The sequence below is a fragment of the Rubrivivax sp. JA1055 genome (genome assembly GCF_020966565.1).
GTDB lineage: Bacteria > Pseudomonadota > Gammaproteobacteria > Burkholderiales > Burkholderiaceae_C > Rubrivivax > Rubrivivax benzoatilyticus.
In genome coordinates this window covers 495,726-577,249 of sequence record NZ_JAJKFP010000007.1, presented here as the reverse complement: position 1 = coordinate 577,249, position 81,524 = coordinate 495,726, and the positions used below count along the sequence as shown (strand labels likewise).

84 protein-coding genes and 2 tRNA genes (1 of these 86 only partly in view) are annotated in these 81,524 nt (G+C 70.1%); 36 read left to right on the top strand and 50 right to left on the bottom strand.

Annotation, left to right across the window (positions count from 1 at the left end; genetic code table 11):
• Positions 1 to 743: succinate--CoA ligase subunit alpha (gene sucD, locus LOC65_RS19275; protein ID WP_230248746.1), on the top strand; the 743-nt coding region annotated here is incomplete at its 5' end.
• Positions 744 to 794: 51 nt separating this feature from the next.
• Here the strand turns inward: sucD and LOC65_RS19270 are convergent.
• From LOC65_RS19270 to LOC65_RS19235, 8 genes are all read right to left on the bottom strand, one after another.
• Positions 795 to 1,709, bottom strand: coding sequence for an HDOD domain-containing protein (locus tag LOC65_RS19270; RefSeq protein ID WP_230248745.1), 915 nt, complete (start codon positions 1,707 to 1,709; stop codon positions 795 to 797).
• A gap of 10 nt (positions 1,710 to 1,719) precedes the next feature.
• Positions 1,720 to 3,030: a citrate synthase gene (gene gltA / locus LOC65_RS19265; protein ID WP_230248744.1), complete on the bottom strand. Its 1,311-nt coding sequence runs from the start codon at positions 3,028 to 3,030 to the stop codon at positions 1,720 to 1,722.
• A gap of 19 nt (positions 3,031 to 3,049) precedes the next feature.
• Complete coding sequence (locus LOC65_RS19260) at positions 3,050 to 3,331, bottom strand: succinate dehydrogenase assembly factor 2 (protein WP_009857193.1); 282 nt, start codon at positions 3,329 to 3,331, stop codon at positions 3,050 to 3,052.
• A 23-nt stretch (positions 3,332 to 3,354) separates the two neighbouring features.
• Positions 3,355 to 4,059 (bottom strand): succinate dehydrogenase iron-sulfur subunit, encoded by a 705-nt coding sequence (locus tag LOC65_RS19255; RefSeq protein WP_009857194.1) that lies wholly within the window; start codon positions 4,057 to 4,059, stop codon positions 3,355 to 3,357.
• 15 nt (positions 4,060 to 4,074) lie between these two features.
• A complete protein-coding gene (gene sdhA, locus LOC65_RS19250; protein ID WP_164963266.1) occupies positions 4,075 to 5,868 on the bottom strand; it encodes a succinate dehydrogenase flavoprotein subunit in 1,794 nt (597 codons plus the stop codon).
• Between the two features lie 2 nt (positions 5,869 to 5,870).
• On the bottom strand, positions 5,871 to 6,233 hold the full coding sequence (sdhD, locus tag LOC65_RS19245; protein ID WP_009857196.1) for a succinate dehydrogenase, hydrophobic membrane anchor protein: 363 nt from the start codon (positions 6,231 to 6,233) through the stop codon (positions 5,871 to 5,873).
• A gap of 10 nt (positions 6,234 to 6,243) precedes the next feature.
• Positions 6,244 to 6,666, bottom strand: a complete 423-nt coding sequence (sdhC, locus tag LOC65_RS19240) for a succinate dehydrogenase, cytochrome b556 subunit (RefSeq protein WP_009857197.1) — start codon at positions 6,664 to 6,666, stop codon at positions 6,244 to 6,246.
• A gap of 96 nt (positions 6,667 to 6,762) precedes the next feature.
• Complete coding sequence (locus LOC65_RS19235) at positions 6,763 to 7,509, bottom strand: GntR family transcriptional regulator (RefSeq protein ID WP_009857198.1); 747 nt, start codon at positions 7,507 to 7,509, stop codon at positions 6,763 to 6,765.
• Positions 7,510 to 7,605: 96 nt separating this feature from the next.
• On the opposite strand from LOC65_RS19235, the gene LOC65_RS19230 reads away from it, so the two are divergent.
• The 4 genes from LOC65_RS19230 to LOC65_RS19215 all read left to right on the top strand — a co-directional run bounded on the left by LOC65_RS19230 (position 7,606) and on the right by LOC65_RS19215 (position 15,031).
• Positions 7,606 to 8,592: a malate dehydrogenase gene (locus tag LOC65_RS19230; protein ID WP_164963267.1), complete on the top strand. Its 987-nt coding sequence runs from the start codon at positions 7,606 to 7,608 to the stop codon at positions 8,590 to 8,592.
• Between the two features lie 98 nt (positions 8,593 to 8,690).
• The gene (locus tag LOC65_RS19225; protein WP_230248743.1) at positions 8,691 to 9,704 is read left to right on the top strand and encodes a CoA ester lyase; all 1,014 of its coding nucleotides are present in this window, start codon (positions 8,691 to 8,693) and stop codon (positions 9,702 to 9,704) included.
• Between the two features lie 107 nt (positions 9,705 to 9,811).
• Positions 9,812 to 12,403: a bifunctional aconitate hydratase 2/2-methylisocitrate dehydratase gene (acnB, locus tag LOC65_RS19220; protein ID WP_230248742.1), complete on the top strand. Its 2,592-nt coding sequence runs from the start codon at positions 9,812 to 9,814 to the stop codon at positions 12,401 to 12,403.
• A gap of 291 nt (positions 12,404 to 12,694) precedes the next feature.
• Positions 12,695 to 15,031: a penicillin-binding protein 1A gene (locus tag LOC65_RS19215; RefSeq protein WP_230248741.1), complete on the top strand. Its 2,337-nt coding sequence runs from the start codon at positions 12,695 to 12,697 to the stop codon at positions 15,029 to 15,031.
• Between the two features lie 16 nt (positions 15,032 to 15,047).
• On the opposite strand, the gene LOC65_RS19210 is transcribed toward LOC65_RS19215, so the two are convergent.
• The 3 genes from LOC65_RS19210 to LOC65_RS19200 all read right to left on the bottom strand — a co-directional run bounded on the left by LOC65_RS19210 (position 15,048) and on the right by LOC65_RS19200 (position 18,213).
• Positions 15,048 to 15,776, bottom strand: coding sequence for a mobilization protein (locus tag LOC65_RS19210; protein WP_009857203.1), 729 nt, complete (start codon positions 15,774 to 15,776; stop codon positions 15,048 to 15,050).
• A gap of 227 nt (positions 15,777 to 16,003) precedes the next feature.
• A complete protein-coding gene (gene sbcB / locus LOC65_RS19205; protein WP_029719077.1) occupies positions 16,004 to 17,443 on the bottom strand; it encodes an exodeoxyribonuclease I in 1,440 nt (479 codons plus the stop codon).
• 56 nt (positions 17,444 to 17,499) lie between these two features.
• Positions 17,500 to 18,213 carry a DUF6781 family protein gene (locus tag LOC65_RS19200; protein ID WP_230248740.1) on the bottom strand — a complete coding sequence of 238 codons (714 nt, stop codon included), beginning with the start codon at positions 18,211 to 18,213 and terminating at the stop codon, positions 17,500 to 17,502.
• Positions 18,214 to 18,358: 145 nt separating this feature from the next.
• Here LOC65_RS19200 and LOC65_RS19195 point away from each other — a divergent pair, with 145 nt between their 5' ends.
• The 4 genes from LOC65_RS19195 (at position 18,359) to LOC65_RS19180 (ending at position 21,624) form a co-directional block, all read left to right on the top strand.
• Positions 18,359 to 19,450 carry an Acg family FMN-binding oxidoreductase gene (locus tag LOC65_RS19195; protein WP_029719078.1) on the top strand — a complete coding sequence of 364 codons (1,092 nt, stop codon included), beginning with the start codon at positions 18,359 to 18,361 and terminating at the stop codon, positions 19,448 to 19,450.
• Between the two features lie 106 nt (positions 19,451 to 19,556).
• Positions 19,557 to 20,171, top strand: coding sequence for a glutathione transferase GstA (gstA, locus tag LOC65_RS19190; protein ID WP_009857207.1), 615 nt, complete (start codon positions 19,557 to 19,559; stop codon positions 20,169 to 20,171).
• Between the two features lie 272 nt (positions 20,172 to 20,443).
• On the top strand, positions 20,444 to 20,899 hold the full coding sequence (locus LOC65_RS19185) for a BLUF domain-containing protein (RefSeq protein ID WP_037291058.1): 456 nt from the start codon (positions 20,444 to 20,446) through the stop codon (positions 20,897 to 20,899).
• 5 nt (positions 20,900 to 20,904) lie between these two features.
• Positions 20,905 to 21,624 carry an EAL domain-containing protein gene (locus LOC65_RS19180; RefSeq protein ID WP_029719079.1) on the top strand — a complete coding sequence of 240 codons (720 nt, stop codon included), beginning with the start codon at positions 20,905 to 20,907 and terminating at the stop codon, positions 21,622 to 21,624.
• A gap of 22 nt (positions 21,625 to 21,646) precedes the next feature.
• On the opposite strand, the gene LOC65_RS19175 is transcribed toward LOC65_RS19180, so the two are convergent.
• The 17 genes from LOC65_RS19175 to LOC65_RS19095 form a co-directional block, all read right to left on the bottom strand.
• A complete protein-coding gene (locus tag LOC65_RS19175; RefSeq protein WP_050801754.1) occupies positions 21,647 to 22,126 on the bottom strand; it encodes a DUF1648 domain-containing protein in 480 nt (159 codons plus the stop codon).
• Between the two features lie 167 nt (positions 22,127 to 22,293).
• The gene (locus tag LOC65_RS19170) at positions 22,294 to 23,280 is read right to left on the bottom strand and encodes a hypothetical protein (RefSeq protein ID WP_230248739.1); all 987 of its coding nucleotides are present in this window, start codon (positions 23,278 to 23,280) and stop codon (positions 22,294 to 22,296) included.
• Positions 23,281 to 23,343: 63 nt separating this feature from the next.
• Entirely contained in the window at positions 23,344 to 24,123 is a 780-nt protein-coding gene (locus LOC65_RS19165) for a cyclopropane-fatty-acyl-phospholipid synthase family protein (RefSeq protein ID WP_230248738.1), read from the bottom strand.
• Between the two features lie 88 nt (positions 24,124 to 24,211).
• Complete coding sequence (locus tag LOC65_RS19160; protein WP_230248737.1) at positions 24,212 to 24,472, bottom strand: hypothetical protein; 261 nt, start codon at positions 24,470 to 24,472, stop codon at positions 24,212 to 24,214.
• Positions 24,473 to 24,595: 123 nt separating this feature from the next.
• Positions 24,596 to 24,793 (bottom strand): hypothetical protein, encoded by a 198-nt coding sequence (locus LOC65_RS19155; protein ID WP_230248736.1) that lies wholly within the window; start codon positions 24,791 to 24,793, stop codon positions 24,596 to 24,598.
• Between the two features lie 125 nt (positions 24,794 to 24,918).
• Entirely contained in the window at positions 24,919 to 25,386 is a 468-nt protein-coding gene (locus LOC65_RS19150; RefSeq protein WP_230248735.1) for a hypothetical protein, read from the bottom strand.
• 112 nt (positions 25,387 to 25,498) lie between these two features.
• The gene (locus tag LOC65_RS19145) at positions 25,499 to 26,089 is read right to left on the bottom strand and encodes a lysophospholipid acyltransferase family protein (protein ID WP_230248734.1); all 591 of its coding nucleotides are present in this window, start codon (positions 26,087 to 26,089) and stop codon (positions 25,499 to 25,501) included.
• Between the two features lie 109 nt (positions 26,090 to 26,198).
• On the bottom strand, positions 26,199 to 26,573 hold the full coding sequence (locus tag LOC65_RS19140) for a VOC family protein (RefSeq protein ID WP_230248733.1): 375 nt from the start codon (positions 26,571 to 26,573) through the stop codon (positions 26,199 to 26,201).
• A gap of 170 nt (positions 26,574 to 26,743) precedes the next feature.
• Positions 26,744 to 27,163: a GNAT family N-acetyltransferase gene (locus LOC65_RS19135; protein WP_230248732.1), complete on the bottom strand. Its 420-nt coding sequence runs from the start codon at positions 27,161 to 27,163 to the stop codon at positions 26,744 to 26,746.
• Positions 27,164 to 27,215: 52 nt separating this feature from the next.
• Entirely contained in the window at positions 27,216 to 27,770 is a 555-nt protein-coding gene (locus LOC65_RS19130; RefSeq protein ID WP_230248731.1) for a hypothetical protein, read from the bottom strand.
• A gap of 76 nt (positions 27,771 to 27,846) precedes the next feature.
• Complete coding sequence (locus tag LOC65_RS19125; protein WP_230248730.1) at positions 27,847 to 28,248, bottom strand: hypothetical protein; 402 nt, start codon at positions 28,246 to 28,248, stop codon at positions 27,847 to 27,849.
• Between the two features lie 688 nt (positions 28,249 to 28,936).
• Positions 28,937 to 29,371: a hypothetical protein gene (locus LOC65_RS19120; protein ID WP_009857219.1), complete on the bottom strand. Its 435-nt coding sequence runs from the start codon at positions 29,369 to 29,371 to the stop codon at positions 28,937 to 28,939.
• Positions 29,372 to 29,461: 90 nt separating this feature from the next.
• Positions 29,462 to 30,142 (bottom strand): hypothetical protein, encoded by a 681-nt coding sequence (locus tag LOC65_RS19115; protein WP_230248729.1) that lies wholly within the window; start codon positions 30,140 to 30,142, stop codon positions 29,462 to 29,464.
• A gap of 95 nt (positions 30,143 to 30,237) precedes the next feature.
• On the bottom strand, positions 30,238 to 30,648 hold the full coding sequence (locus LOC65_RS19110) for a hypothetical protein (protein WP_230248728.1): 411 nt from the start codon (positions 30,646 to 30,648) through the stop codon (positions 30,238 to 30,240).
• Positions 30,649 to 30,795: 147 nt separating this feature from the next.
• The gene (locus tag LOC65_RS19105) at positions 30,796 to 31,200 is read right to left on the bottom strand and encodes a hypothetical protein (protein ID WP_230248727.1); all 405 of its coding nucleotides are present in this window, start codon (positions 31,198 to 31,200) and stop codon (positions 30,796 to 30,798) included.
• A gap of 151 nt (positions 31,201 to 31,351) precedes the next feature.
• Positions 31,352 to 32,701 carry a helix-turn-helix domain-containing protein gene (locus LOC65_RS19100; RefSeq protein ID WP_230248726.1) on the bottom strand — a complete coding sequence of 450 codons (1,350 nt, stop codon included), beginning with the start codon at positions 32,699 to 32,701 and terminating at the stop codon, positions 31,352 to 31,354.
• Positions 32,702 to 32,806: 105 nt separating this feature from the next.
• Complete coding sequence (locus LOC65_RS19095; RefSeq protein ID WP_230248725.1) at positions 32,807 to 33,307, bottom strand: DUF4240 domain-containing protein; 501 nt, start codon at positions 33,305 to 33,307, stop codon at positions 32,807 to 32,809.
• A 265-nt stretch (positions 33,308 to 33,572) separates the two neighbouring features.
• Between LOC65_RS19095 and LOC65_RS19090 the strand changes: the two genes are divergently transcribed.
• From LOC65_RS19090 to LOC65_RS19080, 3 genes are all read left to right on the top strand, one after another.
• Positions 33,573 to 33,983, top strand: a complete 411-nt coding sequence (locus LOC65_RS19090) for a hypothetical protein (protein ID WP_230248724.1) — start codon at positions 33,573 to 33,575, stop codon at positions 33,981 to 33,983.
• 1,290 nt (positions 33,984 to 35,273) lie between these two features.
• Positions 35,274 to 35,420, top strand: a complete 147-nt coding sequence (locus LOC65_RS19085) for a hypothetical protein (RefSeq protein WP_155983607.1) — start codon at positions 35,274 to 35,276, stop codon at positions 35,418 to 35,420.
• Between the two features lie 210 nt (positions 35,421 to 35,630).
• Positions 35,631 to 36,704 (top strand): integron integrase, encoded by a 1,074-nt coding sequence (locus LOC65_RS19080; protein WP_230248723.1) that lies wholly within the window; start codon positions 35,631 to 35,633, stop codon positions 36,702 to 36,704.
• Positions 36,705 to 36,739: 35 nt separating this feature from the next.
• On the opposite strand, the gene LOC65_RS19075 is transcribed toward LOC65_RS19080, so the two are convergent.
• Positions 36,740 to 37,183, bottom strand: coding sequence for a universal stress protein (locus LOC65_RS19075; RefSeq protein WP_009857221.1), 444 nt, complete (start codon positions 37,181 to 37,183; stop codon positions 36,740 to 36,742).
• Positions 37,184 to 37,380: 197 nt separating this feature from the next.
• Here LOC65_RS19075 and serC point away from each other — a divergent pair, with 197 nt between their 5' ends.
• Positions 37,381 to 38,463 (top strand): 3-phosphoserine/phosphohydroxythreonine transaminase, encoded by a 1,083-nt coding sequence (gene serC, locus LOC65_RS19070; protein ID WP_230248722.1) that lies wholly within the window; start codon positions 37,381 to 37,383, stop codon positions 38,461 to 38,463.
• A gap of 34 nt (positions 38,464 to 38,497) precedes the next feature.
• Here serC and LOC65_RS19065 read toward each other — a convergent pair whose 3' ends face one another.
• Positions 38,498 to 38,968 (bottom strand): hypothetical protein, encoded by a 471-nt coding sequence (locus tag LOC65_RS19065; RefSeq protein WP_230248721.1) that lies wholly within the window; start codon positions 38,966 to 38,968, stop codon positions 38,498 to 38,500.
• Positions 38,969 to 39,237: 269 nt separating this feature from the next.
• Between LOC65_RS19065 and LOC65_RS19060 the strand changes: the two genes are divergently transcribed.
• Positions 39,238 to 39,687 (top strand): hypothetical protein, encoded by a 450-nt coding sequence (locus tag LOC65_RS19060; RefSeq protein WP_009857224.1) that lies wholly within the window; start codon positions 39,238 to 39,240, stop codon positions 39,685 to 39,687.
• 117 nt (positions 39,688 to 39,804) lie between these two features.
• On the opposite strand, the gene argG is transcribed toward LOC65_RS19060, so the two are convergent.
• The gene (gene argG, locus LOC65_RS19055; protein WP_164963293.1) at positions 39,805 to 41,148 is read right to left on the bottom strand and encodes an argininosuccinate synthase; all 1,344 of its coding nucleotides are present in this window, start codon (positions 41,146 to 41,148) and stop codon (positions 39,805 to 39,807) included.
• Positions 41,149 to 41,516: 368 nt separating this feature from the next.
• Positions 41,517 to 42,224, bottom strand: a complete 708-nt coding sequence (locus LOC65_RS19050; protein ID WP_230248720.1) for a riboflavin synthase subunit alpha — start codon at positions 42,222 to 42,224, stop codon at positions 41,517 to 41,519.
• 80 nt (positions 42,225 to 42,304) lie between these two features.
• Here LOC65_RS19050 and LOC65_RS19045 point away from each other — a divergent pair, with 80 nt between their 5' ends.
• Entirely contained in the window at positions 42,305 to 43,396 is a 1,092-nt protein-coding gene (locus LOC65_RS19045; RefSeq protein ID WP_230248719.1) for a DNA alkylation repair protein, read from the top strand.
• Here the strand turns inward: LOC65_RS19045 and LOC65_RS19040 are convergent.
• The 6 genes from LOC65_RS19040 to LOC65_RS19015 form a co-directional block, all read right to left on the bottom strand.
• Positions 43,393 to 43,734 carry an ArsC family reductase gene (locus tag LOC65_RS19040; RefSeq protein ID WP_230248718.1) on the bottom strand — a complete coding sequence of 114 codons (342 nt, stop codon included), beginning with the start codon at positions 43,732 to 43,734 and terminating at the stop codon, positions 43,393 to 43,395. The genes LOC65_RS19045 and LOC65_RS19040 overlap by 4 nt on opposite strands.
• Positions 43,735 to 43,772: 38 nt before the next feature.
• Positions 43,773 to 44,264, bottom strand: coding sequence for a hypothetical protein (locus tag LOC65_RS19035; protein ID WP_029718982.1), 492 nt, complete (start codon positions 44,262 to 44,264; stop codon positions 43,773 to 43,775).
• A gap of 56 nt (positions 44,265 to 44,320) precedes the next feature.
• The gene (locus LOC65_RS19030) at positions 44,321 to 45,454 is read right to left on the bottom strand and encodes an aminotransferase class V-fold PLP-dependent enzyme (RefSeq protein ID WP_230248717.1); all 1,134 of its coding nucleotides are present in this window, start codon (positions 45,452 to 45,454) and stop codon (positions 44,321 to 44,323) included.
• A gap of 160 nt (positions 45,455 to 45,614) precedes the next feature.
• Positions 45,615 to 46,379, bottom strand: coding sequence for an XDD4 family exosortase-dependent surface protein (locus tag LOC65_RS19025; protein WP_009857231.1), 765 nt, complete (start codon positions 46,377 to 46,379; stop codon positions 45,615 to 45,617).
• Between the two features lie 146 nt (positions 46,380 to 46,525).
• Entirely contained in the window at positions 46,526 to 48,292 is a 1,767-nt protein-coding gene (locus tag LOC65_RS19020) for a S8 family serine peptidase (protein ID WP_230248716.1), read from the bottom strand.
• A gap of 182 nt (positions 48,293 to 48,474) precedes the next feature.
• Positions 48,475 to 49,989, bottom strand: a complete 1,515-nt coding sequence (locus tag LOC65_RS19015) for an acetyl-CoA hydrolase/transferase family protein (RefSeq protein WP_029718979.1) — start codon at positions 49,987 to 49,989, stop codon at positions 48,475 to 48,477.
• 124 nt (positions 49,990 to 50,113) lie between these two features.
• Here LOC65_RS19015 and LOC65_RS19010 point away from each other — a divergent pair, with 124 nt between their 5' ends.
• From LOC65_RS19010 to LOC65_RS19000, 3 genes are all read left to right on the top strand, one after another.
• A complete protein-coding gene (locus LOC65_RS19010; RefSeq protein ID WP_230248715.1) occupies positions 50,114 to 51,055 on the top strand; it encodes a LysR substrate-binding domain-containing protein in 942 nt (313 codons plus the stop codon).
• A 40-nt stretch (positions 51,056 to 51,095) separates the two neighbouring features.
• Positions 51,096 to 51,518 (top strand): hypothetical protein, encoded by a 423-nt coding sequence (locus tag LOC65_RS19005; protein ID WP_051141729.1) that lies wholly within the window; start codon positions 51,096 to 51,098, stop codon positions 51,516 to 51,518.
• A gap of 119 nt (positions 51,519 to 51,637) precedes the next feature.
• Positions 51,638 to 53,650, top strand: a complete 2,013-nt coding sequence (locus LOC65_RS19000) for a TonB-dependent receptor (RefSeq protein WP_230248714.1) — start codon at positions 51,638 to 51,640, stop codon at positions 53,648 to 53,650.
• Between the two features lie 6 nt (positions 53,651 to 53,656).
• Here LOC65_RS19000 and ccoG read toward each other — a convergent pair whose 3' ends face one another.
• Both ccoG and LOC65_RS18990 read right to left on the bottom strand, forming a co-directional pair.
• Positions 53,657 to 55,147 (bottom strand): cytochrome c oxidase accessory protein CcoG, encoded by a 1,491-nt coding sequence (gene ccoG, locus LOC65_RS18995; RefSeq protein WP_405048257.1) that lies wholly within the window; start codon positions 55,145 to 55,147, stop codon positions 53,657 to 53,659.
• A 68-nt stretch (positions 55,148 to 55,215) separates the two neighbouring features.
• Positions 55,216 to 55,614 (bottom strand): NifB/NifX family molybdenum-iron cluster-binding protein, encoded by a 399-nt coding sequence (locus LOC65_RS18990; RefSeq protein WP_009855371.1) that lies wholly within the window; start codon positions 55,612 to 55,614, stop codon positions 55,216 to 55,218.
• A gap of 230 nt (positions 55,615 to 55,844) precedes the next feature.
• Here LOC65_RS18990 and LOC65_RS18985 point away from each other — a divergent pair, with 230 nt between their 5' ends.
• From LOC65_RS18985 to LOC65_RS18965, 5 genes are all read left to right on the top strand, one after another.
• Positions 55,845 to 56,258: a rhodanese-like domain-containing protein gene (locus LOC65_RS18985; protein WP_009855372.1), complete on the top strand. Its 414-nt coding sequence runs from the start codon at positions 55,845 to 55,847 to the stop codon at positions 56,256 to 56,258.
• Positions 56,259 to 56,467: 209 nt separating this feature from the next.
• Positions 56,468 to 58,021, top strand: a complete 1,554-nt coding sequence (locus tag LOC65_RS18980; protein WP_029718974.1) for an acyl-CoA carboxylase subunit beta — start codon at positions 56,468 to 56,470, stop codon at positions 58,019 to 58,021.
• Positions 58,022 to 58,042: 21 nt separating this feature from the next.
• A complete protein-coding gene (locus LOC65_RS18975; protein WP_029718973.1) occupies positions 58,043 to 58,423 on the top strand; it encodes a biotin/lipoyl-containing protein in 381 nt (126 codons plus the stop codon).
• 10 nt (positions 58,424 to 58,433) lie between these two features.
• On the top strand, positions 58,434 to 59,606 hold the full coding sequence (locus LOC65_RS18970; protein WP_009856685.1) for a sodium ion-translocating decarboxylase subunit beta: 1,173 nt from the start codon (positions 58,434 to 58,436) through the stop codon (positions 59,604 to 59,606).
• A gap of 10 nt (positions 59,607 to 59,616) precedes the next feature.
• Positions 59,617 to 59,973, top strand: coding sequence for an OadG family transporter subunit (locus tag LOC65_RS18965; RefSeq protein WP_009856684.1), 357 nt, complete (start codon positions 59,617 to 59,619; stop codon positions 59,971 to 59,973).
• 22 nt (positions 59,974 to 59,995) lie between these two features.
• Here the strand turns inward: LOC65_RS18965 and LOC65_RS18960 are convergent, their stop codons facing one another.
• The gene (locus tag LOC65_RS18960; protein WP_009856683.1) at positions 59,996 to 60,370 is read right to left on the bottom strand and encodes a YbaN family protein; all 375 of its coding nucleotides are present in this window, start codon (positions 60,368 to 60,370) and stop codon (positions 59,996 to 59,998) included.
• A gap of 109 nt (positions 60,371 to 60,479) precedes the next feature.
• Here LOC65_RS18960 and LOC65_RS18955 point away from each other — a divergent pair, with 109 nt between their 5' ends.
• Positions 60,480 to 60,806 carry a multidrug efflux SMR transporter gene (locus LOC65_RS18955; protein WP_009856682.1) on the top strand — a complete coding sequence of 109 codons (327 nt, stop codon included), beginning with the start codon at positions 60,480 to 60,482 and terminating at the stop codon, positions 60,804 to 60,806.
• Positions 60,807 to 60,808: 2 nt separating this feature from the next.
• On the opposite strand, the gene mmuM is transcribed toward LOC65_RS18955, so the two are convergent.
• Together mmuM and LOC65_RS18945 are read right to left on the bottom strand one after the other, a co-directional pair.
• The gene (gene mmuM / locus LOC65_RS18950; protein WP_230248712.1) at positions 60,809 to 61,741 is read right to left on the bottom strand and encodes a homocysteine S-methyltransferase; all 933 of its coding nucleotides are present in this window, start codon (positions 61,739 to 61,741) and stop codon (positions 60,809 to 60,811) included.
• Positions 61,742 to 61,787: 46 nt separating this feature from the next.
• Positions 61,788 to 62,714: a LysR family transcriptional regulator gene (locus LOC65_RS18945; protein ID WP_230248711.1), complete on the bottom strand. Its 927-nt coding sequence runs from the start codon at positions 62,712 to 62,714 to the stop codon at positions 61,788 to 61,790.
• A gap of 69 nt (positions 62,715 to 62,783) precedes the next feature.
• Between LOC65_RS18945 and LOC65_RS18940 the strand changes: the two genes are divergently transcribed.
• Complete coding sequence (locus LOC65_RS18940; RefSeq protein ID WP_230248710.1) at positions 62,784 to 63,791, top strand: zinc-binding alcohol dehydrogenase family protein; 1,008 nt, start codon at positions 62,784 to 62,786, stop codon at positions 63,789 to 63,791.
• Positions 63,792 to 63,797: 6 nt separating this feature from the next.
• Here LOC65_RS18940 and LOC65_RS18935 read toward each other — a convergent pair whose 3' ends face one another.
• From LOC65_RS18935 to fdhD, 3 genes are all read right to left on the bottom strand, one after another.
• Positions 63,798 to 65,342: a methyl-accepting chemotaxis protein gene (locus LOC65_RS18935; protein ID WP_230248709.1), complete on the bottom strand. Its 1,545-nt coding sequence runs from the start codon at positions 65,340 to 65,342 to the stop codon at positions 63,798 to 63,800.
• 140 nt (positions 65,343 to 65,482) lie between these two features.
• Positions 65,483 to 65,926, bottom strand: a complete 444-nt coding sequence (locus tag LOC65_RS18930; RefSeq protein WP_009856677.1) for a thermonuclease family protein — start codon at positions 65,924 to 65,926, stop codon at positions 65,483 to 65,485.
• Between the two features lie 34 nt (positions 65,927 to 65,960).
• On the bottom strand, positions 65,961 to 66,788 hold the full coding sequence (fdhD, locus tag LOC65_RS18925; protein WP_230248708.1) for a formate dehydrogenase accessory sulfurtransferase FdhD: 828 nt from the start codon (positions 66,786 to 66,788) through the stop codon (positions 65,961 to 65,963).
• 238 nt (positions 66,789 to 67,026) lie between these two features.
• Here fdhD and fdnG point away from each other — a divergent pair, with 238 nt between their 5' ends.
• The 7 genes from fdnG (at position 67,027) to LOC65_RS18890 (ending at position 76,151) form a co-directional block, all read left to right on the top strand.
• Positions 67,027 to 70,095 carry a formate dehydrogenase-N subunit alpha gene (gene fdnG, locus LOC65_RS18920; RefSeq protein ID WP_230248707.1) on the top strand — a complete coding sequence of 1,023 codons (3,069 nt, stop codon included), beginning with the start codon at positions 67,027 to 67,029 and terminating at the stop codon, positions 70,093 to 70,095.
• A 9-nt stretch (positions 70,096 to 70,104) separates the two neighbouring features.
• The gene (fdxH, locus tag LOC65_RS18915) at positions 70,105 to 71,034 is read left to right on the top strand and encodes a formate dehydrogenase subunit beta (protein WP_009856673.1); all 930 of its coding nucleotides are present in this window, start codon (positions 70,105 to 70,107) and stop codon (positions 71,032 to 71,034) included.
• Complete coding sequence (locus tag LOC65_RS18910; protein WP_009856672.1) at positions 71,031 to 71,657, top strand: formate dehydrogenase subunit gamma; 627 nt, start codon at positions 71,031 to 71,033, stop codon at positions 71,655 to 71,657. Before fdxH ends, LOC65_RS18910 begins: the two co-directional genes overlap by 4 nt.
• Before the next feature lie 81 nt (positions 71,658 to 71,738).
• Positions 71,739 to 72,671 carry a formate dehydrogenase accessory protein FdhE gene (fdhE, locus tag LOC65_RS18905; protein WP_230248706.1) on the top strand — a complete coding sequence of 311 codons (933 nt, stop codon included), beginning with the start codon at positions 71,739 to 71,741 and terminating at the stop codon, positions 72,669 to 72,671.
• Positions 72,668 to 74,089, top strand: coding sequence for an L-seryl-tRNA(Sec) selenium transferase (selA, locus tag LOC65_RS18900; RefSeq protein WP_230248705.1), 1,422 nt, complete (start codon positions 72,668 to 72,670; stop codon positions 74,087 to 74,089). Before fdhE ends, selA begins: the two co-directional genes overlap by 4 nt.
• The gene (gene selB / locus LOC65_RS18895) at positions 74,086 to 76,023 is read left to right on the top strand and encodes a selenocysteine-specific translation elongation factor (protein WP_230248704.1); all 1,938 of its coding nucleotides are present in this window, start codon (positions 74,086 to 74,088) and stop codon (positions 76,021 to 76,023) included. Before selA ends, selB begins: the two co-directional genes overlap by 4 nt.
• Positions 76,024 to 76,055: 32 nt before the next feature.
• Positions 76,056 to 76,151, top strand: a tRNA-Sec gene (locus LOC65_RS18890).
• 1 nt (position 76,152) lies between these two features.
• Here LOC65_RS18890 and fghA read toward each other — a convergent pair.
• From fghA to LOC65_RS18870, 4 genes are all read right to left on the bottom strand, one after another.
• Complete coding sequence (gene fghA / locus LOC65_RS18885) at positions 76,153 to 76,998, bottom strand: S-formylglutathione hydrolase (protein ID WP_230248703.1); 846 nt, start codon at positions 76,996 to 76,998, stop codon at positions 76,153 to 76,155.
• A gap of 10 nt (positions 76,999 to 77,008) precedes the next feature.
• Positions 77,009 to 78,118: an S-(hydroxymethyl)glutathione dehydrogenase/class III alcohol dehydrogenase gene (locus LOC65_RS18880; RefSeq protein ID WP_029718969.1), complete on the bottom strand. Its 1,110-nt coding sequence runs from the start codon at positions 78,116 to 78,118 to the stop codon at positions 77,009 to 77,011.
• A gap of 25 nt (positions 78,119 to 78,143) precedes the next feature.
• Positions 78,144 to 78,428 (bottom strand): metal/formaldehyde-sensitive transcriptional repressor, encoded by a 285-nt coding sequence (locus LOC65_RS18875; protein WP_009856666.1) that lies wholly within the window; start codon positions 78,426 to 78,428, stop codon positions 78,144 to 78,146.
• A 98-nt stretch (positions 78,429 to 78,526) separates the two neighbouring features.
• A complete protein-coding gene (locus LOC65_RS18870; RefSeq protein WP_230248702.1) occupies positions 78,527 to 79,129 on the bottom strand; it encodes an aminotransferase class III-fold pyridoxal phosphate-dependent enzyme in 603 nt (200 codons plus the stop codon).
• A 132-nt stretch (positions 79,130 to 79,261) separates the two neighbouring features.
• Between LOC65_RS18870 and LOC65_RS18865 the strand changes: the two genes are divergently transcribed.
• The 4 genes from LOC65_RS18865 to LOC65_RS18850 form a co-directional block, all read left to right on the top strand.
• Positions 79,262 to 79,365 (top strand) — tRNA-Ser (locus LOC65_RS18865).
• Positions 79,366 to 79,423: 58 nt separating this feature from the next.
• Positions 79,424 to 79,672, top strand: a complete 249-nt coding sequence (locus tag LOC65_RS18860) for a hypothetical protein (protein ID WP_230248701.1) — start codon at positions 79,424 to 79,426, stop codon at positions 79,670 to 79,672.
• Positions 79,673 to 79,941: 269 nt separating this feature from the next.
• Positions 79,942 to 80,793, top strand: a complete 852-nt coding sequence (locus LOC65_RS18855; protein ID WP_230248700.1) for a LysR substrate-binding domain-containing protein — start codon at positions 79,942 to 79,944, stop codon at positions 80,791 to 80,793.
• 79 nt (positions 80,794 to 80,872) lie between these two features.
• Positions 80,873 to 81,524, top strand: partial view of a malate dehydrogenase gene (locus tag LOC65_RS18850; protein ID WP_230248699.1) — the 5' portion only. 275 nt of this gene lie beyond the right edge of the window; the window shows 652 of its 927 coding nt (coding positions 1–652); it begins with the start codon at positions 80,873 to 80,875; its stop codon lies beyond the right edge, outside the window.

Genomic DNA, 81,524 nt, shown 5'->3' with positions numbered 1-81,524 from the left:
TCGAGGGCATCCCGATCTACGCCAGCGTCAAGGAAGCGGCGGCGCAGACCGGCGCCACCGTCAGCGTGATCTACGTGCCGCCCGCGGGCGCCGCGGCGGCGATCTGGGAGGCGGTCGAGGCCGAGCTGGATCTGGCGATCTGCATCACCGAGGGCATCCCCATCAAGGACATGCTCGAGGTGCGCAACAGGATGAAGGCCAAGGAAGCCGCTGGCGGCAAGAAGACGCTGCTGCTGGGGCCGAACTGCCCGGGCACGATCACGCCCGAGGAGATCAAGATCGGCATCATGCCGGGCCACATTCACAAGAAGGGCCGCATCGGTGTCGTCAGCCGTTCGGGCACGCTGACCTACGAGGCGGTGGCGCAGCTCTCCGAACTCGGCATCGGCCAATCGAGCGCAGTCGGCATCGGCGGCGACCCGATCAACGGGCTCAAGCACATCGACGTGATGCGCCTGTTCAACGAGGACCCGGACACCGACGCGGTGATCATGATCGGCGAGATCGGCGGCCCCGACGAAGCCGACGCGGCGCGCTGGTGCAAGGAGCACATGAAGAAGCCGGTGGTCGGCTTCATCGCCGGTGTCACCGCGCCGGCGGGCAAGCGCATGGGTCACGCCGGCGCGCTGATCTCCGGCGGCGCCGACACGGCGGATGCCAAGCTGGCGATCATGGAGGAGTGCGGCTTCACGATCACGCGCAACCCGTCCGAGATGGGGCGGCTGCTGCAGAAGCTGATCTGAGCGGCACGCGCCGCCACTGAACGAGGCCCGGCACGTCCGGGCCTCGGTGTTTCAGGCCGTCTCGTCGCGCGCGCGTTCCAGCGCCGCCGGCATCGCCTGGCGCAGCACGACGGCCAGCGGATGCGGGCTGGTGGCCAAGGGGTGGCGCAGCGTGTCGGCACCCAGCTCGGCAAAAGCCGGCGTGATCGCCCAGCGCCGGGCGGCACGGCCGAAAAGCCGGTAGGCGCGGCGTTCGAGCGCGGCGCAGAAGGCTTCGCTCGGCGGCGCGGGCGCGGTGCCACCGCGGTCGAGCAGGTTCAGCGCTGCCGTCCAGCCGCTGTCGTGCAGCAGCCCGGTGAGGTAGGCGTCGAACACCGGCACGCCCTCGGCGCGCAGCGCGCACTCCGCGGCCAGCGCCTCGGAATGAGCCCACAGGCGGGCGCCGGCGCTGCGGCTCCAGGGGCCGGGCGCATGGTCGTAGATCGGCTTGAGCACGACGCGCGCGATGACCGTCTGCAGCCCCTGCACGCCGATCAGCGAGATCGATTGCTGCAGGTCGGCGGCCTCGCCACGGCCACGGTAGTAGGCGCTGCCGGCCAGCTTGAGCACCTCGGCGGTCAGCACGACGTCGCGCGAGACACGCTGCGCCATCGCCGGGACCGGCAGCTGGTCGCCCTGACGCAGCATCGCCAGCAGCTGCGGCACCAGCGCCGCAGCCCGCGGCAGCAGGTCCTCGGGCAGGCCGGGCTGGGCGAGCACCGCGTCGATGGCCTCCAGCGCCCGGACCTCGGCGGCGGTCGCCGGGCCGGCGGCCGGCGCCTCGGCACCGAGCAGCCAGCACAGCAGCGGTACCGGAGGCGCCGCGGGGGGCGCCTGGCCGATCGCGGCGGCAGGCGCCGCCGCATCGGGCCGCAGGGCCGGCACCGGGACTGCCGCACGCGTCGCCTCGCGGCGCCGCGGCGCGAACAGCCGGGCCAGCCAGCTCATCGCCGGTTCGTCAGCGTTGCGCGAGCGGCGGGACGTCGCGGCGCGGCGAACCGACGAAGAGCTGGCGCGGGCGGCCGATCTTGTACTCGGGGTCGCCGATCATCTCGTTGAGCTGGGCGATCCAGCCCACCGTGCGCGCCAGCGCGAAGATGGCGGTGAACAGCGAGACCGGGATGCCGATCGCGCGCTGCACGATGCCCGAGTAGAAGTCGACGTTCGGGTAGAGCTTGCGGGCGACGAAGTACTCGTCTTCCAGCGCGATCTTCTCGAGCGACATCGCGAGCTTGAACAGCGGGTCGTTCTCCAGGCCCAGCGCACCCAGCACCTCGTGGCAGGTCTCGCGCATCAGCTTGGCGCGCGGGTCGTAGTTCTTGTAGACCCGGTGGCCGAAGCCCATCAGCTTGACGGAGGAGTTCTTGTCCTTCACCTGCTTGATGAACTCGCCGATCTTCTCGACGCCGCCGTTGCGCTGGATGTCCTCCAGCATGTTCAGCGCCGCCTCGTTGGCGCCGCCGTGTGCCGGGCCCCAGAGGCAGGCCACGCCGGCGGCGATCGCCGCGAACGGGTTGGTGCCCGAACTGCCGCACAGGCGCACCGTCGAGGTCGAGGCGTTCTGCTCGTGGTCGGCGTGCAGGATGAAGATGCGGTCCATCGCGCGCACCAGCACCTCGTTGGGCTCGTAGTCCTCGCACGGCGTCGCGAACATCATGCGCATGAAGTTCCCGGCGTACGAGAGCTTGTTGCGCGGGTAGACGTAGGGCTGGCCCTCGCCGTACTTGTAGGCCATCGCGACCAGCGTCGGCATCTTGGCGATCAGGCGGATCGCCGCGATGTCGCGGTGCTTCGGGTTCGTGATGTCGGTGCTGTCGTGATAGAAGGCCGACAGCGCGCCGACGAGGCCCGTCAGCACCGCCATCGGGTGCGCGTCACGACGGAAGCCGCGCAGGAAGAACTGCATCTGCTCGTGCACCATCGTGTGCTCGGACACGAGCTTGTGGAAGTCCTTCTGCTTCTGCTCGTTCGGCAGCTCTCCGTAGAGCAGCAGGTAGCAGGTGTCGAGGAAGTCGCACTGCGTGGCGAGCTGCTCGATCGGATAGCCGCGGTACAGCAGCGCCCCCTTGTCACCGTCGATGTAGGTGATCGTCGACTGGCACGACGCGGTGCTCAGAAAGCCCGGGTCGTAGGTGAACTTGCCGGTCTGGCCGTAGAGCTTGCGGATGTCGATGACATCCGGGCCGATGCTGCCCTTGTACAGGGGCAGGTCGATGCTCGGGCTGCCGTCCGAGAACGACAGGGTGGCTTTCACGTCGGAGGGGGTCATGTCGAGGCCTTTCTTGAGCTCAGGCGGAAGCAGGGACGGTGGGACGGCGCAGTTGCGCCAGCACCTCGTGCACTTCAGGTCGATCCAGCTCGCCCTGCAGCTCACGACGGCCGAGCAGCAGGTCGAGCAGATCGTTGTCCGGCAGGTCCATCAGGGCCATCAGCCCCTGGGCCTGCCGCTTCGTGATCGTCGCCTCGTGATCACGGAAGAAACGTTCGACGAAGAGGTCGTTCTCCAGCAGGCCTCGGCGGCAGCGCCAGCGCAGCCGGCCGAGATCGGTGGGGTCCAGACGTTCGTCCATGAGCCGTAGTCGCTTTTCTTGTCTCAGATGGCGCGGCGGACCATCATTTCCTTGATCTTGGCGATCGCCTTCGTCGGGTTCAGCCCCTTCGGGCAGACGTCGACGCAGTTCATGATCGTGTGGCAGCGGTACAGGCGATACGGGTCCTCGAGGTTGTCGAGGCGCTCGCTGGTCGCCTGGTCGCGGCTGTCGGCGATGAAGCGGTAGGCCTGCAGCAGGCCGGCCGGGCCGACGAACTTGTCCGGGTTCCACCAGAAGCTCGGGCAGGCCGTCGAGCAGCTGGCGCACAGGATGCACTCGTACAGGCCGTTGAGCTCGTCGCGCTCCTCGGGCGACTGCAGCCGCTCGGTCTCGGGCGGGCGCTCGTCGTTGATCAGGTACGGCTTGATCGAGTGGTACTGCTTGAAGAAGTTCGTCATGTCCACGATCAGGTCGCGGATCACGGGCAGGCCCGGCAGCGGGCGCAGCACGACGGTGCCCGGCAGCGTGCGCATGTTGGTCAGGCACGCGAGGCCGTTCTTGCCGTTGATGTTCATCGCGTCGGACCCGCACACGCCTTCGCGGCAGCTGCGGCGGAAGCTGAGCGACGGGTCGACCGCCTTCAGCTTGATCAGCGCGTCCAGCAGCATGCGTTCGCTGCCGTCGAGCTCGACCTGCAGCGTCTGCATGTAGGGCTTGGCGTCCTTGTCCGGGTCGTAGCGGTAGATCTGGAACGTACGGAGCGTCATGTCGGAACCTGTGCCTTAGAACGAACGGACCTTGGGCGGAACGCTGTCGACGCTCAGCGGCTTGAGGTTGACCGGCTTGTATTGCAGCCGGCTGCCTTCGCTGAACCACAGCGTGTGCTTGAGCCACTCCTCGTCGTTGCGGCCGTTCGGGTGTTGCGGGGTGTCGCCGTAGTCGTTGACGGTGTGCGCGCCGCGGCTCTCGTGGCGGGCGGCGGCCGAGACGATCGTCGCCTGCGCGGCCTCGATCAGGTTGTCGACCTCCAGCGCCTCGATGCGCGCGGTGTTGAACACCTTGCTCTTGTCCTTCAGGCCGATGGCCTTCACACGCTCGGCGATGGCGGCGATCTTCGTCACGCCCTCGTCCATCACGGCCTGCGTGCGGAACACGCCGGCGTGCTGCTGCATCGTCTTGCGGATGTCGTTGGCGACGTCCTGGGCGTATTCGCCCGAGGTCGAGGCCTCCAGGCGCGCCAGGCGCTCGAGCGAGCGGTCGGCGGCGTCAGCCGGCAGGTCCTTGTGGTTGCGGCTGGCCAGCGCGCTGGCGACGATGTGGTTGCCGGCCGCGCGGCCGAAGACCAGCAGGTCCAGCAGCGAGTTCGTGCCCAGGCGGTTGGCGCCGTGCACGCTGACGCAGGAGCACTCGCCCACCGCGTAGAAGCCGTTGACCACCGCGTTGGGCGTGCCGTCCTTGGGCACCACGACCTGACCGTGGATGTTGGTCGGGATGCCGCCCATCTGGTAGTGGATCGTCGGCACCACGGGGATCGGCTCCTTCGTGATGTCGACGTTGGCGAAGTTGTGGCCGATCTCGTAGACCGAGGGCAGGCGCTTCAGGATCGTCTCGCCGCCCAGGTGGGTCATGTCGAGGTTGATGTAGTCCTTGTTCGGACCGCAGCCCCGGCCTTCCTTGATCTCCTGGTCCATGCAGCGCGAGACGAAGTCGCGCGGCGCGAGGTCCTTCAGCGTCGGCGCGTAGCGCTCCATGAAGCGCTCGCCGTTGGCGTTGCGCAGGATCGCGCCTTCGCCGCGGCAGCCTTCGGTCAGCAGCACGCCGGCGTTGTGCACGCCGGTCGGGTGGAACTGCCAGAACTCCATGTCCTGCAGCGGCACGCCGGCGCGTGCGGCCATGCCCAGGCCGTCACCGGTGTTGATGAAGGCGTTGGTGCTGGCGGCGTAGATGCGGCCGGCGCCGCCGGTCGCGAACAGCGTGCACTTGGCCTGCAGCACGTGGACTTCACCGGTCTCCATCTCGAGCGCGGTGACGCCGAGCACGTCGCCGTCGGCGTCGCGGATCAGGTCCAGCGCCATCCACTCGACGAAGAAGTTGGTGCGCGCCTTGACGTTCTGCTGGTACAGCGTGTGCAGCATCGCGTGGCCGGTGCGGTCGGCCGCGGCGCAGGCGCGCTGCACCGGCTTCTCGCCGTAGTTGGCGGTGTGGCCGCCGAACGGACGCTGGTAGATCGTGCCGTCCGGGTTGCGGTCGAACGGCATGCCGAAGTGCTCGAGCTCGTAGACGACCTTCGGCGCCTCGCGGCACATGAACTCGATCGCGTCCTGGTCGCCGAGCCAGTCGGAGCCCTTGACGGTGTCGTAGAAGTGGAAGTGCCAGTTGTCCTCGGACATGTTGCCGAGGCTGGCGCCGATGCCGCCCTGGGCCGCGACGGTGTGCGAACGCGTCGGGAACACCTTGGACAGCACGGCGACGTTGAGGCCGGCGCGGGCCAGTTGCAGCGAGGCGCGCATGCCGGAACCGCCGGCACCGACGATGACGACGTCGAACTTGCGCTTGGGAAGATGGGCGAGGGCCATCGTCAGAGTCTCCAGAGCACTTGCACGGCCCAGCCGGCGCAGCCGACGAGCCAGACGATGGACAGCACCTGCAGCGCCAGGCGGATGCCGGCGGGCCTGACGTAATCCATCCAGATGTCGCGGATGCCGATCCAGGCATGCCACGCGAGCGACACGATGACGACGAAGGTCAGGACCTTCATCCATTGCGCCGAGAAGATGCCGGCCCAGCGGTCGTAGCCGAGCGGGCCCGGCGCGAGCAGCTGCACCAGCAGCACGAAGGTGAACAGCGCGATCAGCGCCGCGGTGATGCGTTGCGCGAGCCAGTCGCGCGCACCGTAGTGAGCGCCGACGACGAGGCGCTCGGGACCGTAGTTCTTGGACATGGGAAAGACCTCAGTACAGGCCGAACAGCTTGGCGCCCAGCAAGGCGGTGAGCGGCAGGCTCAGCGCGAGCGTCACGATGGCCGAGGAGCGGCCGCTCTGCTTGGAGTAGGCGTGCGAGACGTCCATCCAGAGGTAGCGGATGCCGGCGATGAGGTGGTGCAGATAGGCCCAGATCAGCGCCAGCACGACGAGCTTCACCAGGAACGCGGGCACGAAGCCGACGCCGGCGACGAAGGCCGAGGTGAAGGTGTCGAACGAGATTTCGGAGGTCAGGCTGTTGTCGAACAGCCAGATGACGAAGGGCAGCAACACGAACATCAGGGCGCCGCTGATGCGGTGCAGGATCGACACGAAGCCGGCGAGCGGCAGCCGGTAGCTGGCGATCTGCGAGATGTGGATGTTGCGATAGACCGGGCGTTGGGTACTTGCCATGGGGGGTTGTCCTGTTTGTTCGCGCCGGCGTCGCTGCTTTGCGGCAACGCAAAGAGTCTAATTCCAGCGCGGCAGGCTTACACGGAACTGGGCGGTTCAGGAAAGCTCGTTGCGGTAGTGATGGGAAGACGTGTTGTAAAGCCCGCGCCGCAGTTCGACGGGCCGGTCTCCGTAGGTGAAGGACAAACGCTCGACCGACAGCAACGGCGCACCCAGGGGCATCGCCAAGGCTTCGGCCTCCTCCTGCGCCGCGCCGACGGCGCGGATCTTCTCTTCGGCCCGGATCATCCGGACCCCGAATTCGGTTTCGAACAGACGGTACATCGGCCCGCGCCATCCTTGCAGGCGCTCGATGCTCAATCCCTTGAACGGCGTGCCGGGCAGCCAGATGTCGTCGAGCACGACCGGCCGGCCGTCGGCCAGCAGCAGGCGGCGCAGTTGCACCGCGGTCTCGCCCGCCTTCAGGTCGAGCGCACGAGCGACGTCCTGCGGCGCACGCATGCGGCGGCAGTCCAGCAGCCGGCGCTGCATGCCGCCGGCGCCGCCGTCGTCGGGGCGCAGGCGCAGGAAGCGGTACTGCACACGCTCCTCGGCATGGGTGGCGACGAAGGTGCCCTTGCCCTGGCGGCGGATCAGCAGGTTCTCGGTGGCCAGTTCGTCGATCGCCTTGCGCACCGTGCCCTGGCTGACCTTGAAGCGCGCCGCCAGCTCCATCTCGCTGGGGATGGCGTCACCGGGCTTCCACTCACCGGTTTCGAGGCTGCGCACGAGCAGACCCTTGATCTGCTGGTACAACGGGCTGAAGGACGGGGTGGGGTCGGCGACCGGAGCGGCGTCGGGCATGGCTCGATTGTCTTACATAAGACATAAGAGTGGTGTCAGCGCCGTCGCTAAAATGTCCAGCGCCTCGACCAACACCCCATCCTGAGGAGCCTCCCCATGAGCAAGAAGCCCGTCCGCGTGGCCGTTACCGGCGCCGCCGGCCAGATCGGTTATGCCCTGCTGTTCCGTATCGCCTCGGGCGAGATGCTGGGCAAGGACCAGCCCGTCATCCTCCAGCTCCTCGAACTGCCGATCGAGAAGGCCCAGGAAGCGCTGCGCGGCGTGATGATGGAACTCGAGGACTGCGCCTTCCCGCTGCTGGCCGGCATGGAAGCCCATTCCGACCCGATGACCGCCTTCAAGGACACCGACTACGCGCTGCTCGTCGGCGCCCGTCCGCGCGGCCCCGGCATGGAGCGCGCCGACCTGCTCGCCGCCAACGCCCAGATCTTCACCGCCCAGGGCAAGGCGCTGAACGCCGTCGCCTCGCGTGACGTCAAGGTGCTGGTCGTCGGCAACCCGGCCAACACCAACGCCTACATCGCGATGAAGAGCGCGCCGGACCTCAAGCCCGGCAACTTCACCGCCATGCTGCGCCTGGACCACAACCGCGCCGCCAGCCAGATCGCCGCCAAGACCGGCAAGCCGGTCTCGGCGATCAAGAAGCTGGCCGTCTGGGGCAACCACAGCCCGACGATGTACGCCGACTACCGCTTCGCGACCATCGACGGCGCCTCGGTCAAGGACACGATCAACGACCAGGTCTGGAACAAGGACGTGTTCCTGCCGACCGTCGGCAAGCGCGGCGCGGCGATCATCGCCGCCCGAGGCGTGTCCTCGGCCGCCTCGGCCGCCAACGCCGCCATCGACCACATGCGCGACTGGGCCCTGGGCACCAACGGCGAATGGGTCACGATGGGCGTGCCCAGCAACGGCGAATACGGCATCCCGAAGGACGTCATGTTCGGCTTCCCGGTGACCTGCGAGAACGGCGAGTACAAGATCGTCGAAGGCCTGCCGATCGACGAGTTCTCGCAAGCCTGCATCGACAAGACGCTGGCCGAGCTCATCGGCGAGCGCGACGCCGTCCAGGACCTGCTCTGACGGCAGCGGCGGGCGCTTGCGCGGATCGCGCCGCGCCCCCAACAATCGACGGCGCCCGGCAACGGGCGCCGTTTTCGTTTCCCCGACCGGAAGACGCGATGACCGAGCTTGTCCACCCCCGCCAGGCGCTGTTCGACCCCGACGAGCTCGTCGCCCCGGCGCTGCCGGTCTGCGACCACTACAGCGGCGTCGAGGCGCGCATGAGGAAGAGCCTGGCGCTGCAGGCCGAGCTCGGCCCGATCTTCGACGTCACGCTCGACGGCGAGGACGGCGCGCCGGTCGGCGGCGAACTCGAGCACGCGGCGCTGATGGCCGAACTCGTCGCCGGGCCGGACAACCGCTACGGCCGCGTCGGCATCCGGCTGCAGGCCGTCGACCACCCGCGTTTCGAGCAGGTCGCCGAGCTCGTCGTCGGCCGCGTCGGCGCGCGCCTGGCCTATCTGATGATCCCCAAGCCGCGCGGCCTGGCCGACTTCGAGCGCGCCGCCGCCGTCGTCGACGAGGCCGCCCGCCGCCACGGCCTGGCGCGCACGATCCCGCTGCACGCGATGGTCGAGACCCACGGCGCGCTGCGCGAGGTGCAGGCGCTCGCCGCGCACCCGCGTGTCGAGTCGCTGTCCTTCGGGCTGATGGACTTCGTCTCGGCGCACCGCGGCGCGATCCCGCAGAGCGCGATGGGCGTCGAGGGCCAGTTCGAGCACCCGCTGGTCCTGCGCGCCAAGCTCGACATCGCCGCCGCCTGCCACGGCTGGGGCAAGGTGCCCTCGCACTGTGTCGTCACCGAGTTCAAGGACGAGAAGGCGATCGCCGCGGCCGCCGAGAAGGCCGCGCGACGGCTGGGCTACACACGCATGTGGAGCATCCACCCGTCGCAGATCCGGCCGATCGTCGACGCCTTCGCGCCGACCACCGCCGAAGTCGACCAGGCGATCGAGATCGTCTTCGCCGCCCAGGCCGCCGGCTGGGCGCCGATCCGCCACCGCGACACGCTGCACGACCGCGCCAGCTACCGCTACTTCTGGCAGGTGCTGGAGCGCGCCCACCAGACCTCCGCCCGCGACGGCGCGCAGTTGCCCGCCGAGGTGCGCCGCGCCTTCTTCGCCGATGCCTAAGCCGTCGATCCCCCCGATGCTCGCCTCAAGTCTTATATAAGACATAAAATACAGGAGGCGAGGCCGGGGGCCCGCCCCGAAACCCGCCCTGCCGCAGGAGAACGCCCGTGCTGACCGCCTACCGCCAACATGTCGCCGAACGCGCCGCGCTCGGCATCCCGCCGCTGCCGCTGGACGCCGCGCAGACCGCCGCGCTGATCGAGCTGATCCAGAACCCGCCCGCCGGCGAGGAAACCTTCCTGCTGGATCTGCTGACCCACCGCGTGCCGCCGGGCGTCGACGACGCCGCCAAGGTCAAGGCCTCGTTCCTGGCCGCCGTCGCGCACGGCGACCTGAAGGTCGGCCTCGTCTCCAAGGCCAAGGCCACCGAGCTGCTGGGCACGATGGTCGGCGGCTACAACGTGCATCCGCTGATCGAACTGCTGGACGACGCCGAGGTCGCCGATGTCGCCGCCGCGGGCCTGAAGAAGACCCTGCTGATGTTCGACTACTTCCACGACGTCGCCGAGAAGGCGCGCGCCGGCAACGCCCGGGCCAAGGAAGTCATCCAGTCCTGGGCCGACGCCGAGTGGTTCACCTCGCGCCCCGAGGTGCCGAAGTCGATCACCGTCAGCGTCTTCAAGGTGCCCGGCGAGACCAACACCGACGACCTGTCGCCGGCGCCCGACGCCTGGAGCCGCCCGGACATCCCGCTGCACTACCTGGCGATGCTGAAGAACACGCGCCCCGACGCGGCCTTCAAGCCCGAGGAAGACGGCAAGCGCGGCCCGATGATGTTCATCGACGAGCTGAAGGCCAAGGGCCACCTCGTGGCCTACGTCGGCGACGTCGTCGGCACCGGCTCGTCGCGCAAGAGCGCGACCAACAGCGTCATCTGGGCCACCGGCCAGGACATCCCGTTCGTGCCGAACAAACGTTTCGGCGGCGTCACGCTGGGCGGCAAGATCGCGCCGATCTTCTTCAACACCCAGGAAGACTCGGGTTCGCTGCCGATCGAGGTCGACGTCTCGAAGCTCGAGATGGGCGACGTCATCGAGGTCCTGCCCTACGACGGCAAGCTGCTGAAGAACGGCGAGACCGTCGCCGAGTTCCAGCTCAAGAGCGAGGTCCTGCTCGACGAGGTGCGTGCCGGCGGCCGCATCAACCTGATCATCGGCCGCTCGCTGACCGCCAAGGCGCGCGAGTTCCTCGGCTTGCCTGCGTCGACCACCTTCCGCCTGCCGGTCGCGCCGCAGGACAGCGGCCGCGGCTTCACGCTGGCGCAGAAGATGGTCGGCCGCGCCTGCGGCCTGCCCGAAGGCCAGGGCATCCGCCCGGGCACCTACTGCGAACCGCGCATGACCACCGTCGGCAGCCAGGACACCACCGGCCCGATGACGCGCGACGAGCTGAAGGACCTGGCCTGCCTGGGCTTCAGCGCCGACCTCGTGATGCAGAGCTTCTGCCACACCGCCGCCTACCCGAAGGCGGTGGACGTGAAGATGCACCGCGAGCTGCCGCAGTTCATCTCCAGCCGCGGCGGCGTCGCGCTGCGCCCGGGTGACGGCGTCATCCACAGCTGGCTGAACCGCCTGCTGCTGCCCGACACCGTCGGCACCGGCGGCGACAGCCACACGCGTTTCCCGATCGGCATCTCGTTCCCGGCGGGCTCGGGCCTGGTCGCCTTCGGCGCCGCCACCGGCGTGATGCCGCTGGACATGCCGGAGTCGGTGCTGGTGCGCTTCAAGGGCCAGATGCAGCCCGGCGTCACGCTGCGCGACCTGGTGCACGCGATCCCGCTGTACGCCATCAAGGCCGGCCTGCTGACCGTCGAGAAGAAGGGCAAGAAGAACATCTTCAGCGGCCGCGTGCTGGAGATCGAGGGTCTGCCGGACCTGAAGGTCGAACAGGCGTTCGAGCTCTCCGACGCCTCGGCCGAACGTTCCGCCGCCGGCTGCACGATCAAGCTCGACCAGGCACCGGTCATCGAGTACCTGAAGAGCAACGTCGTGCTGATGAAGAACATGATCGCCGACGGCTACCAGGACAAGCGCACGCTGGAGCGCCGCATCCAGGCCGTCGAGGCCTGGCTGGCGAATCCGCAGCTGCTGGAGGCCGACGCCGACGCCGAGTACGCCGCGGTCATCGAGATCGACCTCGCCGACATCAAGGAGCCGATCGTCTGCTGCCCGAACGACCCGGACGACGCCAAGTTCATGTCCGAGGTCTCCGGCACGAAGATCGACGAAGCCTTCATCGGCTCGTGCATGACCAACATCGGCCACTTCCGTGCCGCGGCCAAGCTGCTGGGCGGGGCGCGCGACATCCCGGTCAAGCTGTGGGTCGCGCCGCCGACCAAGATGGACCAGAACGAGCTCGTCAAGGAAGGCCACTACGCCACCTTCGGCACCGCCGGCGCGCGCACCGAGATGCCCGGCTGCAGCCTGTGCATGGGCAACCAGGCGCAGGTGAAGGAAGGCGCGACGGTGATGTCGACCTCGACACGCAACTTCCCCAACCGCCTGGGCAAGAACACCAACGTCTTCCTCGGCTCGGCCGAGCTGGCCGCGGTGTGCTCGCGCCTGGGCCGCATCCCGACGCTGGCCGAGTACCACGAGGCGATGGGCATCATCAACCAGGACGCCGCGAGCGTGTACCGCTACATGAACTTCGACCAGATCGCCGAATACGCGGAGACCGCGAAGACGGTCACGGTCTGAGCGCCGTACCACGCCAAACCCGAAGCCCGCCGCAACCGGCGGGCTTTTTTTCGTTTTCTCGGGGTCAGGTCTTGCCTTTTGCATCGCGGCCGTTCGAGGTGCCCGTGCCGCGGGCCGGGATGCAAAAGGCAAGACCTGACCCCACGGCATCGTGCGGTTTGCTACCCTCGCGCCTTTCGCCCCAACGCGCCGTCGCGCGGCCTGCCGCCGCGGCGCTCCCCGTGCCGTGATCCGTCCGCCTGCCGCCACCGGCCCCGCCCTGCCCGCCCGCGTCTCCGTTCCGAGGCCTTGATGTCGCCGCTGGTGAAGAAGATCGCGCTCGGCGCGGGCGCCGTCGTCGGCGCGCTGGTCCTGGTGTTCGTCATCGCCGTCGTCTGGTACTCGACGCGGCTGCCGTCGCTGGATGAGGTGCTGGACTACCGCCCGCGCCAGCACCTGCAGGTGTTCACCGCCGACGGCGTCGAGATCGCGCAGTTCGGCACCGAGCGCCGCGTCTTCGTGCCGATCGAGAAGGCACCGAAGCTGATGCAGGACGCGGTGCTGGCCGTCGAGGACTGGCGCTTCCGCGAACACGGCGGCATCAGCGGCCGCGCGCTGCTGCGTGCGCTGTGGGCCAACCTCAGCGGCGGCATGCCGCAGGGCGCGAGCACGATCACGCAGCAGGTCGCGCGCACCTTCTTCCTGTCGACCCGGCGCACGCCCGAACGCAAGATCAAGGAGGCGCTGCTGGCACTGGAGATCGAGCGGCGCCTGTCCAAGGACCAGATCCTCGAGCTCTACCTGAACCAGATCTACCTCGGCCAGCGCGCCTACGGCTTCGGCGCCGCGGCCCAGGTCTACTTCGGCAAGACGCTCGACCAGCTCGACGTCGCCGAGGCGGCGATGCTCGCCGGCCTGCCGCAGAACCCGGGTTACGCCAACCCGATCACCAACCTCGAACGCGCCAAGCGCCGCCAGGCCATCGTGCTGCAGCGCATGCTGGACACCGGCGTCATCGACGAGAAGGCCTACCGCCAGGCGCTGGACGAACCGCTGGCGGTGCGCAAGCCCGGCGAGGTCGAGGTGCACGCCGCGCACGTCGCCGAGATGGCGCGCCAGGCGGTCGTCGAGCGCATCGGCGACAAGGCCTACACCCAGGGCATCCGCGTCTACACCTCGCTGCACGCCGCCGACCAGGAGGCGGCGTACAAGGCGCTGCGCCGCGCGGTGCTGGCCCACGAGACGCGCCAGCCCTGGCGCGGCCCCGAAGGCCACGAGGACCTGCCCTCCGGCGGCGACCTCGAACGTGCCGCCGCCCAGGCGCTGCGTGACCACAACGACGACGAGGACCTGCGCGTGGCCGTCGTCACCGAAGCCAGCCCGAAGGAAGTGGTCGCGGTGCTGGCCAGCGGCGAGACGGTGCGCGTCACCGGCGCCGGCCTGCGCGCCGCGGCCCCGGGGCTGCAGCCCAAGGCCAAGGAGGCGCTGGCGATCACGCGGGGCTCGGTGATCCGGCTGGCCGGGCGCACGCGCGGCGAACGCACCGACTGGAGCATCGCCCAGTGGCCGCGCGCCGAAGGCGCTTTCGTCGCGCTCGACCCGAAGACCGGCCGCGTGCGCGCGCTGGTCGGCGGCTTCGACTTCGGCACCCAGCAGTTCAACCACGTGACGCAGGCCTGGCGCCAGCCGGGTTCGTCGTTCAAGCCCTTCCTGTACTCGGCGGCCTTCGAGGCCGGGCTGATGCCCGACACCGTCGTCGACGACGCGCCCTGGTCGGGCAGCGACGCCAACGGCAACCCCGGCGGCTGGGACCCGAAGAACTCCGACGGCCGCTACGACGGCCCGATCACGCTGCGCGAGGCGCTGACGCGGTCCAAGAACATGGTCAGCATCCGCGTCGTGCGCCAGCTGGGCATCGCCGAGGCGCTGCAGTGGACCGCCCGCTTCGGCTTCGACCCCAAGCGCCAGCCCGACAACCTGACGCTGGCGCTGGGCGCCGGCAGCACGACGCCGATGCAGCTCGCGTCGGCCTACGCGGTGTTCGCCAACGGCGGCTGGCGCGTCACCCCCACCGTCATCGAACGCATCACCGACGCCGACGGCAAGACGATCTGGCAGGCGCCACCGCCGCCCGCGCTGGACGAGGACTCGCGCGCCGTGCCGGCCCGCAACGTGTTCCTCGTCAACAGCCTGCTGAGCGACGTGACGCGCGCGGGCACTGCGGCACGTGCCCAGGCCAGTCTCAAGCGCCCGGACCTCTACGGCAAGACCGGCACGACGAACGACGCCGTCGACGCCTGGTTCGCCGGCTTCCAGCCGGGTGTCGTCGCGGTCGCCTGGATGGGCTACGACGAACCGCGCAGCCTGGGCAGCGGCGAGTCCGGCGGCGGCCTGGCGCTGCCGATGTGGATCGACGCGATGCAGGTCATGCTGCGCGGCGTGCCGGTGGCGACGCCCGAGCCGCCCGAAGGCGTGGTGCACGGCGCACAGGACTGGCGTTATGCCGAATGGGCCGAACACGCGCCGGTGGAGCGCCTGCTCGACGCCGCCGAAGCCGAACCGGCGGCACCGGCGGCATCGGCCGCCGCGTCGGCAGCGCCGCCGGCCGCGGCCGCGGCCTCCGTGCCGGGCTCGGCGGCGGCGCGCTGAGCGCCGGGGTCAGGGCTCAGGGCTCGACGCTGTCGAGCTGCCCGTAGGCGTGCGCCATCCAGAGCTTCAGGCGCTGGCGCTCCATCATGCCCAGGCCCGGGCCGTCGATCGTCGAGACGTTCTTCGCCGCCCAGAAGCTGGCGTTGCGGGCGTCGATCTTCTGCACCACGGCGTCGTGCAGCCGGCGCAGCGAGATCACCTTGGCGCCCAGGCCCAGCGCACGTTCGAGCTGACCTGAACGTTCGAGCTGGCCGAAGTCGTCGCCGCGCAGCTCGTTCTTCACGATCACGTACTGCACACGCTGGCCGAAACGCTCCAGCAGCCGCGCCAGCAGGTCGACCGAGTCGCGGCCGCTGTCCATCACGTGCCAGGCGTGGAGCGCGATGCCCGACAGGTCGGCCATGTCGAGCACGCCGGATTCGTCCATCCAGCGCACCAGCGGCTCCTGGGTCTGCGCCGCCAGATCGACCAGCACACGCCGGCCGGGCTGCTCGACGGCGGTCTCGACGATGCGGTCCAGCGCCTCGTAGCGGTCGATCAGCGCCGGCGAGGCGAACTCGGCATAGAAGCGCAGCAGCGCGCCGTGCGAGCGGTCGGTGTCGAAGCCGACGAACGGCAGTTCGTGGTCGATGAAGTACTGCGCCAGCAGCCGCGAGACCATCGACTTGCCGACGCCGCCCTTCTCGCCGCCGATGAGGTGGATCTTCGAGACCTGTTGGGTCTGCAGGGTGGGCACGTCTTCCATGCCACCGATTGTGCCGCCGGGCCTGCCGCGGCACGATGTTTCGGGGTGAAACGGCGGCGGGTGGCGGGGTCAGGTCTTGTGAGACCTGACCCCAGGCTTCCGCGGCTGACGGCGGGGTCAGGTCTTGGGCGGGAGGGGTCAGGCGGGAGGGGTCAGGTCTTGTGAGACCTGACCCCAGACTTCTGACCCCAGACTTCCGGACTTCGCCGATCCTCGCCGTCGCAGCCTCAGTCCGGCGCCACCTGCTCCGCCCAGTCGTACAGCGCCTCCAGGATCGACTGCGCGCGCTCGTCGTCGCGCTCGGCGGCGGCCTCGGCCAGCTCGTCGATGCGCTCGGCATAGGCCTGCAGCGTCAGCACGCCGCCGGCGCCGGCTATCAGGCGCGCGTGGCGGTGCGCCGCCCAGCGCTCGCGCTCGTCGGCGTCCAGCGTGTCGGCGAAGTTTCGCGCGCGGTAGCGGAACAGCAGCTCGTCCAGCCGCGGGTCGTCGAAAGCCGGGCGGCGCGAGGCCAGCGCCGCGCCGTCCAGCCCGCGCAGGCGCTGCAGCTGGCGCCGGTCCTCGTCGCCGAGGAAGCCGCCGTACAGGTCTTCGTCGACGTCCACCGGCCCGCCAGCCGCCGGTTTCACGAAGACCTGGGCCCACAGCGGCTCCAGCGTGCGGCCCAGCGCAGCGGCGCGCTCGGCATGCACCAGCGCGCGCTCCAGGTCCAGGCCCCAGCGCTCGCGCGCCGGGCCCAGCGTCTTCAGGTTGCCGATGACGACCGGCGACTTGTTCAGGTGGACGGTCTTGATCGGCAGCCGGGTCTCGCCGGCGGCGGCCAGTTCCTCGGTCTTGGTGTACATCCGCCGGCGCACCGTCTCGGCGTCCAGCGACGCCAGTTCGGCCGGGTCCTGCGCCAGGTCCCAGACGATCAGCTCGTTGCGGTTCGTCGGGTGCGGCGCCAGCGGCCAGACGACGGCCATGCAGCCGTTCTCGACGCCGTACATGCCCGACAGGTGCAGGAAGGGCCGGCCGACGCCGATCTCGGTGCGCACCGCGTCCTTGTGGCGCAGCTTCAGGCAGAAGTCCCAGAGCCGCGGCTGGCGCTGGCGGATCAGCCGCGCCAGCGCGATCGTCGCGCGCACGTCGGACAGCGCATCGTGCGCCGCCTCGTGCGCCAGGCCGTTGGCCGCCGTCAGGTGCTCGAGCTTGAACGAGGGCCGGCCGTCCTCGTGCTTGGGCCACTCGATGCCCTCGGGGCGCAGCGCCCAGCAGCAGCGCACGACGTCCAGCAGGTCCCAGCGGCCGCAGCCGTTCTGCCATTCGCGCGCGTAGGGGTCGATCAGGTTGCGCCAGAAGAGGAAGCGCGTGACCTCGTCGTCGAAGCGGATGCTGTTGTAGCCGACGCCGATCGTGCCGGGCGCGGCCAGCGCGGCCTCGATGCGCGCGGCGAACTCGCGCTCGGCGACACCTTCGGCCAGCGCCTGCTGCGGCAGGATGCCGGTCAGCAGGCAGCTCTCGGGGTCGGGCAGCGTGTCGGTCGGCGGCTGGCAGAACCACATCGCCGGCGCGCCGATCTCGTTGAGTTCGGCGTCGGTGCGGATGCCGGCGAACTGCGCCGGCCGGTCGCGCCGCGGCACGCGGCCGAAGGTCTCGTAGTCGTGCCAGAAGAAGGTGGTCTCAGCCATCGCGGGACGATAGCGCATCGCCTGCGCCGGGGTGCCCACGGCGCCCCGGCGGCCGCTCAGGCCGTGCGCTTGCGCGCCGCGGTCTTGCGTGCCGGCGCCTCGGCCGCCGGCGGGGTGGCCGGCGCCGCCTGCAGCGCCTCGGCCAGGCCGATCAGCACGCCGCTGACCATCGCCGTGTAGCTGTCGGCCAGCGCCTGCGCGGCGCGCACCGAGGCGTGGCGCGTCGTGCGCATCGCGGCCTGCATCTGCTCGGCGATCTGCTCGGCGGTCAGCGAGGCCTGCACGCCCGACAGCGTGCCGCCGGCCTGCAGCCGTTCGAGCACCGGCCCCCAGGCCGCGGCGACACCGCCGCCGCTGCCGGCGGCGCTCTTCTTCAACGCCGCGAACAGCGTGTCCTCCATCTTGTCGAGGTCGTCCAGCGCCTTCTGCAGATGCTTCTCGCGCAGGTCGGCGCCCTGCTGCACCAGGCGCTGCAGCGCGACGCGGTTGGCTTCCACGGCCTTCAGCACCGCGGCGTCGAGCCCGGCGACGGCGCTGTCGAGCAGCGCCGTCGGGTCGACGCCGGCCCCCGTGTTGCGCGCCACGCCGAGGCTGGCGGCGTCGCCGACGGCCTTGACCGTCGCACGCAGATTCTTCAGCGTCAGCTCGCGGCCCTGCAGCGCGGTCAACGCGGTCTGCGTCACCGCCTGGCGCAGCTGTTCGCCCTGCTGGGCGGTGGCGGTCTCGAACATCGCGATCAGCGCTTCGGCGTCGAACATCGGCTTGGCCATCGTCTGCTCCTGTGGTGGAGCGCCGATGCTGGCACCGGCCAACGGCAGCGGCAAGACGGGGCGACACGCGGGCGCTGACGCGGCTCAAGCGCCCGGCCGGGGGCGCGGCCTAAGGTCACCGACGAAACCGCTGCGGGAGGGTGCGATGCCGACTCGTCGACGCGTGATGACCTACGGCGCGCTGCTGGCCGGCGGCGCCCCGCTCGCCGGCTGCGACGACGGCGACGTGCAGCAGGCCACGGCGCTGCTGCAGCGCCGCCTGGCACTGCCCGGCAGCGTCGACGGCCACGAGCGCCTGCGCGCGCTGGTGCACGCGGCGACGCTGGCCCCTTCCAGCCACAACACGCAGTGCTGGCGCTTCGTGCTCGGCCGCGACTCGATCCGCATCGAGCCCGACTTCACGCGGCGCTGCCCCGCCGTCGACCCCGACGACCACCACCTCTTCGTCTCGCTGGGCTGCGCCACCGAGAACCTGGTGCTGGCCGCGCTCGCGCACGGGCTGCAGGCCGAGCCGCAGGTCGGCCGCGACGGGCGGATCGAGGTGGCGCTGGCGCCGACACGGCCGCAGCTCGCCACGCGTTATGCCGCCATCCCGCAGCGCCAGACCACCCGCGGCCCGTTCGACGGCCATCCGCTGCCCGCCGCCACCTGGCGCCAGCTGGAGGACGCCGCGGCCGGCAACGGCGTGAACACGCACCTGGTCAGCGACACCGCGGGCCTCGAACGCCTGCTCGACGCCGTGGCCGCCGGCCACCGCGCGCAGTTCTCCGACGCCGCCTTCGTCGACGAGCTGGTGCAGTGGCTGCGGTTCGACGCCGACGAAGCCGCGGCCAGCGGCGACGGGCTGTTCGTCGGCTGCAGCGGCCGCCCCAGCCTGCCGCCCTGGCTGGCGCGGCGGCTGGTGCGCCGTTTCCTCGGTGCCAGAGCCGAGACCGACCTCGCCGCCGAACAGCTGCGCAGCAGCGCCGGCGTGCTGATCCTCGCCTCCGACGCCGCGGCGGGGCCGGCGGGCTGGGTCGGCGTCGGCCGCGCGTTCCAGCGCCTGGCACTGGAGGCCACCGCCGCCGGGCTGCAACTCTCGCTGCTGAACCCTCCGGTGGAGGTGGCCGCGCTGCGCGCGCCCTTCGCCGCGGCCTTCGGGCTGGGCACGCTGCGGCCGGACCTGGTGGTGCGCATCGGCCGCGGCGAGCGCCTGCCCGACTCGCTGCGCCGGCCGCCGGCCGCCGTCCTGGCCTGACACGGACCCGGCGCGTGCAGCGTTTTCGAATCCGGCATTCAATCGCGCCGTCACGATGCCGCCGCGCGCCGCGGCAGCATCGGCATCCCCTTCAGACGGAGACCCCATGAAGCTCTACTACAGCCCCGGCGCGTGTTCGCTGTCGCCGCACATCGTGCTGCTCGAGTCCGGCCTGCCCTTCCAGGCGGTGATGGCCAGCACCAAGACCCACCGCCTGGCCGACGGCACCGACTTCTACACGATCAACCCCAAGGGCTACGTGCCGCTGCTCGAGCTCGACAGCGGCGAGCGCCTCAGCGAAGGCCCGGCCATCGTGCAGTGGATCGCCGACCAGGTGCCCGAGAAGAAGCTCGCGCCGCCGGCCGGCACGATGGCGCGCTACCGCCTCGTCGAGTGGCTGAACTTCATCTCGACCGAACTGCACAAGGGCTTCTCGCCGCTGTTCACGCCGGGCATGCCCGAAGAAGCCAAGGCGCTGTTCCGCAGCAAGCTCGGCGACCGTTTCGCCCACGTCGACGCGGCGCTGGCGGACAAGCCCCACCTGCTCGGCGAGGACTTCAGCGTCGCCGACGCCTACCTCTTCGTCGTCAGCGGCTGGGCGCGCCTGGTCGGCGTCGACCTGTCGCGCTTCACCCATCTGGCGCGCTTCATCGAGCGTGTCGGCGCGCGCCCGGCGGTGCAGCAGGCGATGCGCGCCGAAGGCCTGATCAAGGGCGGCTGAAGCCGCGACAGGCCTCGTCGCGGCGCGCATCCGGCCCGGCGGCGCCGGCCCACGCCCCGGCTTGTGCAATGTCAAGGCAAACGAAGTGGACCCGAAATCCGGTGCTTCACCGCATGACAGAAGGCAAGACCGCGGGAACAATGGCCGCAACCTGTTCGCATCGAGTGGCGAGCGGGGACGGCGTCGAGCTGTCGGCCGCGGCGGCCCGCAACGGGGCCGCCAGCGTCCGGGCGCCGCAGGCGCGGCCCTCCGCGCCGACCGGAGACGAGCCGATGACCCATTTGACGCACTGCATCTACGCCAGCGCCGCCTGCCAACCTTTCGACGGCGCGGCCTTGCGCGGCCTGCTCGAGAACTCTCGCGCCCACAACGAGCAGGCCGGCATCACCGGCATGCTGCTCTACGCCGACGGCAGCTTCTTCCAGGTCATCGAGGGCCCGGCCGAGGCGGTGAGCGCGCTGTTCGCGCGCATCGCCGCCGACCCGCGCCACGAGCAGGTCACACGCATCATCGAGGAGCCGATCGCGCGCCGCCGGTTCGCCGACTGGTCGATGGGCTTCCCCGGCGTCTGCGACGACCTGTCGGCACTGCCCGGCTTCAACGACTTCTTCGGCCACGGCGGCTGCCTCGCGCGGCTGGACGTCGGCCGCGCGCGCAAGCTGCTGGAGGCGTTCGGCGCCGGGCGCTGGCGCCAGCGCCTGTCGGACTTCGCCCCGCTGGCCGCCTGAGCGCCGTGCCCGAGGCGATGGCGACGCCACCGTTCAGCTACGCGTTCCAGCCCATCATCGACGCGGTCGAGCGCCGCGTCGTGTCGTACGAGGCGCTGGTGCGCGGCCCGGGCGGCGAGCCGGCGGCCGAGGTGCTGGGACGGGTGCCCGAAGCGCAGCTCGCCGCGTTCGACCGCCTCAGCCGCGCCCATGCGCTGGCACTGGCCGCGCAGCTCGGCCTGCCCTGCCTGCTGAACCTCAACCTGCTGCCGCACGGCCTGCTGGCCGACGGCGACGCGATCGACGCCACGCTGCGCGCCGCACGCGACGCCGGCCTGCCGCCCGAGCGCCTGGTCTTCGAGATCACCGAGAGCGACGCCATCGCCGACCGCGCCGCGTTCGCCGCGCTGGTCAACCGCCACAAGAGCGACGGCCTGCTGCTGGCCATCGACGACTTCGGCGCCGGCCAGTCGGGGCTCAACCTGCTGGCCGACTTCCAGCCCGACATGATCAAGGTCGACCGCCACCTGATCCACGGCGTCGACGCCCACGGCCCGCGCCAGGCCATCCTGCGCGGCCTGCTGCTGACCTGCGAGCTGCTGGGCATCGACGTCGTCGCCGAAGGCGTCGAGTCGGCCGCCGACTACCGCTGGCTGCGCGCCCGCGGCGTGCGCCTGTTCCAGGGTTATCTGTTCGCGCGGCCGGGTTTCGAGACGCTGCCGCAGCCGACGCTGCCCGAAGGCTGAGCCGCGCGGCCGGCGCTGCCGCTCAGCGGCGGCTGAAGCGCCGGTGCAGGCGCAGCGTCCACAGCCCGAGAAAGACCATGTAGGCGGCCAGCGCCGACCACAGCGCGCTGCCCGCCAGCGTGCGCTCGGGGTCGTGGTTGGCCTGGACGACCAGGCCGTACAGGCCGGCCAGGAAGGCCGTCGTCACGAGGCTGAACACCGCGGCGTGCTGCTGCAGCCAGCGCCGCGTCGCGGCGCGCGCGGCCTGCGCCGGCATGACGTCGGGACTCGGCAGCGCCACCCGGGCCGCCCCCAGGCCGCGCAGCTGCATCCACCAGGTCAGCAGCGGCACGCCGCCGACCAGCGTGGCCATCAGCGTGACGAATACCGGCCGCGGCAGGTGGCCGTCGGGCCGGCCCGAGGCGTCGAAGTGCGAGGCCACCACGTCCGGCAGCCCGGCGCCGAGCGCCAGCACGAAGGCCACCCCGAGGGCGGAACCGGCGAGAACGAGGAGTCCGGGCATGGCGGCGTCGACGGCAAGGCGGGGACAGCGCGATGGCGCGGAGTCGGCGGGCACTGGCGACAGAGGCGGGCACGCCGGGCGGGTGCAGGCGTTCTATCACGCGGGGGTCACGCGGCGGTCATACGGCGCCGCCGGCGCATCCGGAGTCGAGGTGACGTCGCGGCCGTTCAGCGCCCGCTGCAGGCCGTGCCCCGGCACTGGAGCGTGTTGAAGTCGTAGATCGTCGAGTGGCCGGCGTTGCCCTCCGGGCGCGGCACGCCGACGGGCACCAGCAAGGTGGCGGCGTGGGCGCCGAACAGCCCGGCGGGCAGCGTGAACGGCTTGAGCACGACGTAGGCGTTGTGCAGCGACGGCCGCGGCGGCCGCGGCACGCCCTGGCCGGCCACCGGCGGAAGGTCGCGCGGCGGGCTGCTGCGCATCACCGCGTCGGCCCAGGCGTCGGCGTCCGCGGCGGTGGCCCGGCGCAGCACGCCGCGGCGAACCGCGTCCTCCAGGCCCGCCGGGCCGGCCAGCGGCGCGCCGGGGTCGCGGAACGAGGCCGGCGCCACCTCCGGCGAGGTGAGCAGGCGCGTGCCGGCACGCAGCGCGTCGCCGACCACCACACGCCCGTTCTCCGCCGGGAACACCATCTCGACCGGCCGGCCGAACACGCGCCGCGCCATCGGGTTCAGCGCCGCCAGGTTGTCGGAGCCGATGTAGAAGTAGCCGCAGGGGCCGCGGTTGTCGTAGGAGCTGTTGAGCTGCGGCACCTGCGCCTGCAGCCCGGCGACCGCCTGGCGGTGGTAGCCGCTGACGAGCACCGCGAGGATGCGGGTGCCGGGCGACCAGCCGATGTTCCAGATCGTCGGCTCGTAGGCCCCCAGCATCAGCACCACCGGCCGCGCGGGGCTGTTGACCGCGACGTCGATCTGCGTGCCCTCGTGGCCGCTCTGGTCGATCTGGAACGCCAGCTTGCGGCCGCTGTAGGCCCCGGCTGCGAAGACGGCGACGTTCTCCGGCAGCTGCAGCCCGGCCAGGGCGCACACGGGCCGGGCGGCGGCAGACGCCGCCGGCTCGGCCTCGGGCGAAAACTCGAAGGGCTGCAGCCCGGCCGCGCCGGCGCAGCCGGCGACGAACGAGGACAGCGCGAGCGCGGCAAGGGATCTCGGGAACATGGCGGGCATCGGCAGACGCATCGGCAGACGGACGGCAGCAGGATAGTCGACCGGCGTCCCGGCTCAGGCCGGCACCGCACCCTGCCGCGGCATCAGCGCGAACACGCCCCAGCCCATGTACTCGCGGGTGTAGGTGGCGTGGCGCACCGGCTCGGTGGACAGCCGTGCGCGCACCTCGGGCGCCAGTTCGTCGCCGGGGTTGGCCTCGAGCCAGCGGCGCATCGTGAGCCACTTGGCGGCTTCGTAGCGGTCCCAGCCGTCCTGGTCGGCGAGCACCATCTCGACGACGTCGCAGCCCTGCCGGCCGAAGGACGCCAGCAGCTCGGGCAGCGGCAGGTAGTCGGAGATCGCGTGCGCCAGACAGCCCCGGGCCACGTCCTCGTTCGGCGGCAGCCGTCGCCAGTACGGCTCGCCGACGAGCACGATGCCGCCCGGGCGCAGGCTGCGCAGCAGCAGCTCGACGGTGCCGGCAACACCGCCGGCGATCCAGGTCGCGCCGACACAGGCGGCGACGTCGACCGGCTCGTCGGCGACGTAGCCGGCGGCGTCGGCATGCACGAAGCGCACGCGCTCGGCGACCCCCAGCTCCGCGGCGCGGTGCACGGCCTGGGCACTGAACAGCCGGCTCATGTCGACGCCGATGCCGCCGATGCCGTGGTCGCGCGCCCAGGTGCACAGCATCTCGCCCGAGCCGCAGCCGAGGTCGAGCACCCGCATGCCGGGCGCCAGGCGCAGCGCGGCGCCGAGGGTGGCGAACTTGTCGGGCGTGAACGGGTTGTGGATGAGGTGCGCGCTCTCCATGACGTTGAAGATGCGCGGGATGTCGAGCTCGGTGGCGGGCATGGTGCGGGGCGGGTGGACAAAGCGAGGCGGACGTCGGGCTGACGGCGGCGCGGGCCGGTGGCTGCGGACGGAGCCGCGCACCGGCTGCCTACCTGCGGCGCAGCCAGGCGGGCAGACGCACGAGATCGCGCAGCGTCGGGGGTTCGCCGAGCGACATGACGAAGATCCGAATGGCCAGCACCCCCGCCAGCCACGACGCCGCGAAGATCGCCGCCGGGACCAGCGTCGGCTCCCCATCGGCGAAAGCGCCCGACTGGGCCGCGACCCAGGCCACGCACAGGCCGAACACCAGCGAGGCCACGTACCAGACGATGCGCTGATCTCGCGACAAGGGGGCACGTCGTCTCAAGGTCTGTCTCCTGGAGAGCGCCGCGGCGGCGCCGTTGCACATCCGGCCCGACGCGGGGCCGACCGATCGTCGGTGATGCTACGTCCTGGCCGAGGCCGGCCGGGTTGACCGCAGCCGGACAGTTCACGAATAGGCGACCGTCAAGCCGAGGCCCCCCACCACCAGGACCACCAGGACCGCGCAGGTCGCGATCCGCAGGCAGCCCTGCCGTTCGAGCCATCGGCGCGCCGGACCGGCGTCAGGCCAGCGTCTTTTCACCAGTTCCATCAGCAGGCAGACGGCCGGCACGATCGCCAGTGCCAGCATCAGCTTGAGCGCCACGGAGGAGGTCACCGCCTGCTCGAGAGGCGGCTACACCGAGATCCGACGGAAACCGGCCCCGACCGGAAGACGCCTTGCCGGAGCGATGGCGTGATGACCCGGCCGGACCTCCATGCAGGCTGGGCTCAGGAGGCCGCGCGGGCCGTGCAGTGCAACACCGCGGTGCCACGCAGTTCGTCCGTGCGTCTGTAGCTGCACTGCTGGTTCTTGCCCTGGTCGACGAGCTTCAGGAGAACTGCAGGGGTTCCGGGTATGAGGAGGTACTCGACCACATAGGTGTGCCCCGCCTCCACGACGGCCGTGAGCGACTGCTCGGTGGACCGGTGGTCCGGCGTGACGAAGTAGGCGCGAAGCGTGTGCTGGCCCGGCGCCAGCACCAGCGAGACCGGGTACCCGCCGCCGCCACGGGACGGCAGCGAGGCGCCGTCGACGTGGGTGAAGTGCAGCCTGGCGCCCTGGCGGACGCCCCACACGGTGGCAGCCTCGGCGACGGGCATGCGCTCGGCGGCGCCGACCGCGTAAGGCTCCAGCACCGGCCCCCAAGCGCAGGAGGCCAGAAGCGCGGCGGCGGCAAGAGACAGCGACAGACGCATCGCGTGAGCTGGCGTGTGAACCCGGGAACCTGACGAGGAGGCGGCCCGAGGCGCGTCACCGCGAAACAAGCCGAAATCGGGGAGGCCTGCGGGCCTGTTGGCGGCCATGGCGTCAGTCCGGCGCGAACTGGTCCTGATTGCGGCCCCGGACCCCGGCGTAGAAACGCTTGATCTCCTGCATGTCCTTCTCGACGTCGCCCGTCGGCTCGAACACCGGCCCCAAGCCGCTGACCTTGCGCGCGTAGTCCATGTAGGCCAGGACGATCGGGACCTTCGCTTCGAGCGCGATGAAGTAGAAGCCGGTCTTCCAGTGACGGGTCTTGCCTCGTGTGCCTTCGGGTGGCACGACGAGTTGCAGAGGGCCCTGTGCCGCGACGATCGACGCCGCGGCCGAGGCGACGAGGTTGTTGCTCTTGCTGCGATCGACCGGCACGCCGCCCAGCCAGCGCATCACCGGCCCGAAGGGCCAGCGAAACAGGCTCGCCTTGCCCAGCCAGTAGATGCGCAGGCGCAGGCAGAACGCCACCATGAGCGTGTACGGCAGATCCCAGTTGCTGGTGTGCGGCGCCGCGATGAGGACGCACTTGCTCGCTTCCTTGGGAAGAGCGCCCTCGACCGTCCAGCCCTGCAGACGCAGGACCAGACGGGAGAGGCCGCGGAGCAGATGGTTGACACCCGGGGTGTCGAAGAGGGTGTGGTGCATGGGCTGAGGCCGGCATTGTCCAGCACGCGCGGCGCCCGGGCATGGATCTGTTGCATCGCGTGGGAGACGGGGGCTTGAACCGGCTTGCCGCGGCGAAACCCGTCGAGGTTCAGGCCCCGGCGGGGTGCTGAACGATTTGAAGTTCATTGCCCGACGGATCCTGCAGTGTCGCGAGGGTGCCGCCCCAGAACTGCCTCTCCGGTGGGCCGGTGAAGGGCACTCCCCGCCCGGCCAGTTCCCGATGCGCGGCTTCGACATCTCGAACCGTGAACGACAAGCCGGTGAATCGCCCGACCAGGATTCTCTCCTCTTCGGGAGCGTCATCCGCAACGGTCTCGACCACGAGTTCCGTGCCTCCGGCCTTGAAGACGCAATAGCCGTGCGCGCTGCCGTCGACCTTGATCTGCAGGCCCAGCCCTCGGGAGTAGAAGTCCTTGGCCGCTTCAATATCTCTGACGAAAACTCGGGCGGTGTTCAGGTCCATCTTGTTCCTCTTTGCTGGGAGCGCAGGCCTGGGATATTGGGGGCGGAGATACCTGGGGATATGACAGCCCCCCATGAAGACGGCTAAGCCGCGGCCGTGCGTTTTGATTTCGCAGGACTTTGCCGTGAATGGGTTTGGCTCCACCGTGGGTGTTACATCAAAGTCCGGCATCAAGTCGACGCGGCCGATGGGCGCTTGAACATGACCGTGAACTCGGCTTTGGGGACCTTGAAGCCCATGGCCTCATAGAAGTGCTTCGATTCACCCAGGGCCTTGATGTAGATGGGCGCAGACGGGTAGCCGCGCTCCAGGGCCGCCAGCAGTGACCTTGCTACGCCTTGCCGGCGCCATTCCGGGTGAACCACCAGTTCCCCAAGCAGCGTCGACATGACCCCGTCACTGAACGCAGAGAGATACCCCACCAGCTGGCCAGCTTCTGTACGGGCACAAGCCGTGAACGGGTAAGCGGCGATTGATTGGCCAACGACGGACGGGTCGTTCTGCCCCCAGCCAACCGCATTGAACAGACTGGCGAGTTCTTCTGGGCCCGGGGGCTGAACGAATACAGAGGTGGTCACTGTGACTTCCACCGTTGAATTCTCCGGCCACCGGAGGCGATCGGGCGGAATGTTGGATTGGGCGTCATCTTTTCTCCAACGGCGCAGAAATATCACGTGAGCAGTCGATTTTGGTCACCCCATTGAGCTCCATGCGTCCTCGTCCGCCGGAAACCAAAATGAAGGCCCGAGTTGGGCGAAAATCAAGCAGCAAATTTCTTGTTTGAGCCGGACCAGCCGAAATTTCAACGCGCCCATCTCTTTGCCACGAAAGCCTAAATGGCAAATTGGCGCCCACCGGCAACTCACCCAGCCCCTCTGCCACAGGCCTGCGGCTACCCGTGAAGAATTCGTAGCGAACCTCCAGCCTTGGCGATGTAGTAACCGAACCGATAGAAAGGCGAAATGATGCCTGGAACTTGGAATCATCCACCAGGATAAATGCCAGTGCTGAGGCCCATTTCCCCCCAGGCACCAATTCACCGAGCGCTGCCGTACCAGAAATGGCCCCTTGCGGCCCGACATCTATTAGCTCACAGTCTTCGAAGAGGCCGCCGCCCGCCTGAAAATCGACTGGCAATGCCCGCGAATCAGTACAGAGCGAAAACACTCCTATGGCGATATACAGGATCTTCTTCATGACGCCCGGCGTTTGACATGAGCGGTGACCGACCGGCGCAGCCGGTTGGGTGTCCGCTCGATGGAATGGTTGGGCGTCATGGTGCCTCCTCCACGCGCAGGCCCCGTACGTGCGGCGTTCTCTGCAAGACCTCTTTGAGCGCGGCAAAGAGCATCGCGACGGACTGAGTGCTTTGGTCTTTGCCGAACAATCGGGCTACGAGGCCGCCTTCTGCGAACGCGAACACTCTCCAGTTGTGCGGCCCTTCCTCGCCGCTCGCGCAGGCGACGTAAAGACGATGCGGCGTTGATTCGGCTTGGATGCACCACCCGAAGTCTTCGGCGATGACCTCACCAATGTCCAGACCTCTTGCGCGAAGCTGCTCCGCCAACCAATCGGCCAAGGCCTTTCCGAAGACGCCTGGATTTGTGTGGTCATCTTCACCTGCCTCAGTGGCAAACGCAGAGGAAACGAATTCAAGCAGCGCGCTCTGCCTCATGACGCCCAACGTTTGACATGAGGGGTGACCGACCGGCGAAGCCGGTTGGACATCCCTTCGATGGAATGGTTGGTCGTCATCTACTTGCACTCGGGATCAGCGCCCGCAGGATCGAACCCTTTGGCCCGCACTTCTAGCGTGAGTTCGTACGGAGAATCCGGCGCGAACCACGCCCTGAACTGCAAGTGCTCGTCTTCTTCGGCTTCAGTCGCCAACTCTTCGATTCTTAAGGCAAGCGCCGCTAAGGACTGAACGGGGCCGGCGATCCAGTGATCTGTTATTTGTGGGCGTGACCAAGTGCCAACCTTTAGGTACCAGTAAGGCCCCAGGTGGATGTGCTCGGAGATCTGGGAACTCTTGGGATCGTTTGTGTACTCACGAATATGACGAGCGAAGCCACATAGCCCATCGCGTGTGCCAACGACGCGCCACTGCTTCCGATCGTCATCGCGCTCGTAGTAGAACCCGAGTGACCGCCACTCGCGGCGCGTTGACTCGTTCATCGCTTTGCTTGGCACCGCATCTCCAATGACGCCCAACGTTTGAGCTGAGCTGCGAGCGCAGGTGTAGCGCTTGGCCCGCTGAACGGATGATGAGCCACTCCGGGAAGCGGGCCAAGTGCTACGCCGGAGGGAGTCAGCTCGAGCGAGGGGTTAGGCCTCATGTGGGAACATGCCAGCATGTGGACTCACTTCCAGTGTTCGAATCTGTTGATGTTGACCACGTACTCCGTCCCCTGTGGAAGCAGAGTACGTTCGACTTTGTCGCAAAGCATTTGCTCAACGATCTGCGCTCCTTGAGCGACCTCTCGCGAAACATACTGAGCACACCAGAAGAGCACTTTTCCGTCGTGCTTGAAGACGAGCTCGACGTCGGAGGGCCGAAGCGAGCCACGCGTCCCCACGTTAGAGATTGTGACCAGTGCCCCGGCGACAGTTGTGATGCCCAAAGGTTCGACTCGCGTTACCTTGAGTTCACCTTCGTTCTTCGCGACGTAGTCTGGACCTGGGCGAAGCGATGGCTTGACGAACTCCGACACCAACATGGCCAGCAGCACGCCGAGTGTGAGGCCGAAGCCAGAGATGAGCCAAAGGACGAAGCGGCGGAGGAATTCGTTGTTCATGAGGCCTAACGTGGAGGTGAGGGGCGGCCGGAGCCGAAGGCGGAGGGAACCAAACTGCGCTGCAGTTTGGCTGCCCCCTCGACCGTAGGGTTAGGTTGCACTTCGCCATCCCCGGTGAAGTTTGACAAGCTTTTCACCGCCGTCTGATTTCTTAGGCACCACGCGACAAAAATATTCATCTTTGGGGACGAAGGGAAGATCAGGCTCAAGTTCTGACAGGAAGTGGATCAGCTCTGGGGAACTGGAGGGAAGCGAAAATAAGAACGTGGGTTGAATAAAGCACCTTCGTGAGCCGATAGAGACACCAATACGGCACCCCCGAGCGAAATGACTGCTGTCGGGGCCTCGCGGGACAGGTGGAAGTGACTTCCACTCGAAGCTGTACGAGACGTATAAATCGACCGGACCCAATTGCTGTTTAGGGCGTTCTTCGTCTTTGAACGCAAACTCTAGTGCTTGAGGAAGGTTTGCGTTCGTTAGCTCCCAAACGCTGAAAATTCCTGAGACAGTGGGCGAAGAACCGAATGCAACGATGCCCTCTTCGATCGCTCTTTCGAAAACGGTAGCGTCGGTGTATTCACTTGGCCCCCACACCTTCACGCGCAATGTGGGGCTGAGGTTGGCCTGCGTATGTTTGAAAATGAACTCTTCCGTAGCGGCCCAGGCTCTTCTGGCATTGCGAGCCCTAGAACCATGCCCATGAGACACCGACTTCGGCGGATGGTAGGCGACAAATTCGGATGGCGTTGTCATCGCGGGGTCGTCAGTCATGTGCAACCTAACGTTGGAGTTCAGGGGCCGGCGGAGGGCGAAGCCCGCAGCGAACCGGCAAGCGCAGCTTGACGGCGGTCCCCTGGAACGACTGGTTAGCGCGGCCAGAACGACACATAAGCGCACCAATCGCTATTGAAGGCAGGCCAAGCAAGGAGGGCACCGAGCGTTGCGATGCCAAGGATGAGCGGGAAATATGTAAGCAACTTCTTGAAGAAATGGTCACGAAAAATCTCACTCTCCAGCGCCTTTGCTTCCGCTGAACGTTGCCGCCGAAGACGCCGAATGAAAAGTGGGAAACGCTTTCGACCTGCCCAGTAGCCCCAGCCCAAGAGAAGGGATGACAACAAGGCGCAAAAATGCTTGTGCTCGCCTGTTCCAAGGCAGGCAAGGAACAGGAGGAACGCCGACGTACCCCAAGTGTTTAGAAACAACCACCAATCGCCAAATTGGTGATCGAGCAGTTCGGCCTTTCCGAAGCGAGGCGGATTGTTTGTGATTTCCATAGCGCTAACGCCCAAGGTAAGCGGCGCCGGAGCACCGAAGGTGCGTAGGGCACCAAAAAGGGCCATGAAAATGCCGAAGGCATGGCCCTTGTTGGCGTCCGCTTGACCGCCCAGTTAGGCCACAGATTTTTTCCGACATTGATTGACTCACTTGGACTGCGCTCCTACTAGCAACCTGACTTCAGGAGGTGAGGCGGAAAGAACATTTACGCAATCGTCAACTCCAGTGACCAAATACTCTTTTAACGCGCCGTTCATGTGGGCGCTTATGAAGCCGGAGCGTTTTATCTCCTGCGACAGCCAACCGCCTTCACTGATTTCAAAAATTGAGCCGTTTGCACTTGAGCAAGTTGGCCAAAACTCAGAGAGATCGCGTTCGTCGAGTACGCGAAAACCGTCTACGTCTGCAAAGATCACCTCGAGCATACGCGTGCCACCAAGCTCACAAAGTTCTATGCGCAGGCGACCTAATCGGTATTCAACCGCAACAATCTCGCCTTGCGTGGCGATCCATTCGGGAGCTTCGACGGTCTTTGCAATGACGCTCGTCATATGCGGCCTAACGTTCGAGTTGAGCCGCCTGCGGAGGCAGGCAGCGTAAGCCCGGGCTGAGACAATGTACGAAGTATCTCAGCCCGGGCTTACGTTGCCTGCCGTAGCGGGTCGGCTCGAACGAGGGGTTAGCCGTCACTCGCGACCAAGCCTAGTAGCGGTTCTTCATCATTTCACCCAGTTCTTCTTTGTACATGGAATCGGGTGGCGTGAAGAAGTCGAAGTGCTCGTAGAGGGACAGGGTAAGGGACTTCACGACATCGGGTAGCAAGTCTCTGATGGCGGATGCTGCGAACTGGCCTGTAGTTCGGATGTCGTTCTGCGATGTCTGGTACGTTCCCGCGAGGAATCGCCGCATGTTGTGCACAAACAGCTTTCGCCCCTTTAGTCCATGCCACTCGCAGCTGACGGCTACCTCGAAGTCCTGCTCGAACGTCGCCGTTCCGATCTCCACTACGCGAAGGAGGAACTCACCCAAGCGCCAGATCGGGAGGGTTGCTTCAAAGAGCGTACCGGCCGCTCCGAAGCCCTTTTGCGGATCAAGCGAGTCCTCCTGGTATCCGCGAAGAAGGAAGAAGTTACCGTTGGGGTCAATACGCCAGAAGTCGGCGTGCCCAACGTCAGGATAGTTGGCATCGGCGAGCCAGGCCTCGATACAACCGTCGACGAGCTTCGGGCGGGTTTTCTCCTGATGCAGCGCGACGAAGGCGGGCCAACCCGTGTAGCGCCTGGCGGAGCTGTTGGCTTGAAGGATGGACTGAGCCGTGGAGTTCGACGGCTTACCAATCAGGCGAGCAGCGAAGTGGTAGTGACCGAGCTTGATTTGTGCCGGATGATCCTTCGGGAGGGACTCGTTCAAGGAATGCCATCGCGCCACTGCCGCCGCGACGAATGGGCTCAATCGGTCCAGCTCCGAAGGTTGTGGAGCGATGCCGAAGTCTGAGCCGCTCGGAAGGATGCTGCGCAGGAGCCCGACAATCTCTTCACGTTGATTGGCTACCGCACGACGTAGAAGTCCATCCCATTCCGCAGCTGTTAGTGGTCCGCGACTCTCGGGGCCGGGTGCCCGGATGTAGTACACGTGCTGCTTCAGCGCTCCGCCGGGAGTAGCGCTGTCGGAGCGAACGGGGACCTTCGACCGTCCAGGCACCCGTACGAGCGGGTATTCAAGTCCGGTCTCAGGGTGGCGCTGCAGCGTCACCTCGACGCTGAAAGTCGGCTCGGCCCGCTTCTTGACAATGGCGTTGATCGCGTCCGTCAGATAGGGTTCGAGCGAGGCGGGTCGGTTGGCATCGGGAACAAGCTTCTTGTTCGAGTCCTCCGAGTACCCAAAGAGAAGGAAGCCGCCGCCGTGATTCTCGAGTGCGATAAGCGCCTTCGCTACCAGCCCTTGAGCTTCGTTGTCAGAGAGATCGAGCCACTGCTTCACCTCAAAGTCCAGAGTCTCGCTCGGGCTGAGCAGCCAGTCTTCGAAGCGGGAGTTGATGTCGCGATTCAGCATAGGAGGGTAGCGGTGGGGCCCTGTGACGGCTAACGTTTGACATGAGTCGCGTGGCCCGGCTTGCCGGGGCACGTCAGCTCGATGGAGGGGTTAGGCGTCATCGCGCTACCTTCGCAGGAAGCGGCTGGCCAACCTTGGAAACATTGCTGGCAGTTCAGCCTCCTCCCAGTTTTTACCAGTCGGTGCGGCCAACTCGACATTGAAGTCGCGATCAAGTTCGCCTCCGCCCTTGCTTGCAAATGCCTTCAACGCGGCATAGCCAAAAGCCTCAAGCTCGAAGTAGTCTCCGCGCTGGGGAATCTGCGCCAATGAGTCTGGCGCTGTCAGAGCTTCTGTGAAAGTTGCCTGTCCTTCGGAGATCAGCCAGTCTCTAAAGTACTTGAAACCGTCGTCTGAACTGCCGCCATTCATGAGATAGGCTGCTCCCCAAAGTTCCCTGCTGTTTGCAAGGAGAAGGTAGCTCTCGTACCTACGCTGAAAGGCTTGTATGTCCGGCAGACTCAGTTCCTGAAGGAGCTCTTGAAGAACTGCAGGTCGGCTATTGATATCCGAACCGGCTCTGGCCTTGGCGCGTTCGACCAGACTCCAGAAAGCTTTCTCTTCCATGATTCTCCTTGGAGACGCAGACGCGAGTGATGAAGTGGCCCAGAAGATGGTCGCGGAAGCGACGAGCAGAAGGTGAGAGCGGCGTGCTGGATTCATGACGCCTAACGTTCGAGGTGAGGCGGGACCGACGGCGAGGTGCCTTGCCCGCCGGACGGATGATACGCAGGCCCGGGAGGCGGGCAAGGCGCCTTGCCGTTGGGCCTCGCCTCGACCGAGGTGTTAGGCGTCACGCTTCGCCCGGAGCCGCTGGTAGAAGGGGCCCACCTTGCTTGTGTATCTCTTTGAGTACTTCTGCGATGCCGGCATCGCTTATGGTCGGACGCACAAAAGGAGCGAAAGGGCGTTCGGCTGCGGCCGCGTGCACAAAGACGGTCGTCGGGCCGAGATAGGTATTCAGTCCATCGACCAAATACTGCTGCTCCTCTCTCCATTGATCATCTCCCCCTCGGCACCACTCCTTCAGAAGGGGAAGTCGCTTCCGCTTCCAGGTTGTCGAGACGGCACACCACACGCTGCGGTCTCCGACTACCTGCACACAAACGAATGGACCGGGGCGATCGAGGCCGTCGTCGTTTCGGTCAATCTCTGGATTATTCAGGAGTACTTTGTGATCGAAGTAGGCCACGTTTCCAACCACCACTTCTTGAGTCCGCAGGGGCATGCGCGTCTCCGGTGAGCACTAGAAACTGGAAGTCTAATTCGCACTACGATGGCAAGCGCCTCGTGACGCCTAACGTTCGCGGTAACCGGCACGACGCGGCAGGACGGCACCCGGCAAGAATGAAATGATGCCGGTCGGCGGCATGCCGCGTCGTGTCCGGTTGACCAAGGTGTTAGGCCGCATTTCTACCGTAGCAGGCTATGCCTGCGAACGAGTTGGAGCTCTGAACCACCAGCGACTGCCACACCGAGCCGGGAGCAGCCGCGCTGTCCCTTGCGATAACCATTGACCCTCGAAGAAGTTCGTCACCCCCGTCCGTGTTCATCGTCGTGAGAACTGCGGACACTGACGCTTGATAGTCAGTGCCTTGGCGAATGACGCGCGGGAGCTTGACCACAAGCGTGTGCGAGAGTTTGCCATCCTCTCGCCTGTCGAACAGGCGGGCGGTAAGTGTGGTTCCCGTAACAACCACCGCGGCGTTGCCAGTTACGACGAACCATTCTGGCTTTGTTGATGCTGGGCCAGCAGAGCTGTCTGCAATCTGCGTTCCATGACCGACAACAAAGGTGCATGGCATCGGGCCCGAGGCGAACGCAACAGTCGGAAGCAACACGAACGCAGCGAGGAGCTTCATCTATGCGGCCTAACGTTGCCGTTGACCGGCTGCCGCAGGCAGTCCGGTTGAACGGCCTGTTATGCAAAGCCCCAACGCCGGAGCCGCGGTGATTGTGCGCGGATGAACGCACCGCGACACCCGCGAGGCCGGCACGCAGCAAGGGCGGCGGCGATGGTCGTTACTGCGCGACCGATGCATACCCGGACCCCAGCGCCACCACCGGACCGCGGCCACTGCGGCAGCGCACCTTGCTCGGCCGCGCCCCGCGGGCCGGCGCGCCGATGCTGGCGTACCCTGCCAGACTCTGGCCGCCGTATGGCGCCGCCGCCGCCGATGACCCGCCGAACTGAACCGAACTGGCCTTGAAATTAGCCGTTGCATAACGTAAAGGTGACCGGCACCAAACGGCAAGGCGCCGCGAGGTGCAAACTTTCCAACGGCGTCTCGCGGCGCCTTGCCGTTTGGTGTCCGAGTCGACCGTTTTGTTAGGCATCAGGCTGCGTCAGCCTCCAGGTGCAAAGGAAGTCGGGGTCCACCACGTCCTCATCGCTGTCCTTTAGCGAGTAAGTTCCACGCGGTGCGGGCTCGAAAACCTCAGTCATCGGAGGGAGCGTCTTGAACTCGCCGGCGCGCACACCCAAGAGAGACAGAACGATCCCTGAACTTTCATCCGCCGAGACGACCTTCCCATGAAACTGTTCGCGGCGCTTGAACTCGCCACGCTTGTTCTGGACAGTGATCCCCACCAGGACGTACTTGCCAATGAGCTCTCGGGCGAACGCGTGGTCAAAAGACGGTCGTCCGTCGTCAAAGTGCGCAGGGTGCTGCATTCCTGATGCCCAACGTGTTGTATGCGGCGTACCAACGCCGTTTATCACACCCAACGCCTGCGTAACAGCCCCCAGCCGGGGCGCCTCAAGTGCTTGTCGGATCACACTTTTCTCCCTGTTGACCGACCCTGGCAGCGGCGTAAAAGTGACGACAAAAGCGGCGTCGGTTACAGCTCATTCTGGGCGGCGTCCGCCGGCTTGCCAAGGGAGGCCGCCATGGTGTCGTCCACCGCTTGTACTGCACCCGCAGCCACCACCCCGGCCGCTGATCCGCCGGCGGCCAACGCAGCCGCCACGGCCCCCGCAACCCGGGCCCCGGCCCCTCGCCGCCTGCTCGACCAGCTCCGCGACGCCCTGCGCAGCTGCCACTACAGCCTGCGCACCGAGCAGGCCTATGTGCACTGGACCAAGGCCTTCATCCGCTTCCACGGCCTGCGCCACCCGGCGACGATGGCCGGGCCGGAGGTCGCGGCCTTTCTCTGCCACCTGGCCGCCGAGCGTGGGCTGTCGGTGTCCAGCCACCGCCAGGCGCTGTCGGCGCTGCTGTTCCTCTACGGCAAGGTGCTCGGCCAGTCGCTGCCGTGGATGGACGAGATCGGCCGCCCGGTGCCCAAGCGCCGGCTGCCGGTGGTGCTGTCACCCGCCGAGGTGGCCGCCGTGCTGGCCCGGCTGGACGGCACCTACCGCCTGCTCGGCGAGCTGCTGTACGGCACCGGCCTGCGCATCACCGAAGCGCTGCAGCTGCGCGTGAAGGACGTCGACTTCGCGCAGCGCGCGATCCTCGTGCGCGCCGGCAAGGGCGGCAAGGACCGCGTCGTGATGCTGCCGGCCGCGCTGGAGGCGCCGCTGCGCGATCAGTTGCGCGCCGTGCACGCGGTCTGGGCCGAGGACGCGGCAGCAGGCCGCGCCGGCGTGCAGCTGCCCGACGCGCTGGAGCGCAAATACCCGCGCGCCGGCGCGAGCTGGGCCTGGTTCTGGGTCTTCCCGCAGGGCCGTCATTCGGCGGACCCGCGCAGCGGCGTCGTGCGCCGCCATCACCTGGTGCCGGGCAGCTTCCAGCGTGCGTTCGCCCGCGCGCTGCAGGCCGCCGGCGTCGCCAAGCCGGCCACGCCGCACACGCTGCGCCACAGCTTCGCCACGCACCTGCTGCAGTCGGGCAGCGACATCCGCACCGTGCAGGAGCTGCTGGGCCACGCGGATGTCGCGACGACGATGATCTACACCCACGTGCTGCGGCTGGGCGGCTTCGCGGTGCAGAGCCCGCTCGACCGGCTGGCGCCGGCGCGCTGATCGCCCGCCCGGCGCCGCGGGCCGTCAGGCGGCGCTCAGTGCAGCACCAGCACCGGCAGCTTGCAGCGCGTCATCACGTTCTTGGTGTGCGAGCCGAACAGCAGCTCGCCGAAGACGCCGCGCCCGTGCGTGGCCATCACGATCAGGTCGCAGCCGAACTCCTTGGCCGCGTCGACGATGGCCTCGTCGATGGCGTCGGTGCGCAGGAACTTGCCCTGGTACTGCACGCCCTGGTCCCGCGCCCGCTCGCCGATGCGCGCCAGCACCTGGCGCGCGTGCTGCTCGGTGCGCGCCATGTGCGCGTCGGCGTCGCGCTTGTAGACCGACGGGCTGCTGCCCATGTTGGGCAGCGGCGGCATCGGCTCGGCGACGAAGGCCGTCAGCGACGCGCCCAGCTTGGCAGCCAGGTCGATCGCGGTCTGCGCGGCCTTCTCGGAGAGTTCGGTGCCGTCGACCGGCACGAGCAGGTGCTGGAACATCTCGCTTCCTCTTGGCGCCCCGGGGGCGGGGCTTGCAACCCAGTCTAGGTGCGTGCGCCCCCGGGATATTGACCAAACTCAAGACGCAGGACAACCACCGGGGCCGCGCCCCGGGCCGGCCCCGACCGGATCAGAACTGGCACGCGTCGCGCCCGGGATAATCGGCGCTTCGAGCCACTGCCCAGGAGATGCTTCCGATGCGCCGCGTCCACAACTTCAGCGCCGGCCCCGCCGCCTTGCCCGAACCGGTGCTGCGCCAGGCCGCGGAGGAAATGCTGGACTGGCACGGCAGCGGCATGTCGGTCATGGAGATGAGCCACCGCGGCAAGCACTTCACGGCCATCGCCGAGGAAGCCGAGACGCTGCTGCGCGAGCTGCTCGCGGTGCCCGCCAACTACAAGATCCTGTTCATGCAGGGCGGCGCGATCGCCGAGAACGCGATCGTGCCGATGAACCTGCTGCGCGGCCGCGCCGGCGCCGACTACGTCGACACCGGTGAATGGAGCCGGCGCTCGATCGCCGAGGCGCGCCGCTACGGCCAGGTCAACGTCGTCGCCAGCAACGCCGACGGCGGCTCGGTGTCGATCCCGCCGCGCGACAGCTGGAAGCTCGACCCGAACGCCGCTTACGTGCACATCTGCACCAACGAGACCATCGGCGGCGTGCAGTACCACTGGACGCCCGAGGTCGGCGACGTGCCGCTGGTCGGCGACATGTCCAGCGACATCCTGTCGCGCCCGATCGACGTCTCGCGCTACGGCCTGATCTACGCCGGCGCGCAGAAGAACATCGGCCCCTCGGGGCTGACGATCGTCATCGTGCGCGAAGACCTGCTCGGCGGCGCCCTGCCCTGCACGCCGACGGCCTTCGACTACCAGGTCGTCGCTGAGCACGGCTCGATGTACAACACCCCGCCCACCTACGCGATCTACATCGCCGGCCTGGTGTTCAACTGGCTGAAGGCGCGCGGCGGCCTGACCGCGATGGCCGAGCACAATCGCGTCAAGGCGGCGCTGCTCTACGACTTCCTGGACTCGACCTCGTTCTACTCGAGCCCGATCGCGCGCGACTGCCGCTCGTGGATGAACGTGCCGTTCCGCCTGCACGACAGCGCGCTCGACGCCGCCTTCCTGAAGGGTGCCGACGAACGCGGGCTGGTGCAGCTCAAGGGCCACCGCATCGTCGGCGGCATGCGCGCGTCGATCTACAACGCGATGCCGATCGAGGGCGTGCAGGCGCTGGTGGCCTACATGAAGGAGTTCGAGGCCGCGCACGGCTGAACGCACGCGGCCGGCCGGCTGGCCGCCCGCCCGGTCAGGGCTGGTGCAGGCGACGGCGCGGCACGGTGCGGGTGTGGGTCTGGCCGTCGGGCCCGGTGACGGTGACCGTGCGGCCGTCGGCGCTGCGGTCCACCACGCGCGTGGCGCTCTGGCCGTTCGGGCCGGTGACGGTGCCGGTCTTGTCGCCGCCCTCGCGCGTCACGTCGCGCGTGGCGGTCTTGCCGTCGGCGCCGGTCAGCGTGACGGTCTTGTCGTTGCCGTCGCGGTCGACCTCGCGGCTGACGGTCTTGCCGTCGGGGCCGGTGATCGTGGTGGACTTGTCGCCGCCGGCACGCGTGGTGTCGCGGCTGAAGCTGCGGCCCTCGGGCCCGGTGACACGGGCCTGCACGTGGCCGCGTTCGCGCACGACGTCGCGCTGCACGGCGCGCTCACGCGCCTGGGCGGTGCCGGCCAGGCCGGCCAGCGCCAGCACGGCCGCCAGGCTCACGAGGGACGGGTTCTTCATCGCGGGTTCTCCTGAAGATTCGGCAACGGCCGCATTTCACCGGCGTGTCGTGACGCCCCCGTCGCCGCGGGTCAAGAAACTCCACCCAGCTGCAACAAGGTGTTGCGATCAGCGCGCTGCGGCCGGCCGGTCGACCGGGCGGCGAGCCGGGACGGCGCGAACGGCAGCCCCGTCCAAGCGGCGGTACCGCCGTTTCGCCTGCAACGCTGCGCAAGCGCGCGCCGCGCGTGCAGAATGGGGCGAAGACGTTCCATCCGAGAGAAGAGCCGATGCAAGCCCCCCGCCTGTCCCTCGCCCTGCTGTGCCTGCTGGCCGCCGGTGCCGCGATGCCGGCGCCGGGCGACGAGCCCGTGCCGCCGCTCGTGCCCAGCACGCAGAAGAGCGAGGTGAAGACGCAGACCGCGTCGCTGCCGGCACGCGGGCTGTTCGACGGCGACAAGCTGTCGGCCGACGGCCGCCAGCGCCTGGCCGAGCTGGTGCTCGACGCGCTGGGGCTGCAGGTCGAGGTGGCGCTGCTGGTGCCCACCGGCCCGTGGAAGATCGACGGCAGCCACCGCGACGAACGTGCGCTGACGCCGGCGCGTCTGGACGCCGTCAAACGGTTCCTCGCCGACCGCGGCATCGACCCGAAACACATCTTCGTCGAGAGCCGCATCGACCAGAAACTCGCCGAACCCCGCCTGGACGTGCAAATCGTCGGACGGCCGCAGCAGGACTGACGCGCCGGGCGCGTGGCGGACGGCATCGTCCGTTCACGCCGTGAAGGACTGAGACGTTCGCCACGGCAAAGAAAAAGCCGCCCGAGGGCGGCTTTGTTCATCGTGCGCGGGCCGTGGTCACTCGCCTTCGGGCGAAGACAGCAGCGGGATCGCGCCGCCGCTGGTGCTGCCCAGCAGCCCGGTGCGGCTGTAGACGCCCAGCTTCTCGCGCGTGTCGGAGATGTCCAGGTTGCGCATCGTCAGCTGGCCGATGCGGTCGGCCGGCGTGAACGCGGCGTCCTCTACCTTCTCCATCGACAGGCGCTCGGGCGCGTAGGTCAGGTTCGGGCTCTGCGTGTCCAGCAGCGACCAGTCGTTGCCGCGGCGCAGCTCGATCCAGACCTCGCCGGTGATGGCGCGCGCCACCCAGCGCTGCGCGGTCTCGCGCAGCATCAGGCACTGCGGGTCGAACCAGCGGCCCTGGTAGAGCAGACGGCCGAGCTTGCGGCCGTTCAGGCGGTACTGCTCGATCGTGTCCTCGTTGTGGATGCCGGTGACGAGGCGCTCGTAGGCGATGTGCAGCAGCGCCATGCCCGGGGCTTCGTAGATGCCGCGGCTCTTGGCCTCGATGATGCGGTTCTCGATCTGGTCGCACATGCCCAGGCCGTGGCGGCCGCCGATGCGGTTGGCTTCCTCGAACAGCTCGACGGCATTGGCGAACGTGCGGCCGTTGATCGCCACCGGCACGCCTTCCTCGAAGCGCACGCTGACGGTCTCGGCCTTGACCTCGACGTCCTCGCGCCAGAAGGCAACGCCCATGATCGGGTTGACGATCGTGAGGCCCTTGTTCAGGAACTCCAGGTCCTTGGCCTCGTGCGTCGCGCCCAGCATGTTGCTGTCGGTGCTGTAGGCCTTCTCGACGCTCATCTTGTAGTCGAAGCCGTTGGCGACGAGGTACTCGCTCATCTCCTTGCGGCCGCCGAGCTCGTCGATGAAGGTCTGGTCCAGCCACGGCTTGTAGATGCGCAGCGCCGGGTTGGCGAGCAGGCCGTAGCGGTAGAAGCGCTCGATGTCGTTGCCCTTGTAGGTGCTGCCGTCGCCCCAGATGTTGACGTCGTCCTCCTTCATCGCCACGACCAGCGCGGTGCCGGTGACGGCACGGCCCAGCGGCGTGGTGTTGAAGTAGGTCGCGCCGCCGGTGCTGATGTGGAAGGCCGAGCACTGGATCGCGGCGATGCCTTCGGACACCAGCAGCGCGCGGCAGTCGACCAGGCGCGCCTTCTCGGCACCGTACTCCAGCGCCTTCTTCGGGATCGCGTCGTAGTCGCTCTCGTCGGGCTGGCCGAGGTTGGCGGTGTAGGCGCAGGGGATGGCGCCCTTGGCGCGCATCCAGTGCACCGCGGCGCTGGTGTCCAGGCCACCGGAGAAGGCGATGCCGACGCGCTCGCCGACGGGCAGGTTTTGGAGGATCGTGGCAGACATGGTGCGGGCTCGGAAGGTGGGACGGACGGTGACGCGGCGACGCCGGGCGGTCGCGCGCGCGAACCCGTGATTGTCGCAAGGTTTGCGGCGGTGGCCGCGGGCGACGCGGGCGCAGCGCGACCGAAGGCCGCAGACCGAAGGACGAAGGACGAAGGGGTCAGGTCCCACAGGACCTGACCCCGACCCTAGGCGCGGCACGGCGGGAGGGGTCAGGTCTTTCGAGACCTGACCCCTGCGGCGGTCTCAGAAGGACGAAGGGGTCAGATGAAGGGGTCAGGTCCCACAGGACCTGACCCCGGCCTTAGGCGCGGCACGGCGGGAGGGGTCAGGTCTTTCGAGACCTGACCCCGGCCTTCGGGTGTCCAGCCTCAGCCGGGCAGCCTGGGCGCGCCGCCGGCCAGCGCCTCGGGGTTCAGGCCGCGCTCGCGCAGCAGCGACTCCAGCGCCGGCAGCAGCGGGCCCAGGCGCTCTTCCAGCGTCGCGCGCACGGTGTCGACGAAGACCTGGGTCGCGCGCTCGATCTCGACGTTCAGCGCGGCCCCCGGCGCCTTGTCGCCGAAGGTCGTCTGGCGCAGCGTCTCGGGGATCAGCCAGACCTCGAACCAGCCGGCCTCGCGGTCGGCCTCGGCCACCGTCAGGCTGGCGCCGTTGATCGCGATGTAGCCCTTGGGGAAGACGTAGCGCATCCACGGCGCCGGCACGGCGATGCGCAGCACGTGGTTGTTCTCGGGCCGGCGCACGTCGGCCACCGTGGCGGTGAAGTCGACGTGGCCCGACAGCGGGTGGCCGCCGATCTCGGCGCCGTCCCTGGCGGCACGTTCGACGTTGACGCGACTGCCTTCGGCCAGCGTGCCCAGCGTCGTCAGCGACAGGCTCTGCTGCATGACGTCGAAGCGTGCGGCGTCGCTGCCTTCGAGCTCGGTGACGGTCAGGCAGACGCCGTCGACGGCGACGCTGGCGCCGATCGCCAGGCCGTCGGCGAAACAGGGCGGAAAGCGCAGCGTGAAGCTGCGAAGGCCGGGCCGGTCGGCGAGCGCGGCGACGGTGGCGATGCCTTGGACGATGCCGGTGAACATGGGTGATGCGAGGCAGGGGCCGCAAGCGCGGCGAAGCCGTCGAGCTTAGCGCACGGCGTGCAGGCGCTTATCGTCGGCGCATGGCCGAACCGTTCAAGAACCTCATCTCCCCGGCGCTGGTGGCGCAGATGGCCGCGCGCCTGGCGGCCGCCGGCCCGGGTTTCGACGCCGCCGCCTTCGAGCGCCTGGCCGCCGACGGCCTGGACGCGCTGGAGCTGAAGGCGCGCACGCTGCAGCTCTGCGCCGCGCTGGAAGCGACGCTGCCCGCGGACTTTGGCGCTGCCGCCGACCGGCTGGACGCCGCGATGGACGGCGACGACGGGCTGGAGGGCTGGGCGCTGTGGCCGGTGGGCGAATACGTCGCGCGCCGCGGCCTGCACCAGCCCGAACGGGCGCTGGCCACGCTGCACCGGCTGACGCGGCGTTTCACCGCCGAGTTCGCGATCCGGCCCTTCATCGTCGAGCATCCGGCGCGGGTCTACGAGACGCTCGCACGCTGGGCCGAGGACCCCGACGAACGGGTGCGCCGCCTGGTCAGCGAAGGCACGCGCCCGCGCCTGCCCTGGGGCCTGCGGCTGACGGCGCTGGTGGCCGACCCCTCACCCAGCCTGCCGCTGATGCGCCGGCTGCAGGACGACCCCAGCGAGTTCGTGCGCCGCAGCGTCGCCAACCACCTCAACGACATCGCCAAGGACCACCCGGAGATCGTCGTCGCCTGGGTGCGCGAACACCTGCCCGGCGCGACGCGCGAACGCCGCGCGCTGCTGCGCCACGCCAGCCGCACGCTGGTGAAGCAGGGCGACGCCGCGATGCTGGCGCTGTGGGGCCACGGCGAGGACTTCGTCGGCGACGCGGTGCTGGAACTGGCGCCGCCGCGGCTGGCGGTCGGCGAGACGCTGGTGCTGTCGCTGACGCTGGCCAGCCGCGCCGCGGTGGCGCAGCGCCTGGTCGTCGACTACCTGGTGCACCACGTCAAGGCCGACGGCCGGCGCACGCCCAAGGTGTTCAAGGGCTGGCAGCTCGAACTGCCCGCGGGCGCGACGCTGGCGCTGGCCAAGCGCCATTCGATGAAGCTCGTGACGACGCGGCGTTACTTCGCCGGCGCGCACCGCGTCGACGTCCAGGTCAACGGCCGCGTCGTGGCGGGCGCGGAGTTCGAGCTGGAACTCTAGGCCGCTGCCCAGCGCGCGGCGTCGAAGCCGACGGTGATGCGGCCGTCGTCCCACTCGACGACCGGGCGCTTGATGACGCTGGCCTGGGCCAGCATCAGCGCACGCGCCGAGGCGGCGTCGACGACGCCGGCGCGCACGGTCTCGTCGAGCTTGCGCCAGGTCGTGCCCTGGCGGTTGACCAGCGGCTCCCAGCCGAGCGCGGCAATCCAGGCATCGAGCCGCACCTCGGGCACGCCGGCCTTCTTGAAGTCGTGGAAGCGGTAGTCGTGGCCCTGCTCGGCGAGCCAGGCGCGGGCGCGTTTGACGGTGTCGCAGTTCGGGATGCCGTAGACGATCATGGGCGGGCGGCGCGCGGCCGGAAGACGGTGACGGGCGCTCAGTTTCGCGGATCGAAGGGATGTTCGCAGCGCCAGTCCGGCCCGAAGGCGCCGTCGCGCACGACGCCGTCGTCGCCGATCGAGACCTGGAACCACCAGCATTCGTGGGTCGCGTAGCGCCAGGACCAGACCTCGCCGCCCTGCCAGCCGCCGCCGCGGCGCTCGCCCGGGCGGCCGAGCGTGCGCAGCAGCTCGTCGCGCGACATGCCGGGCAGGCGGCCCTGAACCGCCATCAGGTTCTCTTCGGTCAGCACTTGCTTCGCCGCGACGACACGGCCGCCGGGCGCGACGTCGATCATCCAGGTCGTGCGGCCGAAGGGGCCGGTGGCGTACTCCAGCCGCGTCAGCCCGCCGGCCAGCGTGTAGCGCGAGGTCGGCGGGCCCCAGTGGGCCAGCGTCTGCGGTTCGGTCCAGCCGGGTTGCGGCGGCTTCATCGCCGCGCAGCCGCTCAGGGCGGCGGTGACGATCAACAGGGCGAGCGTTTGACGCATGGCGGCGGGCGGGCAACCGGTGGGCCGAGCTTACGCCCGCCGCCGTCACCCGCCGCTCAGGCGGGCTTGACGGTATCCAGCGCCTTCACCAGACGCGCCACCGCGGCGTCGACGTCGGCCAGCTTGTCCAGGCCGAACAGGCCGATGCGGAAGGTCTTGAAGCCGGCCGGCTCGTCGCACATCAGCGGCACGCCGGAGGCCGTCTGCAGGCCCTGGGCGATGAAGGCCTTGCCGGTCTGGATGGCGTCGTCGTCGGTGTAGGCGACGACCACGCCCGGGGCCTCGAAGCCCGGCGCAGCGACGCTGGGCAGGCCGCGTTCGGCGAGCAGCGCGCGCACGCGCTGTCCGAGCTCGAACTGGGCATCACGCAGCTTGGCGAAGCCGATCTCGCGCGTCTCGAGCATCACGTCGCGGGTGCGCGTCAGCGCGTCGGTCGGCATCGTCGCGTGGTAGGCGTGGCCGCCGGCCTCGTAGGCGTCGGCGATCTGCAGCCACTTCTTCAGGTCGGCGGCGAAGCTGGTGCTGGTGGTCGCACCGATGGCCTCGCGCGCACGCTCGCTGAACATCACGAAGGCGCAGCACGGCGAGCCGCTCCAGCCCTTCTGCGGCGCGCTGATCAGGATGTCGACGCCGGTGGCGCGCATGTCGACCCAGGCCGCGCCGGAGGCGATGCAGTCGAGCACGAACAGGCCGCCGACTTCGTGCACCGCGTCGGCCACGGCCTTCAGGTAGTCGTCGGGCAGCAGGATGCCGGCGGCGGTCTCGACGTGCGGCGCGAAGACGACGTCGGGGCGCTGGGCGCGGATCGTGGCCACCACCTCGGCGATCGGCGCCGGGGCGAACGGCTGATTGGCGCCTTCGGCGACCGGGCGCGCCTTCAGCACCGTGTGTTCGGCCGGGATCGCGCCCGTCTCGAAGATCTGCGTCCAGCGGTAGCTGAACCAGCCGTTGCGGATGACCAGCGCCTTGCGCCCGGTGGCGAACTGGCGCGCCACCGCTTCCATGCCGAAGGTGCCGCTGCCGGGCACGATGGCGACGGCATGCGCGCCGTAGACCTCTTTCAGCGTCGCCGTCAGGTCGCGCATCACACGCTGGAACTTCTGCGACATGTGGTTGACGGCGCGGTCGGTGAACACCACCGAGTACTCGAGCAGACCGTCGGGATCGAGGTCGGGCAGCAATCCGGGCATGGAACTTCCTTGCGGCGCCAGGCGGCGCATGAACGAGCCGGGCAGCTTAGCACCGCCCTCGGCAGGGGCCGGCTGAGGGAAGTCAGGGGCCGGCGCAGCAACGACACGGCCCGCCGAAGCGGGCCGTGCAGCTTGCGCGGGGCAGGAAACGGCGGCCGGTTCAGCCGGCGCGGCGGCGGCGCGATGCGGCCAGACCCAGCAGCGCGGCACCGGCCAGCGCCAGCGTCGCCGGTTCGGGCACGGCACTGCCGGAACCCCCGCCGCCATCGACCGGGGTGCCGGCGAAATGCGGCTCGTCGAGCCCCGTGCCGTACTGGAAGGTGACCTTGGAGATCGAGGCCAGATCCACCGTGCCGCGGACGTTGAACAGGAAGGTCACCGAGCCGACGGTCAGCGGGCTGTTGATGACGCCGCCCTCGCTGTGGTGCTGGCCGGTGCCGGTCGTGCGGTCGTCGGCCGTCGAGGTGATGCCGTACTGCAGGCCGTCGGGCGTAGCAGGGCCCGCGAGGTTGGTGCTGGTGTCGAAGCGGGCAAACGGGCCGAAGAGGCCCAGGCCGGAGCTGGAGATGCCCAGCGAGGCGCCGTACTGGTTGAGGTCGCTCTTGAAGGCCCACTCGCCGCCGACGTTGGTGCCGGCGCCGCTGATCCAGTCCGTGCCCTGGTAGGTGGCGCCACCGGAAATCGCCGCCAGCGGCGACAGCGTCACGCCGGCGATGTCGAAGAACACCGCGGTCAGCACGTGGTCGCCGATGCGCACGTCGTTCTGGCTGGTGTTCGACAGCACGACCTGCAGCTGGCCGTTGACGACGTCGAAGCTGACCGACGCCGACAGCGGATCGTTGCTGCCGGCAAAGCTCACCGGAGCCGCGACGGCGGCGGTGCTGCCCAGGGCCGCGATCGCGAGGCAGACGAGATGCTTTTTCACCGAGGGACTCCCGGAAGCGTGAGTTTCGGCAACACGAAGCAAACGCTGCGCCAGAAGCGCCAAGACCTTGATTTGAAACGTGGGGGCCGGCGAAGCCGCCGGGCACGGGGCGCCGACTGTCAAGCCAGCCGACACCCCGCGGCGGTTCAACGCACGCTGACGCTCACCGAGGCCGCCGCGCTGTTGCCGCTGGCGTCCGTGGCCACGACCTTCAGCGTGTGCGTGCCGGCGCGCACTCGCCGGGTGTTCCAGGCATAGGACAGCGTCGCCCCGCTGCCACTGGCGGCGAGCTTGCCGTCGACGTAGAGCTGCTGGCGGATGCCGGCCGCGCCACGGTCGTCGCTGGCGCTGGTGCTGACCGTCACCGTGCCGCTGACGGCGCCGGCCACCGGGTTGACCAGCGCGACCAGCGGCGGCGTCGTGTCGGCGGCCACCGGCGGCAGCGTGTTGGCGACGTTGACACTGACGGCCGCCGAGTTCGTGCGGTTGCCCGCGGCGTCGTAGGCGGTAGCCACCAGCGAGCGGCTGCCGTTGGCGGCGCCGGTGCTGTCCCAGGCGAAGGCGAAGGGCGCGGCGGAGTCGATGCCGACCACCGTGCCGCCGACGCTCAGCTCGACGCGTGCGACGCCGACGTTGTCGCTGGCCGCGACGTCGACCGTCACCGTGCCGGACACCGTGCTGCCGCCGGCCGGCGAGCCGATCGCCACCGTCGGCGGCGTGGTGTCGGCGGCGGGGGCCGCGGCCGCTGCGGCCGCCACCGCCGCGGCGGCGTCGACGCGGCCGTGGCCGAAGTTCGCGTCGCGCCCGGCCGTGCCCAGGTCGCGGGCGCTGGCGTAGAGCAGGCTCTCGATCGTCGTGTTCGGCAGGTCGGGCCGCCGGGCCATCATCAGCGCGACGACGCCGGCGGTGACCGGGCTGGCGAACGAGGTGCCGCTCCAGGCCGAGTAGCCGCCGCCGCGGTTGGTGGTCCAGATGCCTTCGCCCGGCGCGGCCAGCGCGACGAAGGCGCCGTAGTTGGACCAGCCGGTGCGCTGGTCGGCGCTGTTGGTGGCGGACACCGGGATCATCGCCGTCGTCGCCGCGAAACCCGGGTCGTTGCCGTCGTTGCCGGCGGCGACGACGACCAGCCCGCCCTTGCCGCGCAGGTAGTTCGCGGCGCTGGCGACGGTGGAGCTGCCGGCGACGCCGTTGTAGCTGATGTTGGCGATGCGTGCGCCGTGGTCGGCGGCCCAGGTCAGGCCCTGGGCGACGGTGCTCCAGTAGGCGTAGGCGTTGGCGTCGGCGATGCGCACCGGCATCAGGTTGGCTTTGCCGGCGACGGCGGCGACGCCGGTGGCGTTGTCGCTGGTCGCGGCGGCCGCGCCGGCCACCGCGGTGCCGTGGCCGTGGACGTCGCGGGTGTCGGAGTTGCCGTCGTAGAAGTTCCAGCCGGCGACCATGCGCGCGGCCAGGTCGGGGTGGCTGGCGTCGATGCCGCTGTCGAGGATGGCGATCGTCACGCCGGCCCCCTGCGACTGGTCCCAGGCGGTGGCGGCACCGATCGTGCCCAGGTGCCACTGGCTGCCGAGGTAGGGGTCGTTGGCGGCATAGGCCGGCGCGATGCGGCGGTCGAGCTCGGCGAACTTCAGCAGCCGGTGGCGCGCCAGGCGCTGCTGCACGGCGCGTTCGGAGACGCCGGCCGGCAGGTCGATGACGTACAGCTCGCTCTGGCCCATCTTGCGCGCCTTGCCGCCGTGCACCGCCAGCAGCGCGCGGAAGTCGCCCGCCGGCAGGCCGGCACGCGGCGACACGAGCACCCGGCGCTCGGCCCAGTCGTCGGCCGCGGCCGACGCGCCGGCGGCGAGGCCTGAAGTGGCCAGCAGCACGGCGGCGGCGACGGCACGGGGAAGGCAGGCAGGCGGGAGTTGTCTCATGGCAGTCGTCTCGGTGGTCCGGGCCCGCGGCCGGATGGCGCGGACCCCGGAGCATCGACTGCCGGGACGGGCGTCTTGAGCACGCCGTCGTTTCAAGCGGTAAACCCGCGGCCGGGTTCAACCGCCTGCGCGGCAGCACGGCCCGCCGGTGGCAGGCGCCTCCCGCGGCGCCCGCCGGGGCCTCACATGCCGCGCCCGGCGAGCGCGCGCAGATGCCAGGAGAAGGCTTCGTCGAGCAGGTGCGGCGTGTGCTGGCCCGGCGAGCCCTTCAGCGCGCGGCGGTAGTAGTCGCGCAGCGCGGGCTTGAAGTCGGGGTGGGCGCAGCGTTCGATGATCGTCTCGGCGCGCTGCTTGGGCGACAGGCCGCGCAGGTCGGCCAGGCCCTGTTCGGTGACCAGCACCTGCACGTCGTGCTCGGTGTGGTCGACGTGCGGCACCATCGGCACGATGCACGAGATCGTGCCGCCCTTGGCGGTGGACGGCGTCATGAACATCGACAGGTAGGCGTTGCGCGCGAAGTCGCCCGAGCCGCCGATGCCGTTCATGATCTGCGAGCCCATCACGTGCGTCGAATTGACGTTGCCGTAGATGTCGGCCTCGATCATGCCGTTCATCGCGATGATGCCCAGGCGGCGGATGACCTCGGGGTGGTTGCTGATCTCCTGCGGGCGCAGCAGGATGCGCTCGCGGTAGAAGGCCAGGTTCTCGCGGAACTCCTTCAGCGCGTCGGTCGACAGCGACACCGCGGTGGCCGACGCGAACGCCAGCTTGCCGCTCTTGATCAGCTGCAGCATGCCGTCCTGCAGCACCTCGGTGTAGGCGGTGAGGTTCTCGAACGGCCCGTCCTCGAGCCCGGCGAGCACGGCGTTGGCGATGTTGCCGACGCCCGACTGCAGCGGCAGCAGGTCCTTGGGCAGCCGGCCCTTCTTCACCTCGTGCTGCAGGAAGTCGAGGATGTGGCCGGCGATGCGGCGCGAGTTCTCGTCGGGCGCGCTGAACTGCGTGTTGCGGTCGCCGGCGTGGGTCTCGACGATGGCGACGATCTTGTCCGGGTTGACGCGGAAGGTCGGCTCGCCGATGCGGTCGCCGGGCGCGACCAGCGGGATCGGCTTGCGGTGCGGCGGGCGCTGGGTGCCGTAATAGATGTCGTGCATGCCCAGCAGGTTCATGTCCTGCGCCGAGTTCACCTCGAGGATGATCTTGTCGGCCTCGTCCAGCCAGGTCTTGTTGTTGCCGATCGAGGTCGACGGGATCAGCCGGCCGTCCTCGGTGATGCCGGTGACCTCGACGACCGCGACGTCCAGATGCCCGAGGAAACCGAACCAGACGAACTGCGCGACGTGCGAGAGGTGGATGTCGATGTACTCCATCTCGCCGGCGTTGATGCGCTGGCGGCACACCGGGTCGCTCTGGTAGGGCAGGCGCATCTCGACGCCGGCCACGCTGGCCAGCGCGCCGTCGAGCTCGGGCGCGGTCGACGCGCCGGTCCAGATGCCGACCTTGAAGCGGTCGCCCTCGGAGTTGGCCTGGTGGATGCGGCGCGCCAGCGCGCCCGGGATCGCCTTCGGGTAACCCGCCCCGGTGAAGCCGCTCATGCCGATGTTGTCGCCTTTTCGGATCAAGGCGGCCGCTTCGTCGGCAGACATGATGCGGTTGCGCAAGGCGGGACAGAGGACGCGGCTTTCGGCTTGGGTCATACGTCGGGAACGGGTTACAAGGCGGTTACGCGAGCGCGGCAATGTAGAGCCCGCCCAGAACCGAGGCAAACAAGCATTTATGATTCGACGCACAAGCTGCGCTTAACTGTCGATGACCCGCCGCATGCCCGCGCTGGCACTGTTGCGCACCTTCGAGGTCGCCGCACGCCACCTCAGCTTCAAGCAGGCCGCGGCCGAGCTGCACGTCACGCCGGCGGCCGTCAGCCAGCAGATCCGCAGCCTCGAGGCCGAGCTCGGCGTCGTGCTGTTCGAACGCCTGACACGTGCGGTGCGCCTGAGCCCGCGCGGTGAGGCCCTGCTGCCCAAGGTGCGCGAGGGCCTGGCGCTGCTGGCCGACGCGGTGGACCAGGCCTGCGCGCCGGCGGCCACCGAGCTGCTGCGCGTCATCGCGCCGCCGTCCTGGGCCAGCCACTGGCTGCTGCCGCGCCTGCCCGGCTTCTACGCACGCCATCCGGAGGTCGAGATCCGGCTGGCGAGCAGCTCCGAGACCGTCGACCACGCCGGTGCCGCGAACGTGCTCGCGGCGCTGGCGCGCGCGCCGGGTGACGGCCGCAGCGAGCTGGCCGTCGTCTTCGGCACCGGGCGCTACCCGGGCTGGCGTGTCGACCCGCTGCTGACGCCCGAGTACCTGCCGGTCTGCGCCCCGGCGCTGGCACGCGGCGCGGCGCCGCTGGCGGTGCCGGCCGACGTCGTGCAGCACACGCTGATCCACGACGACACGCTGAACCACGGCGGCGACGAGGCCTGGGGCTGGCACCGCTGGCTGCAGGCCGCCGGCCTGGACCGCCAGGCCGCCGGCAGTGGCCGCCACTTCTCCAACGCGGTGCTGGCGATCGAGGCGGCGCTGGCCGGCCAGGGTGTCGCGCTGGCGGCGCGGCCCATCGTCGCCGGCCACCTGGCCAGCGGCGCGCTGGTCGCGCCCTTCGCGCTGGCCATCGCCTCGCCCTGCACCTACTGCCTGGTCGGCCGCCGCCACAGCGCCGAGCGGCCGGCGGTCGCGGCGTTTCGCCACTGGCTGGTCGAGGCCTCGCGCCGGGAGACCTGAGCCGGGGCTCGGCCGCGCCGGCTGGTTATGCTCGCGCCCGATGCGCCGCCGCCGCCACCCTGACGACCGACACCCTGCCTCGCGGCTGGGGCTGACGTTCGCCGTCGTCTTCGCGTTGCTGGCGGCGCAATGGCTGGGGCTGGCGCACACGGTGCTGCACGGCACGGCGCCAGCGCCGTCGGCCGTGCAGGCGTCCGGCCATCCGCCGTCGCCGCACCCCGCGCACGACGCTGCGCCGGCACACGAACACCGTCACGGTCTGGCGGCGCTGTTCGCCGGCCACGACGACGGCAGCGCCGACTGCCGGCTCTACGACCAGCTCGCCCACGCCGAGCCGCTGCCGCCGGCGCTGCCGGCGCTGGACACGCTGCCGCCGGCACCGCCGCGGCTGGCGGCCGGCCGCACGCACGACGCCGCGGCCGAAGCGGCGCCCTACGCCGCGCGCGGCCCGCCACGCGCCTGAGCGCGCCGCCCCGGCGCCCTTCCCGCCTCGATCCCCGGCCGCACGGCGCTTGGAGCCGAAGCGGCTGCTCACGTCTTTTCGGCGTGCGGCGTGGCCGCACGCCCCTCTGTCCTGATCCGATGAAATCCCTCGTCCTCACCCTGAGTCCGGTGGCGCTGGCCTGCGCCGCCCTGTCGCAACCGGCCGCGGCGCAGTCCGCGCCGACCCCGGTCGAACGCATCGTCATCACCGGCAACCCGCTGGGCAGCGAGCGCAGCACGCAGCCGGTGTCGGTGCTCGCCGGCGACGAGCTCGTGCTGCGCCGCGGCGGCACGCTGGGCGACACGCTGGACACGCTGCCCGGCGTCTCGCAGACCGGCTTCGGCCCCAACGCCAGCCGGCCGGTGATCCGCGGGCTGGACGGCGACCGCCTGCGCGTGCTCGACAACTCGGGCTCGACGCTGGACGCCTCGGCGCTGAGCTACGACCACGCGGTGCCGCTGGACCCGCTGGTGGCCACCGGCATTGAGGTGCTGCGCGGCCCGGCGGCGCTGCTGTACGGCGGCAACGCCGTCGGCGGCGTCGTCAACGTGCTCGACAACCGCATCCCTGCCGCGCCGGTCACTCGCACCGGCGGCTCGGCCGAGCTGCGCCTGGGCGGCGCCGCCGCCGAACGCGGCGCGGCCGCGGTGCTGGAGACCGGCGGCGCCGGCTGGGCGCTGCACCTGGACGCCGCGGCGCGCAACACCGACGACCTGGACGTGCCCGAGCACACGCCGGTGGCCGACGGTGAAGCCCTGGCGCGGACCGACGAGGTGCGCAACTCGGCCGCCAGGACCCGCAGCGCCGCGCTCGGCGGCTCGTGGTTCTTCGCCGGCGGCCGGGTCGGCCTGGCGCTGGACCACTACGACAGCGAGTACGGCGTCGTCGCCGAACCCGACGTCACGATCCTGATGCGCCGCAACCAGCTGCGCGCCGAAGGCGAGTGGCGCCTGGACGGCGGCCCGTTCTCCAACCTGAAGCTGCAGGCGCGCGGCGCCGACTACGAGCACCGCGAGATGGAAGGCGCCGAGGTCGGCACCGTGTTCTCCAGCCGCGGCGGCGAACTGCGCGCCGAGGCCCGCCACCGTGCGCTGGGCCCGCTGCGCGGCGTCGTCGGCGTGCAGGCCGAGAGCTTCGACTTCTCGGCGCTGGGCGAAGAGGCCTTCGTGCCCGACACGACGACACGCCGCCTGGGCCTGTTCGTGCTGGAGGAGACGGACCTCGGGCCCGGCACGGTCTCGGCCGGCGCGCGGGTCGAACGTGCCGACGTCGATTCCGACGGCGGCGGCCGCTTCGGCGACGCGCGCTCGCGCGGCTTCACGCTGTTCAGCGCGTCGCTGGGCACGACGATGCCGCTGGCGCCGGGCTGGAGCGTCAGCGCCAATCTGGCGTCGACCGAGCGTGCACCGACCTACTTCGAGCTCTACGCCGACGGCGTGCACGCCGCCACCGGCGCCTACGAACGCGGCGACCCGACGCTGGACGCCGAACGCGGCGTCAGCGCCGACCTGGCGCTGCAGTGGAAGTCGGGTGCGTCCAGCCTGCGCGCCGGCGTCTTCGCGACACGCTTCTCGCGTTTCATCTCGCTGGACAGCGCCGGCGTCTCGGTCGACGAGGACGGCGAGGTCGTCACCGAGGACGGCGTGCCGCTGTACCGCTTCGACGCGGTGCGGGCGCGGCTGTACGGCGCCGAGTTCGAGGCCCGGACCACGCTCGACGCCGCCGGCTGGCGCTGGACGCCCAGCGCCAGCGCCGACTTCACGCGCGCGACGAACACCACGACCGACGAGGCCCTGCCGCGCATCGCGCCCTGGCGCACGACGCTGGCGCTGGCCGCGTCGCGTGCCGACTGGACGCTGCGCGCCGAACTGCGCCATGCCGGGCGACAGAACCGTGTGCCCACGGGCGACAGCACGACCGCCGGCTACACGCTGCTGAACCTGGCGGCTTCGTACCGCTTCACGCTCGGCGGCCAGGACGCGCTGTGGTACCTGAAGCTGGACAACGCGACCGACCGGCTGGCCTACAACGCCACCGCGATCGAGACGATCCGCGGGCTGTCGCCGCTGCCCGGCCGCGCGCTGGCAACCGGGCTGCGGCTGGACTTCTGAGGCCGCTCAGCGCGGCACGACGAAGGTCGACTTCTCGTCGATCTCGATGGCCGAGTCGTTGGCCGCGGCCGGCAGGCGCTCGATGCGGAAACGGATCGCGTGCACGCCGGCCCCGGCCTGCTGGGCGGCCTCGAACGGCAGGTGCACGTTCAAGGTCACCCAGCGCGCCTCGGCCGGGCCCAGGTCCACCGTCTCGGCGTGTTCGATCGTGATGCCGGGCAGGCCGTCGACCGCGACGCGGTAGCGCTCGGTCTGCTCGGCGTTGTTCATGATCTGCAGGCGGTAGACGTTCTCGATCGTTCCCTGGTCGACGATGCGCGCCAGCGACGCCCGGTCGCGCACGACGTCGACGCGGAACGGGTGGCGCAGCGCGATGCTGGTCGCGAAGGCGCCGAGGATGATGAACAGGATCGCCGTGTAGACCAGCACCCGCGGGCGCAGCACGCGGCGCAGCATCTGGCCGCGGTCGTGGTGCTGCGCCATGCCGTTCTGCGTGGCGTAGCGGATGAGCCCGCGCGGGTAGTTCATCTTGTCCATGATGTCGTCGCAGGCGTCGATGCAGGCGGCGCAGCCGATGCACTCGTACTGCAGGCCGTTGCGGATGTCGATGCCGGTCGGACACACCTGCACGCAGACGCCGCAGTCGACGCAGCTGCCCAGGCCGGCCTGCTTCGGGTCGGTCTTCTTCGAGCGCCGCCCGCGCGGCTCGCCGCGTTCGGGGTCGTAGCTGATGATCAGCGTGTCCTTGTCGAACATCGCGCTCTGGAAGCGCGCGTACGGGCACATGTATTTGCAGACCTGCTCGCGCATGGTGCCGGCGTTGCCCCAGGTGGCGAAGCCGTAGAACAGCACCCAGAAGGTCTGCCACGGGCCCAGCGAGGCGCTGGCGATCGAGCCCAGAAGCTCGCCCATCGGCGTGAAGTAGCCAGCGAAGGTGACGCCGGTCCACAGCGCGAAGCCCACCCACAGCACCTGCTTGGCCGCCTTGCGGCCGAGCTTGGCCGCGCTCCACGGCGCGGCGTCGAGCTTCATGCGCTGCGTGCGGTCGCCTTCGGTGACCTTCTCGAACCACATGAAGATCTCGGTGTAGACCGTCTGCGGGCAGGCGTAGCCGCACCACAGCCGCCCGGCCACCGCGGTGAACAGGAACAGCGCGTAGGCCGAGATCATCAGCAGCGCCGACAGGTAGATCAGGTCCTGCGGATACAGGACCAGCCCGAAGACGTAGAAGCGCCGCGCCGCCAGGTCGAACAGCACCGCCTGGCGGTCGTTCCACTGCAGCCAGGGCAGGCCGTAGAAGACGATCTGCGTCAGCCAGACCAGGGCCCAGCGCCAGTTGGCGAAACGCCCGCTGACGGCACGCGCGTAGATCTTGCGCGACTTCTGGCACAGCGACACGGTGGCCGCGCCAGCGGCCGCCTTGGGTGACGCCGCGGGGGCGTCGCCGCCCGCATTGATAGGGGCAGGGGTATCAGCCATGGACTGATTCTGCCCCATGGACCCCATCCGATGGGGGTTTTCACGAATTCGTGAGCGAACCAGTCGGTCGCTCTTCACGAAGCGCTTCAGTCGTGCTGGCAGCCGCAGGCGCAGCCGTGACCGGCACCCGGCCGCGCTGCCGGCGGGCTCAGGTGCGGCAGTTCGCCGGCGACGTAACGCGCGACGGCGGCGGCGGGTTCGCGTTCGTCCGTCGTCGCGGCGCGGATGCCTCGCGCGGCGAGCTTGGCGACGAGGCCGCCGCCCATGCTGGCGCCGATCAGCACGTCGACACCGTCCAGCGGGTGCGGGGCGTCGGCCGCGGCGTCGTGGAAGGCCTGGCCGGCGTCCAGTTCGACGAGTTCGGGCGCGCCGACCTCGGCGCCCTGCACGCGGTACACGAGGAAACGGCGGCAGCGGCCGGCGTGGTCGGAGACTTCGCGCCGGTTCTGGGCGGCGACGGCGACGAGGGTGGAGGCAACAGGCATGGCGATCGACGGGAGGAGCGGACAGGCCGCGACGGAGCGTCGTTCTCAAGCCGCGTGCCACCCCCTGCGGCGAACGAAAAAAGCCTTCGCGACAAGCACTTGACGCGCCCGCCGGGAGTTCACCGACCGCCCAGGACTGCCACTGACGGCACCCCCTTGGCAGAACGCCTGACAGTTCGGCGAGTACCCCCGGCGGTACACTGGACCCACAGCTTCCGCCTGCCGCCGCCATGAATCAGCCGTCCGCCCCCGCCCGCCGCCGCCTGCTCGCCGTCGCCGGCTCCGCCGTGCTCGCCGGCCTCGCGGCGCCGGGGCATGCCGCCGACGAGGCGCTGCCGCTGGAGGCGGCACGCGACGCGCTGGCCCGCCGCAGCGCGATCGTCATCGACATCCGCGAGCCCGAGGAACACGCCCGCGGCGTCGCACCGGGCATGCGGCTGCTGCCGATGAGCCAGATCGGCCAGCGCCTGGCCGAGATCCCGCGGGACCCGTCGCAACCGGTGCTGCTGGTCTGCAACACGCAGAACCGCTCGCGCGCCACGGCCCGCGCGCTGCGCGAGCGTGGCTGGACCAACGTGCACTACGTCGCCGGCGGCATGAGCGAATGGGCTCGCCGCGGCTGGCCGCTGGTCGCGCCGCGCTGAACACCGCCTCCCGGCGGGGCGCCATCCCTCGGGTGATGGCGCCGGCTGTAACTTGATCGTACTCAACGCCGGCAAAAGGCCGGCCTCGGCCGCCTGTGCAGGCGCTAGCATTGGTCCGCGCTTCCACCAACCGGACCACGATGCCGGCATGCGGGATGCAGCAACACCGGCCCGACGGCGGCCGGCGGCGACGATCGGAGGACAGCCCCATGACCCTGCCATCCCGGATGCTCGAGGAGCTCGAGCGCCGCCGCCGCACCGTGACGGCCGGCGGCGGAGCCGACAAGCTCGCCGCCCGCCACGCCAAGGGCCAGCTCGGCGCGCGTGAACGCCTGGACCGGCTGTTCCAGCCCGGCACCTTCCAGGAAACCGGGATGCACGTGCGCCACGGCGCGCACCACTTCGGCCTGCAGGACAAGGCGTTCCCGGCCGACGGCGTCGTCACCGGCACCGGCTACGTCGGCGGCAACCTCGTCGCCGCCTACAGCCAGGACTTCACGGTCAACGCCGGCACGCTGGGCAAGGCCCACGCCGGCAAGATCGTCGCGCTGATGCAGTTCGCGCTGAAGAACGGCGTGCCCATCGTCTCGATGCAGGACTCGGGCGGTGCGCGCATCCAGGAGGCGGTGGACGCGCTGTCGGGCTACGGCGAAGTCTTCTATCACAACGTGCTCGCCTCCGGCCTGGTGCCGCAGATCGCGCTGGTGCTCGGGCCCTGCGCCGGCGGCGCGGCGTATTCGCCGGCGCTCAACGACTTCATCATCATGACGCGCCGCAACGCGCACATGTTCATCACCGGGCCCGAGGTCATCAAGGCCGTGACCGGCCGGGCGACGACGATGGACGAGGTCGGCGGCGCCGAGATGCACGCCGCGGTCAGCGGCAACGTGCACTTCATCGCCGAGGACGACACGCAGGCCGTGGCGCTGGCGCAGCGCCTGCTGTCGTACCTGCCGCCGAACAACACGATGGACCCGCCGCACCAGCTGTCGGCCGAGCTCGTGCTGGCCAGCGACGAGGGCATGGACACGCTGGTGCCCGAGGACCCGGCCGAGCCGATGGACGTGCGCCAGGTCATCGCCCGCCTCGTCGACGGCGGCGAGCTGCTGGAGGTGCACGCCTCCTGGGCGCGCAACATCATCGTCGGCTTCGCGCGGCTGCAGGGCATGGTCATCGGCCTGGTGGCCAACCAGCCCGCCGAGATGGCCGGCGCGCTGGACATCAACGCGTCGGACAAGGCGGCGCGTTTCATCCGCTTCTGCAACGCCTTCAACGTGCCCGTGGTGACGCTCGTGGACGTGCCCGGCTTCCTGCCCGGCGTTGAGCAGGAGCGCGGCGGCATCATCCGCCACGGCGCCAAGCTGCTGTTCGCCTACGCCTCCTGCACGACGCCCAAGCTGACGGTCATCCTGCGCAAGGCCTACGGCGGCTCGTACCTGGCGATGTGCAGCCAGGAGATGGGCGCCGACGTCGTCTACGCCTGGCCCAACGCCGAGATCGCGGTGATGGGCGCGCAGGGCGCGGTGAACCTGCTGTACCGCAAGGAGCTCGCCGAGGCCGAGGATCGCGCGGCGCTGGCTGCCGAGCTGATCGCCGGCTACCGCGCCGAGTTCGCCTCGCCCTATCTGTCGGCCGGGCGCGGCTACATCACCGACGTCATCGCGCCGTCGGAGACCCGCGCCCAGCTCGCGCTGTCGCTGCGCAAGATCCTCAACAAGCGCGAGCTGCGGCCCGCGAAGAAACACGGCAACGTGCCGCTGTAAGACGCAGCCGGAGAACACCCCATGGAACGAAGACTGCGCATCACCGTCGACGGCAAGGCCTACGTCGTGACGGTCGAGGAGCTCGACGCCGGCCCGCTGGCGCCGCCGCCGGCCGTGGTGCTGGGCGCGACGGTGCCGCCGGCCGTCGCCGCCGCGCCGGTGGCCGCGGCGCCCGCCGCCGCGCACGGCGCCGGCGACGTCGTCGCGCCGCTGGGCGGCACGGTGCAGTCGGTGCTGGTCACGGTCGGCCAGCGTGTCGCCGAAGGCGAGAAGCTCGCGGTGATCGAGGCGATGAAGATGAACACCCAGATCAGCGCGCCGCGTGCCGGCCAGGTCGCCCGCGTCGAGGTGCGCGCCGGCCAGGTGGTCGAGACCGGCCAGCTGCTGCTGGTCATCGGCTGAGGCCGGCGCCGTGTTCGATCAGCTCGGCCCGTTCTTCGAGGCGCTGCTGGCGCAGACCGGCGTCGTGCACCTGAGCTGGGGCAACGTCGTGATGATCGCGGTCGGCGCGGCGATGGTGTACCTGGCGATCGCCAAGCACTACGAGCCGCTGCTGCTGGTCGGCATCGGCTTCTCGTGCATCGTCGCCAACGTGCCCGGCCCGCCCGACGACGTGCCCGGCGGCGAGGCGATCAGCGCCCTGCTCTACGTCGTCAAGGAGGGCGGCCTGTTCCACTACGCCTACGAAGGCGTGGCCAAGCTGATCATCCCGCCGCTGATCTTCCTGGGCGTCGGCGCGATGACCGACTTCGGGCCGATGATCGCCAACCCGCGCCTCGTGATCCTGGGTGCCGGCGCGCACCTGGGCATCTTCGTCGCACTGATCCTGGCCAAGCTCTGCGGCTTCACGCTCGCCGAGGCCGGCGCGATCGGCATCATCGGCGGCGCCGACGGGCCGATGGCGATCTTCGTGACGATGCAGCTGGCGCCGCACCTGCTCGGGCCGATCTCGGTGGCCGCGTACTCGTACATGGCGCTGATGCCGCTGATCCAGCCGCCGGTGATGCGGGCGCTGACGACGCCGGCCGAGCGCCAGATCACGATGAAGCAGCTGCGCACCGTCGGCAAGGCCGAGAAGATCGCCTTCCCGATCGTGATGGCGGTGGTCGTCAACCTGTTCTTCCCGCCGGTCGCGCCGCTGATCACGATGCTGATGCTGGGCAACCTGCTGAAGGAATGCGGCGTCACCGAACGCCTGGCCAAGACCGCCGCCGGCGGGCTGATGAACGTCATCGTGCTGGTGCTGACGGTGGCCATCGGCTCGACGATGGCAGCCGACAAGTTCCTGAACTGGGACACGCTGCTGATCGTGCTGCTGGGCCTGGTGGCCTTCGTCTTCGGCACCGCCTCGGGCGTCATCACCGCCAAGGTGATGAACCTGTTCCTGAAGGAGAAGATCAACCCGCTGATCGGCTCGGCGGGCATCGCCTCGGTGCCGATCGCGGCGCGTGTCTCGCACATCGTCGCGAACCAGGAGAACCCGAAGAACTTCCTGATCTACCACGCGATGGGGCCCAACCTGGCCGGCGTCTTCGGCACCGCCATCTCCGGCGGCATCCTGCTGGCGCTGCTGGGCGCGGGCTGAGGAGCGGACGATGCAGCCCATCATCCCCGACACCCTCGAAGGCGCGCTGATCCTCAGCGTCATCGACTTCGTCGGCAGCTTCTTCATCATCGCCGCGATCGGCGTCGTGCTCGCCGGCTTCCCGCTGATCGGGCGTGTCGCGGCGCGTTTCGAGAAGCGCGAGCCCGCCCCCGCGCCGGCCGTTGCGCAGGCGGCGCCTCAGGACGACGGCGAGCTCGTCGCCGTGCTCGCCGCCGCCGCGCACGCGACGCTGGGCCGGCCGGTGCGCATCGTGCGCATCGAGCCGACGCAGGTCGGCGACGCCTGGACGGCCGAAGGCCGCGCGGCGCACCACGGATCGCACCAGCCGGCCCGAAGCCGCAGCTGAGGCCGGCAGGCGCTGCCGGGCGTCAGCGCTCGGGCCGGCCCCACATCCACAGCGCGACCAGCGCCATCGTGCCGGGCACCAGCACCTTGGACCACAGCGGCATCGGCGTCAGGAAGACGATGACCAGCGTGCTGGCGCCCATCATCCCCGTGGCCGCCCACTTGGCGTTGCGCGGGATGACCCCGCCTTCGCGCCAGCGCCGGATGCCCGGGCCGTAACGCGGGTGCGCCAGCAGCCAGCGCTCCAGCGCCGGCCAGCCGTGCCCGCCGGCCCAGGCAGCGACCAGCAGGAAAGGCACCGTCGGCAGCCCCGGCAGCACGACGCCGACGGCGGCCAGCAGCAGGCAGGCCAGCGCCAGCAGGCGCCACAGCAGCAGGACGACGGGACGGGGCAGCATGGGGTGATTCTCGCGTGCGCCGCCGCGACAATCGCCCGGCCCCAACACAGGAGCACCCGATGTCCGCCCACACCCTTCCCCGCCCCGAGCACGACCGGAGCACCGCCCGATGAACGCCTGGCTGATGCTCGCCGGCGCGATCGGCGCCGAACTCGCCGCCACCACCGCGCTGAAGCTGTCCGCCGGCTTCACGAAGCTGGCACCGTCGGCGGTCGTCGTCGTCGGCTACGGGCTGTCGTTCTGGCTGCTCGGCCAAGTGCTGAAGACGATGGAGGTTGGCATCGTCTACGCGATCTGGAGCGGCGCCGGGCTGGCGATCATCGCCTTGATCGGCATCGCCTTCCTCGGCGAGTCGGTCAGCGCGGTCAAGCTCGCCGGGCTGGCGGCGGTGCTGGTCGGCGTGGTGCTGCTGAACCTGGCCGACCGCCAGGCCTGAGCTCAGGCCAGCAGCGCCGCGCGCAGCGCGCGGATCTCGTCCGGGCCGGTGCGGCAGCAGCCGCCGATCAGGCGCGCGCCGCCGCGGCGCCAGCGCTCGGCCTGGGCGGCGAAGTCGGCGGCGTCGCGCTCGCCGTGCCAGCACTTGGCGACCGCGTCCCACTGCTCGCCCGAGTTCGGGTAGACGACGATCGGCAGCCGCGTGCGCGCCTGCGCCGCGCCGATCAGCGCCGGCACGTGTTCCGGCGCGGTGCAGTTCAGGCCCACCGCGGCGACGCCCGGCAGGCCGTCGAGCGCGGCGGCACAGTCGGCGAAACGTTCGCCTTGGCTGACGTGCTCGCCGTCGCGGCAGGAGAAGCTGATCCAGGCCGGCAGCGCCGGCTGCAGCGCGGGCAGCAGCGAGGCGATGGCCAGCGCCTCGTCCAGGCAGGGAATCGTCTCGCAGGCCAGCAGGTCGGCGCCGGCCGCGGCCAGCACCTCCAGCCGCGGGCGGTGGAAGGCGGCGAGCTGCTCGCGCGTGACGCCGGGGTAGCCGCGGTACTCGCTGCCGTCGGCCAGCATCGCGCCGTAGGGCCCGACCGAAGCCGCGACCAGCGGCCGGCGGCGGCCGGCGCGGTTCGCCGGCTCGGCCCAGAAGGCGTCGCGCGCCTCGATCGCCAGCGCCACCGAGCGCCGCATCAGCGCCACCGCCTCGTCGTGCGAAAAGCCGCGGCGCGCGAAGCCTTCGAAGGTCGCCTGGTAGCTGGCCGTCGTCGCGACGTCGGCGCCGGCGCGGAAGTAGTCCAGATGCACCTCGCGGATCAGCTCCGGGCGCTCGATCAGCAGCCTGGCCGACCACAGCGGGTCCTTCAGGTCGGCGCCGCGGCGCTCCAGCTCGGTGGCGAGCGCGCCGTCGAGCACGACGATGTCCTGCGCGGCGAGGGTGGTGGCGATCACGGGGTCGGGAATCATCGGCGGCGGCCTTCGCTGGGGAGCGGCGAGCTTAGCCGAGCGTGGCCAGGCGCTCGGCGAGGAAGTCGCGCAACCGCTGCACCGCCGGACGCAGCACGCTGCGGTCGGCGCAGGCCAGGAACAGCGGCGCCGGTTCGCCCTGCCAGTCTTCGCACAGCGCGACCAGCGCACCGCGGCGCAGGTCGTCGGTGACGTCCAGCCCCGACTTGTAGGCGATGCCCTCGCCGAAGATCGCCATGCGGCGCACCGCGTCGCCGTCGTCGCAACGCAGCGCGGCGTGCACCTCGACCGCCAGCTCGCGGCCGTCGCGCTCGAAACGCCAGCGTTCGTGCGGCCGGTCCGACAGCCGGTAGCTCAGGCAGCGGTGCTGCACCAGATCCTGCGACTGCGCCGGCCGGCCGTGGCGCGCCAGATAGGCCGGCGACGCGCAGAGCACGCGCCGGTTGTGCGGCGCCAGTGCGACGGCGACGAGCTGGGTGTCGGCCGGCTCGCCGTAGCGCAGCGCGACGTCGACCGCTTCGCGCGCCAGCTCGGCGACGCGGTCGGTCAGCTGCAGCTCGAACTCGATGCCCGGGTGCTGCTCGCGAAACGCCTGCAGCCAGGGCAGCACCACGTTGCGCCCGAGGTCCGACGGCATCGACAGCCGGATGCGCCCGGCCAGCGCCTCGCGCCCGGCCGCCAGGCGTTCGCGCGCCTGATCGATCAGCGCCAGGCCGCGCTCGCAGGCGTCGAGGAAGGCCAGGCCTTCGGGCGTCGGCCGCAGGCTGCGTGTCGAACGCACGAAGAGGCGGAAACCCAGCGCCGATTCCAGCCGCTTGAGCGCCGCGCTGGCCGCCTGCGGGCTGACGGCCAGCTCGCGTGCCGCCGCCGACAGGCTGGCCGAACGCGCCGCGCGAACGAAGAACTGCAGGTCGCCGGGCGACACCGCCTTCAACGGCTGTTTGTAGCTGCTGCTCACGTCACCCTCTCGATCCGGCGGCCTGCCTACCCCACCATCTTGGCATTTTCCGCTTTGCCAGGAGAAAGCATGAAAGCCATCGTCTACACCGAAGCCGGCCTGCCGATCGAGGATGCGCGCTCGCTGTTCGAGACCGAACTGCCGGCACCGCTGCCGCGCGAGCACGACCTGCTGGTGCGCGTGGCGGCCGTCGCCGTCAACCCGGTGGACACCAAGGTGCGCCGCAACCAGCCGACCGAGACGCCGCGCATCCTGGGCTGGGACGCCGTCGGCACCGTCGAGGCGGTCGGCGCCGCGGTGACCCGCTTCAAGCCGGGTGACCGCGTCTGGTACGCCGGCAGCATCGACCGCCCCGGCTCGTACGCCGAGCTGCAGTGCGTCGACGAGCGCATCGCCGGCCACGCCCCGGCGACGCTGGACGATGCCGCCGCGGCCGCGCTGCCGCTGACCACGATCACCGCCTGGGAGCTGCTGTTCGACCGCCTGGGTGTCGCCGAAGGCGGCGGCGAAGGCCGCAAGCTGCTGGTCGTCGGCGCCGCCGGCGGCGTCGGCTCGATCCTCGTGCAGCTGGCGCGCAAACTGACGAAGCTGACGGTGATCGGCACCGCCTCACGCCCTGAGACTGCCGACTGGGTGCGCACGCTGGGCGCGCACGTCGTCGTCGACCATTCCAAGCCGCTGGCCGCCGAACTCGCCGCCGCCGGCCACCCCGCGGTGGACTACATCGCCAGCCTGACCCAGACCCATCTGCACTACGACGCCTACGTCGAGGCCGTCGCGCCGCAGGGCCGCATCGGCCTGATCGACGACCCGGAGCCGATCGACGTGCGCCGCCTGAAGCGCAAGGCGGTGTCGCTGCACTGGGAGCTGATGTTCACGCGGCCGCTGTTCGGCACGCCCGACCTCGTGCGCCAGCACGAGATCCTCGAGCGCGCCGCGGCGCTGGTCGACGCCGGCACGCTGGTCTCGACCCAGGGCGAGCACTACGGCGCCATCAGCGCCGCCAACCTGCGCCGCGCCCACGCGCTTGTCGAGAGCGGGCGCGCACGCGGCAAGCTGGTGCTGGCCGGGTTCTGACGCCGCTCAGGCCTGCGCCGGCACGCGCAGGTCCTGCATCAGCTCGAGCAGGCGCTGCGACTGGTCGCGCAGGCTGGTCGCAGCGCGCGACGCCTGCTCGACGAGCGCGGCGTTCTGCTGCACGTCGCGGTCCATCGCCGAGACGGCGGCCGAGACCTCGGAGACGCCGCGGCTCTGCTCGACGCTGGCGTCGCTGATGCCGCAGACCAGCTCGCTGAGCCGCGACATCGCTTCGATGACCTGGCCGATCGTCGCCCCGGCCTCGCCGACCAGGGCCTGGCCGCGGTCGATGCGCTCGTGGCTGGTGACGATCAGGCCCTTGATCTCCTGCGCCGCGGTGCTGCTGCGCTGGGCCAGCGCACGCACCTCGGCAGCGACGACAGCGAAACCGCGCCCGGATTCGCCGGCACGCGCCGCCTCGACGGCGGCGTTCAGCGCCAGGATGTTGGTCTGGAAGGCGATGCCGTCGATGACGCCGATGATGTCGTTGACACGCCGCGAGGCGTCGCCGATCTGGTCCATCGTCGACACCACGCCCTGCATCGCGTCGCCGCCGCGGCCGACCAGCACCGAGGCCTCGGCGGCCAGTTCGCGTGCCGATTGCGCCTGCGTCTGGTTGTCGCGCACGCGCTCGTCGAGCCGGCCCATCGTCGTGCTCGTCTGCACGATCGCGCCGGCCTGGGCCTCGGTGCGGCGCGCGAGGTCGCCGTTGCCGCCGGCGATCTGCTGGCTGGCGACGGCCACCTCCTCCGCGCCCGAACGCACCGCCTGCACGCGGTGCGCGAGGCTCTCGACCATCTCGTGCAGGTGGCGGCCGAGCTGGCTCAGCTCGTTGCGGCCGCGGAAGCGTTCACGCGCGGTGAGGTCGCCCTGGGCGACACGCCGCGCCAGCGTCACGGCGCGGTCCAGCGGACCGACGATGGTGCGCACGATGGCCAGCGCCAGCACCGAGACGACGGCCAGCGCCGACAGCCCGATCGCCCAGGCGGCCCAGCCGACCTGCCGCGCGGTGCGGTCGAAACGCACGATGTCGGCCTCGGCGCGTTCGGTGCCCACCTTCACGGTGTCCAGCACGCCGGCCTGGTGGCGCAGGAACTGCGCGTCGATGGCCTCCAGCCGCATGCGCGCGGCGGCCAGGCCGTCGCTCTCCATCACACGCAGCGCCTCGTCGATCTGCACGATCAGCTTCTGGCCCTCGGCGTGCTGGGCGCCGAGCAGGCTGTCCTTCAGCGGCGAAGGCGACAGCGCCTGCCAGACCTTGGCTCGCGCCTCGTAGTCGCGGCGCTGGGCCTCGAACTGCGCGCGCGCCCGGGCCACCGTCAGGCTGCCTTCCAGCGCACGCGACAACGTCAGCCGGGCGTCGACCAGATACAGCGGCGGCGGCAGGATGTCGGCGACGATGTCCTTGGACTCGAAGACCGCGTGGCTGTCGTCGGTCTGGTGGCGGTTGCCCCACAGCAGCAGCGCCCCGAGCATCAGGACGGCAGCGAGGGCGACACCGGCGAGCAGCGTCAGACGGCCGCGAATCGACAAGTCGTGCAGAGAAGGCATCTCATGGCCCCGGTAATCGAGCGACGGCAGGCCATGCGCCGGCCAGGCGTCACGAGGGCGACGCAGAAACGATTCTAAAAATTCGCACAAAGAGCATTTGTGGCATTTTTGCGAGATCCCGCACGGTTTGTGCAGGATTGTCAGCGGCGGCGGTGCTGCCGTCGCCAGACCCAGGGCGGCACCGGCCGGGACTCGGCCCACAGCCCGGCGCGGTCGTGCCGCGCCTGCCATTGCAGCGCCGGCAGGTTGAGGTCGGCGGCGTAACCCTCCATGACCCAGGCCAGGCCGGCGCGCAGCTGCGCCGTGCCGGCGTCGCGGCCGCCGCAGGACACGTGGGCGATGGCGCGGCCGTAACGGTCGCGGCCGGCGCTGCCGGGCAGCGGGCGGATCTCGGCGTGCCGGCGCAGGCACAGCGCGGCCAGGTGGCGGCGCGAGGCCGGGCCGAAAGCCTGGGCCTTCTCCGGCGCGTCGACGTCGGCCAGGCGCACACGCAGCGTGCCTTGCGGCGCCGGGCAGCGCGCGGTCAGCGTGTCGCCGTCGGCGACGGCGACGACCAGGCAGGAGAAGACGAGCGCGCTCAGCATCGGGGCGACGGCACCGGCCGCTGCCGGCGCCGCATCAGGCGTCGGCCGGGGGCAGCCCCAGGCGCTCGGGGAAGGTGTAGGCGACGAGGTCCGCGCCGCGCACGAAGCCGGCGAGCAGCAGGCCGCAGGACTGCGCCAGGTCCACCGCCATCGCCGTCGGCGCCGACACCGCGGCCAGCGCCGGCGCGCCCAGGCGCGCGGTCTTCTGCACCATCTCGAAGCTGGCGCGGCTGGTGATCGCGACGAAACCCTCGCCCGCCGCCAGCCCGGCGCGCTGCATCGCGCCGACCAGCTTGTCCAGCGCGTTGTGGCGGCCGACGTCCTCGCGCACCAGGCGGGCGTGGCCGTCGGCGTCGCACCAGGCGGCGGCGTGCGTCGCGCCGGCCAGGCGCTGCAGGCCCTGGGCCTCGCGCAGCTCGTGCTGGGCCCGCGCCAGCGCCTGCGGCGTGAAGGGGCGCGGCGCCAGCGCCGGCAGCGTCTGGCGCACCTGGCCGAGGCTGTCGGTGCCGCACAGGCCGCAGCCGGTGCGCCCGGCCAGCGTGCGCCGGCGCTCGCGCAGCCGCCATTCGCAGGCTGCCGAGACCTCCAGGTGCAGCTCGATGCCGTCGCAGCCGGGCACGGCCTCGACCGAACGCAGATCCTGCGCGTCGGCCAGGCCTTCGGTGGCGCAGAAGCCGCGCGCGAAGTCCTCCAGATCGGCCGGCGTGGCCATCATCACGGCGTGCGAGATGCCGTTGAAGACCAGCGCCACCGGCACTTCCTCGGCGACCCAGTCGTCGGCCGCCTGCACCACGCCGCCGCGGCGCGCGACGACACGCAGTCGGCGCAGGCCTTCGGGAACGGCGGAGTCGGCAGGCTTCATCGGCGGGCGGGATTGTCGCCGCGCCGGCTGCCCGACGCCGGCGCTGGGACTAGGGCAAGTGCCATGACGTGATCTGCAACGCACTGTTAGCATGTGAAAAGCTCCTGGTTCGTGCCGCTCACGTCCGCGGGGGCAGCGCACGATGAGTCAGTGGCCGGCCATCGTGCCGCCCTCACCACTCATGGCCGCACCCGCCAGGCGCCGTCGATCCATCCTTCACAGCCACGGGAATGCGCTCATGAAGCAGCTCTCCAGGCGCCAGTTCATGAAAGTGACTGGCTCCACGCTGGCGGGATCGAGCTTGGCGCTGATGGGCTTCTCGCCAGCCACCGCGCTGGCCGAAGTCCGCCAGTACAAGCTCGCCGCCACCACGGTCACACGCCAGACCTGCACCTACTGCTCGGTCGGCTGCGGCATCCTGATGTACTCGCTCGGCGACGGCGCCAAGAACGCCAAGCGTTCGGTGATCCACGTCGAGGGCGACCCCGACCATCCGGTCAACCGCGGCACGCTGTGCCCCAAGGGCGCCGGCCTGCTGGACATCATCAACAGCCCCAACCGGCTGCTGTTCCCCGAGGTCCGCGAGCCCGGTTCCAGCGAGTGGAAGCGCATCTCCTGGGACGAGGCCAACACCCGCATCGCCCGGCTGCTGAAGGAAGACCGCGACGCCAACTTCGTCGAGAAGACCGAAGACGGCCTGACGGTCAACCGCTGGCTCACCACCGGCATGCTGGCCGCCTCGGCGTCCAGCAACGAAGCCGGCTACATCACCCACAAGGTCGCCCGCTCCTGGGGCCTGCTCGCATTCGACAACCAAGCCCGTGTCTGACACGGCCCGACGGTGGCAGGTCTTGCCCCGACGTTTGGCCGTGGAGCGATGACGAACCATTGGGTCGACATCAAGAATGCGGACGTCATCCTGATCATGGGCGGCAATGCCGCCGAAGCTCACCCCTGCGGGTTCAAGTGGGTCACCGAGGCGAAGGCGCACAACAAGGCGCACTTCATGGTGGTCGATCCGCGCTTCAACCGCTCTGCGGCGGTGGCGGACTTCTACGCCCCGATCCGCTCCGGCAGCGACATCGTCTTCCTCGGCGGGGTCATCCACTACCTGCTCGAGAACGACAAGATCCACCACGAGTACGTCCGCAACTACACGGACTTCAGCTTCATCGTGCGCGAGGACTTCGCGTTCGAGGACGGCATCTACTCGGGCTACAACGCCGACAAGCGCAGTTATGACCGCACGAGCTGGGACTACGAGCTCGGCGCCGACGGCTTCGTCAAGACCGACCCGACGCTGGAGCACCCGCGCTGCGTCTACCAGCTGCTGAAGAAGCACTACAGCCGCTACACGCCGGACAAGGTCGAGAGCATCTGCGGCACGCCGAAGGCCAAGTTCCTGCACGTCTGCGAGAAGCTCGCGTCGACGGCCGTGGCCGGCCGCGCGGCGACGATCCTCTACGCGCTGGGCTGGACGCAGCACTCGATCGGCGCGCAGATCCTGCGCACCGGCGCGATGGTGCAGCTGCTGCTGGGCAACATCGGTGTCGCCGGTGGCGGCATGAACGCGCTGCGCGGGCACTCCAACATCCAGGGCCTCACCGACCTGGGCCTGCTGTCGGCCAGCCTGCCGGGTTACCTGTCGCTGCCCGGCCAGGCCGAGCAGGACTACCAGAAGTACGTCGACACCCGCACGCAGAAACCGCTGCGTCCGGGCCAGATGAGCTACTGGCAGAACTACCCGAAGTTCCACGTCAGCCTGATGAAGGCCTGGTACGGGCCGAACGCGACCGCCGAGAACCACTGGGCCTACGACTACCTGCCCAAGCTCGACAAGCAGTACGACATGCTGCAGGTCTTCGAGCTGATGAACCAGGGCAAGGTCAACGGCTACATCGCCCAGGGCTTCAACCCGCTGGCGGCGCTGTCCAACAAGGACCGCGTGCGCGACGGCCTGTCGAAGCTGAAGTTCCTCGTCGTGATGGACCCGCTGGCCACCGAGACCAGCGAGTTCTGGAAGAACCACGGCGAGTACAACGACGTCGACAGCTCGAAGATCCAGACCACCGTCTTCCGCCTGCCGACGACCTGCTTCGCCGAGGAGGACGGCGCGGTCGTCAGCTCCAGCCGCGTGCTGCAGTGGCACTGGAAGGCCGCCGAGCCGCCGGGCGAGGCGCGCACCGACATCCAGATCATGTCGGCGCTGTTCCTGCGCCTGCGCGAGATGTACAAGAAGGACGGCGGGGCCTTCCCCGACCCGATCCTCAAGCTCTGGTGGCCGTACGCGCACCCCGAGGAGCCGACGCCCGAGGAAGTGGCCAAGGAGTACAACGGCCGCGCGCTGGCCGACGTCTTCGACCCCAAGGACCCGACCAAGCTGATCCGCAAGGCCGGCGAGCAGCTCGCCGGCTTCGGCGAGATGCGCGACGACGGCTCGACGATGGGCGGCTGCTGGATCTTCGCCGGCTGCTGGACCCAGGCCGGCAACCAGATGGCGCGCCGCGACAACTCCGACCCGACCGGCATCGGCAACACGCTGAACTGGGCCTGGGCCTGGCCGGCCAACCGCCGCGTGCTCTACAACCGCGCCTCCTGCGACGTCGAGGGCAAGCCGTTCAACCCGCGGCGCAAGCTGATCGGCTGGAACGGCAGCGCCTGGGGCGGCGCCGACGTGCCGGACATGGCGCCGACGCTGGCGCCCGAAACCGGCGCCGGGCCGTTCATCATGAACCCCGAGGGCGTGGCGCGTTTCTTCGCGCGCAAGGGCCTGGCCGAAGGGCCGTTCCCCGAGCACTACGAGCCCTTCGACACGCCGCTGGGCTACAACCCGCTGCACCCGAAGAACCCGCTGGCGACCAACTCGCCGGCGGCGCGCGTGTTCAAGCCGATCTGGGAGACCTTCGGCAAGGCGGCGGACTACCCGCACGTCGGCACCACCTACCGCCTGACCGAGCACTTCCACTACTGGACCAAGCACGCGCTGCTCAACGCGATCACCCAGCCCGAGCAGATCGTCGAGATCGGCGAGGTGCTGGCGCAGAGCCTGGGCATCGCCGCCGGGGACCTGGTGAAGGTGTCGTCCAAACGCGGCTACATCAAGGCGCGTGCGGTGGTCACCAAGCGCATCAAGCCGATGACGATCGAGGGCAAGCCGGTGCACCACGTCGGCATCCCGATCCACTGGGGCTTCAAGGGGGTGACCAAGCCGGGCTTCCTGGCCAACACGCTGACGCCGTTCGTCGGCGACGGCAACACCAACACGCCCGAGTTCAAGACCTTCCTGGTCAAGGTCGAGAAGGTCTGAGGAGCGCCCATGTCACTGCAATCTCTCGACATCAAGGCGCGCTCGGCCACGACGACACCCTCGCCGCAGGCGCGGGTGCCGGCCTCGGGTGAAGTCGCCAAGCTGATCGACGTCTCCAAGTGCATCGGCTGCAAGGCCTGCCAGACCGCCTGCATGGAGTGGAACGACCTGCGCCAGGAGCCGGGCACCAACCTGGGCGTCTACGACAACCCGGTGGACCTGACCTCGGCCGCGTGGACGGTGATGCGTTTCACCGAACACGAGGACGAGAAGACCGGCAACCTGGAGTGGCTGATCCGCAAGGACGGCTGCATGCACTGCGCCGACCCGGGCTGCCTGAAGGCCTGCCCGTCGCCCGGCGCGATCGTCCAGTACACCAACGGCATCGTCGACTTCCACCAGGAAAACTGCATCGGCTGCGGCTACTGCATCACCGGCTGTCCGTTCAACGTCCCGCGCATCTCCAAGACCGATCACAAGGCCTACAAGTGCACGCTGTGCTCCGACCGCGTCGCGGTCGGCCAGGAGCCGGCCTGCGTGAAGACCTGCCCCACCGGGGCGATCATGTTCGGCACCAAGCAGGCGATGAAGGACCAGGCCGCCGAGCGCATCGAGGACCTGAAGGAACGCGGCTACGCCAACGCCGGCCTGTACGACCCGGCCGGCGTCGGCGGCACGCACGTCATGTACGTGCTGCACCACGCCGACGACCCGAAGCGCTACGAAGGCCTGCCGGCGGACCCGTCGGTGAGCCCGGTGGTCGGCTTCTGGAAGGGTGCGCTCAAGCCGATGGCGGTGGCCGGCCTGGCGATCGCCGGCTTCGCCTCGCTGTTCCACTACATCACCAAGGGCCCGAACGACGTGTCCAAGGCCCTGGAGGACGAGATGGAACGCAAGGACCGTGAAGCCCTGGCCAACGAAGAGGAGACGCCGCGATGAGACGCAACCCACGCGACCTCGTGCGCTACAACGCCTCCGAACGCGCCAACCACTGGGCGGTCGGCTGGTTGTTCCTGGGCGTCATGCTCTCGGGCCTGGCCTTCTTCCACCCGGCGCTGTTCCCGTTGACGATGTTCTTCGGCGGCCCGACCTGGGCGCGCATCCTGCACCCGTACATCGGCGTCGGCATGGCGCTGCTGTTCACGATCATGGCCTGGCGCTTCTGGCGCCTGAACGTGATCGAGCCGGTGGACGTGGACTGGCTGCGCAACGTCGGCAAGATGGTCGACGGCGACGACCACGACATGCCGGCGCAGGGCAAGTACAACGGCGGCCAGAAGCTGCTGTTCTGGGCCCTCGTCGTCTGCATGGTGGTGATGGTGATCACCGGCATCCCGATGTGGCGCGCCTGGTTCACGTTCCCGGTGGGTGTCGTGCGCGTGGCCTCGCTGCTGCACGCCATCGCCGGCATCGGCATGATCCTGCTGATCGTCATGCACGCCTACGCGGCCATCTGGACCCGTGGCACGATACGCGCGATGTTCTACGGCACCGTCACGCGCGCCTGGGCCAAGCAGCACCATCGCAACTGGTATCGCAAGATGACCGGCGACGAGAGCTGAACCCCGCCTGACCCGCGCCGCCCGCGTGTCGCCAGCCGGCGGCCGCGGGCGGTGTCACTTGCAACGAACAAGGAATTCCGCGTGCAGCGAATCCTCCAGCCGGGCGAGATCGAGGCCCTCGACGCCATCGACTTCCCCCGCATCCGCCTGCCCCGGCCGGCGGAGCTTTATGCCGAACGCGCCGCGCGCCTGCGCCAGCTCGCCGACGGCCACCCGATCGCCGACTACCTGCGTTTCGTCGCCCTGCTGGCCGACGGCCAGGCCGCCGCGGCAGCGACGGTGAAGACCACGCCGCCCGACGCCGCCGTGCTGCAGCGCGCGCTCGAACACGGCATGCCGCCGCTGCCGACGCAGGACAAGCCAGACCCCGCTTGGCGCGAGGTGCTGGCGCAGATCGTCGAGCGCGCGCTGGCCGCCGGCGACACGCTGCCGGCACCGCTGCGCGAGCAGCTGCAGCGCCTGCGCACGATGGACGCCGCGGCGCTGGACGCGCTGGCCGTCGACCTGCTCGACGAAGACGTCGACGCCGACACCGCGGCGCTGCAGCCGGTCGTGATGGCCGCGCTGCAGCTCGTCTGGGCCGACCGCGCCAGCCGGCTCGACGCCGACGCGCTGGGTGTGCCGGCCGAGCCGACGACCTGCCCGGTCTGCGGCACGCCGCCGGTGGCCAGCGTGCTGCGCATCGGCGGCGCCGCGGGCGGCCACCGCTACCTGCACTGCGCGCTGTGCGCTACCGAGTGGCACATGGTGCGTGTCAAGTGCAGCCACTGCGAGTCGACCGCCGGCGTGCGTTTCCTCGGTGTCGAGGACGGCGGCAAGACCGTGCTCGCCGAGACCTGCTCGGCCTGCCACAGCTACCGCAAGCAGGTCGACCAGCACGAAGACCCGCTGGCCGAACCGCTGGCCGACGATCTGGCCAGCCTGCGCCTGGACCTGCTGATGGCCGAGACCGAGTTCGAGCGCGCCTCGGGCAACCCGCTGCTGGCGCTGCCCGAGCCCGCCGACGAGGCATGACGGCGCCGACCGCCCGCCTGCCGGCCGTCGACCGCGTGCTTGGCTGCGCCGAACTGGCGCCGCTGCTGGCCGCGCACGGCGCGACACGCACGACGGCCGCGGTGCGTGCGCGGCTGCAGCGCCTGCGCGAGCGCCTGCTTGCCGGCGAACTGCCGGAGGCCGAACTCGCGCTGCCGGCCATCGCCGCCGCGGTGGCCGCGGCACTCTCCGCCGAAGACCAGCCGCGGCTGCGTGCCGTCTTCAACTGCACCGGCACCGTGCTGCACACCAACCTCGGCCGCGCGCTGCTGCCCGACGCCGCGGTGCAGGCCGTCGTGCAGGCGCTCACCGCGCCGGCCAACCTGGAATACGACCTCGCCACCGGCGGCCGTGGCGACCGCGACGACGTCGTCGACGACTTGCTGCGCGAGCTGACCGGCGCCGAGGCGGCGACGGTGGTCAACAACAACGCCGCCGCGGTGCTGCTGATGCTGTCCTCGCTGGCGCCGCGCAAGGAGGTCATCGTCTCGCGCGGCGAGCTGGTCGAGATCGGCGGCGCGTTCCGCATCCCGGACATCATGGCGCGTGCCGGCGCCAAGCTGGTCGAGGTCGGCACGACGAACCGCACCCACGCCCGCGACTACGAAGGCGCGATCGGCGCCCGCACCGCGCTGCTGATGAAGGTGCACTGCAGCAACTACGCCGTCGAAGGTTTCACCGCCAGCGTCGCCGAGGCCGAGGTCGCGCGCATCGCCCACGCCCACGGTCTGCCGCTGGCCGTGGACCTGGGCAGCGGCACGCTGGCCGATCTGGCGGCGCACGGCCTGCCGCGCGAGACCACGGTGCGCGAGACGGTCGCCGCCGGTGCCGACGTCGTCAGCTTCAGCGGCGACAAGCTGCTCGGCGGCCCGCAGGCCGGGCTGATCGTCGGCCGCAAGGACCTGATCGCCAAGATCAAGAAGAACCCGCTGAAGCGAGCGCTGCGCGTCGGCAAGCTGACGCTGGCGGCGCTGGAGCCGGTGCTGCGCCTGTACCGCGAGCCCGAGCACCTGGCGGCGCGGCTGCCGACGCTGCGGCTGTTCACACGCCCGCAGGCCGAGATCCGCGCCGCGGCCGAGCGCCTGCGTGCGCCGCTGCAGGCGGCGCTCGGCGACGCCGCCGCAGTCGAGGTCGTGGCGCTGAGCAGCCAGATCGGCAGCGGCGCGCTGCCGGTGGACACGCTGCCCAGCGCCGGCCTGGTGCTGCGCCCGGCGGGCAAACGCAGCGGGCGCGCGCTGGCGCGGCTGGAAGAAGCCTTGCGCGGCCTGCCGCGGCCGGTGATCGGCCGCATCGCCGACGGCGCGCTGTGGCTGGACCTGCGTTGCATCGAAGCGGCGGACGAAGCCGCGTTCGCGGCCCAGTTCGGCGCGCTGGCCGAGGCCCTGGGGACGCCAAGATGATCGTCGGCACCGCCGGCCACATCGACCACGGCAAGACCGCGCTGGTGCGGGCGCTGACCGGCGTCGCCACCGACCGGTTGAAGGAAGAGCGCGAGCGCGGCATCTCGATCGAACTCGGCTACGCCTACGCGCCGCTGGCCGACGGCACGGTGCTGGGCATCGTCGACGTGCCGGGCCACGAACGTTTCGTGCGCACGATGGTCGCCGGTGCGGTCGGCATAGACCATGCGCTGCTCGTCGTCGCCGCCGACGACGGCGTGATGCCGCAGACGCGCGAGCACCTGGCGATCCTCGACCTGCTGGGCGTGCACCACGGCTCGGTGGCGCTGAACAAGGCCGACCGCGTGCCGCCGGCGCGCCGCGACGAGGTGCGCGCCGAGATCACCGCGCTGCTGGCCGCCACGCCGCTGGCCGGCGCGCCCATCTTCGAGACCGTCGCCACCGCCGACGCCGACCCGGGCGTCGCCGCGCTGCGTGCGCACCTGGAAGCCGTCGCGCACGAACGTTCGCAACGCGCCGCAGACGGCGCATTCCGCCTCGCCGTCGACCGCGTCTTCACGCTCGCCGGCCAGGGCACGGCGGTCACCGGCACGGTGTTCGCCGGCCGCGTGCAGGTCGGCGACACGCTGCAGCACTCGGCCAGCGGCCAGGCGGTGCGCGTGCGTTCGATCCACGCCCAGAACCGCGCCGCCGACGAAGGCCGCGCCGGCCAGCGCTGCGCGCTGGTGCTGGCCGGCATCGACCGCGACACGATCCAGCGCGGCGACTGGATCGCCGCGCCGGCCACGCTGCAGCGCTGCGAGCGCCTGGACGCCCGCATCCGCCTGCTGCCCGACGCGCCCGCGCTGGCGCACTGGGCGCCGGTGCACGTTCACGTCGGCACCGGCCACCACCTCGCCCATCTGGTGCCGCTGGACGCCCAGCCGCCGGCCGCCGGCGCCTCGGCGCGGGTGCAGCTCGTGTTCGAAACGCCGGTCTGGGCCCTGCCCGGCGACCGGCTGATCCTGCGCAACGCCCAGGCCAGCCGCACCATCGGCGGCGGCCGCGTCGTCGACCTCTGGGCGCCCGAACGCCGGCGCCGCAGCGCCGAACGCCTGGCCTGGCTGGACGCGCTGGAAGCGGCGCAGGCCGAGGCCACGCCCGAGGCCGCTGCCCGCCTGCTGGCACTGGCACCGGCCGGGCTGGCGCGCTCGCGGCTGGTGCTGCTGCTGGGCCACGACACGGCGCCGGCCGACGCCGTCGCCGTCGTGCTGCCCGGCGGCGACACGCTGCTCGTCGCGCCGCCGGTCTGGCAACGCTGGCGCGAACGCATCACCACGGTGCTGGCCGACTTCCACCAGCGTTCGCCCGACGACCCCGGCCTCAACGCCGCGCGCCTGCGGCGCATCGTCCAGCCGGGCACGGCCAACGCCGGTGCCGACGCGCTGTGGCCGGCGCTGCTGGACGCCATGCTGGCCGACGGCACGCTGGCGCGCCAGGGCTCGTGGCTGCACCTGCCCGGCCACGCGGTGAACCTCAGCGCCGCCGAGCAGATCCTGGCCGAACGCCTGCTGCCCCGCCTGGCCGACGGCGGCGCCGACCCGCCCTGGGTGCGCGACCTGGCGGCGTCGTGCGCCGCGCCGGAGGACCAGGTGCGCACGGTGCTGCGCAAGCTGGCGCGCCGCGGCGAGCTGCAGCAGGTCGTCAAGGACCTGTTCTATCCCGAAGCGACCGTCACGAAGCTGCTGGCGCTGCTGGACGAACTGAGCGCCGCCGCGCCGCGTGGCGAGGTCGGCGCGGCCGAGTTCCGCGACGCCTGTGGCCTGGGGCGCAAACGCGCGATCCAGGTGCTGGAGCACTTCGACCGCGTCGGCTACACGCGCCGCGTGCGCGACCGGCGGGTGCTGCGCGAACGCCCGGCTGGCCCTGCCCCGGCAAGCGGCGCGGGGCCCTGATACGATCCGCCGCCCCTCGCCAGGGGCGACATGGAAGGCAAACGCACCCGGTGGTGCGCCCGGGCTTCAAACCCGGTCGGGGGCGTCAGCCGCTCCCGGGTAGGTTCGACTCCTGCTGCCTTCCGCCACTCACGCGGCCAGGGCGCGCGCGTGGTGCTCCAGGTGATCGGCCACGAAGCTGGCGATGAAGTAGTAGCTGTGGTCGTAGCCCGCGTGGCGGCGCAGCGTCAGCGGGTGGCCGGCGGCGGCACAGGCTTCTTCCAGCCACTCGGGCTTCAGCTGCCCGGCCAGGAACTCGTCGGCCTCGCCCTGGTCGACGAGCAGCGGCAGGCGCTCGGCGGCACCGGCGATCAGCGCCGTCGCGTCGTGCGCCGCCCAGTTGCTTTCGTCCTCGCCCAGGTAGGCGGCGAAGGCCTTGCGGCCCCAGGGCACACGCGCCGGCGCGACGATCGGCGAGAAGGCCGAGACACTCGCGTAGCGCCCCGGATGGCGCAGCGCCAGCGTCAGCGCGCCGTGGCCGCCCATCGAGTGGCCGAAGATGCCGCGCCGGCCGCTCGTCGCGACATGGTTCTCCACCAGCGCCGGCAGCTCGTGCACGACGTAGCTCTCCATGCGGTAGTGGCGCGCCCAGGGCTGCTGCGTCGCGTCGAGGTAGAAGCCGGCGCCCTGGCCCAGGTCGTAGGCCGGGTCGTCTGCCACGCCCAGCGTGCCGCCGGGGTCGCGCGGGCTGGTGTCGGGCGCGACGAGGATCAGCCCCAGCCGCGCCGCGTGCGCCTGCGCACCGGCCTTGGTGATGAAGTTCTGCTCGCTGCAGGTCAGCCCCGACAGCCAGTAGACGGCCGGGCAGGCTTCGCCGGCCAGCGCCTGCGGCGGCAGGTACAGGCCGAAGCGCATCTCGCAGCCCAGCGTGACCGAGTCGTGGCGCCAGACCTCCTGGCGGCCGCCGAAGCTGGCGTGGTGTTCGACGCGTTGCATCGCCGCGGCCTCAGTAGTGCACGACGCTGCGGATCGACTCGCCGCGGTGCATCAGCTCGAAGGCCTCGTTGATCTCCGGCAGCGGCATCGTGTGCGTGACGAAGGGCTCCAGGCGGATGCGCCCGGCCATCGCGTCCTCGACCATGCCCGGCAGCTCGCTGCGGCCCTTGACGCCGCCGAAGGCCGTGCCCAGCCAGCGCCGGCCGGTGACGAGCTGGAACGGCCGCGTCGAGATCTCCTGCCCCGCGCCGGCGACGCCGATGACGACCGACTGGCCCCAGCCGCGGTGCGCGCACTCCAGCGCCGCGCGCATCACGTGCACGTTGCCGATGCACTCGAACGAATGGTCGACGCCCCAGCCCGTCATCTCGACGATGACCTGCTGGATCGGCTTGTCGTGGTCCTTCGGGTTGACGCAGTCGGTGGCGCCGAAGGTGCGTGCGAGGTCGAACTTCGACGGGTTGGTGTCGATGGCGATGATGCGGCCGGCGCCGGCGAGCTGGGCGCCGTGCACCACCGCCAGGCCGATGCCGCCGAGGCCGAAGACCGCCACCGTGTCGCCCGGCTGCACCTTGGCGGTGTTCTTCACCGCGCCCAGGCCGGTCGTCACGCCGCAGCCCAGCAGGCAGACCTGCTCGGGGTTGGCTTCGGGGTTCACCTTGGCCAGCGACACCTCGGCGACGACGGTGTACTCGCTGAAGGTCGAGCAGCCCATGTAGTGGTAGATCGGCTGGCCGTTGTAGGAGAAACGCGTCGTGCCGTCGGGCATCAGGCCCTTGCCCTGCGTGGCGCGCACCGCGACGCAGAGGTTGGTCTTGCCGGACTTGCAGAACAGGCATTCGCCGCACTCGGCCGTGTACAGCGGGATCACGTGGTCGCCCGGCTTGACGCTGGTGACGCCTTCGCCGACCTCGACGACGATGCCGGCGCCCTCGTGGCCCAGCACGACCGGGAACACGCCTTCGGGGTCGTCGCCGCTCAGCGTGAAGGCGTCGGTGTGGCAGACGCCGGTGTGGGTGATCTTGACCAGCACCTCGCCCTTCTTCGGCGGGGCGACGTCGATCTCGACGATCTGCAGCGGCTGGCCGGCGGCGAAGGCGACGGCGGCACGGGACTTGATCATGGGTGTCTCCTGGTGGGGCGGTTCAGCGTGTGAAGGAGCGCACGAGCCGCACGAGGCGGTCGACCTCGGCCTGCGGCTCGGCCGTCGGCAGCGCACGTTCGGCGCTGGCGCCGAAGGTCTCGCGCAGATGGCCTTCGAGCACGTCGGCCATCAGCCCGTGCGCGGCACCGCGCAGCGCCGCCAGCTGCTGCAGCAGCTCGCCGCAGTCGGTGCCGGCTTCGACGGCACGTTCCAGCGCCTCGGCCTGGCCCTTGATGCGGCGCAGCCGGGTGACGACACGTTTGCGTTCGGCCGGCGAGTGCGGCATCGGCGGGCTCCTTTGTACTGGGGGGGAGTATAAGCAGCCGCGCGGGGAACGCCAGCGCCCTGCTCGCGGCAGGGTCGCGCCAGGGACAGCGCGGGAACTCAGCCGGCCTTGGCCAGCACCCGCGTGATCGCCTGGCGCAGCAGGTCCAGCCCGAGGTCGATCTCGGTGTCGCTGACGGTCAGCGGCGGCGCGATGCGGAACACGCCGCCCATGCCGGGCAGCTGCACGATGTTCATGCTCAGGCCCAGCGTCATGCACTCGCGCGTGATGGCGGCGCCGAGTTCGGGCGCGGCTTCGCGCGTGGCGCGGTCCTTGACGAGTTCCAGCCCCAGCAACAGGCCGCGGCCGCGCACGTCGCCGATGCACTCGAAGTCACGCTGCAGCGCCTGCAGGCCGGCCTGCAGCCGCGCGCCGGCGGTGCTGGCGCGCTCGACGAGATGGTCGCGCGCGACGATGTCCAGCACCTTGGCACCGACGGCCGCCGGCAGCGGGTCGGAGACGTGCGTCGTGTAGAAGAGGAAACCGCGTTCGTGGCAGGTCTCCTCGATCTCGGCCGTCGTCAGCACCGCGGCCAGCGGCAGGCCGGCGCCCAGCGTCTTGGACAGCGTCATGATGTCCGGCGTCACGCCGTCGCGCTGGCAGGCGAACATCAGCCCGGTGCGGCCGATGCCGGTCTGGGCCTCGTCGAGGATCAGCAGCATGCCGCGTTCGACACACTTGGCCTTCAGCGCCGCAAGGTAGCCCGGCGGCAGATCGAGGATGCCGCCCGAGCTGAGGATGGGCTCGGCGATGAAGGCCGCCAGGCTGCCGCAGGACTGGCGGTCGACGAGGTCGAAGGCGTAGTCGAGTTCGGCCTGCCAGTCGTAGACACCACCACGCTCGAAACGCGGGCGGTACGGGTACGGCGCGGGAATCGCGAACGAACCCACCGCCGTCGGGCCGTAACCGCGGCGCCCGGCGCTGTAGGTGGCCGACGCGGCGCCGCCGGTCATGCCGTGCCAGGACTGGGCGAAACCGACGACCTCGTGGCGGCCGGTGTAGAGCTTGGCCAGGCGCAGCGCGGCTTCGTTCGATTCGGCGCCGGTGGTCAGCAGCAGCGCACGTTCCAGCCCGGCCGGCGCGACGCCGGCGAGCTTGGTCGCCAGTTCGACGACCGGGCGGCTCAGCATGCCGCTGAACAGGTGGTCCAGGCGCTGCGCGTGCTCGGCGACGACCTCGGCGATCTCCGGGTGGCCGTGGCCTAGCAGTGCGCTCATCTGGCCCGAGGTGAAGTCCAGGATCGCGCGGCCGTCGGCGTCGTAGACGAAGCTGCCGTGGGCGCGTTCGATGATCATCGGCTCGAAGCGGCCGCCGTAGCGCACGAGGTGGCGGCGGGCGTTCTGCCAGAACAGCGGGTCGTCGTTGCGGGACATGGGGCGGGCTCCAGGAAGGTCGGACTGCAGCCAGCCTAAACAAGCCCCAGCATCAAGAAAAGCTAATCTTTCTGACGGCAGCCATCAGCCATACTGATGGCTTGAGCCGAGACTTGGACCCCGACCTGCTGCGCTGCTTCGTCGCCGTCGCCGAGACGCGCACGCTGGGCCGCGCCGCCGCGCGCATCGGCCGCACCCAGGCCGCGGCGAGCATGCAGGTCAAGAAGCTGGAGACGCTGATCGGCCAGCCGCTGCTGCACCGCGGTGCACGCGGCGTGACGCTGACGCACCACGGCGAGCGCCTGCTGGGCCATGCCCGCGCGCTGCTGCAGCAGCACGACGCCGCGCTGGCCGAGCTGACCGGCGCCGGCCTCACCGGCACGCTGCGTTTCGGCTGCCCCGACGACTACGCCGCCGCCTTCCTGCCGCGCATCCTGCGCGGCTTCGCCGGCCGCCATCCGCAGGCCGTCGTCGACGTCGTCTGCGCGCCCAGCCCGCGGCTGGAAGAACGCCTGCGCCGGCACGCACTCGACCTCGCGCTGGTCTCCACCGCCGACGGCGCCGAGCCGGTGCTGCGCCGCGAGCCGCTGGTCTGGGTCGGGCTGCGCGACGACGAAGGCGCGGCGCGCGAGCCGCTGCGCCTGGCCTTGTCCGACCCCGACACGCTGGACCACCGCGCCGCCTGCCAACGCCTGGACGCCGCCGGCGTCGCCTACCGCGTGGCCTACGCCAGCGCCGGCATGGCCGGGCTGCTGGCCGTCGTGCGTTCGGGCCAGGCGATCGCGGTGCTGACGCAGTCGGCGGTGCCGCCGGACCTGCGCATCCTGGCGCCCGACATGCGCCTGCCGGCGCTGCCGGCGGTCGGTGTGCGCGTCAGGACCGCCCAGCCGCGGCCGGCGGCGCTGGTGGCCGAGTTCGTGCGCCACCTGCACGAGGTCGTCTCCAGCGCATGAACGGCGTCGCGGCACGGGCAATGCTTGCCCGCATTCCATCGAACCCCGGCGGCCGAGGCCGCCACGACAGGACAACGAGATGAAGGTTTCCGTGATCGGAATGGGTGCCGTCGGCACCGAGATCGTCGGTCTGCTGGTGCACATGAGCGAGGTGACCGAGATCGTCGCCGTCGACAAGCTGCGCGAACGTGCCGAAGCCGAGATCTGGGACTTCTCCCACACGACGCCGTTCACCTACGCGAAGAACCCGCGGCTGGTCGTCGGCGAGTATCCGGAGACAGCCGGCAGCGACATCGTCGTCATCACCGCCGGCGCGCAGTTGCAGAAGGGCCAGACGCGCGACGACCTGGTGCGTGTCAACAGCCAGATCCTGCAGGACATCATCGGCCGCGTGGAGCACCACTCGCCGGGCGCCGTCGTCATCAACGTGACCAACCCGGTCGACGTGATGACCCAGGTGATGCTGCGCGCGTCGGGCTACCCGCGCGAGCGCCTGCTGTCGGCCGGCACGCTGATCGACACCGCGCGTTTCCTGCGCATCCTGGCCGAGCACGTCAAGATCGACCCGAAGAACCTCTACGGCTACATGCTGGGCGACCACGGCGCCACCGGCTTCATCCCGTGGAGCCTGTGCCGCGTCTGCGGCGCCGAGGTCGACACCTTCTGCCGCCTGAACGGCCTGCCGCCGGTGGACCGCGAGGACATCCGCCGGCGCACGCTGGAAGCGGGTT

Excerpts from the sequence above, each read along its gene's own strand:
- LOC65_RS19125 (WP_230248730.1), bottom strand. The coding sequence starts at position 28,248 with ATGAGGCAGAGCGCGCTGCTTGAATTCGTTTCCTCTGCGTTTGCCACT.
- LOC65_RS18875 (WP_009856666.1), bottom strand. The coding sequence starts at position 78,428 with ATGCCGCACTCGCCGGCCGAACGCAAACGTGTCGTCACCCGGCTGCGC.
- LOC65_RS19150 (WP_230248735.1), bottom strand. The coding sequence starts at position 25,386 with ATGCGTCTGTCGCTGTCTCTTGCCGCCGCCGCGCTTCTGGCCTCCTGC.
- sdhA (WP_164963266.1), bottom strand. The coding sequence starts at position 5,868 with ATGGCCCTCGCCCATCTTCCCAAGCGCAAGTTCGACGTCGTCATCGTC.
- LOC65_RS18980 (WP_029718974.1), top strand. The coding sequence starts at position 56,468 with ATGACCCTGCCATCCCGGATGCTCGAGGAGCTCGAGCGCCGCCGCCGC.
- sdhD (WP_009857196.1), bottom strand. The coding sequence starts at position 6,233 with ATGTCCAAGAACTACGGTCCCGAGCGCCTCGTCGTCGGCGCTCACTAC.
- LOC65_RS19080 (WP_230248723.1), top strand. The coding sequence starts at position 35,631 with ATGGTGTCGTCCACCGCTTGTACTGCACCCGCAGCCACCACCCCGGCC.
- fghA (WP_230248703.1), bottom strand. The coding sequence starts at position 76,998 with ATGCAACGCGTCGAACACCACGCCAGCTTCGGCGGCCGCCAGGAGGTC.
- LOC65_RS18870 (WP_230248702.1), bottom strand. The coding sequence starts at position 79,129 with ATGCTGCTGATCCTCGACGAGGCCCAGACCGGCATCGGCCGCACCGGG.
- LOC65_RS19130 (WP_230248731.1), bottom strand. The coding sequence starts at position 27,770 with ATGAAGAAGATCCTGTATATCGCCATAGGAGTGTTTTCGCTCTGTACT.
- LOC65_RS19185 (WP_037291058.1), top strand. The coding sequence starts at position 20,444 with ATGACCCATTTGACGCACTGCATCTACGCCAGCGCCGCCTGCCAACCT.
- LOC65_RS18940 (WP_230248710.1), top strand. The coding sequence starts at position 62,784 with ATGAAAGCCATCGTCTACACCGAAGCCGGCCTGCCGATCGAGGATGCG.
- ccoG (WP_405048257.1), bottom strand. The coding sequence starts at position 55,147 with ATGGGGCAGAATCAGTCCATGGCTGATACCCCTGCCCCTATCAATGCG.
- fdxH (WP_009856673.1), top strand. The coding sequence starts at position 70,105 with ATGTCACTGCAATCTCTCGACATCAAGGCGCGCTCGGCCACGACGACA.
- selB (WP_230248704.1), top strand. The coding sequence starts at position 74,086 with ATGATCGTCGGCACCGCCGGCCACATCGACCACGGCAAGACCGCGCTG.
- LOC65_RS18985 (WP_009855372.1), top strand. The coding sequence starts at position 55,845 with ATGAATCAGCCGTCCGCCCCCGCCCGCCGCCGCCTGCTCGCCGTCGCC.
- LOC65_RS19230 (WP_164963267.1), top strand. The coding sequence starts at position 7,606 with ATGAGCAAGAAGCCCGTCCGCGTGGCCGTTACCGGCGCCGCCGGCCAG.
- gstA (WP_009857207.1), top strand. The coding sequence starts at position 19,557 with ATGAAGCTCTACTACAGCCCCGGCGCGTGTTCGCTGTCGCCGCACATC.
- selA (WP_230248705.1), top strand. The coding sequence starts at position 72,668 with ATGACGGCGCCGACCGCCCGCCTGCCGGCCGTCGACCGCGTGCTTGGC.
- LOC65_RS19235 (WP_009857198.1), bottom strand. The coding sequence starts at position 7,509 with ATGCCCGACGCCGCTCCGGTCGCCGACCCCACCCCGTCCTTCAGCCCG.
- LOC65_RS19165 (WP_230248738.1), bottom strand. The coding sequence starts at position 24,123 with ATGCCCGCCACCGAGCTCGACATCCCGCGCATCTTCAACGTCATGGAG.
- LOC65_RS19045 (WP_230248719.1), top strand. The coding sequence starts at position 42,305 with ATGGCCGAACCGTTCAAGAACCTCATCTCCCCGGCGCTGGTGGCGCAG.
- LOC65_RS18930 (WP_009856677.1), bottom strand. The coding sequence starts at position 65,926 with ATGCTGAGCGCGCTCGTCTTCTCCTGCCTGGTCGTCGCCGTCGCCGAC.
- LOC65_RS19200 (WP_230248740.1), bottom strand. The coding sequence starts at position 18,213 with ATGGCCAAGCCGATGTTCGACGCCGAAGCGCTGATCGCGATGTTCGAG.
- sbcB (WP_029719077.1), bottom strand. The coding sequence starts at position 17,443 with ATGGCTGAGACCACCTTCTTCTGGCACGACTACGAGACCTTCGGCCGC.
- LOC65_RS18955 (WP_009856682.1), top strand. The coding sequence starts at position 60,480 with ATGAACGCCTGGCTGATGCTCGCCGGCGCGATCGGCGCCGAACTCGCC.
- LOC65_RS19095 (WP_230248725.1), bottom strand. The coding sequence starts at position 33,307 with ATGGAAGAGAAAGCTTTCTGGAGTCTGGTCGAACGCGCCAAGGCCAGA.
- LOC65_RS19015 (WP_029718979.1), bottom strand. The coding sequence starts at position 49,989 with ATGACCCAAGCCGAAAGCCGCGTCCTCTGTCCCGCCTTGCGCAACCGC.
- LOC65_RS19145 (WP_230248734.1), bottom strand. The coding sequence starts at position 26,089 with ATGCACCACACCCTCTTCGACACCCCGGGTGTCAACCATCTGCTCCGC.
- LOC65_RS19050 (WP_230248720.1), bottom strand. The coding sequence starts at position 42,224 with ATGTTCACCGGCATCGTCCAAGGCATCGCCACCGTCGCCGCGCTCGCC.
- LOC65_RS19120 (WP_009857219.1), bottom strand. The coding sequence starts at position 29,371 with ATGAACAACGAATTCCTCCGCCGCTTCGTCCTTTGGCTCATCTCTGGC.
- LOC65_RS19210 (WP_009857203.1), bottom strand. The coding sequence starts at position 15,776 with ATGGAAGACGTGCCCACCCTGCAGACCCAACAGGTCTCGAAGATCCAC.
- LOC65_RS19020 (WP_230248716.1), bottom strand. The coding sequence starts at position 48,292 with ATGAGACAACTCCCGCCTGCCTGCCTTCCCCGTGCCGTCGCCGCCGCC.
- LOC65_RS19060 (WP_009857224.1), top strand. The coding sequence starts at position 39,238 with ATGCAAGCCCCCCGCCTGTCCCTCGCCCTGCTGTGCCTGCTGGCCGCC.
- LOC65_RS19195 (WP_029719078.1), top strand. The coding sequence starts at position 18,359 with ATGCCGACTCGTCGACGCGTGATGACCTACGGCGCGCTGCTGGCCGGC.
- LOC65_RS19255 (WP_009857194.1), bottom strand. The coding sequence starts at position 4,059 with ATGACGCTCCGTACGTTCCAGATCTACCGCTACGACCCGGACAAGGAC.
- LOC65_RS19140 (WP_230248733.1), bottom strand. The coding sequence starts at position 26,573 with ATGGACCTGAACACCGCCCGAGTTTTCGTCAGAGATATTGAAGCGGCC.
- sdhC (WP_009857197.1), bottom strand. The coding sequence starts at position 6,666 with ATGGCAAGTACCCAACGCCCGGTCTATCGCAACATCCACATCTCGCAG.
- LOC65_RS19270 (WP_230248745.1), bottom strand. The coding sequence starts at position 1,709 with ATGAGCTGGCTGGCCCGGCTGTTCGCGCCGCGGCGCCGCGAGGCGACG.
- LOC65_RS19005 (WP_051141729.1), top strand. The coding sequence starts at position 51,096 with ATGCGCCGCCGCCGCCACCCTGACGACCGACACCCTGCCTCGCGGCTG.
- LOC65_RS19105 (WP_230248727.1), bottom strand. The coding sequence starts at position 31,200 with ATGACGAGCGTCATTGCAAAGACCGTCGAAGCTCCCGAATGGATCGCC.
- LOC65_RS19110 (WP_230248728.1), bottom strand. The coding sequence starts at position 30,648 with ATGGAAATCACAAACAATCCGCCTCGCTTCGGAAAGGCCGAACTGCTC.
- LOC65_RS19100 (WP_230248726.1), bottom strand. The coding sequence starts at position 32,701 with ATGCTGAATCGCGACATCAACTCCCGCTTCGAAGACTGGCTGCTCAGC.
- serC (WP_230248722.1), top strand. The coding sequence starts at position 37,381 with ATGCGCCGCGTCCACAACTTCAGCGCCGGCCCCGCCGCCTTGCCCGAA.
- LOC65_RS19215 (WP_230248741.1), top strand. The coding sequence starts at position 12,695 with ATGTCGCCGCTGGTGAAGAAGATCGCGCTCGGCGCGGGCGCCGTCGTC.
- LOC65_RS19010 (WP_230248715.1), top strand. The coding sequence starts at position 50,114 with ATGCCCGCGCTGGCACTGTTGCGCACCTTCGAGGTCGCCGCACGCCAC.
- LOC65_RS18965 (WP_009856684.1), top strand. The coding sequence starts at position 59,617 with ATGCAGCCCATCATCCCCGACACCCTCGAAGGCGCGCTGATCCTCAGC.
- LOC65_RS19085 (WP_155983607.1), top strand. The coding sequence starts at position 35,274 with ATGAAACTGTTCGCGGCGCTTGAACTCGCCACGCTTGTTCTGGACAGT.
- argG (WP_164963293.1), bottom strand. The coding sequence starts at position 41,148 with ATGTCTGCCACGATCCTCCAAAACCTGCCCGTCGGCGAGCGCGTCGGC.
- LOC65_RS19065 (WP_230248721.1), bottom strand. The coding sequence starts at position 38,968 with ATGAAGAACCCGTCCCTCGTGAGCCTGGCGGCCGTGCTGGCGCTGGCC.
- LOC65_RS18935 (WP_230248709.1), bottom strand. The coding sequence starts at position 65,342 with ATGCCTTCTCTGCACGACTTGTCGATTCGCGGCCGTCTGACGCTGCTC.
- LOC65_RS18910 (WP_009856672.1), top strand. The coding sequence starts at position 71,031 with ATGAGACGCAACCCACGCGACCTCGTGCGCTACAACGCCTCCGAACGC.
- LOC65_RS19040 (WP_230248718.1), bottom strand. The coding sequence starts at position 43,734 with ATGATCGTCTACGGCATCCCGAACTGCGACACCGTCAAACGCGCCCGC.
- LOC65_RS19035 (WP_029718982.1), bottom strand. The coding sequence starts at position 44,264 with ATGCGTCAAACGCTCGCCCTGTTGATCGTCACCGCCGCCCTGAGCGGC.
- LOC65_RS19225 (WP_230248743.1), top strand. The coding sequence starts at position 8,691 with ATGACCGAGCTTGTCCACCCCCGCCAGGCGCTGTTCGACCCCGACGAG.
- LOC65_RS19170 (WP_230248739.1), bottom strand. The coding sequence starts at position 23,280 with ATGTTCCCGAGATCCCTTGCCGCGCTCGCGCTGTCCTCGTTCGTCGCC.
- LOC65_RS19000 (WP_230248714.1), top strand. The coding sequence starts at position 51,638 with ATGAAATCCCTCGTCCTCACCCTGAGTCCGGTGGCGCTGGCCTGCGCC.
- LOC65_RS19175 (WP_050801754.1), bottom strand. The coding sequence starts at position 22,126 with ATGCCCGGACTCCTCGTTCTCGCCGGTTCCGCCCTCGGGGTGGCCTTC.
- LOC65_RS19030 (WP_230248717.1), bottom strand. The coding sequence starts at position 45,454 with ATGCCCGGATTGCTGCCCGACCTCGATCCCGACGGTCTGCTCGAGTAC.
- LOC65_RS19075 (WP_009857221.1), bottom strand. The coding sequence starts at position 37,183 with ATGTTCCAGCACCTGCTCGTGCCGGTCGACGGCACCGAACTCTCCGAG.
- LOC65_RS19260 (WP_009857193.1), bottom strand. The coding sequence starts at position 3,331 with ATGGACGAACGTCTGGACCCCACCGATCTCGGCCGGCTGCGCTGGCGC.
- LOC65_RS19115 (WP_230248729.1), bottom strand. The coding sequence starts at position 30,142 with ATGACTGACGACCCCGCGATGACAACGCCATCCGAATTTGTCGCCTAC.
- LOC65_RS18960 (WP_009856683.1), bottom strand. The coding sequence starts at position 60,370 with ATGCTGCCCCGTCCCGTCGTCCTGCTGCTGTGGCGCCTGCTGGCGCTG.
- gltA (WP_230248744.1), bottom strand. The coding sequence starts at position 3,030 with ATGACCCCCTCCGACGTGAAAGCCACCCTGTCGTTCTCGGACGGCAGC.
- LOC65_RS18975 (WP_029718973.1), top strand. The coding sequence starts at position 58,043 with ATGGAACGAAGACTGCGCATCACCGTCGACGGCAAGGCCTACGTCGTG.
- LOC65_RS18990 (WP_009855371.1), bottom strand. The coding sequence starts at position 55,614 with ATGCCTGTTGCCTCCACCCTCGTCGCCGTCGCCGCCCAGAACCGGCGC.
- fdhD (WP_230248708.1), bottom strand. The coding sequence starts at position 66,788 with ATGAAGCCTGCCGACTCCGCCGTTCCCGAAGGCCTGCGCCGACTGCGT.